General features: G+C 42.3%; 111 protein-coding genes and 1 other RNA gene (1 of these 112 only partly in view). 56 read left to right on the top strand and 56 right to left on the bottom strand.

The window, feature by feature from the left end; translation table 11 throughout:
* From FTU03_RS02855 to FTU03_RS02820, 8 genes are all read right to left on the bottom strand, one after another.
* Positions 1-227, bottom strand: partial view of an ABUW_2363 family tetratricopeptide repeat lipoprotein gene (locus tag FTU03_RS02855; RefSeq protein ID WP_004786208.1) — the 5' end (the start) only. The gene continues 724 nt to the left of window position 1, outside the view; 227 of the gene's 951 nt are visible here — the first part of the coding sequence; the start codon lies at positions 225-227; its stop codon lies beyond the left edge, outside the window.
* A 122-nt stretch (positions 228-349) separates the two neighbouring features.
* Positions 350-1159, bottom strand: a complete 810-nt coding sequence (gene cysE, locus FTU03_RS02850) for a serine O-acetyltransferase (RefSeq protein ID WP_179992297.1) — start codon at positions 1157-1159, stop codon at positions 350-352.
* Positions 1159-2007 (bottom strand): RNA methyltransferase, encoded by an 849-nt coding sequence (locus FTU03_RS02845; RefSeq protein ID WP_179992298.1) that lies wholly within the window; start codon positions 2005-2007, stop codon positions 1159-1161. The genes cysE and FTU03_RS02845 overlap by 1 nt, the downstream gene beginning before the upstream one ends.
* 35 nt (positions 2008-2042) lie before the next feature.
* A complete protein-coding gene (gene dnaE, locus FTU03_RS02840; protein WP_179992299.1) occupies positions 2043-5615 on the bottom strand; it encodes a DNA polymerase III subunit alpha in 3573 nt (1190 codons plus the stop codon).
* A gap of 565 nt (positions 5616-6180) precedes the next feature.
* Positions 6181-6876, bottom strand: coding sequence for a methionine ABC transporter permease (locus FTU03_RS02835; RefSeq protein ID WP_004786199.1), 696 nt, complete (start codon positions 6874-6876; stop codon positions 6181-6183).
* Positions 6873-7898: a methionine ABC transporter ATP-binding protein gene (locus tag FTU03_RS02830; protein ID WP_179992300.1), complete on the bottom strand. Its 1026-nt coding sequence runs from the start codon at positions 7896-7898 to the stop codon at positions 6873-6875. Before FTU03_RS02830 ends, FTU03_RS02835 begins: the two co-directional genes overlap by 4 nt.
* Positions 7899-7970: 72 nt before the next feature.
* Positions 7971-8846 (bottom strand): MetQ/NlpA family ABC transporter substrate-binding protein, encoded by an 876-nt coding sequence (locus FTU03_RS02825; RefSeq protein WP_179992301.1) that lies wholly within the window; start codon positions 8844-8846, stop codon positions 7971-7973.
* Positions 8847-9384: 538 nt separating this feature from the next.
* Positions 9385-9924 (bottom strand): GNAT family N-acetyltransferase, encoded by a 540-nt coding sequence (locus FTU03_RS02820; RefSeq protein WP_179992350.1) that lies wholly within the window; start codon positions 9922-9924, stop codon positions 9385-9387.
* 72 nt (positions 9925-9996) lie between these two features.
* Here FTU03_RS02820 and FTU03_RS02815 point away from each other — a divergent pair, with 72 nt between their 5' ends.
* Positions 9997-10272, top strand: a complete 276-nt coding sequence (locus tag FTU03_RS02815; protein ID WP_159122780.1) for a hypothetical protein — start codon at positions 9997-9999, stop codon at positions 10270-10272.
* A gap of 271 nt (positions 10273-10543) precedes the next feature.
* Here FTU03_RS02815 and purD read toward each other — a convergent pair whose 3' ends face one another.
* From purD to FTU03_RS02775, 8 genes are all read right to left on the bottom strand, one after another.
* Positions 10544-11827 carry a phosphoribosylamine--glycine ligase gene (purD, locus tag FTU03_RS02810; RefSeq protein ID WP_179992302.1) on the bottom strand — a complete coding sequence of 428 codons (1284 nt, stop codon included), beginning with the start codon at positions 11825-11827 and terminating at the stop codon, positions 10544-10546.
* A 147-nt stretch (positions 11828-11974) separates the two neighbouring features.
* On the bottom strand, positions 11975-13549 hold the full coding sequence (gene purH, locus FTU03_RS02805; RefSeq protein WP_004786185.1) for a bifunctional phosphoribosylaminoimidazolecarboxamide formyltransferase/IMP cyclohydrolase: 1575 nt from the start codon (positions 13547-13549) through the stop codon (positions 11975-11977).
* Positions 13550-13643: 94 nt separating this feature from the next.
* Entirely contained in the window at positions 13644-13913 is a 270-nt protein-coding gene (fis, locus tag FTU03_RS02800) for a DNA-binding transcriptional regulator Fis (RefSeq protein ID WP_001086304.1), read from the bottom strand.
* A 401-nt stretch (positions 13914-14314) separates the two neighbouring features.
* A complete protein-coding gene (locus FTU03_RS02795; RefSeq protein ID WP_104426212.1) occupies positions 14315-15175 on the bottom strand; it encodes a DUF3426 domain-containing protein in 861 nt (286 codons plus the stop codon).
* Positions 15176-15192: 17 nt separating this feature from the next.
* Positions 15193-16098: a 50S ribosomal protein L11 methyltransferase gene (gene prmA / locus FTU03_RS02790; RefSeq protein WP_179992303.1), complete on the bottom strand. Its 906-nt coding sequence runs from the start codon at positions 16096-16098 to the stop codon at positions 15193-15195.
* 123 nt (positions 16099-16221) lie between these two features.
* On the bottom strand, positions 16222-17121 hold the full coding sequence (locus FTU03_RS02785; RefSeq protein WP_125278346.1) for a bile acid:sodium symporter family protein: 900 nt from the start codon (positions 17119-17121) through the stop codon (positions 16222-16224).
* Between the two features lie 87 nt (positions 17122-17208).
* Positions 17209-18096: a bile acid:sodium symporter family protein gene (locus FTU03_RS02780; protein WP_179992304.1), complete on the bottom strand. Its 888-nt coding sequence runs from the start codon at positions 18094-18096 to the stop codon at positions 17209-17211.
* 146 nt (positions 18097-18242) lie between these two features.
* Complete coding sequence (locus FTU03_RS02775; protein WP_051065385.1) at positions 18243-18632, bottom strand: hypothetical protein; 390 nt, start codon at positions 18630-18632, stop codon at positions 18243-18245.
* Between the two features lie 249 nt (positions 18633-18881).
* Here FTU03_RS02775 and mnmG point away from each other — a divergent pair, with 249 nt between their 5' ends.
* From mnmG to FTU03_RS02760, 3 genes are all read left to right on the top strand, one after another.
* Positions 18882-20762 (top strand): tRNA uridine-5-carboxymethylaminomethyl(34) synthesis enzyme MnmG, encoded by a 1881-nt coding sequence (mnmG, locus tag FTU03_RS02770; protein WP_179992351.1) that lies wholly within the window; start codon positions 18882-18884, stop codon positions 20760-20762.
* Between the two features lie 141 nt (positions 20763-20903).
* On the top strand, positions 20904-21827 hold the full coding sequence (locus tag FTU03_RS02765) for an ADP-ribosylglycohydrolase family protein (protein WP_179992305.1): 924 nt from the start codon (positions 20904-20906) through the stop codon (positions 21825-21827).
* A 76-nt stretch (positions 21828-21903) separates the two neighbouring features.
* The gene (locus tag FTU03_RS02760; protein WP_179992306.1) at positions 21904-22230 is read left to right on the top strand and encodes a hypothetical protein; all 327 of its coding nucleotides are present in this window, start codon (positions 21904-21906) and stop codon (positions 22228-22230) included.
* A 56-nt stretch (positions 22231-22286) separates the two neighbouring features.
* Here the strand turns inward: FTU03_RS02760 and glnG are convergent, their stop codons facing one another.
* Complete coding sequence (gene glnG / locus FTU03_RS02755; protein WP_034702648.1) at positions 22287-23768, bottom strand: nitrogen regulation protein NR(I); 1482 nt, start codon at positions 23766-23768, stop codon at positions 22287-22289.
* Positions 23755-24864 carry a nitrogen regulation protein NR(II) gene (glnL, locus tag FTU03_RS02750; RefSeq protein ID WP_125278343.1) on the bottom strand — a complete coding sequence of 370 codons (1110 nt, stop codon included), beginning with the start codon at positions 24862-24864 and terminating at the stop codon, positions 23755-23757. The genes glnG and glnL overlap by 14 nt, the downstream gene beginning before the upstream one ends.
* Positions 24865-25214: 350 nt before the next feature.
* Here glnL and rimO point away from each other — a divergent pair, with 350 nt between their 5' ends.
* From rimO to lpxA, 12 genes are all read left to right on the top strand, one after another.
* Entirely contained in the window at positions 25215-26558 is a 1344-nt protein-coding gene (rimO, locus tag FTU03_RS02745) for a 30S ribosomal protein S12 methylthiotransferase RimO (RefSeq protein ID WP_004786172.1), read from the top strand.
* Between the two features lie 45 nt (positions 26559-26603).
* The gene (gene pyrH / locus FTU03_RS02740; protein ID WP_004786170.1) at positions 26604-27332 is read left to right on the top strand and encodes a UMP kinase; all 729 of its coding nucleotides are present in this window, start codon (positions 26604-26606) and stop codon (positions 27330-27332) included.
* Between the two features lie 79 nt (positions 27333-27411).
* A complete protein-coding gene (gene frr, locus FTU03_RS02735) occupies positions 27412-27966 on the top strand; it encodes a ribosome recycling factor (protein WP_005235283.1) in 555 nt (184 codons plus the stop codon).
* 7 nt (positions 27967-27973) lie between these two features.
* Positions 27974-28726 carry a polyprenyl diphosphate synthase gene (uppS, locus tag FTU03_RS02730; RefSeq protein ID WP_179992307.1) on the top strand — a complete coding sequence of 251 codons (753 nt, stop codon included), beginning with the start codon at positions 27974-27976 and terminating at the stop codon, positions 28724-28726.
* Positions 28727-28731: 5 nt separating this feature from the next.
* Positions 28732-29556, top strand: coding sequence for a phosphatidate cytidylyltransferase (locus FTU03_RS02725; RefSeq protein WP_179992308.1), 825 nt, complete (start codon positions 28732-28734; stop codon positions 29554-29556).
* Positions 29557-30753 carry a 1-deoxy-D-xylulose-5-phosphate reductoisomerase gene (gene ispC / locus FTU03_RS02720; RefSeq protein WP_179992309.1) on the top strand — a complete coding sequence of 399 codons (1197 nt, stop codon included), beginning with the start codon at positions 29557-29559 and terminating at the stop codon, positions 30751-30753.
* Positions 30754-30756: 3 nt separating this feature from the next.
* Positions 30757-32112, top strand: a complete 1356-nt coding sequence (rseP, locus tag FTU03_RS02715) for an RIP metalloprotease RseP (protein ID WP_179992310.1) — start codon at positions 30757-30759, stop codon at positions 32110-32112.
* A gap of 38 nt (positions 32113-32150) precedes the next feature.
* Positions 32151-34655, top strand: a complete 2505-nt coding sequence (bamA, locus tag FTU03_RS02710) for an outer membrane protein assembly factor BamA (protein ID WP_179992311.1) — start codon at positions 32151-32153, stop codon at positions 34653-34655.
* Between the two features lie 80 nt (positions 34656-34735).
* Positions 34736-35227, top strand: a complete 492-nt coding sequence (locus FTU03_RS02705; RefSeq protein ID WP_213064459.1) for an OmpH family outer membrane protein — start codon at positions 34736-34738, stop codon at positions 35225-35227.
* 3 nt (positions 35228-35230) lie between these two features.
* Complete coding sequence (gene lpxD / locus FTU03_RS02700) at positions 35231-36301, top strand: UDP-3-O-(3-hydroxymyristoyl)glucosamine N-acyltransferase (RefSeq protein WP_179992312.1); 1071 nt, start codon at positions 35231-35233, stop codon at positions 36299-36301.
* 5 nt (positions 36302-36306) lie between these two features.
* On the top strand, positions 36307-36792 hold the full coding sequence (fabZ, locus tag FTU03_RS02695; RefSeq protein WP_171064833.1) for a 3-hydroxyacyl-ACP dehydratase FabZ: 486 nt from the start codon (positions 36307-36309) through the stop codon (positions 36790-36792).
* The gene (gene lpxA, locus FTU03_RS02690; RefSeq protein WP_004786156.1) at positions 36789-37577 is read left to right on the top strand and encodes an acyl-ACP--UDP-N-acetylglucosamine O-acyltransferase; all 789 of its coding nucleotides are present in this window, start codon (positions 36789-36791) and stop codon (positions 37575-37577) included. The genes fabZ and lpxA overlap by 4 nt, the downstream gene beginning before the upstream one ends.
* 66 nt (positions 37578-37643) lie before the next feature.
* Here the strand turns inward: lpxA and FTU03_RS02685 are convergent, their stop codons facing one another.
* Complete coding sequence (locus FTU03_RS02685) at positions 37644-38447, bottom strand: YbgF trimerization domain-containing protein (protein WP_179992313.1); 804 nt, start codon at positions 38445-38447, stop codon at positions 37644-37646.
* A gap of 295 nt (positions 38448-38742) precedes the next feature.
* Between FTU03_RS02685 and ffs the strand changes: the two genes are divergently transcribed.
* An RNA gene (gene ffs, locus FTU03_RS02680) (signal recognition particle sRNA small type) lies at positions 38743-38839 on the top strand.
* 307 nt (positions 38840-39146) lie between these two features.
* Here ffs and FTU03_RS02675 read toward each other — a convergent pair.
* From FTU03_RS02675 to FTU03_RS02660, 4 genes are all read right to left on the bottom strand, one after another.
* Complete coding sequence (locus FTU03_RS02675; protein ID WP_179992314.1) at positions 39147-39761, bottom strand: regulatory protein RecX; 615 nt, start codon at positions 39759-39761, stop codon at positions 39147-39149.
* Between the two features lie 75 nt (positions 39762-39836).
* Positions 39837-40880, bottom strand: a complete 1044-nt coding sequence (gene recA / locus FTU03_RS02670) for a recombinase RecA (protein WP_004786150.1) — start codon at positions 40878-40880, stop codon at positions 39837-39839.
* A 145-nt stretch (positions 40881-41025) separates the two neighbouring features.
* Entirely contained in the window at positions 41026-41466 is a 441-nt protein-coding gene (locus tag FTU03_RS02665; protein WP_004786147.1) for an RNA-binding S4 domain-containing protein, read from the bottom strand.
* Complete coding sequence (locus FTU03_RS02660) at positions 41459-42145, bottom strand: HAD-IA family hydrolase (RefSeq protein ID WP_179992315.1); 687 nt, start codon at positions 42143-42145, stop codon at positions 41459-41461. Before FTU03_RS02660 ends, FTU03_RS02665 begins: the two co-directional genes overlap by 8 nt.
* A 12-nt stretch (positions 42146-42157) precedes the next feature.
* Between FTU03_RS02660 and FTU03_RS02655 the strand changes: the two genes are divergently transcribed.
* The 3 genes from FTU03_RS02655 (at position 42158) to FTU03_RS16150 (ending at position 44063) form a co-directional block, all read left to right on the top strand.
* Positions 42158-43009: a 3'(2'),5'-bisphosphate nucleotidase CysQ gene (locus tag FTU03_RS02655; protein WP_179992316.1), complete on the top strand. Its 852-nt coding sequence runs from the start codon at positions 42158-42160 to the stop codon at positions 43007-43009.
* A 60-nt stretch (positions 43010-43069) separates the two neighbouring features.
* Positions 43070-43819, top strand: a complete 750-nt coding sequence (locus FTU03_RS02650; protein WP_179992317.1) for a histidine phosphatase family protein — start codon at positions 43070-43072, stop codon at positions 43817-43819.
* Positions 43820-43940: 121 nt separating this feature from the next.
* Entirely contained in the window at positions 43941-44063 is a 123-nt protein-coding gene (locus tag FTU03_RS16150) for a hypothetical protein (RefSeq protein WP_004786141.1), read from the top strand.
* A 139-nt stretch (positions 44064-44202) separates the two neighbouring features.
* Here FTU03_RS16150 and rpsT read toward each other — a convergent pair whose 3' ends face one another.
* The gene (gene rpsT / locus FTU03_RS02645) at positions 44203-44472 is read right to left on the bottom strand and encodes a 30S ribosomal protein S20 (RefSeq protein WP_004786139.1); all 270 of its coding nucleotides are present in this window, start codon (positions 44470-44472) and stop codon (positions 44203-44205) included.
* Positions 44473-44685: 213 nt separating this feature from the next.
* Here rpsT and FTU03_RS02640 point away from each other — a divergent pair, with 213 nt between their 5' ends.
* From FTU03_RS02640 to FTU03_RS02620, 5 genes are all read left to right on the top strand, one after another.
* A complete protein-coding gene (locus FTU03_RS02640) occupies positions 44686-45351 on the top strand; it encodes an NAD-dependent epimerase/dehydratase family protein (protein WP_034702612.1) in 666 nt (221 codons plus the stop codon).
* Between the two features lie 12 nt (positions 45352-45363).
* Positions 45364-45873: a ribonuclease E activity regulator RraA gene (rraA, locus tag FTU03_RS02635; protein ID WP_125278329.1), complete on the top strand. Its 510-nt coding sequence runs from the start codon at positions 45364-45366 to the stop codon at positions 45871-45873.
* 101 nt (positions 45874-45974) lie between these two features.
* Positions 45975-46772, top strand: a complete 798-nt coding sequence (locus FTU03_RS02630) for a glutathione S-transferase N-terminal domain-containing protein (protein WP_034702605.1) — start codon at positions 45975-45977, stop codon at positions 46770-46772.
* Positions 46773-46994: 222 nt separating this feature from the next.
* A complete protein-coding gene (locus FTU03_RS02625; protein WP_034702603.1) occupies positions 46995-47678 on the top strand; it encodes a response regulator transcription factor in 684 nt (227 codons plus the stop codon).
* Between the two features lie 59 nt (positions 47679-47737).
* Complete coding sequence (locus FTU03_RS02620; protein WP_179992318.1) at positions 47738-49600, top strand: ATP-binding protein; 1863 nt, start codon at positions 47738-47740, stop codon at positions 49598-49600.
* An 85-nt stretch (positions 49601-49685) separates the two neighbouring features.
* Here FTU03_RS02620 and FTU03_RS02615 read toward each other — a convergent pair whose 3' ends face one another.
* Genes FTU03_RS02615 through FTU03_RS02605 form a run of 3 tightly spaced genes read right to left on the bottom strand, consistent with a single transcriptional unit; the run spans position 49686 to position 51856 of the window.
* Positions 49686-50855, bottom strand: coding sequence for a cupin domain-containing protein (locus FTU03_RS02615; protein ID WP_166136604.1), 1170 nt, complete (start codon positions 50853-50855; stop codon positions 49686-49688).
* Positions 50856-50879: 24 nt separating this feature from the next.
* Entirely contained in the window at positions 50880-51473 is a 594-nt protein-coding gene (locus FTU03_RS02610) for a nucleoside triphosphate pyrophosphatase (protein WP_034702599.1), read from the bottom strand.
* Positions 51473-51856, bottom strand: coding sequence for a DUF2237 family protein (locus tag FTU03_RS02605; RefSeq protein ID WP_034170328.1), 384 nt, complete (start codon positions 51854-51856; stop codon positions 51473-51475). Before FTU03_RS02605 ends, FTU03_RS02610 begins: the two co-directional genes overlap by 1 nt.
* Before the next feature lie 141 nt (positions 51857-51997).
* Here FTU03_RS02605 and FTU03_RS02600 point away from each other — a divergent pair, with 141 nt between their 5' ends.
* From FTU03_RS02600 to FTU03_RS02585, 4 genes are all read left to right on the top strand, one after another.
* Entirely contained in the window at positions 51998-53185 is a 1188-nt protein-coding gene (locus FTU03_RS02600; RefSeq protein WP_034702596.1) for a phosphoglycerate kinase, read from the top strand.
* A gap of 150 nt (positions 53186-53335) precedes the next feature.
* Entirely contained in the window at positions 53336-53614 is a 279-nt protein-coding gene (locus tag FTU03_RS02595; RefSeq protein WP_052026304.1) for a hypothetical protein, read from the top strand.
* Between the two features lie 120 nt (positions 53615-53734).
* On the top strand, positions 53735-54772 hold the full coding sequence (fba, locus tag FTU03_RS02590) for a class II fructose-bisphosphate aldolase (RefSeq protein ID WP_104426189.1): 1038 nt from the start codon (positions 53735-53737) through the stop codon (positions 54770-54772).
* An 85-nt stretch (positions 54773-54857) separates the two neighbouring features.
* Positions 54858-55712, top strand: coding sequence for a DMT family transporter (locus tag FTU03_RS02585; protein ID WP_179992319.1), 855 nt, complete (start codon positions 54858-54860; stop codon positions 55710-55712).
* Here FTU03_RS02585 and FTU03_RS02580 read toward each other — a convergent pair.
* Together FTU03_RS02580 and nfsB are read right to left on the bottom strand one after the other, a co-directional pair.
* Positions 55675-55902: a hypothetical protein gene (locus tag FTU03_RS02580; RefSeq protein ID WP_004786112.1), complete on the bottom strand. Its 228-nt coding sequence runs from the start codon at positions 55900-55902 to the stop codon at positions 55675-55677. The two genes, FTU03_RS02585 and FTU03_RS02580, sit on opposite strands and share 38 nt — an antisense overlap.
* Before the next feature lie 107 nt (positions 55903-56009).
* On the bottom strand, positions 56010-56663 hold the full coding sequence (gene nfsB, locus FTU03_RS02575; RefSeq protein WP_166136614.1) for an oxygen-insensitive NAD(P)H nitroreductase: 654 nt from the start codon (positions 56661-56663) through the stop codon (positions 56010-56012).
* A gap of 245 nt (positions 56664-56908) precedes the next feature.
* Between nfsB and hpaI the strand changes: the two genes are divergently transcribed.
* Both hpaI and FTU03_RS02565 read left to right on the top strand, forming a co-directional pair.
* Complete coding sequence (gene hpaI / locus FTU03_RS02570; protein WP_179992320.1) at positions 56909-57703, top strand: 4-hydroxy-2-oxoheptanedioate aldolase; 795 nt, start codon at positions 56909-56911, stop codon at positions 57701-57703.
* A gap of 652 nt (positions 57704-58355) precedes the next feature.
* Positions 58356-58574 (top strand): hypothetical protein, encoded by a 219-nt coding sequence (locus tag FTU03_RS02565; protein WP_004786100.1) that lies wholly within the window; start codon positions 58356-58358, stop codon positions 58572-58574.
* Positions 58575-58611: 37 nt separating this feature from the next.
* Here FTU03_RS02565 and FTU03_RS02560 read toward each other — a convergent pair whose 3' ends face one another.
* Entirely contained in the window at positions 58612-59337 is a 726-nt protein-coding gene (locus tag FTU03_RS02560; RefSeq protein ID WP_179992321.1) for a UDP-2,3-diacylglucosamine diphosphatase, read from the bottom strand.
* Between the two features lie 154 nt (positions 59338-59491).
* Positions 59492-60001 carry a peptidylprolyl isomerase gene (locus FTU03_RS02555; protein ID WP_004786097.1) on the bottom strand — a complete coding sequence of 170 codons (510 nt, stop codon included), beginning with the start codon at positions 59999-60001 and terminating at the stop codon, positions 59492-59494.
* Between the two features lie 430 nt (positions 60002-60431).
* Between FTU03_RS02555 and FTU03_RS02550 the strand changes: the two genes are divergently transcribed.
* Positions 60432-62159 carry a glutamine--tRNA ligase/YqeY domain fusion protein gene (locus tag FTU03_RS02550; RefSeq protein ID WP_179992322.1) on the top strand — a complete coding sequence of 576 codons (1728 nt, stop codon included), beginning with the start codon at positions 60432-60434 and terminating at the stop codon, positions 62157-62159.
* Between the two features lie 66 nt (positions 62160-62225).
* Positions 62226-63137 carry a bestrophin family protein gene (locus FTU03_RS02545; RefSeq protein WP_166136623.1) on the top strand — a complete coding sequence of 304 codons (912 nt, stop codon included), beginning with the start codon at positions 62226-62228 and terminating at the stop codon, positions 63135-63137.
* Positions 63138-63254: 117 nt separating this feature from the next.
* On the opposite strand, the gene FTU03_RS02540 is transcribed toward FTU03_RS02545, so the two are convergent.
* The 4 genes from FTU03_RS02540 to putA all read right to left on the bottom strand — a co-directional run bounded on the left by FTU03_RS02540 (position 63255) and on the right by putA (position 69680).
* Positions 63255-63818: a lecithin retinol acyltransferase family protein gene (locus FTU03_RS02540; RefSeq protein WP_125278319.1), complete on the bottom strand. Its 564-nt coding sequence runs from the start codon at positions 63816-63818 to the stop codon at positions 63255-63257.
* Between the two features lie 381 nt (positions 63819-64199).
* Positions 64200-64424 carry a hypothetical protein gene (locus FTU03_RS02535; protein ID WP_004786091.1) on the bottom strand — a complete coding sequence of 75 codons (225 nt, stop codon included), beginning with the start codon at positions 64422-64424 and terminating at the stop codon, positions 64200-64202.
* 241 nt (positions 64425-64665) lie between these two features.
* Positions 64666-65748, bottom strand: coding sequence for a tRNA (uridine(54)-C5)-methyltransferase TrmA (gene trmA, locus FTU03_RS02530; protein ID WP_179992323.1), 1083 nt, complete (start codon positions 65746-65748; stop codon positions 64666-64668).
* A 179-nt stretch (positions 65749-65927) separates the two neighbouring features.
* Complete coding sequence (putA, locus tag FTU03_RS02525) at positions 65928-69680, bottom strand: trifunctional transcriptional regulator/proline dehydrogenase/L-glutamate gamma-semialdehyde dehydrogenase (RefSeq protein WP_179992324.1); 3753 nt, start codon at positions 69678-69680, stop codon at positions 65928-65930.
* A 118-nt stretch (positions 69681-69798) separates the two neighbouring features.
* On the opposite strand from putA, the gene FTU03_RS02520 reads away from it, so the two are divergent.
* The gene (locus FTU03_RS02520; RefSeq protein ID WP_004786082.1) at positions 69799-70296 is read left to right on the top strand and encodes an Lrp/AsnC ligand binding domain-containing protein; all 498 of its coding nucleotides are present in this window, start codon (positions 69799-69801) and stop codon (positions 70294-70296) included.
* Between the two features lie 54 nt (positions 70297-70350).
* Here the strand turns inward: FTU03_RS02520 and putP are convergent, their stop codons facing one another.
* Positions 70351-71865 (bottom strand): sodium/proline symporter PutP, encoded by a 1515-nt coding sequence (gene putP / locus FTU03_RS02515; RefSeq protein ID WP_179992325.1) that lies wholly within the window; start codon positions 71863-71865, stop codon positions 70351-70353.
* Positions 71866-72278: 413 nt separating this feature from the next.
* Here putP and aspA point away from each other — a divergent pair, with 413 nt between their 5' ends.
* The 5 genes from aspA to FTU03_RS02490 all read left to right on the top strand — a co-directional run bounded on the left by aspA (position 72279) and on the right by FTU03_RS02490 (position 80006).
* Positions 72279-73727, top strand: coding sequence for an aspartate ammonia-lyase (gene aspA / locus FTU03_RS02510; protein ID WP_179992326.1), 1449 nt, complete (start codon positions 72279-72281; stop codon positions 73725-73727).
* 124 nt (positions 73728-73851) lie between these two features.
* Positions 73852-74211 carry a hypothetical protein gene (locus FTU03_RS02505; RefSeq protein ID WP_179992327.1) on the top strand — a complete coding sequence of 120 codons (360 nt, stop codon included), beginning with the start codon at positions 73852-73854 and terminating at the stop codon, positions 74209-74211.
* Between the two features lie 124 nt (positions 74212-74335).
* Positions 74336-77797 carry a transcription-repair coupling factor gene (gene mfd / locus FTU03_RS02500; RefSeq protein ID WP_179992328.1) on the top strand — a complete coding sequence of 1154 codons (3462 nt, stop codon included), beginning with the start codon at positions 74336-74338 and terminating at the stop codon, positions 77795-77797.
* Between the two features lie 226 nt (positions 77798-78023).
* Positions 78024-78458, top strand: coding sequence for an HIT domain-containing protein (locus tag FTU03_RS02495; RefSeq protein WP_004786072.1), 435 nt, complete (start codon positions 78024-78026; stop codon positions 78456-78458).
* A 57-nt stretch (positions 78459-78515) separates the two neighbouring features.
* Positions 78516-80006 (top strand): adenylate/guanylate cyclase domain-containing protein, encoded by a 1491-nt coding sequence (locus FTU03_RS02490; protein WP_159122747.1) that lies wholly within the window; start codon positions 78516-78518, stop codon positions 80004-80006.
* A 74-nt stretch (positions 80007-80080) separates the two neighbouring features.
* Here the strand turns inward: FTU03_RS02490 and fdx are convergent, their stop codons facing one another.
* The 8 genes from fdx to FTU03_RS02450 all read right to left on the bottom strand — a co-directional run bounded on the left by fdx (position 80081) and on the right by FTU03_RS02450 (position 86283).
* Positions 80081-80419 carry an ISC system 2Fe-2S type ferredoxin gene (gene fdx, locus FTU03_RS02485; protein ID WP_034702567.1) on the bottom strand — a complete coding sequence of 113 codons (339 nt, stop codon included), beginning with the start codon at positions 80417-80419 and terminating at the stop codon, positions 80081-80083.
* Between the two features lie 15 nt (positions 80420-80434).
* The gene (gene hscA, locus FTU03_RS02480; protein WP_179992329.1) at positions 80435-82294 is read right to left on the bottom strand and encodes a Fe-S protein assembly chaperone HscA; all 1860 of its coding nucleotides are present in this window, start codon (positions 82292-82294) and stop codon (positions 80435-80437) included.
* A gap of 39 nt (positions 82295-82333) precedes the next feature.
* Positions 82334-82849: a Fe-S protein assembly co-chaperone HscB gene (gene hscB, locus FTU03_RS02475; protein ID WP_104426170.1), complete on the bottom strand. Its 516-nt coding sequence runs from the start codon at positions 82847-82849 to the stop codon at positions 82334-82336.
* A gap of 131 nt (positions 82850-82980) precedes the next feature.
* Positions 82981-83301: an iron-sulfur cluster assembly protein IscA gene (gene iscA, locus FTU03_RS02470; protein ID WP_004786063.1), complete on the bottom strand. Its 321-nt coding sequence runs from the start codon at positions 83299-83301 to the stop codon at positions 82981-82983.
* Between the two features lie 36 nt (positions 83302-83337).
* Positions 83338-83724 (bottom strand): Fe-S cluster assembly scaffold IscU, encoded by a 387-nt coding sequence (gene iscU / locus FTU03_RS02465; protein ID WP_004786061.1) that lies wholly within the window; start codon positions 83722-83724, stop codon positions 83338-83340.
* A 104-nt stretch (positions 83725-83828) separates the two neighbouring features.
* Entirely contained in the window at positions 83829-85046 is a 1218-nt protein-coding gene (locus FTU03_RS02460) for an IscS subfamily cysteine desulfurase (RefSeq protein ID WP_166136649.1), read from the bottom strand.
* A gap of 1 nt (position 85047) precedes the next feature.
* Positions 85048-85521 (bottom strand): Rrf2 family transcriptional regulator, encoded by a 474-nt coding sequence (locus FTU03_RS02455; protein WP_179992330.1) that lies wholly within the window; start codon positions 85519-85521, stop codon positions 85048-85050.
* A gap of 111 nt (positions 85522-85632) precedes the next feature.
* Positions 85633-86283 (bottom strand): hypothetical protein, encoded by a 651-nt coding sequence (locus tag FTU03_RS02450; RefSeq protein ID WP_104426168.1) that lies wholly within the window; start codon positions 86281-86283, stop codon positions 85633-85635.
* A gap of 205 nt (positions 86284-86488) precedes the next feature.
* Between FTU03_RS02450 and FTU03_RS02445 the strand changes: the two genes are divergently transcribed.
* The 3 genes from FTU03_RS02445 to FTU03_RS02435 all read left to right on the top strand — a co-directional run bounded on the left by FTU03_RS02445 (position 86489) and on the right by FTU03_RS02435 (position 89394).
* Positions 86489-86968, top strand: a complete 480-nt coding sequence (locus FTU03_RS02445; protein WP_179992331.1) for a phasin family protein — start codon at positions 86489-86491, stop codon at positions 86966-86968.
* Positions 86969-87125: 157 nt separating this feature from the next.
* Positions 87126-87398: an HU family DNA-binding protein gene (locus FTU03_RS02440; RefSeq protein ID WP_004786051.1), complete on the top strand. Its 273-nt coding sequence runs from the start codon at positions 87126-87128 to the stop codon at positions 87396-87398.
* A 130-nt stretch (positions 87399-87528) separates the two neighbouring features.
* The gene (locus tag FTU03_RS02435; RefSeq protein ID WP_179992332.1) at positions 87529-89394 is read left to right on the top strand and encodes a SurA N-terminal domain-containing protein; all 1866 of its coding nucleotides are present in this window, start codon (positions 87529-87531) and stop codon (positions 89392-89394) included.
* A gap of 110 nt (positions 89395-89504) precedes the next feature.
* Here the strand turns inward: FTU03_RS02435 and FTU03_RS02430 are convergent, their stop codons facing one another.
* On the bottom strand, positions 89505-90377 hold the full coding sequence (locus tag FTU03_RS02430; protein ID WP_179992333.1) for a DUF2797 domain-containing protein: 873 nt from the start codon (positions 90375-90377) through the stop codon (positions 89505-89507).
* A 35-nt stretch (positions 90378-90412) separates the two neighbouring features.
* On the opposite strand from FTU03_RS02430, the gene FTU03_RS02425 reads away from it, so the two are divergent.
* Together FTU03_RS02425 and FTU03_RS02420 are read left to right on the top strand one after the other, a co-directional pair.
* Entirely contained in the window at positions 90413-90883 is a 471-nt protein-coding gene (locus FTU03_RS02425) for a DUF6231 family protein (protein ID WP_004786043.1), read from the top strand.
* 113 nt (positions 90884-90996) lie between these two features.
* Complete coding sequence (locus tag FTU03_RS02420; protein ID WP_179992334.1) at positions 90997-91671, top strand: YidB family protein; 675 nt, start codon at positions 90997-90999, stop codon at positions 91669-91671.
* Positions 91672-91729: 58 nt separating this feature from the next.
* Here FTU03_RS02420 and FTU03_RS02415 read toward each other — a convergent pair whose 3' ends face one another.
* The 3 genes from FTU03_RS02415 to FTU03_RS02405 are packed head-to-tail and all read right to left on the bottom strand — an operon-like array spanning position 91730 to position 93698.
* Positions 91730-92350, bottom strand: coding sequence for an OB-fold-containig protein (locus FTU03_RS02415; protein WP_179992335.1), 621 nt, complete (start codon positions 92348-92350; stop codon positions 91730-91732).
* Positions 92351-92370: 20 nt separating this feature from the next.
* Positions 92371-92679, bottom strand: a complete 309-nt coding sequence (locus tag FTU03_RS02410) for a Rieske (2Fe-2S) protein (RefSeq protein WP_373684488.1) — start codon at positions 92677-92679, stop codon at positions 92371-92373.
* A gap of 14 nt (positions 92680-92693) precedes the next feature.
* Positions 92694-93698, bottom strand: coding sequence for an adenosine kinase (locus FTU03_RS02405; RefSeq protein WP_166136667.1), 1005 nt, complete (start codon positions 93696-93698; stop codon positions 92694-92696).
* Positions 93699-93959: 261 nt separating this feature from the next.
* Here FTU03_RS02405 and FTU03_RS02400 point away from each other — a divergent pair, with 261 nt between their 5' ends.
* The 3 genes from FTU03_RS02400 to FTU03_RS02390 all read left to right on the top strand — a co-directional run bounded on the left by FTU03_RS02400 (position 93960) and on the right by FTU03_RS02390 (position 98661).
* Positions 93960-94409 (top strand): GNAT family N-acetyltransferase, encoded by a 450-nt coding sequence (locus FTU03_RS02400; protein WP_034170350.1) that lies wholly within the window; start codon positions 93960-93962, stop codon positions 94407-94409.
* Positions 94410-94556: 147 nt separating this feature from the next.
* A complete protein-coding gene (locus FTU03_RS02395; protein ID WP_179992336.1) occupies positions 94557-97496 on the top strand; it encodes an insulinase family protein in 2940 nt (979 codons plus the stop codon).
* A gap of 22 nt (positions 97497-97518) precedes the next feature.
* The gene (locus FTU03_RS02390; RefSeq protein ID WP_179992337.1) at positions 97519-98661 is read left to right on the top strand and encodes a phospholipase A; all 1143 of its coding nucleotides are present in this window, start codon (positions 97519-97521) and stop codon (positions 98659-98661) included.
* A gap of 64 nt (positions 98662-98725) precedes the next feature.
* Here FTU03_RS02390 and FTU03_RS02385 read toward each other — a convergent pair whose 3' ends face one another.
* The 3 genes from FTU03_RS02385 to ilvA form a co-directional block, all read right to left on the bottom strand.
* Positions 98726-100066, bottom strand: a complete 1341-nt coding sequence (locus FTU03_RS02385; protein WP_159122737.1) for a TrkH family potassium uptake protein — start codon at positions 100064-100066, stop codon at positions 98726-98728.
* A complete protein-coding gene (locus FTU03_RS02380; protein WP_104426160.1) occupies positions 100063-100719 on the bottom strand; it encodes a TrkA family potassium uptake protein in 657 nt (218 codons plus the stop codon). Before FTU03_RS02380 ends, FTU03_RS02385 begins: the two co-directional genes overlap by 4 nt.
* 162 nt (positions 100720-100881) lie before the next feature.
* Positions 100882-102420: a threonine ammonia-lyase, biosynthetic gene (ilvA, locus tag FTU03_RS02375; protein ID WP_179992338.1), complete on the bottom strand. Its 1539-nt coding sequence runs from the start codon at positions 102418-102420 to the stop codon at positions 100882-100884.
* Positions 102421-102524: 104 nt separating this feature from the next.
* On the opposite strand from ilvA, the gene rpiA reads away from it, so the two are divergent.
* From rpiA to FTU03_RS02340, 7 genes are all read left to right on the top strand, one after another.
* On the top strand, positions 102525-103196 hold the full coding sequence (rpiA, locus tag FTU03_RS02370; RefSeq protein ID WP_159122734.1) for a ribose-5-phosphate isomerase RpiA: 672 nt from the start codon (positions 102525-102527) through the stop codon (positions 103194-103196).
* A 144-nt stretch (positions 103197-103340) separates the two neighbouring features.
* Positions 103341-104021 (top strand): M48 family metallopeptidase, encoded by a 681-nt coding sequence (locus FTU03_RS02365; RefSeq protein ID WP_179992339.1) that lies wholly within the window; start codon positions 103341-103343, stop codon positions 104019-104021.
* 198 nt (positions 104022-104219) lie between these two features.
* Complete coding sequence (gene argC, locus FTU03_RS02360; protein WP_179992352.1) at positions 104220-105275, top strand: N-acetyl-gamma-glutamyl-phosphate reductase; 1056 nt, start codon at positions 104220-104222, stop codon at positions 105273-105275.
* A gap of 76 nt (positions 105276-105351) precedes the next feature.
* Positions 105352-106098, top strand: coding sequence for a DUF6776 family protein (locus FTU03_RS02355; RefSeq protein WP_179992340.1), 747 nt, complete (start codon positions 105352-105354; stop codon positions 106096-106098).
* An 18-nt stretch (positions 106099-106116) separates the two neighbouring features.
* Positions 106117-106530 carry an ATP-dependent Clp protease adapter ClpS gene (gene clpS / locus FTU03_RS02350; protein WP_034170359.1) on the top strand — a complete coding sequence of 138 codons (414 nt, stop codon included), beginning with the start codon at positions 106117-106119 and terminating at the stop codon, positions 106528-106530.
* Between the two features lie 9 nt (positions 106531-106539).
* The gene (clpA, locus tag FTU03_RS02345; protein WP_034702512.1) at positions 106540-108816 is read left to right on the top strand and encodes an ATP-dependent Clp protease ATP-binding subunit ClpA; all 2277 of its coding nucleotides are present in this window, start codon (positions 106540-106542) and stop codon (positions 108814-108816) included.
* Between the two features lie 107 nt (positions 108817-108923).
* Entirely contained in the window at positions 108924-109277 is a 354-nt protein-coding gene (locus tag FTU03_RS02340; protein WP_175967520.1) for a YnfA family protein, read from the top strand.
* An 81-nt stretch (positions 109278-109358) separates the two neighbouring features.
* Here the strand turns inward: FTU03_RS02340 and FTU03_RS02335 are convergent, their stop codons facing one another.
* The 3 genes from FTU03_RS02335 to FTU03_RS02325 all read right to left on the bottom strand — a co-directional run bounded on the left by FTU03_RS02335 (position 109359) and on the right by FTU03_RS02325 (position 111621).
* Entirely contained in the window at positions 109359-109832 is a 474-nt protein-coding gene (locus tag FTU03_RS02335; RefSeq protein WP_179992341.1) for a hypothetical protein, read from the bottom strand.
* Between the two features lie 103 nt (positions 109833-109935).
* Positions 109936-110856 carry an ornithine carbamoyltransferase gene (gene argF / locus FTU03_RS02330; RefSeq protein ID WP_004786004.1) on the bottom strand — a complete coding sequence of 307 codons (921 nt, stop codon included), beginning with the start codon at positions 110854-110856 and terminating at the stop codon, positions 109936-109938.
* Positions 110857-110970: 114 nt separating this feature from the next.
* The gene (locus FTU03_RS02325) at positions 110971-111621 is read right to left on the bottom strand and encodes a TetR/AcrR family transcriptional regulator (protein WP_179992342.1); all 651 of its coding nucleotides are present in this window, start codon (positions 111619-111621) and stop codon (positions 110971-110973) included.
* Positions 111622-111850: 229 nt separating this feature from the next.
* Between FTU03_RS02325 and prpB the strand changes: the two genes are divergently transcribed.
* Together prpB and prpC are read left to right on the top strand one after the other, a co-directional pair.
* Entirely contained in the window at positions 111851-112735 is an 885-nt protein-coding gene (gene prpB / locus FTU03_RS02320) for a methylisocitrate lyase (protein ID WP_004785998.1), read from the top strand.
* Positions 112736-112739: 4 nt separating this feature from the next.
* Positions 112740-113879 carry a 2-methylcitrate synthase gene (prpC, locus tag FTU03_RS02315; protein ID WP_034702497.1) on the top strand — a complete coding sequence of 380 codons (1140 nt, stop codon included), beginning with the start codon at positions 112740-112742 and terminating at the stop codon, positions 113877-113879.
* A gap of 77 nt (positions 113880-113956) precedes the next feature.
* On the opposite strand, the gene FTU03_RS02310 is transcribed toward prpC, so the two are convergent.
* The gene (locus tag FTU03_RS02310) at positions 113957-114571 is read right to left on the bottom strand and encodes a hypothetical protein (protein ID WP_034702494.1); all 615 of its coding nucleotides are present in this window, start codon (positions 114569-114571) and stop codon (positions 113957-113959) included.
* A 108-nt stretch (positions 114572-114679) separates the two neighbouring features.
* Positions 114680-115153, bottom strand: a complete 474-nt coding sequence (locus FTU03_RS02305; protein ID WP_034702490.1) for a CinA family protein — start codon at positions 115151-115153, stop codon at positions 114680-114682.
* Between the last annotated feature and the right edge of the window lie 190 nt (positions 115154-115343).

Genomic DNA, 115343 nt, shown 5'->3' with positions numbered 1-115343 from the left:
ACCATTTTCGTCACTGGCTGCGCAGCGGCTTTTTGCAAATGAACTTCAAATGGAGGTGGTTCGTTATAGTTAAATGGATTTAAAGCATAAAATGGCGGAGTAAGTTCAGGTTCAACAAAAACTACCTGATCAGCTGGTTTCTGTTCTTGTTTGCTTGAGGTCGGTGCCATAGAGCACGCCGTCATGGTAAAAGCTAAGCAAGCAATTGCTAAGGGCTTCAAGGTCATAATATCCGTCCATTCATGTTATTTTTTAAAACATCTATTCAAAAAATGCATGATCGTCAGTCTATGAAAAGTGCTGCGATCATGCAAGCAAATGCGTGTTACAAAAGAATTACGATTTATAGTCAGGCCTTGGACTGACTGGTTTGTGCTTCGCACTCACGGCGCGCATCTTCCAGAATTTTAAGTTCTTCCTTGCTAAACGGCTGTTCATTTAACTGGTTTTTCTTAAAAGTCGGGTCAAGCAGAGACAGGCGGTTGCACAGTGTATTCATGCGTTTTTCATTTTGTTGAATACGGTCAAGTAGAACACGCATACCTTCCAGAATCGGGTCGGTCTGATCCTGTGTAGTTGCATAAGGCTGGAAACCAATGCTTTCCGCATAATCACGACGACGTGCTTCAGCATCCTCTTTTGGCTGGTCTTTGGTAATAAATCGGGCAGGATTGCCGACCGCTGTGGTATTCGGCGGAACTGCTTTGGTAACCACAGCATTGGAACCAACCTTGGCATTCTTACCTACAGTAAATGGGCCCAGAATTTTGGCACCTGCACCAACAACAACACCATCTTCCAGAGTCGGGTGACGCTTGCCTTTATTCCAGGTGGTACCACCTAAAGTGACGCCATGATACAGGGTGACATCATCGCCAATTTCCGCAGTTTCGCCAATCACAACGCCCATGCCATGATCAATGAAAAAACGTTTACCAATCTTGGCGCCCGGATGAATTTCGATACCTGTTGCAAAACGGCTAAAAGAGGACAAAACACGCGCTGAACCTTTACAGTCTTTTTTCCATAGCTCATGTGCCATGCGATGCATAATCAGTGCATGGATGCCAGGGTAGGTGGTTAAGACTTCTAAGGTATTGCGTGCTGCAGGATCGCGCGCAAAGACAGCTTGGATATCTTCTTTGAGCTGTTTTAGCATTAGTTTTGATCCTCATCCTGTTGTGATGTATGGGAAGATTTTTTCCAGGTGCCGTTATTCAGTGCCTGAACACGAGTGAAAATACCACGAAGTAAGTGATATTCCATACGATCTAATTGTATACGTCCGAAAAGGCGACGCAAGCGTAAAGGAAGTAATCGTGGGTTTTTTGGATCCATAAATTCAATTTCTGCCAGCATTTTTTCCAGATGCGGGTAGAACTGTTCCATCTGTTCATGGGTCACCAGCGGTTCATCCCACTCCATTTCAATGCCATCAATGACTTGCATGTTGGCTTTGGGATCACGTGGGTGTTCAACCTGATCCAGTGCTGCCATACGCAGTTCATAGCAGATCACCTGAATGGCTTGAGCAACATTGAGTACGCCATAGTCAGTATTCACAGGAATGGTTAAGTGATAATTCGCCATCGCCAGTTCTTCATTGGTCAGACCGCGGTCTTCACGGCCAAACAGAATCGCAATTTCCTGTTTATCTTCAACTACAGCTGAAAGTGCTTTTTCAGCAGCAGGGCGAACATCTAGTAAAGGCCATGGAATAGTGCGGCTACGTGCGCTGGTACCAAAGACGATCTGGCAATCTTTAATGGCTTCTTCTAGCGTTTCTACGATTTCAATCTGCTCGATCAGATCGGTTGCACCTGCAGCAAGTGCATCAATATCCGGATGAGGATAGGTTTTAGGCGCAACCAGAACCAGCTTGCACAGGCCCATGGTTTTCATGGCACGTAAGGCACTACCAATATTGGCAGGCAGGGTAGTATTAACCATGATAATACGCACATGGGAGAGATGTGCTGAAACAGCAGCATTGTCAATTTGACTCATGATGATTCCAGTTTGGATATATTAAAATGGGAGATTTATGAATACTGCGGCTGAGATTCAGCTTCATATTGTGCCAGCGCATCGTCCATACTCATGTCAGCAGGTGGAGGTGGAACCTCAACTGGCTTAGCTTCTTCATAAGATACGGCACGTGCAGCTTTAGACTTCACCTGATACTCGATATAGAGCGCAGTCTTGCCAAAATAATCACGTAGCTTGGCGAGAAGATCATCCAGCGGCGCAACTTTCCAGCTTAAACCCAGATGCAGTTCGGCCGTGGCATAGCCATAATCCAGATATAGAATCACTGGAATATGCGTGCTCATGTCCACATTGGTATATGGCACTAGAATCTGCTGCAAGTCACGGCTGAGGGTTTTGCTGTAATGTTCAGCTTGCAAGGTAATCTTGATGCTGTTAGCACGTTTCTGACGGATTTCATTCAGGCTAAAGGCCTTAGTTAAACGACCGAGTGGACGGTCAAAACCTTCACGTTCGTAGATTTCACCTTCAATCACTACCACTTTATCGACCTGAACGATGTCTTTAAAGCGCTGGAAGCGTTCATGGTTGGTGGAAATTTCGATACGTGCCGTACCATCATCTAATGTCACCATCATCCGGTTCGGGAAGTTAGCGACATCGACTACCAGACCGGCAAACACAGTCGTTACACCACGACGGGTTGGGGTTAATTCATTGATCTGACAAGGTACAAAAGCTTTTAGTTCATTACGATATACATCAATTGGGTGACCAGTCAGGTATAGACCTAAGGTATCTTTTTCACCTTTCAGACGAACTTCATCTGACCAAGGTTTCACCGGTTTGGCAGGTTTACGTTGGACTTCTTCAACTTCCCCGAACAGATCCATGATCCCGGTTTCACGGTTCTGACGCGCCTGATCCGCAGCTTGTACCGCTTCAGGCAATTGTGCCATTAGGTCAGCACGTTCAATGCCTAGACAATCTAGTGCACCCGCACGGATCAAGGCTTCGAGCGTACGTTTATTGATTTTTTTCAGGTCGATACGGTGACAGAAGTCAAACAGGTCTTTATAAGGACCTTCTTTCTGACGTGATTCAATCACGGACTGCATTGCCGCTTCACCCACGCCTTTAATCGCACCTAAACCATAAACAATGGTTTTTGGATCACTGGCATGGAACTGGTAAATCGACATATTCACCGATGGTGGTAATACTTCCAGTCCGTTATGACGGCAATCATCAATCAGGAACACCACGTTATCAGTGTTCTGCATTTCCGAGGTCATCACCGCTGACATGAATTCAGCAGGATAATGCGCTTTCAACCAAGCTGTTTGATAGGCGACAAGTGCATAGGCTGCAGCATGCGATTTGTTAAAGCCATAGCCTGCGAATTTTTCCATATAGTCGAAGATATGGTTCGCCGTTGCTTCATCGATATCTTTTTTCGCAGCACCTTCAATGAAGATCTTACGCTGCTTGACCATTTCTTCAGGTTTTTTCTTACCCATCGCACGACGAAGTAAGTCCGCACCACCCAAGCTATAGCCGGCACAGAACTGTGCCGACTGCATTACCTGTTCTTGGTATACCATGATCCCGTAAGTCGGCTCTAATACCTTTTCCAGTAATGGATGCAGGTATTCAAACTCGCCACCATGCATACGATGGATAAAGTCAGGAATCAGGTCCATTGGACCCGGACGGTATAGCGATACGAAGGCGATAATTTCTTCGAACTTGCTTGGACGTGCTTCCTTGAGCATTTTCTTCATGCCGACGGATTCAAACTGGAATACCGCGGTGGTATTCGCCGTCGCGAAGATGTTATAGGCTGGCTTGTCATCCAGCGGAATATAGGAAATATTCACCGGTTCGGTCACGTCTGGGCGGGCATTGATATGCTTGATCGCATCTTCAATCACGGTCAGGTTACGTAGACCCAAGAAGTCGAATTTGACCAAGCCAGCAGCTTCGACATCATCCTTATCGAATTGAGCAACACGTGCAGTACCATCCGCATCACACATCACGGCTGAATAGTCGGTCAGTTTGGTCGGTGCAATCACTACACCACCGGCATGTTTACCGGTATTACGGGTAATGCCTTCAAGCTTGAGTGCCATTTCCCAGATTTCTGAGGCATCGTCATAATCGGGATTTGATGGATTGGTGACGATATCTTTCAGTTGAGGTTCAGCTTCCAATGATTCTTCAAGGCTTAAACCCAGAGGCTTGGTTGGAATCAGTTTGGAAATACGATCAGCCAGACCATAAGATTTACCCAAGACACGGGCTACATCTCGAATCGCACCTTTCGCTGCCATGGTACCGAAAGTCGCAATTTGCGATACCGCATCACGACCATAAGTCCGTGCCACATAGTCAATTACGCGGTCACGACCAGCGATACAGAAATCGACGTCAAAGTCGGGCATCGAAACACGTTCCGGGTTCAAGAAACGTTCGAACAGCAGGTCATAGCGCAGAGGATCAAGATCGGTAATTTTCAAACTATAGGCTACGAGGGAACCCGCACCTGAACCACGGCCCGGACCTACCGGTACGCCATTTCCTTTGGACCATTGAATGAAGTCCATGACGATCAAGAAGTACCCTGGGAAGCCCATATCCAGAATAATCTTGATCTCAAAGGCCAGACGTTCATCATAAGGCTGACGGATTATAGGCCAGTCTTCTTCACGTTTTTCTGGTGGATACAGGAAGTTCAGGCGTTCTTCTAAACCTTCTTCACATAAATGTGCGAAGTAGGTGTCAATAGTATGGCCTTCAGGAATTGGATAATCTGGTAGATCGTTGAAACCTAAACGTAGGGTGACATTACAACGTTTTGCGATATGGAAGGTGTTTTCAATCGCGGTTGGAATATCGCTAAACAGTTCCGCCATTTCTGTTGAGCTTTTAAAATATTGCTCAGGGCTATAGGTTTTAGGACGGCGATTATCACCAAGCACATAACCATCTGCGATACAGACACGCGCTTCATGTGCTTCAAAGTCTTCGCGTGCAATAAAATGCACATCATTATGTGCAACTACACCAATATTATATTTCTTTGCGAGCTTTACCGCTTCTTCAATGAAAGTATCTTCATTAGCACGGCCAGTGCGGGTGAGGGCGAGATAAACACGATTTCCAAATTTCTCTACCCATTCTTGCAGTAGCGGTTCAGCTTTATCGGGATTTGAAGTAATCAGCATTTTGCCGACATCGGACTGCATACCGAGCAATACGATCATGTCATCGTGCTGATTCAAGATCCAATCTTTTTGTACGCAAGGAATATCCAGTTGCTGGCCGCTGATATAACCTTCAGACACCAGTTCGGTCAGGTTGCGCCAGCCTTTGTTGGTCATGGAAAGCAGGGTAACCCGATGCTCAGCATCATTCAGACGAATTTCAGAGCCAAGAATCGGTTTGATGCCTTTATCCAAACATTTTTTATAGAATTTAACAGCAGCATGTAGATTGGATAAATCAGTCAGCGCGAGTGCTGGCATCTCGTCATTCGCAGCAGCTTTGACCAAGTCAGGTATACGTACGATGGATTCAGTAATCGAAAATTCTGTATGAATACCAAGATGAACAAAGTGCATAAATGAGTCCCTGCAAAAACCACTCGATAGTTTAGCACGGGATTTATTGTTTCAGTTTGAAATTGAGGGGAAATGCTGAACTTTTAGATTGTGAATTAGAATTGACTTAAAGTCATGTTTATCATTTTATCGGAATAGAACTACGTATCCAAATTGAATTTGTATTAGGCGACATGGATGTCGCCGTTGGCTTGTGATACAGGGACGTATCATCAAGCTAACAGAAGATTTTTGTTACCTTGCATAGCAGTGCTATTCATCTTTCAAAAGTAAAAGAAGAATTTCAAGTGTCAGTAAGTTTATTCATAAAGTTATTTGAAAATTAGAATTTCATTATTTTTACTTTAATTTAAATTTTGAGTAGTTATGCCTTACTTTTGACGGGCCAAAAGTAACAAAACCCCTCGTTGATCTGATGGCACTTCCATGTGCCACAGATCAACGGCAGCATCCATGCTGCTAAGTCATGTATCAAATGTTCGCTTCGATGTTTAAGATGCAGATATTTTTATGGGTAGAAAATAAAACCCTCAAAAAGAGGGCTTTATTTACTTAGGAATTTAGCTTAACGAAGTCGCGATAACCAGTCACCGACACTTTGTACAATCTGTACCAGGATCAATAAAACAATCACAGTCATGATCACCACAGAGGTATCAAAACGCTGATAACCATAAGAAATTGCCAGATCACCAATGCCGCCGGCACCAACTGCTCCAGCCATCGCCGTTGCACCAATTAGACTGATGGTTGCAGTCGTCAGGTTAAGAATGAGTGAGCTACGCGCTTCCGGCAGAATAAACTTAAAGATGATCTGCATTGGTGTTGCACCCATGGCTTGTGCAGATTCGATAATCCCCTCATTCACTTCTAGCAGAGAAGTCTCGACTAGACGACCAATATAAGGACCGACATAAATAGTCAGAGGCACAATCGCTGCCCAAGTACCAATTGATGTTCCGACCAAAAACTTGGTTAGTGGAATCACTGCAATCAGCAGAATAATAAAGGGTAGGGAACGCAGTGCATTCACAATCGGGTTTAGAGCATGATAAATCACACGGTTTGGCAGAATCCCGTTTGGGCGAGTGACAAGTAAAATGATCGCCTGAATAAAGCCCCAGATACAGCCAAACAGCATTGCGAAGAACACCATGTGAAAGGTTTCTTGCAGTGCAGTAACAAACTGATCCATCGATAGTGAACTTTTCCAGAATGGCGCAGTAATGGTGGTCAACCACTGTACAATTAAGTCTCTCATTCTTGTACTCCTGCTTGATCTACTTGTACGCCGTTATCTCTCAGATATTGCATTGCCGCTGTGATTTGCGCTGGATCGCCTAAAAGTTGGATAAACATCTGGCCAATCACTGAACCATTAATTTCTGTCATATTGGCAAACAGGATATTTAAACTGACATCAAACTGTTTGATCACACCTTGAATCACGGTTTCCTGCGCTGAGCTGCCCAGGAATTTTAAACAATAAATACTGTGATGATTCTGGTTTTCCAGATTCGCCAGAATATTCACTGGCAAGTTTTGCTGGAGTACAGTTTGAATGAAATTCTTGGTTGTTGGATGCTGAGGTTGACTAAAGATCTGCAGGGTAGAACCGGTTTCAATCACATCACCTTTTTCCATGACAGCCACATAATCACATACGGTCTCAATGACATCCATTTCATGGGTGACCATAACAATGGTAATGCCTTGTTCCTGATTAATGCGTTTCAGCAATTGCAGTACAGATTTGGTGGTTTGCGGATCTAAAGCAGAAGTTGCTTCATCACACAGCAGAATTTTGGGATGATTCGCGAGGGCACGCGCAATACCGACACGCTGCTTTTGACCGCCTGATAACTCGTCCGGAAAAGCATGACGCTTATGTTTTAGGTCAATAAAATCCAGCAGTTCTCCGAGACGTTTTTCCCGTTCAGCCTTACTCCAGCCAAGCAACTTCATTGGCATTTCAATATTGGCAGCCACTGTTTTAGTCTGCATCAAGTTAAAATGCTGAAAAATCATGCCGATCTGGGTACGTTCCTGACGCAATGATTTGGCATCCAAAGCAGTAAAGTTCGTGCCATTGATAATCACCTGACCAGACGTTGGGCGTTCAAGCAGATTAATCAGGCGGATCAGGGTACTTTTACCAGCACCACTATAGCCAATAATGCCAAAGATACTGCCGGTTGGAATCTGTAAATTGATCCGATTCAAGGCACGTAAGGTTTGACCCTTGAGCTCATACTGTTTGGAGATGTCTTTAAATTCAATCATAGTGTCAAATACTGCATCACGAATAAAAAAACAGGCAAGAAATCTTGCCTGTTCTGAATATTGATTATTGTATTACTTTTCTTCGGTTAAATAAGTCACTGGTTTATTGACAGCAACTTTAGTACCACCGAAGTGTTCATCAACATAGGCTTTCACAGCAGGAGTATGATACAACTGGCCAACTTTTTGAAGTACAGGATCATTTTGACGGTCAGCAGCGACAGCTAAAATGTTAACATTCATTTTAGTACTTTGATCAATCGCTTCGTAATAGATCGCATCTTTCAATACGTTCAGACCACCTTCCATTGCCAAAGTATTACCTAGAACAATCGCATCAACTTCATCTTTCACACGAACTGCAGTCGCCATTTGAATTGGCTTAATCACAATCTTTTTCGCATTTTCAGTAATGTCAGCAGGCGTACCTTTTACTAGGTCAAAGTTTGGTTTAAGTTTTACCAGACCTGCAGATTGTAATAATAACAATGCACGTGATTCATTTGCGCCGTCGTTCGGAATCGCAATTGTAGCGCCTGTTTTAAACTCTTCTACTTTTTTTACTTTGCTTGAGTAGATCCCCATTGGCTCAAGATAAGTCGTAGAAAGCGGAGCGATCTTTTGAGTATTGGCGTCGTTATAAGCCACCATATAGGCATAAGACTGGAATGCGTTGACATCAATTTCTTTGTTGGCAACAGCAGTATTCATCGCCACATAGTCAGTGAAGTTTTTCACATCAAGTTTGATGCCGGCTTGTTTAGTTTCAGGCAAAGTTGAAATGTAGCGCCATACGTCAGCATCTGAACCAGTCGATGCCATAGTAACAGTTTGCAGTTCACCTGAGTCTTTGTTTTGTGCTGCATCCGTTGCAGGCGCTTCTTGTTTTCCGCATGCAGTTAAAGTCAGTACAGATGCACTGAGTAAAACGCCAAGTAGCTTTTTCATAAAGATGTCCTAATTTTCGTGTTGCCTAAAGTATATGCATTTTAAGGTCATGTTAAAGTGGAGTTTTATTACACTTTCAGCTGACCTTAGATCGAGTCGCATGTGGCTCCGGCAGGGAAAATGCAAATGTACTGCAACAGTTCACGTTAATTCGATCGGGTCAGAGTTCACCAAACCACTATAGAGATTCCCTATTTGGAGAGAGTAAATAGAGGTTTTATAAAAGATATAGTCAAATTTGGTGCTCTGAATGGGCGCAATCATAGCAATTATTATTTATTCAATATAGTGGATAAAAACTATTTACTTATCTTTTTAATAGAATATAAATTGAATGAAAATGATCAAAATATCAATGAATACAATATATTATTTTTATTGAAGATAAGGCGGAATTTCATATCGTTTAAAGATTGATCTTTATAAGATTTTATCCAATAGAAATCATAAAAATGAATAAACATGATAAATACATCAGCTCATTAAGCTACTGAAAGATCTTTTTTAATAAATGTTTAGGGAGGATTTGAGCCGTGTCTTATTTGGCTGAGTAATTAATTTGATTGATTTCATACAATACATGCCAACATAAAGGGTGATCTTCCGGCAGCTTTGGATGCTGAAATTCTTGAGTCTTTATCATGCCTATCTTTTTCATCACAGCCTCAGATGGGGTATTTGATTTGGCAGTAAACGACACAACTTTATCTAGGTTTAAAGTATTAAAGGCATAATCTAGGACTGCACGTGCACCTTCAGTCGCATAACCTCGATGCCAATACTTTTTCGCCAGACGCCAGCCAATTTCAACACAGGGCGAAAACTCAAACAGATCAGGTTGTGGTTGCAGACCAATGAAGCCAATAAATTCTTTAGTCTCTTTTAGCTCAACTGCCCATAAACCCCAACCATGCTGATCAATCTGTCGAGTCACTTTTTCAATAAACTGTAGGCTTTGTTTAGATGTCAGTGGAGCGGGAAAATAACGCATGACCTCATTATCTGCACACATTTGGATAAATGGGGCAGTGTCAGCGTCTTGCCATTGGCGGAGGATGAGGCGAGGGGTTTTTATAATTGCAATCATGTTTATCTTGAAATTTGTAAATTTGAAGTAATAATTGTATGAGATCAAATTAAGAGTAGAAAAATGGATCTATTAGAAAAAACATTAGAAAATATAAAGGATTTAGCACAAGAAAAAAATTTATATGCTTATATTTTTGGCAAGAAAAGTAAAATATTTTTAGAAAATTCTAGTCATCGTTATTGTATCGATGATGGAAGACTTCTGAAATTATCACGTATGAATGATAAAAAGTGTGTGCTGTTGGAGATTGAATTAAATAATGGCTTAAAATTATATAAGCATAGAACTGAAGTTTTAACTAGAAAATATAAAGGACGTTCTGTTAGTCTGGAATAGATTAAGGGATTTATAAATGCAAACAAAGATACATCAATTTTATTAGATACAAAAAATCCTAACCAATTAGAAGAAAAAGATTTAAGAGATATTTACAAACAAACATTTAATACTGTAGATACAATTTTTTGTAAACAATGTGGTGGTGATGGGGCTGAATGGTAGATGTCCAAGATGCTCTGGCAATGGATTAGAGCCTATTGTTTAAAATGAGAGCATTTAAAAACCCCGCACTCAGCGGGGTTTTTACTTAATTTTTTACGAGAAAGAATTAAGCATTTTCACGTGCAATCGCGCGGTAACCAATATCTTTACGATATTGAACGCCGTCAAAAGTCACTTTCTCACAAAGTTCTAATGCTTTCGCTTGTGCTTCACCAATGGTATTATCCAATGCAGTCACACAAAGTACACGACCACCCGCAGTCACGATGTCACCATTTTCATTGGCTTTCGTACCCGCATGGAATACTTTCACATCAGTCATTTCTGTATCTAAACCTGAAATCACATCACCATTGCTAGACGTTTCAGGATAGCCTTTAGATGCCAGTACGATCCCGACAGTTTTACGCTCATCCCATTCAGCTTCTGCAGGTAAATTACCTTCAAGACCTGCTTGGACTAAATCAACCAAAGATGATTTTAAACGCATCATGATTGGTTGAGTTTCTGGATCGCCAAAACGACAGTTGAACTCAATCACTTTTGGTTGGCCTTTGTCGTCAATCATCAAGCCTGCGTATAAGAAACCTGTGTATACGTGACCATCTTTTTTCATGCCTTCAACAGTCGGACGCATCACTTCATTCATGGCTTTTTCGAATACGTCAGCAGTCACAACAGGAGCAGGAGAGTATGCTCCCATACCGCCAGTGTTCGGACCTTGGTCGCCTTCAAAAATACGTTTATGATCTTGAGAAGTCGCCATTGGCAGGATGTTGTCACCATCGATCATGCAAATGAAAGATGCTTCTTCACCAGCAAGGAATTCTTCAATCACCACACGAGAGCCGGCATCACCAAACTTGTTGCCAGCCAGCATGTCATCAATGGCATCGAATGCTTCCTGATTGGTCATGGCAACAATTACACCTTTACCCGCAGCAAGACCATCAGCCTTGATCACGATTGGTGCGCCATTTTTCTCTACAAAGGCTTTCGCTGCATCTACTTCGGTAAATACATCGTAGAAAGCTGTTGGAATGTTATGGCGTTTTAAGAAGTGCTTCGCGAATGCTTTAGAGCCTTCCAGCTGAGCAGCAAATTGAGTTGGACCCCAAACTTTCACGCCTGCTTCGCGGCAAGCATCAACTACACCATTTACTAATGGTGCTTCAGGACCCACAATAATCATTTCAACTGCATTGTTTTTTGCAAAATCAATGATGGCAGGGTTATTGAGAATGTCCAAAGCGACATTTTCACATTTATTTTCAGTTGCGGTGCCTGCATTGCCCGGTGCAACAAATACTTTTGCCACTTGATCGTCTTGTGCGATTTTCCATGCAAGCGCATGTTCACGGCCGCCACTACCTAAAACTAAAATGTTCATCTTTAGAAAATTCCCTCGAAAATGAAATTCCACAAACCCAATGAGGTTTAAAAATCTTTTAACATCTTATAGCAAGATATTAAATAATCTACTGATGTAACAAACCCTCCTTACGAAAAGGAGGGTTTGGAATTTAATACTTAAAAATTAGTGGCGGAAATGACGCATGCCAGTGAATACCATTGCAATACCAGCTTCGTCAGCTGCTGCAATTGTTTCTTCGTCACGCATTGAACCACCTGGCTGGATGATGCATTTGATGCCGGCTTTAGCCGCATTGTCGATGCCATCACGGAATGGGAAGAATGCATCAGATGCCATAACTGCACCTTCAACCACGAGTCCTGCATGTTCAGCTTTGATCGCGGCAATACGAGCAGAGTTTACACGGCTCATTTGACCTGCGCCAACACCAATGGTCTGACGGTTTTTCGCATAAACAATTGCGTTCGATTTTACGTATTTCGCAACTTTCCAAGCAAAGATCATATCGTCAATTTCTTGTTCAGTTGGTGCGCGTTTAGTCACAACTTTCAGGTCATCTTTAGTGATCATGCCCAAGTCTTGATCTTGAACCAGTAAACCACCATTTACACGTTTGTAGTCAAGTTGTGGAGCACGTTCGTTAATTGCTGGAAGTTCACCACATACGAGTACACGTACGTTTTTCTTCGCGCCAGTCACTTCAAGTACGCCGTCAGCGATGCTTGGTGCAATGATCACTTCAACGAATTGACGATCCACAATTGCTTGTGCAGTTGCAACGTCTAATTCACGGTTGAATGCAATGATGCCACCGAATGCAGATTCAGGGTCAGTTGCATAAGCAAGATCATAAGCAGCTTTGATGCCGTCTAGAGAAACTGCAACACCACATGGGTTCGCATGTTTTACGATCACACAAGCAGGTTTCGCAAATGATTTCACACATTCAAGTGCAGCATCAGTATCCGCGATGTTGTTATAAGAAAGTTCTTTACCTTGTAGCTGCTTAGCAGTCGCAACAGAAGCTTCTTTCGCAGCAGGATCTACATAGAAAGCAGCAGACTGATGCGGGTTTTCACCGTAACGTAAGTCTTGAGCTTTGTTTAATTGAGTATTGAAAGTACGCGCAAATTTGTCTGCCTGACCTTCTTCTTTACCTACGCGAGCGCCTAAGTAAGATGCGATCATACCGTCATATTGAGCAGTATGTTCGAATGCTTTAACCGCAAGGTCAAAACGGGTTGCATAAGATAAAGCACCATCAGCTTTAAGCTCAGCAATTACAGTTGCATAGTCAGCAGCATTTACTACGATACCAACAGACGCGTGGTTTTTCGCAGCAGCACGAACCATTGTTGGACCACCGATGTCGATGTTTTCAATTGCATCAGCTAGTGAACAGTTTGGTTTCGCTACAGTTGCAGCAAATGGATACAGGTTAACAACGACAAGATCGATCGCATCGATGTTGTGTTCAGCCATCACAGCTTCGTCTAGACCACGACGAGCCAGGATGCCACCATGAATTTTCGGATGTAGCGTTTTTACACGGCCGTCCATCATCTCTGGGAAACCAGTGTGCTCCGAAACTTCTACTACAGCAACATTATTGTCTTTCAACAATTTGTATGTACCACCTGTAGATAAAATTTCTACCCCAAGAGCAGCAAGGTCTTGTGCAAATTCCACAATACCGGTTTTATCGGAAACAGAGATTAAAGCGCGTTTAATAGTCATGATCTTCGTCACAGTTAGCAAGGAACAGATTAAATCTAAATAGCTAATTAACAGTCAAAAAAAATGCCTGCGGTAGCCGCAAGCATTTTATCATTTATTCACTCATTAAACCGTGAGCTTTTAACTTTTTACGTAAAGTACCGCGGTTTAGTCCGAGAATCTCGGCAGCGCGTGTCTGATTACCACGCGTATATTCTAGAACGACAGATAATAAAGGCTTCTCCATTTCTGCCAGCACCATGTCGTACACCTGAGAAGGTTGCTCGCCTTGCAGTTGTGCAAAGTAGTGGCGAACTGCGCGATCTACGTGAATACGAAGAGCGACATCAGATTGTGCAGTAAAAATAGGAGATTTGCTATTCATGCGAATTAATCCGAAAAATCAAATATCACTTGGGTAAAGCGATATATAAAAGTGGTCTAGAAATTGAAATGAACTCCATTTTAGATCCTAAAACTGGAGTTCTAAAACTTGGTCATTACATTGAGCTTGTAGCTTGCCACATCTCGACGATTTGGTCGAAAAATAAGCGTAACAATAGTTAAAGTTTTGTTACTGACCAAAATCAAAACAAAAAAATCTGCTCGATACGCAATAAGTTTTATAGCGCATTAGGCAAGACTGTATTTGTTGTGAAAAAGTAGCGAGGAGTTTGCAGCACATAGCTTTCGTGGCGCGTATAATACCATTGTCTCGGGAAAAGTGAGCAAGAAAACTGCATTTTTTTTAACTTTTTTTTCGTTTTTTAATAGTTTTTATCAATATTAAGGTCGAATTATTTCCAAACTGTAATTATCGAAGTCTTTACGGTCGACAGGAAGCACAAATTCAAATTTAAATGGGCTGTTTTGGGGAATACGTTGAATCTTAACCAGGCTTTCGATCAGGTATTCCTGAGGTTTTAAATTATAAGTCGCCAAGACTACACCCTGATCTTTAAGGTGAACTCTTAAGTTTGGCATTTCCAGACTGCGCTTGTGGAAATTGATTAGCTCACCACTAAACTGGGTTTTATCTGTGGCAATCGCTTTGGCTTTGACCTTATTGGTATTGATCAGATTGTAATGTTCTTCCAGATTGGAACAGTTGAACACTTCACAGATATTGTTAAAAGCCACACTCATCACATGACTATTCTTAATATAGTGTGGATTGAACCAGAAGAATTGAAATAAAAGTAAGCCAAATAAGAACAGGTTTAGGCTGGTCCAGCCTAAATAATAAAGCGGGCCTTTATTGTGCTGTTTATCAGCCTGATCATCCCAGTTCATGCTAGGCAGTACTGCAATCGGTTCAGTACTGAAATAATTCAGGTTGTTCAGATAGGTTTTCAGATCAATATTGGAGTTTTCAACTTTTTCATCAAAAATGTTCAGTAAATAGTGCTGATCTGAAGAATTAGCTGAAGAAGTAGATTCGGTGAGGTTTCTATTAATATAAGAAACATGACTTGGCGTATGGGTAAGGGCGACCGAATTCTGTGCTTCGGTCACCAGATGCGATAAAGCATTAAAGGTCGTACTACATTTTGGGCAGCAAACCATGCCTTGGGCAATGGTTAATTGCGCAACCGTAACTTTATAGGTTGTAGAGCAGGTCGGGCAGTGGGTTCGCTTGTCACTCATAAATGTTTATAGACTCTTTAATTCTTATGGCGTTTCCCCGAGATACGGCACCAGTGTTCATCGCGTTTTTCTACTTCTAATATATCAAAATGTTTTGAGTAAATGCTAGTAACATCAGCAACTTGCTCTTCGATAACACCTGCGAGTGCGAACTCTGCCTCAGGTTTGACCAATTCTGCGAACTCAGGCTCAAGCATCATGAGTGGGCCAGCCAGAATATTGGCAACAAACACATCTGCTTTCTGCTCGCCAAGCTCTGTGTTGAACTCTTCCGGTAAACCAACATAAAGTCGATCCAATACGCCATTCAGTTCAGCATTCTGTTTGGTGGCTAAAACAGCTTGTGGGTCAATATCAGTTGCATAGGCATATTTGGCACCGAGTAACAGGGCCGCGACAGCCAGAATACCTGAACCACAGCCATAATCGATCACGATCTTGTCTTTTACATCGGTTTTGCCTAGCCATTGCAGGCAAAGGAAAGTAGATGCATGGTTACCTGTACCAAAAGCCAAACCTGGATCAAGCTTGATATTCACTGCATCTGCTTCAGGCGCTTCCATCCACTCTGGAACAATCCAGAATTTTTCAGAAATCTGGATTGGCTCGTAGGCATCCATCCAGGTGCGTTCCCAAGCTTGATCTTCCAGGAATTCATGGCGGATCGGTGCTTCAGGTAGTTGTGCGTGAATAAAGGTTTCCAATGCAGCTACATCGATTTCTTCTTCGTCATCTTCCTGAGCATAGATGCCAGTCACGATCACTTTATTCCAGAGCGGTGTTTCTCCTGGAAGTGGTTCCAGCAAATCCTGGTTTTCAGCATCATCCAGAGTGACACTTACGGCGCCCAGTGAGCTAAGTAATGTTTCAGTAAAATCTACCTGAGCTTGATCAACTGTAATATGAATTTGTAACCACTTCACAGAAATAACCTTTATACATTTTTTCAAAAAGCTATTGTAACGGAAGTTCGGCTTGAAGGTGTGATCTTCTTGAGACGGAGTCAAATAAAAAGGATGCTTTCGCATCCTTTTTATGAAAACCGGTTAAAACGCATTTTCCTGAGTGGGAGAAATGCTAGGACGTGCAGTTACTGGAGCAAAGCGATTCAGTAATAATCCAAAAATAGCCGCGAAGATATACATGAAGATGGAATAGACCGCAGCAGGCATGGCAACCACAGTGCTGGACATGACAGTAAGTGCAATGGTCATGGCGAGTGTACTGTTATGAATACCGATCTCGAAAGCGCTGGCACGTGCCTGAGCAGAATTGATGTTCATTAGTCGTGGAACAAAATAGCCAATCATTAAGCTGAAGAGACAGAACAGGGCGGTTGCTAAACCTACCTGAGTCAGATATTCGGCAATATTGGCGCGTTCACTATAAATTGCTCCGGCAATAATCAGCACCAGAAAGAGGACTGCAAAAATGCGAAGAGGCTTATTCAGCTTTACAGTGAGTGCTGGGGCATAATGACGAATCAACATACCAATCGCGACCGGTATAATAATGATACCAAACACTTGTAGGATCTTTCCGAACTGCAAGCTGATCTGCTGACTGTCCTGCATAAAATGCATGATCGAGAAATTCATGATTAAAGGCAAGGTAAATGCAGCAACCACCGAATTGATCGCAGTCAAGGTAATATTGAGGGCTAGATCGCCTTTAAACAGATAGCTGAACAGATTTGCGGTACTGCCACCTGGCGATGCGGCCAGCAACATCAGACCAACAGCTAGTAAAGGTGGTAAAGTCAGAACTTTACATAGAATGAAAGCAATGCTTACCAGTAGAATTAATTGACAAAACAAGGCAACCAGCACTGCTTTAGGGTGCTGGCTTACCCGGGCAAAATCTTTGAGCGTGAGTTCGAGTCCTAATCCCACCATGATGATGGCGAGTGCGAGGGGGAGGAATATTGTTATGATGCCAGAGTCCATCTGCATGCTCCTTATAGAAATTTATTTTAATAGTTTTAAATTTTCTATAAAAAGCATACAGCTTAAGCAGGCATTTGACTTAGGAAGTTACAAATCTGATAAACGACTCTTGCCACTATAGCTAAGCTTTTGCTGACTAATCATAAAACCAAAAATACCGGCAAAAACGTACATGACAATTGAATAAATACCCGCAGGGATGGCAATGGTGACATTATTGAGGACAGAAATCGCAATCGTCATTGATACAGTTGTGTTGTGAATGCCGACTTCAAAGGTACAGGCGCGTGCCATCTTGTCTGGGATATCCATTAATAAAGGCAGGCAATAACCGAGAAACAGGCTGGAAAAACATAATATGGAAGTAGCAATCCCGATACTGGCAAAATATTCGATGATGTTAAAGCGCTCTTGGAAAATGGCATAAATCAAGAGCATGCTTAAAAAAGCGATAGATAGAAACCGCATTGGCATATGTACAATATCTGAAAGCTTTGGAAATTTTGCCCGAATCAGCATGCCGATCACAACCGGAATAATTGTAATCAGAAAAACCTGAGCCATTTTTTCAAGCGGTAAGCCGATGCCGGTATCCTGTCCTATAAAATAGTACAGGGACAGGTTCATAATAAAAGGTAAGGTGAAAATAGAAATAATCGTATTGATGGCGGTTAACGTGATATTAAGCGCCACATCACCTTTATAAAGATAGCTCAGCAGATTGGCAGTGGCACCTCCTGGAGAGGCAGCTAGCAGCATCATGCCTACAGCAAGCAATGGTGGCAGATCCAGTACCAGACAGATTAAAAAGGTTAAACCGGTTAAAATGACCAGTTGTGAGAATAAGACAATAAAAATCACCTTGGGATAACGACTAACATGCAGAAAATCCTTGACTGTTAACTGTAGTCCTAACCCCATCATCGTAATTGCCAAAGTAATCGGCAAAAACAAACTAAAAAACCCCGAATCCATGAAGTTTCCTTTTTATTATTCATTTTTTAGGTATGTTTTGAGTTTAGCGTAGATGAATAAATAAGCAATATAAAAACGGGTAAAATTTATGCATTTTACCCGTTAAGTTTCTGATTAAAAATATATTTAATCAGCTATATAGTGATTTACATCCCTGATTGAGATGGGGTTTGAGGCTGAGTTTGCATTTGTGACTGTGGACGTGGAGGGGTAAAGCCTAATGCACATTTACCATTGACCTGAGTGCCATTAATGGTTGCTGAAGTTTTGCCGCCTGAACTACAAGATGTATAAAGTTCAGGTTCATCGCCTTTGATATTGGTTGATGATGAAGGGAAGAACTGTTGCTGACAGGTACCATTCCAGATAATGCCGCGGTAAGCAAAACTTACAGGAGCACCCTCTGATTTACCTTTACAAACTTGCTGGTATTTTTGGGCATTATAAACCTTCTCGACTTTATCATTTGCTGAGGCTGCAAATGGAGCGAAACATAGACCGCAGAGCGCTGTTGCTAGGAAAATATTCTTATTCATCATGTATACCTTTGTTTGTAATGTGACTACTTTATAGATTAAAAACTAATCAATATTAAACAATATGAGTCGGGTAACTTTTTGAGTTTAGATGTTTAATTTATATAGTAAGTATGCAAAGTTTAATTACATTGCTTTATTGGCTGGCAGAGTAAATTCCGAAGGATAAATTCAAGTGATTTTGTCAACTTTGGAAGGAAGTTTGCTATAATGTTCAGCTATCCTTTTTCTATCTCTCTATTTACCACTATGCACTATCCTAAAGTATACGATGTCATTGTTATCGGTGGCGGTCACGCAGGTACGGAAGCAGCACTGGCTGCAGCACGTATGGGTCGACAGACATTACTCTTAACTCATAACATTGAGACTTTAGGGCAGATGAGCTGTAACCCGGCCATTGGCGGGATCGGTAAATCACATTTAGTGCGTGAAATTGATGCCTTGGGCGGTGCGATGGCGCTGGCTGCCGATAAAGGCGGTATTCAATTCCGTATTCTGAATTCACGTAAAGGTGCAGCAGTACGTGCAACTCGTGCGCAGGCTGACCGTGTTCGTTATAAAGCAGCGATTCGTGAGACTTTAGAAAATCAAGCGAATCTGGATATCTTTCAGCAAGCAGCAGATGACCTGATTGTTGAAGGCGATACTGTTAAAGGTGTCGTGACCCAAATGGGTATTCGCTTTGATGCGAAAACTGTGGTGCTAACTGCAGGTACATTCTTAGGTGGTGTGATTCACATTGGCTTAAACAATGCTTCAGGCGGTCGTGCTGGCGATCCTCCTTCAATTTCATTGGCACATCGTTTACGTGAGTTAAACTTACCTGTAGGTCGTTTAAAAACAGGTACACCGCCACGTATTGATGCACGTTCAGTCGACTTCTCTGTCATGACACCGCAGCCGGGTGATTTCCCGTCTCCAACCATGTCATTTATGGGTGATGCATCGATGCATCCAGAGCAAGTGAACTGCTACATCACGCATACCAATGAACGTACCCATGAGATCATTCGTGGCGGTTTAGACCGTTCACCGATGTACACTGGTGTGATTGAAGGTGTAGGTCCACGTTATTGTCCATCAATTGAAGATAAAATTCATAAATTTGCTGATAAAGACTCCCATCAGGTCTTCCTTGAACCAGAAGGCCTGGATACACATGAGCTTTATCCAAATGGTATTTCGACTTCATTGCCATTTGACGTACAGTTTGAACTGGTACGCTCAATCCGTGGTATGGAAAATGCGCACATTCTTCGTCCGGGTTATGCAATTGAATACGATTATTTCAACCCTCAAGCGTTGAAGTTCACTTTGGAAACCAAAGCGATCAATAACCTGTACTTTGCTGGTCAGATTAACGGTACAACCGGTTATGAAGAAGCGGGTGCTCAAGGCTTGCTTGCAGGCTTGAACGCTGCACGTCGTGCATGGGATCAAGAACAATGGACACCAAAACGTGATGAAGCATACATGGGCGTACTGGTTGATGACCTAATTACTTTAGGTACTAAAGAACCGTATCGTATGTTCACTTCACGTGCGGAATACCGTTTGATGTTGCGTGAAGATAATGCGGATCAGCGTTTAACACCAATCGGTCGTGAAATGGGTCTGGTAGATGACGAACGTTGGGCAGCTTACTGTGAAAAAATGGAAGCTGTAGAGAAAGAAACAGGTCGTTTGCAACACCTTTGGGCTGCACCAAACAATCCAATGGGTAAAAAATTCGTAGAAATGACGGGTGCGGATCTTTCTAAAGAATGTTCTGCAATTGATTTGTTAAAACGTCCAAACATCACCTTTGCTCAAATTGCAGAGCTCACAGGTTCTGAAGTTTCACCACAAGTGGGTGATCAAATTGAGATTGCGGTGAAATACGAAGGTTATATCAACCGTCAGCATCAAGACGTTGCACAAATGAAACGTTTAGAGGAAACCAAGATTCCTGCTGATTTTGACTATGATGTTGTTTCAGGTCTTTCTCGTGAAATTACATTGAAGTTAAAAGATATTCGTCCTGAAACACTGGCTCAAGCAAGCCGTATTCCGGGTGTAACCCCTGCAGCAGTTCAATTGGTGATGATTACGATTCGTAAGAATGCCCAAGCGAAAAAATCTGCTTAAGATTTGGAAGTAAAAAACCCGCGTAATGCGGGTTTTTTATGTTTAATAAGTTTGAAAAAAATTAAAGATCAATTATTTCAAGATAGATTCAGTAATTTTGCTATGTTAATTATGGGAAATGTACAACAATGAATCTAAAACATGGATAGAGAAAAATACATACGTGGCGCGATTTACGGTTTACTTGTTGGTGATGCGGTAGGTGTGCCTTATGAGTTTAAAGTGCCGAGCCAGCTGCCTGATATTGAACAAATTGATATGATTCCCCCAAAAGGATTTGCGCGGACTTATGCCAGTCTTCCAATTGGAACGTGGTCAGATGATGGTGCACAAGCATTATGTTTGTTGGCCTCATTGTTAGATCAAAAGAAACTCAATCCTGAAGATTTTATGCAACGGATTTGCGATTGGTACCAATCAGGTTATATGGCTGTCGATGGTCAGGTATTTGATGTGGGAATTCAAACGGTTGATGCGATACATCGTTATCAATCGGGTATCGAGTTAAATCAAGTTGCGAAAAATGATGAATATGCCAATGGTAATGGTGCGCTGATGCGTGTATTGCCTTTAGCGCTCTGGCATCAAGGCTCTAATCGTGAATTAATAGAGGCGGCATTTATACAATCACATCTGACTCATGCGCATATCCGTTCTAAATTATGTTGTGCATTATATTGTTTATGGGTACGTAAAATTTTAGATGGTTGTTCTATTCAAGATTCATGGATAGAAGCAATTGAAATACTCAAGCGTGAATTGAGTGATCAGAATGGTGCGTTAGATGAGCTTGAGCACCATATTTTAAGTGATGACTGGGATCGACCGACAGGTACTGGCTATGTCGTAGATTGTTTAAAGTCGGCATATTACGCACTACAAGCTAGCGATTATGAAAAGGTGATTAAGACAGCAATTGCGCTGGGTAATGATACAGATACGACTGCATGTGTGGCGGGTGGTATAGCTGGTTTATATTATGGTGTAGATGCAATTCCATCATCTTGGATGAATCATTTACGAGGTAAAGAAATGGTGGAAGAATTGCTTGTGCAATGGTTGTAGAAATTTTCTAAAGAATGACTGCGATGATGTTGGGATTTGCTAAAATATTCAAAAGTTCCACATCTAGATCATTCCAATGCCATACCAACTCGTTGAACTCGATATCCAAGCCACAGACAACATCGCTTGCCCTCATTGCCATCAAGACATCATTAATTGGCAAGAAGAGCAGTATGTTCAACCCTGTGAACATACCTTATTTATTGCCATGGATATCGGCTTTGAATACATCACCGATGAATTTGAGCAAACTATGCGAAAAACAGTGGATGAACTGCATGCCAATGATGACATCGTCAACATGTTCGAAGAAATCACCACAAGTACTTATCCGAATTATCTGATTTTAAAGTCAGATTTAGGTGCAGCAGGTTATTCGCGTTATATCGGTTTAACAGTGTAGGAATCTCATTACTATACATAAGCAATAAAAAAGCACCCAAGGGTGCTTTTTTAATTTCAGGCTTGGCCTTCGACTTCTTCGACTTCATCATCCTCCGCACTGTCCATGCCGAGTTCTTTCAACTTACGGGTGAGGGTATTACGCCCCCAACCTAATAGTTCGGCTGCATGACGCTTACGACCACGGGTTTGTTGTAGTGCAGCATTAATGAGTGTGCGTTCAAACATTGGTGTAGCCACATCTAACAGCTTCATTTCGCCGTTTTTCAGTTTCTGGATTGCCCATTGACCCAGTAATTCATCCCAGTGATGCGGCGCAATCTGATTCGGGTTTGGAATTGGAGCACCCGGGTCTTGCTGCTGAATTGGAATCTGTTTTAATTCAGGTGGCAGATCTTCTGGATAAACTTCACGGCCTGTGATCATCACTGTGAGCCAGCGACAGGTATTTTCAAGCTGACGAACGTTCCCTTGCCAAGGCAGCTTCTGCATATATTCCTGAGTTTCAGGACGTAAGATTTTAGGATTAACGCCTAATTCTTTACCTGCACGCGCCAGGAAGTGCTGCGCCAACATCGGAATATCTTCAGAGCGATGTGCCAGTTTAGGTATATGAATACGAATCACGTTTAGACGGTGATACAAGTCTTCACGGAAGCGACCATCATGTACCAGCTTTTCCAGGTCCTGATGCGTTGCAGCCACAATACGTACATCAACTTTAACCGGAATGTGACCACCAACACGATAGAATTCCCCATCAGCTAGGACACGTAATAAACGCGTTTGTGTTTCAAATGGCATGTCACCAATTTCATCCAGGAACAGCGTACCGCCGTTGGCCTGTTCAAAACGGCCCTGACGTTGCGTATTTGCACCGGTAAAAGCGCCTTTTTCATGACCAAACAATTCAGTCTCAATCAGGTCTTTCGGAATCGCGGCCATGTTTAGTGCAATAAACGGTTTATTGCTACGTGGTGAATGGCGATGCAAGGCATGCGCAACCAGTTCTTTACCTGTACCAGATTCACCATTAATCAATACGGTAATATGTGATTGAGACAAACGACCAATCGCACGGAACACTTCCTGCATTGCTGGCGATTCACCAATGATCTCAGTCGATTGAATGGTTGGTGCAGATTTGGCAGATTCTTGCTGCTGTAATTTAGTGATATGTAAAATTGCACGATTGACCAGTGCCAATGCTTCATCAATATCAAATGGTTTTGGCAGGTATTCAAAAGCACCCGTTTGATAACTGGATACCGCAGATTCCAGATCTGAATGCGCCGTCATAATAATAACCGGCAAATCAGGATTGGTATTTTTCACCTTGCCTAAAAAGGTCAAACCGTCAATACCCGGCATACGGATATCGGTCAGGATCACATCAGGTGCATCGACACCCAACTGATCAAGTGCTGACTGGGCTTCTTCAAAACTAGTAACGTCGAAACCTTCTTCTTTAAATGTTTTTTCTAGTACCCAACGCATGGCACGATCGTCATCAATCACCCATATTTTATTTCGCGACATGATCTGACTCCCAAGGTAAAAATAAGCTAAATACGGTTTTTCCTGGAACTGACTGGCATTCAATCATTCCGTTATGTTGATGCATAATATTTTGAGCAATGCTGAGACCTAGTCCGGTACCTTTGGCACGGCTGGTCACCAGTGGATAGAACACGGCTTCGATAATATCGTCTGGAACACCAGGGCCATTATCTTCAATGTCGATTCGAACCACAGATCGGTGAATCACACCACTAATGGTATAAAGCCGCTGAATTCGGGTTCTTAAAATAAGTTCCGGTTGATGCTCGACAAAGAAATCCTTGTTTTCTGTCATCGCCTGAACGGCATTTACGCAGATATTTAGCATGACCTGAATGAGCTGATCGCGATCTGCCAGAACTTCCGGTAGGGACAGATCATAGTCCCGAGTAATTTTTATTTTCTTTTTAGTCTGATTCACAATCAGTGAGCGGACGCGTTCTAATGGTTCATGTACATTGACCATTTCATAGCTTGGTAACTGGCGTGAACCGAGCATGCTATCTGCCAGATTTCTCAGGCGATCCACTTCACTAATAATAATGTCAGTGAACTCTTTATATTTTGGATCTTCAAGGCTACGTGCCAGAAGCTGGGTTGCACCACGAATACCACCAAGTGGATTTTTAATTTCATGTGCCACGCCACGAATTAATTGGCGCGCAACCTGGTGCTGCTGGATATAGTTTTCTTCACGTGAGATTTTCAGCATACGATCACGCTGATTCAGCTCGATTAACAATAAAGGATGATTTGGCTTGCCCGCATTGAGCAGGGAAACCGTATAGTCCACATGAATGTCTTTAAAATTGACAATGATCGTCGCCTCACGGCGAGTATAAGGTTGGCCTGTGTGCAGCGTGTTATATAGAGATTCTTCAGTGTTGAATTCATCTGTCGGTGCTTGCAGTATATTTAATACCGGCGTGCCTGATGCGCGTAACAGGCTGACATCAAACATGGCCTCGCAGGCCGTATTTAAGTAATAAATATTCAGGTGGCTATCAACCAGCATAATGGCAGTGGTCAGATTGTCCACCAAAAGGCGATAGTCGATGGAAAGAGGCTGATCCATTAGCGGTGGTTTTCCTGTATTAAAATGGCGCAATGGCATCTTCATAAAGCAAAATAACAATTTCAAAGTTCAGATTTGAGGCAAATTAAGCAAGATGCACGCCAACTTTAGAACTCTTGTTAAAATTTTGCTGAAAAATGCACGAAATCTGACGGGGATGCCCAATCAAACTCAGGTATAACGGATTAAATTGAGGCTGTAAACCTAAAATGATTCATTTTGGTGCATAAGCTTTTATATTGAATATTTTATGGCGTTATTTTAGTGCGTGATGCAAAGAGTGGCCATTTCAACTATTTTTATGATGCGAAAAGACATACAATACGCGCATTCTAGTGGAGCGCAGATTCATGAAGTCCCCCAAAGTCGGTTTTGTATCTTTAGGTTGTCCTAAGGCATTGGTAGATTCTGAACGAATTTTAACTCAGTTAAAGACTGAAGGTTATGATGTCGCATCGGATTATGACGGTGCTGATTTAGTAGTAGTAAATACCTGTGGTTTTATTGAATCTGCAGTACAAGAGTCTTTAGATGCCATCGGTGAAGCGATGAGCGCGAATGGTCGTGTCATCGTAACAGGTTGTCTAGGAAAAGACGAAGATAAAATTCGCCAAATGCACCCGAATGTCCTAAAAGTGACAGGTGCAGCAGCATATGAAGAAGTGATGGATGCGGTACATGAGTATGTTCCTGAACCGCCAAAACACAATCCATTTATTGATCTGGTGCCTGAGCAGGGTATCCGTTTAACCCCTAAACATTATGCATACCTGAAAATATCAGAAGGCTGTAACCACCGTTGTACCTTCTGCATCATTCCAAGCATGCGTGGTGATCTGGTTTCCCGTCCAGTCGGTTCTGTGCTTGAAGAAGCTGCAGCACTGAAACGTTCAGGTGTCAAAGAAGTACTCGTGATCTCCCAAGATACTTCTGCTTATGGCGTTGACACCAAATACAAACTGGATTTCTGGAACGGCCAGCCAGTTAAAACTAAATTCTATGACATGTGTGAAGCATTGGGTCAATTGGGCATCTGGGTGCGTCTGCACTATGTTTATCCATATCCACACGTAGATGCCGTAATCGATTTGATGGCGCAAGGCAAAATCCTGCCTTATCTGGATATTCCATTCCAGCATGCCAGCCCAAGAATCCTGAAGCTGATGAAACGACCTGCTCACAGTGAAAATACACTGGAGCGTTTAAAAGTTTGGCGTGAGAAATGTCCTGACCTAGTCATCCGTTCTACATTTGTGGTGGGTTTCCCGGGCGAAACGGAAGAAGATTTCCAGATGCTTCTGGACTGGCTGAAAGAAGCACAACTGGATCGCGTGGGCTGTTTTACTTATTCACCAGTTGAAGGTGCGACAGCGAACGATCTTCCAGATCATGTGCCTGAAGAGATCAAGCAAGAACGTTATGAACGTTTCATGCAGGTTCAGCAGGAAATTTCAGCAGCGAAGCTACAAAAACGTATTGGCCAGAAAATGACGGTGCTAGTCGATGACCTGGAAGAAGAATTCCCGGTTGCTGTAGCACGCTCATATGCGGATGCGCCTGAAATTGATGGTAATGTTTTTGTTGAAGATATCGACAAAAGTGTGATTAAGGCAGGGGATTTGCTTGAAGTCGAAATCACTGATGCAGATGAATATGATTTATTTGCCAAGCTGATCTCAATCAAGTCTGCTTAAGATTTTGAATTAAAAGAATTTATATTAAATAATTTGGAGTTTGAGATGTTGGATTCTAAAAAGCCACGATTTGGTCGCATCCTGCTAAAGCTATCTGGTGAAGCACTGGCAGGAAACAAGGACATGGGTATCGATGCACAAGTGCTCGATCAGATGTCACTTTCTATTGCGCATCTCGTGGGTTTGGGTGTACAAGTCGGTATCGTAGTTGGCGGTGGTAACCTGTACCGTGGTAGCCAGTTGCAAAAAGACGGTCTTGTTGGTCGTGTAACCGGTGACCAGATGGGTATGCTGGCAACTGTCATGAACGGTCTGGCATTACGCGATGCTTTGGTGCGCCGTAATATCAAAACCCGTTTGATGTCTGCATTGCCGATTGGTGCAGTGGTTGAATCTTATTCTAGTCGCGATGCCATCCGTCATCTGACTCAAGGTGAAGTGTGCGTATTTGTTGCGGGTACAGGTAATCCGTTCTTTACTACGGATACAGCAGCTTGTTTGCGTGGTATCGAGATTGAATCTGACCTGATCCTGAAAGCTACTAAGGTGGATGGGGTTTACAATAAAGATCCAAGCAAATACGAAGATGCCGTGAAATACGATACTTTGACATTTGATCAGGTGCTGGACGAGAAGTTGGGCGTCATGGATTTAACCGCGATCTGCTTATGTCGTGACCACAATGTGCCACTTCAAGTATTTGACATGAACAAATCTGGCGCATTGCTTTCAGTGGTGATGGGTGAAAAAGAAGGAACTCACGTCACCAATTAATGACGTGAGCTACAAAGCCCTTTATACTACCTCCTAATTTAGTAAATACATCTTTTAAGAATTAAGTAAGGAAGATCATATGATTAACGATCTTAAAAAAGACGCAGAAGAGCGTATGAACAAGTCTCTTGACTCGTTAGAACATGGTTTCGCAAAAGTTCGTACCGGACGTGCGCATCCATCGATTTTGAACGGTGTCATGGTTCCTTACTACGGCTCTGATGTGCCATTGAACCAGGTTGCCAACGTAGGCGTGGAAGATTCACGTACATTGCTGGTTCAACCGTTTGAACGTTCAATGGTTGCTGCAATTGATAAGGCGATCCGTGAGTCTGATCTTGGCTTGAACCCGATTACTGCTGACGCGATCCGTGTACCAATGGCAGCGTTGACTGAAGAAACTCGTCGTGACATGCAGAAAGTTGCACGTAACGAAGCTGAAAATGCCAAAGTTGCGATCCGTAACATCCGTCGTGATGTTTTAGGTGACATCAAAGCATTGTTGAAAGAAAAAGAAATTTCTGAAGATGATGAACGTCGTGCATCTGACGAAATTCAGAAAATCACAGACAAATTTGTTGCTGAAGTAGACAAACGCTTGGCTGCGAAAGAAGCTGAATTGATGAAGGTCTAATTCATCAATGACCGCTTCTGAAGAAAATTCCCGTCTTCCAAAACATGTTGCCATCATCATGGATGGCAACAATCGTTTTGCCAAAAAAAATCAGATGCAGAAAGGCGATGGACACCGTGAAGGAAAAACGGTTCTAGACCCGATTGTTGAACATTGTAGAAAAAGAAATATCCAGGCTTTAACGGTCTTTGCATTCTCCAGCGAAAACTGGAACCGTCCCCAATATGAGGTCGACTTGCTCATGAAGTTGTTGGAAGACACGATTCATGAACAGTTGCCACGTATGCAAAAATTTAATATTGCTTTACGTTTTATTGGTGATCGGTCGCGTTTATCTCCTGAACTGCAAGCATTGATGTTGCAAGCAGAACAAAGGACTGCTAATTTCGATAGTATGACGCTTACTATTGCAATCAGCTATGGTGGAATGTGGGACATGGCACAAGCTGCAAAGCAGATTGCTGCGGATGTTTTAACAAATAAATTAGATCTTGAAGCAATTGATACTGATGTGTTCGGTCAATATGTCAGTTTGAGTGACTTGCCGCCTGTTGATCTGCTGATTCGTACCGGTGGAGATTTCCGCCTGTCCAATTTCCTGCTCTGGCAGGCAGCATATGCAGAGCTGTATTTTACTGAGACCTTATGGCCAGAATTTACCGTAGAGGAATTCGATGACGCACTTGCTGTATTTGGCGGGCGCGAACGTCGTTTCGGTAAAACATCAGAGCAGATTCTTCAAGAAAGACTTGAGAATTAATACACATGTTTGAGCGGATTATAACCGCATTGGTGCTGGTTGCAGTCGTACTGAGCTGTATGTTTGCGACCAAATCACAATATCCAATGTTCGCATTGATGGTTGTGGCTGCCGGGGTGGCAGGCTATGAGTGGTTTAAACTCATGCCGCGAAAATGTAAAAATGTAATCAAGCCAGTGGCGTGGGGCTATGGTCTACTGACTGCAGCCTTATCTGCACTGGCTTTATACTATTGGGATGTGGCCTTATTATTGTGGTCAGCATCTATCCTGACCTGGTTGCTGAGTATTTACTGGGTTAAAACCTATCCTGATTATGATGGCTGGTACAATGTCAGCTTGCATGGCATCGGGATTGTGCTGGTTTCTGCTGCTGTTACAGCAATCTTCTCGGTTTGGCTAAACTCTCCATGGTGGTTAATGTACCTGTTCCTGCTGGTTTGGGGTGCAGACAGTGGCGCTTACTTTGTTGGACGCAAATTCGGCAAGAAAAAACTCGCACCAAATGTCAGCCCAAACAAGTCGCTAGAAGGTCTATACGGCGGTATTCTTACCTCCATGCTCATCGTGGTTGTCGTCGCTTCACTTTATCTGGATATGACCTGGCCAGAGCTATGTCTGTTCCTGATCCTTTCTGTTATTACTGTGTTTAGTTCAGTGCTAGGTGACCTGTTTGAATCCATGATTAAGCGTCGTGCTGGAATCAAGGATTCGGGCCGTATTTTGCCGGGTCATGGTGGTGTACTAGATCGTATTGATTCTTTGCTTGCTGCAGCTCCTATCTTTGCAACAGGCATATATGTTTTAAAACTTATTGGCGTAGATTTATAAATGTCACAAGCTGTTTGTATACTGGGTGCTACAGGTTCAATTGGTCAAAGTACTTTAAAAATTTTGCAGCAACATCCTGAAGCTTACTCGGTTTTCGCTGTGACAGCGCAAAGTCGTATTACTGAGCTGGCGGAAATCTGTCGGCAGTACCGTCCTAAAGTGGCTGTAGTGCCTGCAAATAAGGTCGATGAGCTTTCTCAGTTGCTACAAGTGCAGGGCTTATCAGATATCGAAATTCTTCAGGATGAAGCGGGCTTAATTTCAGTCGCAGAGCATGCTGATGTTGATATTGTGATGGCAGCAATAGTCGGGGCGGCAGGCCTGCTTCCTACATTGGCTGCAGTCAAAGCGGGTAAGCGTGTCCTGTTGGCCAATAAAGAAGCCTTGGTCATGTCCGGCGACATCATGATGCAAGCCGCGCGAGATTATGGTGCATTATTATTGCCTGTCGACTCTGAACATAATGCAATTTTCCAGTGCCTGCCTCAAAACTACTTTGATGCCGAACGTAATGGTCAACCTAAGCTCGGTGTTCATCAGATTTTACTGACTGCTTCTGGCGGTCCATTCCTGAACCATTCGCTTGAACAATTGCATGATGTGACACCTGCTCAAGCCTGCAAACATCCTAACTGGTCAATGGGGCAAAAGATTTCCGTAGATTCCGCTACTTTAATGAATAAGGGACTGGAACTTATCGAAGCGTGTCATTTGTTTGCAGTTCAAGAACAATTTGTTACAGTTGTTGTGCATCCACAGAGTATTATTCATTCCATGGTGCAATATGTGGACGGGTCAACATTGGCACAAATGGGCAACCCGGATATGGGCACGCCAATTGCACATGCTTTGGCATGGCCACAACGGATCAGTACCCATATCCCGGCTCTGGATTTGGTTAAGCATTCACAACTGAATTTCCAGGAACCGGATGTGGTTCGTTTTCCGGCACTGAAATTAGCGCGTCAAGCCATGAAGAGTGGTGGAATTGCGCCTACAATTTTGAATGCGGCCAATGAAATTGCAGTTGCTGCATTTTTAAATCAGCAAATCAGATTTACCCAAATTCCTCAGGTGGTTGAAACTGTCCTGAACCAGATGGACAATCAACCAGCACACGATCTGGATACTATCCTGCATGCAGATCACACAGCACGAGGTTTATCACAGCAATATGTTGTGAATAAAGGAAGTTAAGACATGAACGCCTTGTTTATTATTGCAGCCGCAATCCTATTACTCGGTCCCTTAATTGCGATTCACGAGTTTGGTCACTACATTGTGGCACGTAAACTGGGCGTTAAAGTACTGGTCTATTCCATTGGTTTTGGACCAACCCTTCTAAAGTGGACTTCCAAAAAATCCGGTATCCAATATCAGCTTTCAGCTTTGCCTTTGGGTGGTTATGTCAAAATGCTGGACGAGCGTGAAGGCAGTGTGGCAGAAGAAGACTTGCCTAAAGCCTTTAACCGTCAGCATCCCTGGAAACGTATTGCCATCGTTGCTGCGGGTCCTCTCATTAACCTGCTTTTAGCTGTTGTCCTGTTTTGGGTACTTTTTTTACCTGCACAGGAACAGCTGAATACTCGTGTAGGTAAGGTTTTACCAAACACACCTGCAGCCGAGGTACAGATGCAGCCGGGCGACAAGATTGTTGCTGTAGATGGTACACAAGTCGAAACTTGGGAAAAACTGAGTTATGCCTTGGTGGATCGTGTGGGTGAAACTGGTGTGGTCTCGATTCAGGCAGACCGTGCGGGTGAAAACAAGATATTCCAGTTACCAATTCAAGACTTTCTTAAAGATCAAAGTCAGTCACCCCTTGATACATTAGGTTTCTTGCCATATCGTCCGGAAATTCCGGCTGTGGTGAGCAAACTGAGTGAAGATGGTGCAGCCATTCGTCAGGGGCTTAAAGAAGGTGACAAGATTCTGGCGATTGATGGTGTACAGATGAAAGACTGGTTCGATGTGGTACAAGTGGTACAGGCATCACCAGAAAAATTACTTAAGATAGATGTATTACGTGGTAATCAGGTCGTGCATCTTCAGGTCATGCCGCAAGGCAAACGTGACAATATGGGGAATGTAACCGGTATGCTCGGAGTTCAAAGCGATCCGGGCAAGGTGACAATTCCTGCTGAATATAAACAGACGATTCACTATACGCCTGTTGAGGCGATGGTGATGGCCTTTGACAAGACAGCACATCTGTCTTCAATGATTCTGAACTCGATCGTCAAAATGGTACGTGGTCTGATTGGTCTGGATAATCTTTCTGGCCCGATTACCATTGCCAAAGTGGCAGGACAAAGCGCGGAAATGGGTTGGGAAACTTTTATTTCCTTTATGGCGCTAATGAGTGTAAGTTTAGGGATATTAAACTTATTGCCAATCCCAATGCTTGATGGCGGACACCTGGTTTATTATTTTATCGAATTAATTCGTGGTAAACCTGTTTCTGAACAAATACAATTGATTGGATTAAAAATTGGTATGGTACTGCTCGGCAGTATGATGCTTTTGGCATTATTTAATGACTTTATGCGTTTATAATAACGTAAATGGAATAATTAACAGCGGAAAAGACTGGCATGCAGCACACACATTTATTTATGCCTTTGGCACTCGTTAGTGCAATGGCAGTAGCACAACAAGTATATGCGGCAGAAGACTTCATTGTACAAGATATAAAATTTGATGGATTGGTACGTTTAACTCCAGAAAATGTGTACGGCTTGGTGCCAATCAACAGTGGTGACCGGGTGAATGATCCGATTATTGCCAATGCGATTCGTAGTTTGTATGCATCTGGACTATTTGATGACATTAAAGCCGTTCAACAGGGCAATACTTTGGTATTCCAGGTCGTAGAACGTCCGGTAATTTCGAAAATTGAGTTGAAAGGCAATAAGCTGATTCCAAAGGAAGCACTGGAAGAAGGCCTGAAAAAAATGGGTCTGGCTGAAGGTGAGGTGCTGAAGAAATCTGCACTGCAAACAGTCGAAACCGAGCTGGAACAGCAATATATGCAGCAAGGTCGTTATGATGCCGATATTACGGTAACAACGACACCGCGACCAAATAACCGCGTTGAAGTGCTGATTGATTTTGTTGAAGGTAAAGCCGCTAAAGTTTTTGATATCAATATTATCGGTAATACTGTTTTTAAAGAATCAGATATCAAACAGGCATTCGCTGTTAAAGAAAGTGGCTGGAGCTCGGTCATTTCGCGTAATGACCGTTATGCACGTGAAAAAATGGCTGCGAGCCTGGAAGCTTTACGTGCGATGTATCTGAACCGTGGTTACATCAACTTCAATATTACCAATTCAAGTCTGAACCTGAGTGAAGATAAAAAGAATGTCTTTATTGAAGTTTCAGTGAATGAAGGCGAACAGTTTAAGTTTGGACAAACCAAATTCCTGGGCGATGCGCTTTATAAACCTGAAGAGCTACAAGCTTTGCAGTTGTATAAAGAAGGTGATACCTACTCTCAGGAACGAGTGAATGCGGTCAAGCAGCTATTGCTACGTAAATATGGTAATGCTGGTTATTACTATGCTGAAGTAAATGTTGTACCTCAAATCAATAACGAAACTAAACAGGTTGACCTGAACTACTATATTAATCCGGGTCAGCAAGTGACTGTACGTCGGATCAACTTCACAGGTAACTCTAAAACTGCCGATGAAGTATTGCGTCGTGAAATGCGCCAGATGGAAAGTGCGCTGGCAAGCAATGAGAAGATTGACCTGTCTAAAGTGCGTTTAGAACGTACTGGTTTCTTTAAAACAGTCGATATCAAACCTGTTCGTATTCCAGGATCACCGGATCAAATTGATTTGAATGTGGCAGTTGAAGAACAGCATTCAGGTACAAGTACTCTAGCTGTTGGTTTCTCTCAAAGTGGTGGTGTAACGTTCCAGGCTGGATTAAGTCAGACTAACTTCCTGGGTACAGGGAACAGCGTTTCGATTGATCTGTCACGTTCTGAAACTCAAGATTATTATAACTTGAGTGTAATGGACCCGTACTTCACGATTGATGGTGTACGTCGCGGTTATAATCTTTACTACCGTAAAACAAAGCTGGATGATGACTATAACGTAAATAACTATGTTACAGACAGCTTGGGTGGTGGTATTAACTTTGGTTATCCAATTGATGAGAACCAGAGTGTAAGCCTGGGTCTGAATATAGACCAGACTGAAGTGACCACAGGGCCATATGTATCTACATATGTGGCTGACTATTTGGAACGTAATGGTGGTAAAGAAACCAAGCGTGGTGACTTCTGTCCAGGTCAGGTTGAATCTGCAACAGGCAACTGTGTAGATGCAAATGGTGCTCCACTTGATACTATTTCATATGGTCAAGAGTTTAAAGGCGATTTCTTGACCTATAACCTGAATCTGGGCTGGTCTTATAATACCTTGAACCGTCCAATGTTCCCGACTACAGGTATGTCACATCGTGTCAATGCAGAAATTGCCTTGCCAGGTAGTGATGTGGAATATCAAAAGCTCACCTATGACGCACAGGCTTTCTTCCCATTAGGCAAAGACTTTGTTCTGCGTGGTTATGGCCGTTTAGGCTATGGTAATGATCTGCCTTTCTATAAGAACTTCTATGCCGGTGGTTATGGTTCGGTACGTGGTTATGAAAACAGTACCTTAGGTCCTAAATATCCAGGCGTATATTTCTCTGACATCGGCCGAACTGATCCATCCCCAGAAGAAGTGGGCGGTAATGCTTTAGTTCAGTTTGGTACTGAGTTAGTTCTGCCTGTTCCATTTAAGGGAGATTGGGCGCGTCAGGTTCGTCCGGTACTTTTTGCTGAAGGTGCTCAAGTATTTGATACTCAGTGTGATGTATCTAATGATAATATTTTCGTGAATGGCAGCTCGATTAGTGGTAAACAGTACTGTAAAGATAACTTTGGTTTCGATGCAGGCAATATGCGTTATAGCGTAGGTGCTGGTTTCACCTGGATTACCATGATTGGTCCATTATCACTGAGCTATGCATACCCGTTGAATGATAAAGACGGTGATGAAACTCAAAATGTTCAGTTTGAAATTGGACGTACTTTCTAAGAAAACTTTGATCTTAAATATAAATTTTGCTCATGAAGCCATCAGGTTTTGTGAGCAAAATTTTTTGAATGGGTAAAAACATGAAAAAAATGATGATGGCAATGGGTATTGCTTTAGCGGGATTAACTTCATTGTCACATGCGGATGATTACGGAATTGTTGATCTGGAAAAAGTGGTACAAAACAGTACCTATTTAAAGCAGCAAAATGCCACTCTGGAAAATGAAATCAAGCCGCAAACCGCACAGATTGCACAGTTTCAAAAAGACCTTGCTGCAATCAAGCAAAAAGGTCAGGCTGCAAAAACACCAGCAGAACGTGAAAAAATAGCCAAAGAATTTGAAGGCAAAGCGACTCAACTGGCAGGGGTGCAGCAACAGGTACAGGCAACCGTGCAAACGCGTATGCAAAGTGTAAATAAGGCTTTTGAAGGAAATTTGAAGCGTGCTGCTGAACAATTACGCCAAGAAAACAAGCTAGATGTGGTTTTAAATAAAAATTCCGTACTTGCTTATGACGCGAAGTATGATTTAACTGATAAAATGATTCAAAAGGTTAATGCAATTAAATAATCGATGAATCATCAAAAACTTCAGTTAGCTGACCTCGCTCGTCTTGTCCAAGGTGAGTATGTAGGTCAGGCAGATTTATGTTTGAGAGGTTTGGCAAGTCTTGAAAATGCAACCTCTCATGACCTTGCATTTGTCAATGCAGATAAATATCTGGAACAGGCAACTCAGAGTAAGGCGGGCGCTTTAATTGTGACTGCTGAATTAAAAGAGCAGCTAACTTCCCAGCAGAACTTCATTGTCGTAGCCAATCCTTATCTGGCTTTTGCAATTCTGACTCACGTTTTTGAGAAAAAACATACGATTCAGGGAATTGAAAGTACCGCACAAATTCATCCATCTGCCATCATTGCTGACAGTGCCTATATTGGCCACTATGCCGTTATTGGTGAGAATTGTGTGGTGGGTGAAAATACGATTATCCAGTCACACGTTCAGATCGATGACCAGGTTGAAATTGGTCGGGACTGTTTTATTGATGCACATGTGACTTTAACAGGTGCTACAAAAATCGGTAATCGTGTTCGGATCCATGCCAATACCGTAATTGGTAGTGAAGGTTTTGGGTTTGCACCTTATCAAGGGAAATGGCATCGAATTGTCCAGTTGGGTTCAGTCCGTATTGCAGATGATGTCCGGATCGGCTCAAACTGTAGTATTGACCGGGGTGCACTGGATGACACAATTCTGGAACAAGGTGTCATTATTGATAATCTTGTGCAAATCGCCCATAACGTCAAGATTGGTGAAAACACTGCGATCGCAGCCAAATGCGGGATTGCCGGTAGTACCACAATTGGCAAAAACTGTATTCTCGCAGGGGCCTGTGGGGTAGCAGGACACCTACATATCACCGATAATGTGACCTTGACAGGAATGTCAATGGTGACAAATAACATTACTGAAGAAGGTACTTATTCTTCAGGCATGGGATTGTTGCCAAATCAGCAATGGAAACGCACAGTGGTTCGCTTAAGACAATTAGCAGATGTGCCATTGACCCAGTTGGTGAAACGATTGGATCATATGCAATCTCAAATTGAGTCCATTGAATCAACATTTAAGTTGCGTAAATAATTATGATGACAGAGTCGAATTTGCCTACATTCACGAAGCCTGAATTGCCAATGAATATTCAAAAGATTCGTGAATATTTGCCCCATCGCTATCCATTTCTGCTGGTTGATCGCGTTGTCGATATTACCGAAAATGGCATTGTTGGTTATAAGAACGTCTCAATTAATGAAGAGTTTCTACAGGGGCATTTTCCGAACTATCCAATCATGCCAGGTGTATTGATCGTAGAGGCATTAGCACAGATCTCAGGTATTCTTGGTTTTGTCATGAATAATGAAACTCCAAAAGAAGGTTCATTATTCCTTTTTGCTGGCGCTGAAAAGGTTCGATTTAAAAAACAAGTGGTTGCTGGCGACCAATTAGTACTTAAATCTGAATTAGTGATGCAAAAACGTGGCATTTATAAATATAATTGTATTGCCACAGTAGATGGCATTGTCGCAACAACCGCGGAAATTATGGTTTCCCATCTGAAAGTCGAGCAGGCATGAGCAATAATCCCCTAATTCATCCAACTGCCATCATTGACGCATCTGCAGTAATTGCTGCAGATGTACAGATTGGCCCTTACTGTATTATTGGGCCAAATGTCACGATTGGTGCTGGTACCAAACTGCATTCACATGTCGTGGTAGGTGGTTTCACACGTATTGGTGAACATAATGAAATTTTTCAGTTCGCCAGCGTCGGTGAAGTCTGCCAGGATCTGAAATATGCAGGTGAGGAAACCTGGCTGGAAATTGGTGATTATAACAAGATTCGTGAACACTGCAGTCTGCACCGCGGTACGGTTCAGGATAAAGGTATTACCAAGATTGGCAGTCATAACCTGTTAATGGTAAATACCCATATTGCACATGACTGTATGGTTGGTGATCATAATATTTTCGCAAATAATGTTGGTGTGGCGGGTCACGTACACGTAGGCGATTATGTCGTGATTGGTGGTAACTCAGGTATTCACCAGTTCTGTAAAATTGACTCTTACAGCATGATTGGGGGCGCTTCACTGATTCTGAAAGATGTTCCTGCCTATGTGATGGTATCGGGTAATCCGGCACATGCATTTGCCATGAATGTTGAAGGCATGCGTCGTAAAGGCTGGTCGAAAGACGTAATTAACGGTTTACGTGAGTCCTTTAAGTTGATTTACAAATCTGGTTTAACGACTCAGGAAGCTATTGAGAAAATCCGTAACGAGATTCTTCCAGAAGTTTCTGAAGCACAACGTCTGATTGATTCACTCGAACAATCCAAGCGTGGCATTGTGCGTTAAGTTATAGAAATGAAAGTAAAATTAAAAAAGACACCTTCGTGGTGTCTTTTTTATGGGACTTTTTATTTACTTCAAAAATTTAACTTCTTCAGCTTTCGGATAATTCTTGAGTAGTTTCGCTTTATATTGTGAAGCAAGAGTAGCGTTCTTTTCTACATCCTTACTAATATTATAAAGCTGATAAAGGGCAGTAGAGGCTTTTGCAGAATTCGGATAGCGGTCAACCACGATCAGATAATTCTTCTTTGCTTCATTAAAATTCGGTGGGTCAATGGACAGGTTAAACTCAGCTAACCAGAAGTGAGCATTGCTGATATAGACACTATTCGGATTATTCTTGATAAAATTCTGCATGGGTGCAATGGCTTTAGCTGCACCACCATTTTTATAGGCATCCAGTGCAATGGTATAAGCCGCTTTTTCCTGCTCACTCGGCTGTTGCGTTGTAGATGCCTGATTAGTGGCTACTGGAGCATTAGAGCTTAAACTGGGAGAAATATCCTGTTGGTTATCCTCCGCGGAGGTATCTTCAGCAGGTTCAATTTTTTGCTGCAATAGTTCCAGACGTTGATCCAGATCGGCATAGCGGTTGGTTAATTCGCTCTTTAATCTCTCGATCTCATTTTCTTGTTCTTCGATTTTTCCACGTAAACTGCGTAGATCATTTTCAAGCTGCTGGTTTTTTTGCATAAGCTGCCAGCTGGTATTGGTCTGAGGTGCATCTGCGCCTGTCGCAATGGCAGATTGAGTGCTGATATTATTTGATTGAGCACCTTGGCTGAGTCCACGTGATTCGATAGGAATCGCAGCAAAAAGAGAGGTTGTACAGAGTGCAGTGAGGGCACACAATACCTGTTTCTTAAACATCATATAAGTTCCATGATTCTTGGCGAGATTATGTATCCGCAGCTCATTTATTCTAAAAGAGATAACCCGTTTATAGCTTCACATTTAAAACGGCATTTTTAGAAATTGCAACAAGGTTTTACAAAGATCATGTGAATTTCGATATTCATGAATTAATTGTGAAGAATATTAAAAAATCAGCATCTTGGGGCATATTGTTTTTAAAATAATCAAACGGATAGCTTATGCCGAAAATTTGAAATACAGCCCTTGCAACTTCAATAAAAATCTCTATACTCTGTTCCTGTAATGGTAGCCCTGCCGGTTACTTCGCAATTGTACTCTATGAACCCCGCCAGGACCGGAAGGTAGCAACGGTAGTAGATCTATGATGTGCCGGAGCTTTGCTGGTAGGGTTGCCACCAGATTTATAATTATAAAATTTCTCTATTCTCTCTTTATTTTTCAATCTTAATCTTCATTGTTTTCCCTTTCTTTAATGTTTACTTTTAAATTTCTATCTAATGCCGCTTCCTTGGATACTTGAATTGTTTGGAACATTGAAATTCAATCATGAAAATAGATTATCTTAATTTGAGCTTTTGAAAGCTTTTTGTTGTTCGGGATTAATTGTAAATTAAGGGAAACTATTTAAGTTAAGCAGGATGGCAAAGAGGAAAATAAAAAAATAGCCTAAGCATATTTTTCACAAATACAAAAGAATTAATCTTCGGCTTTGCGGCTAATCGCTTTCATGATCGCATCCATTTCAAAACCACGATACATTAGAAAACGGATCTGTTTGGCTTTAAGTTTTGGGTCTTTCGTCACTTCTGGACCATATTTTCTAAGCTTCAGTTCATAAGCCTGTTGTACCCAGTCCGTTTCTTTTAGTTCTTCACTGATCAGGGCAGTATCAATTTTTTTGCTTTTCAGCTTCATTTTAATCTGATTGGGACCTTTGCCTTTACGCTTTTGGCTCGACAACATGATTTCAGCAACACGCTGGTCACTTTGATAGTTTTCTCTAGATAGCTCTTCAACCAAAGTGACCACATCATTACGATCTTCTGCATAAAGCGCCAGTTTTTCAATGAGTTCAGCCTTGGAGTATTCCTTGCGAGTCAGTACAGCAAAGGCGTAAGAACGCAAACGCGAGCCGGTTAGACCGGGTTTCTTTTGCTCTTTATCGGAGTTACCAAATAAGCTGTCTTCCGGATCAAATTCTGGCAAAGCCTGTGACTCAACAGGTGAAGAAGTGGCTGAATCTTCAGCATCACCAAACTGCTGTTTAATCGCGTCATAGTCCAAAAGTTTGCTGAATTTTGCGTCTGACATATTGATCTCGATAAAAATATCTATTCCATAATAACAAAAACGCCCCGTAGGGCGCTCTGCTATGACGTTCAAGGATTATGCATCCAGAAAGTCTGCTGGTTCTTCTTCGTCTTTATCTTCGACTACTTTGCCTGTAGTAAGCAGTTGCTCACGGATTAGTTTTTCAATAGTATCCGCCAGCTCTTTGTGTTCTTCAAGATAACGGATGGTATTGTTTTTACCTTGGCCAATCTTGTCGCCTTGATATGAATACCATGCACCCGCTTTTTGAACGATTTCTTGCTGTACTGCAAGGTCAATCAGTTCACCAAGATGGTTAACACCTTTGCCATACAGAATCTGGAACAGAGCTTCTCTGAATGGTGGCGCCATTTTGTTTTTCACAACTTTGACTTTGGTTTCAGAACCTACAATCTCGTCGCCTTCTTTCACCTGACCGATACGGCGGATATCCAGACGTACAGAAGCGTAGAATTTCAGTGCATTACCACCAGTAGTTGTTTCTGGGCTACCGAACATTACACCAATCTTCATACGGATCTGGTTAATGAAAATCACCATACAGTTTGAACGCTTGGCATTACCGGTAATTTTACGCAGTGCCTGGCTCATCAAACGTGCTTGCAGACCCATATGTGAGTCACCCATTTCGCCTTCAATCTCGGCGCGAGGCGTCAATGCAGCAACAGAGTCGACTACAATCAGGTCAATTGCGCCAGAACGTACCAGCATGTCAGCGATTTCAAGTGCCTGTTCACCGTTGTCTGGCTGAGAAACCAGCAGGTTATCAATATCTACACCGAGTTTACGGGCATATTGAGGATCAAGCGCGTGCTCGGCATCGATGAATGCACATGTACCGCCAGCTTTTTGACATTCAGCAATCGCTTGCAATGTCATTGTGGTCTTACCTGAAGATTCAGGACCATAAATCTCGATAATACGGCCTTTCGGTAAACCACCAATACCCAGTGCGATATCAAGCGTTAAAGAACCTGTAGATACAGCTTCAACTGCTTGCACGGTATTGTCACCAAGACGCATCACTGTGTTTTTACCAAACTGTTTTTCAATCTGGCTTAAGGCAGCATTGAGCGCCTTGTTTTTATTCTCATCCATCTTACAACCTCAATACGATGTCACAAACTTAGTACTCAAGTGGATGTCTTACATTAGAGCTTCGTTCCACAGGAATATAGTGACAGAAATTTCCCTTGTGTTCTATAAAATCCAGCAGTGTTACGACACATGCTGACGCTTGAATTTAATCATCATTATATGACCAATGTTGATCAAAGTTCTGACTATTTTCATTCTTGAATCGACTGATGTCTCGACGATCTTTTTTGCTTGGCCGATGATCGGGACGCGCTAGATTATGCAACTTTCTTTGTGATGCAATCAATTCCCGGCGAGCGATACTGACTTCAGTTTCTTCATACAGTTTCTGTGCCACAGGTGCAGGACCACGAACATCAGAAAGTTCTTTTACAACTACGGTTTTTTTGTCGATACCTTGCTGAATCGTCAACTCCATACCCACACGGACTTCGCGAGATACTTTTACACGCTCACCATTATGATGGACTTTACCGCCCTCAATAGCATTCTTGGCAATGGAACGGGTTTTAAAAAAACGTGCCGCCCACAGCCATTTATCTATACGCATGCCTACCGCATCTTCGGGTAAAGACGATTTACGCATATTGCTTGTTTACCTCAGACTGATTTAAATGAGTGATTAAATCTGTTAATTGGTGCAGCATCGGGTAATTACAAGTCTGGCGTGCAACTTTACTGGAAGATGGTTGCTGGATACAGAACAGGTTCTGGATGCCATAAGCCTTGGCACCATTCAGGACTTTTTCGGTATCATCAATAAAATAGACCTGCTCAGGATCAAAGGGGTGCAAAGCATTCAGACCTTGCCAGAATTCTACAAATTCCTTGGCATGTCCAATGCTTTCCGAGCTGACAATCACATCAAAATAATCTTTGAGATTCAGATGATCCAGTTTGAAGGCGAGTCCTGCACAGTCGGCATTGGTGGCAAGCCAGATGGGATAGCCATTATTTTTAAGATAATCGAGTAATTCGAGGCAATAAGGGCGTAAGCTAACCTTATCTTTATGCTCGATTTGCATGGCCAGAACGTCGACTTCGACTTTAGCCGTCCAGAAGCGAGAAGAGTACCAGTTTAGGGTATGATTATGTTGCTGATAGAATGCATAAAGCGTTTCGCGGCTCTGTTCCAGACTACAGCCATGTGTTTCAGCATAACGGACCGGTAATAACTCGTTCCAGATGAAATCATCGTAGGCAAGATCAAGTAAAGTTCCGTCCATATCAAAAATGACAGGCGGTTTTTCTGAGCAATTCGACATATAAGGTTTTCTATGTTTAAAGCGACAATAGCACCACAAGATCCGATGATTTTGCAGTTTGTGCCCATTTTGACACAGGCCTGTGAAATTTTGCGAGAAGAATATCAGCGTTATTGTTCAGGTGCTGCGTTTGATATTGTCAAGAAAAGTGATGATTCTCCTGTGACCCAGGCAGACTATCGGGTGAATAGTTATTTAACCCAAGCTTTAGCGGAAATCTCAGAATTGCCTTTATTGTCAGAAGAGGGGCAGCAGGATCAGCGTCATGCCTGGACAGATTTCTGGTTACTTGATCCTCTGGATGGCACTAAAGAGTTTTTGCATCAGCGCCCAGAATTCACGATTAATCTCAGTCTGGTCAGAAGCAGTCTGACTACCTTTGCTATTTTGGCGGTTCCTGCGCAGCAGCTAATTTATTTCTGCCCAGAACAGGGCATGCCTTTAAAATACGATATTCAGAATCAGGCATGGTTTGGTTATGAAGCAGCTATAAATCATCAGGATGTCTTTGTCGGTCTGAGTCAGAGCAGCCAGCAAAAACCTAAATATGTCGAGTATCTGCAAAGCCTGGCTAAACTTAGCGCGTACACCGAGTTCAAGGCAGGAAGTGCCTATAAATTCTGCATGTTTCTTGAAGACTGGGTAGATATTTATCCTCGTTTCCATCCAACCTCGGAATGGGACACCAGTGCCGGTCAATGCATGCTCGAGCGAATTGGTGGAGGGTTGGTTGATCTGGAAGGTCGGCCATTCATCTACAATCAGCGCAAGACCTTACTGAATGGCGGATTTATCGCCTATAAGAATGAAGCTATGAAAATACTAGCCTTACAGGCACTGGCGGACATGCAAGACAATGATTGAGCTCATAGCCGTTCATGGTATAGTGAGGAAGATTCCGTTGATAGATCAGTTGGCAAGATTGTGGCATTAAAACTGCTTCCACCAAGTATGCTCAGTGCAATAGATTTATTGCCTGATACCAAGACACCTGTGACTCTGTTTACGCGGCATTCTCTGCGTGAAGATGTCGCTGGTCAGGGACTGGCAGGTTATGATTTGCAGTTGACGCCGCAAGGACGTGATCTGGCGCAGGAATGGGGCGCTTATCTGGTCAATCAGACAGATCGGCATATCCAGCATTGTATATCGAGTCCGATTCAGCGCTGTGTAGATACCGCAGCATTGATGATCGAGGGGGCAGATGCAACGGATAAAGCACCGCATACCCATAAGATTGAAATCGTTGAACAGGGTTTGCTAGTTGAGCCAGGCAGCTTTGTACTGGATATTCAAAAAGCAGGGCCATATTTCAAAAAACAGGGGGCATTGGGCTTTATCAATAGCTTCGTCAATAATGCCTTGCCCGGAATGAAACATCCCATTAATGGCGTAGTGGATGTACTGGAATTAATTTACAACACTCATCCGAAAACGCTGTATGGACTCAGTCTGGCGGTCAGTCATGACACCATTCTGGCAGCGATGATTGCAGTGATGTCTGGGCATCAGGAAGTCAGTCGTGAAGACTGGCCGAAAATGATGGAAGGTCTGTTTGTCTGGTTTGAAGGCGATGTATTTGAGGAATCTAAACTAAAATGGATCTGGCGGGGCAAAGTGCATGAGCTGGATATTTCCCAATTTCAGAATGCCGAATTAAAGGTAAATAAATAATTCAAAGGCTCAATCATTTAGGTTGAGCTTTTTTACATTTATCGTATGAAAGTGAAATAGAGTAATGATGAAATATCACTATGCTGATATTTAAACCAATTTTGGAAGCATAGGAGTCATCATGAAAATAATCACAATTTTAAGTCTGGTCGTTATGCTGGGATTAACTGCCTGTCAGCGTGATACAGACAATGCGCAGCAAGATCAGACCACAACACCTCATTCTATGGATAAGGATGAATAGTTTATTCTGTTTTTGTCTAAGTAAAAGATTTCTATGACTAGAATTGGGAATAATCTGGTATTCATCATTCTTTATTGTTGATTTGGTATTAAATTTCAGGCACAAAAAAAGCCCTAAAAGGGCTTCTTTTGATTTGCGATTAGTTAGAAGCTAATGCTTTAACTTGCGCGTTCAAACGGCTCTTATGACGAGCTGCTTTATTTTTATGGATGATACCTTTGTCAGCCATACGGTCGATTACTGGAACAGCTTTTTTGTAAGCTTCAGTAGCAACAGCATAGTCGCCAGCAGCAATAGCAGCTACTGTACGTTTAAGATATGTACGAACCATAGAACGCAAGCTTGCGTTGTGTTTGCGTGCTTTAACGTTTTGACGAGCACGTTTTTTTGCTTGAGCAGAGTTTGCCACTCGTGCACTCCTTGAAATAGATTGGTCTGGGCGGGCTGAAACTCAACTGAAAACCACATCAGAAGAACTATCACCAGCCCGTAAACAAGTGCCATATTTTGAGGAAACTATGGGCTTAAGTCAAGTCTTGACATGCTTTGACAACATTTTAGTTGCAGAAAAATTCTAAAGAAAACGTTAGATTAGTATCTAAGCAGGGAGATCGTACAAAAAATGACTAAAACCATTACATATCCTATCGTGATTGGCGCTACAGGCTTGGTCGGAAAGACTTTGGTACAACAGCTGGTAAATGAACCTAGTTGTAAGCGTATTAGCGTCATCGTGCGTAAACATCAACCAGAATTTGAACAGTGGCACAAGGTCAAGCAGGTGGTCGTTGAGGATTTCTTAATGCTCAATGATCAGGATGTCAGTGGCCATACTCATGCCTTTAGCTGTCTGGGTACCACGCTAAAGAAAGCCGGCTCCAAAGAAGCTTTTTATAATACCGATTACACCATCAACGCCCATTTTGCCGAACTAGTGCAGCAAACGGATGCTCATTATCTGTTGATTAGTGCGATGGGTGCCAATTCAAAATCCAGACTGTTCTATAACCGGGTAAAGGGTGAATTAGAGGATTATATCCAGACCTTGTCTCTGGAGCGTATCAGCTTGTTCCGACCCTCTTTGTTGATTGGTGAGCGAGATCATCAGCGTTTACTGGAAGACGCGGCACAGAACCTGTTTGACAAGTTTTCGCATTTCATCCCCGATTCTTTTAAATACAAGCCAGTGACAGCAGAGCAGGTGGCTCATACTATGGTATATGCAGCGCTGAATCAGACTGTGAAATTTGAAATTTATGATAATTTAGCCATACAAAAAATGAAATGAGGGTAAAAAATCGTGTCCAGCGTACCATTTGTAACTTGTGACCTGCTTGATGACAATCCGGATAAAAACTTGCAGGTGGTCACCCCATGCCTGGATGGCAAATTCTTTAGAAGCTATGGTGCACGTAAAAGCTTTGGCGGCCAGATTGTGACCGTAAAATGTTTTGAAGATAACTCTCGAGTAAAAGAGTTATTGGCGACAGATGGTACCGGCAAGGTTCTGGTTGTAGATGGTGGTGCTTCGATGCGTTGTGCATTGATGGGTGACCTGATTGCTGAGTCTGCGGTGAAAAACCACTGGAATGGTGTAATTATCTACGGCTGTGTCCGTGATGTCGATGCGATTGCTGAGCTTGATCTTGGTGTACATGCTTTAGCTTCTATTCCTCAAAAGAGCAACCGTAAGGGGATTGGTGAGGTAGATGTGCCGCTTTATTTTGGTGGCGTGACCTTTAAATCAGGCGAGTATGTCTATGCTGATAACAACGGCATTGTCCTGTCCAAAGAGCAACTGGTGGACTAATTCCGGTTATTGAAAATATACAAAAACAAGCTATACCGTGGAAGTCAGGCAGTTTAGATTGCTGCTTTCACGGTTTGAAAATAATAAAGAGGACAGACGATATGTTAGGCCATCAGATTAAAGTAGCACAGGCATTGGCATCCGCATTTCTGGAAGGTGGACGTGGTACCACTGGAACACCATTTCCGAATCAGCCTGAAAAGCCTCTCAAGCTTTATGAATATGAAGGATCGCCATTCTGTCGTCGTGTCCGTGAGGTCATGACTTTACTGAATCTCGATTATGAAGTGTATCCGTGCCCACGAGGCGGTAAACGCTTTCGTCCCGAAGTGAAACAGCAAGGTGGCAAACTTCAGTTTCCATTTTTAGTAGATGAAAATACCGGAGATAAGCTATACGAATCTCAGGATATTATTCATCACCTGTTTAAGCATTATGGCAAGACAGGTAAGACTCCAGCCAAATATTCAAATTATCCAAAAGTGCCGGTTGCTGCCATTGCAGGTACGATGGTGAATGGTCTACGTGGTGGCATGGCTAAACCGTTGTCGAAGAATAGCCCTGCGCCTGAACAGCTTCTTGAGCTGTGGGGCTTTGAAGCCAGTCCATATACCCGTATTGTCCGTGGCGTATTGTCTGAACTGGAAATCCCTTACATCTATCATAATGTGGCAAAAGAACGTTGGCAGGATCAAGGTCTGGCAAAACTGCGTTTAAAACCGGGGAAATATGAACCTTTACCGGGTGGTAAGCGTGAACAGGTCTTAAAAGTAATGGGAGATAATATTCAGGTTCCTTATCTGGTTGACCCAAATACCAATACAAAAATGTTTGAGTCCAAAGATATTGTGGAGTATTTGAAGCAGCAATATGGTCCTGAGAAGAAAAGCAAAAAATAAACTGCTCCTAATATTTGGAAGATAAAAAATTGCCATCTGAAAATAGATGGCATTTTTATGGTTTATAAATTTAAATTTTCCAAGAACAAGAACTCTGCTTTCAAAATTATTCATACTTAGAGCTACTCACAATAAAGTTAAAAAAACTCATGATTTTTCTTCTTTTTTTGTTTATATTTTAATTTCAATGGGGTGATAAGAATAACGATAAGGGGTGTGCTTATGACAGCACAAGACGCCGTGCTACCGGTACCTGTATTAATTGTTGAAGACGAATATGTCATTCAGTGCCGTTTAAAGAACATATTGAAGGATCTGGGGTATAGTGATGAGGTATTGCTATTCGCCAATAATGTCAGGGAAGCCGAATATCTTCTGCAGCAAGAACCGTTCTGTTTAGCACTGATTGATCTTGGATTGCCAGATGGAAATGGCATTTCCATTATTGAAAAAATACATGAGCTCGGTTCACAAACTTTGATACTCGTCGTATCCGCTTGGAGTACTCAGGACAGTCTGCTAAAAGCAATTAAAGCAGGAGCAACTGGTTATGTACTCAAGGAACGTGATGATACAGAAGTAAGTCTGGCAATTCGTAGTATTTTGCGTGGCGGCGCACCCATTGATCCTTTTATTGCACGGGAAATTCTCAAGCAGATTTCCAGTTCAGAGCCATCTTCCTCTTTGGAGCAGATCGTACTTGATCCTGAACAGGAAAGCTTGACTCAACGGGAAAAAGAAATTCTTTCATTGGTGGCACAGGGGCTCAGCAATCGTGAAATTGCTGATGAACTCTGCGTGTCACGTTATACCGTTGAAAGTCATATCAAGCATATTTACCGCAAACTCTCTGTTAGCAAGCGGACCAAAGCAGTCAGCACCGCCCGGCATTTAGGTATTCTTTAGTGCGAATGCTGTCTGTTAGCAAGATGTTTGGGCAAAGACTAAGGCTCTTCGCTCTATTAATGATAGGGAGCTGGCTGAGCCTATTCTCTTGCATCAGCTTGGCACAGAATAATTTTCAGATTAACGAGCTTTGTCAGGTGAACATTGAACAGCAACAAAAAGTTCAAGTCCCAAGTCATCTCGAAATTCCGGAGGCGGGCTGGCAACCTGTAACATTACCGGATAACTGGAAAAATAACTGGCCGAAATATAATGGGGGTGCCTGGTATAAAATTCGCTGGGGTTGGTCTTGTCAGGACAATATACGTCTCGCTGAACCCATTGTTTTTGGTATTGATTATCTGAACTCTGCTGGAGCTGTTTTCCTGAATGATGATCTGCTGTGGTCGGATCAAAACCTGCAAGAGCCTTTGTCTAAAAGCTGGAATGTACCACGTTACTGGATTTTGCCCATTGCGGGCTTGAAGCAGACAGACAATGAACTGCTGATTTATGTACGAGGCTATAGTTTCCAGGGTGCAGGGCTTGGCAGAATTGAATTTCACAACATCATGGCCAATGACCAGCATTACTCAAAAAAGATCTGGGATCGCCGTACGCTCTTTCAGATCAATATGATTCTATCCGGTACGATTGGAGTCATTAGCCTGATTATCTGGCTATTCCGACGTTCAGAAACCACTTTTGGCTGGCTGGCGTTGAGTTCATTATTGTGGATTCTGTTTATCTCCAATGTATTAACCACAGAGAATTTTCCTTTTCCCTCCAGTATATGGGCCGGTAAAGCCAATCTGATTTTCTTTATCCTCTATATGCACTGTTTTTGTCTGTATCTAATTCGGTTCTTGAAGCAGAAATTTCAGCGTTTGGAGCGGGGACTTATCGGGGTGACTGCTTTATTCAGTCTATTCATCATAGCCAGTTCTTTAGATCATTTAGAAGCAGTGCTAAGTGTTGCTTTTGTCTGCTATGTGCTGCTTTATATTAGTTGTGTCATCTATGTTAGCTACTGGGCAATTAAAACTCGAAATGGCGAATATCTGTTTCTGATGCTTTGTCTGTGGGGAATTTTGCTGTGTGTCATTATAGATCTGATTATTCTGGGGCGAACGGCGGTTAGTGAATTCTCACCTTTATCACCTTATACATCACCGATTATTATTCTGTTTGTTGTGCTAATTATGGGGACACGACTGAATCGTAATATTAAAAAAATCGAAAAATTTAATACGCAGCTGGAATCCAAAGTACGGCAAGTCAGTGCAGATCTAAATAAAAGCCTGAGTGATCAGCATAAGCTGGAACTGGATAATGTGCGTTTGCAGGAACGGATTAATCTGTCACATGAACTGCATGATGGACTAGGTGGCTCGATTGTGCGTTCCATGATTCTGGTGGATCAAAGTACCGAAAACATTTCCAATCGACAGTTTTTATCTATGCTGAAGCTGCTTAGGGATGACCTGCGTCAAATCATCGATAGCGGTTCTTCTATTGACAATAAAGTGCCTGAAACGCCAGTGATCTGGATTGCGCCAGTACGTTACCGATTTACTCAATTGCTGGAAGAAATAGATATCGCCGTAGAATGGTCATTTCCTAAAGTCTGGCAGCGTGAACCTACGGCTTTACAATGTCTGACCCTGATCCGTGTGGTAGAAGAAAGCTTGACCAATACTATCAAGCATAGTCAGGCCACAAAAGTGAGTGTGAGTATGGAATATACACAACCACATCAACTGACTTTAAAAATTCAGGACAATGGTATCGGTTTTAATCCGGAGATGGTGCAGAAAAATGGCATGAGCATTGGTATGCGCAGTATGAAAATGCGTATTGAACGCATGGGTGGAATGCTGGATATTCAGTCTGCGAAAGGCGATACTTGCGTACACGTGGTGATGGAACTCTATCAGCCTTAATCATCTCAAAATTATACATACATAAAAAAGAAGGATCATATGATCCTCTTTTTTTATAGACTTAAAATGACCGAGATATAAAAACTTACTCTTCTTCAGCCGGTGGCACTAGCATCAGTACAGAATCATTCAATAGCTCAGCAACATCCTCCAGTATATCTTCGTCAGCGAAATCTTCATCCAATAAGACACGCGCACCATCAGCAATCTGCTTCAGTTTTGAAGTAAATGCTTCAGAAATACAGATTCCCTCACCATTGGCCCAGAATAAGGTTTCACCATCTTCTTCTGTATAGAGTAAGCGTGAAGCGGGTTCAAGCATCAGGCTATAGCCCTGATCAAGTGCTTCTTCCAGATCACCTGTACCAATTTCTTCAGCTTCCGGAATATTCTCTTCATATTTTGGTTCTGACATCAGGCTCATGATGGCATCTTCAAGCACATTGGAGTTATGCAACTGCTCCATGATTTTGCCTTTCAGATATTCAAGTTCATTGCCTGTGACTTCACCCGCAGCACTGATATGATCGCGAATGATGTCAGTCAATGGATTGCGTAAGACTTCATTTTCCGAAAATTTATCGCCTACACGGTCCATCATGTCACTGACATTTGGCATACGGAAACCAAAAGAGAAAGTCAGACAGTCATCTTCTGCTACGCCGTAATGAGACAGACCGGGTGGAATATACAGCAAATCACCGGGTGCAAGGACTTCATCAAAATTCACATCCATTTCTGGCAATAATTTTAATGGCTGCCCCGGTACAAGTTCGGTCTCAGCATCACACATTTGCCCCAGTTGCCAGCGGCGATGACCATAGCCTTGAACCAGAAAAACATCATAAAAGTCGAAATGTTGACCGACTGAACCGCCTTGAGGTGCATAAGACACCATGATGTCATCACGACGCCATTGAGGGATAAAGGCAAACTTTTTCCAGAGTTCAGACAGGTCGAAAGAATAGTGATCCACAGCCTGAACCAGTAAAGTCCAAAGCTTAGGCATCTTCTGGAAGTCAGCTTTTAATAAAGGAGATGTCTTGACCGACCACTGATTTGGATCACGATCTTTCTGCTTGATCAGACGTGCAGTGACATTTTCTTCAAGTGCTAGCTCCATCACATCATCAGGCTCTAGCAGGCCTGCGATTTCAGGCATGGCATTACGTACCAGCAGCGGTTTTTTTTGCCAGTATTCGGCAAGGAATTGTTCAGCGGTAATACCGCCTAAAACGTCTAGAGGTAGGGACATAAATAAAGCCTAAAATAAAGGAGATTAAGGAACTAAAATCTTTAGCTCACGAAGAATATTACATAGCTGAATCATTGGCATACCCATCAGGGTAGTTTGATCCTGACCGATCATGGTTTCAAACAGACTAATCCCAAGGCTTTCACATTTAAAACTACCGGCACAATGCAGCGGCTGTTCGATCTCTACATAACGCTCAATTTCCGCTTGAGACAGTTTGCGGAATTTGACTTTGTAATGTTCTACCAGCGTACGTTCAAAACCGGTAGATTTCTGCTGAACGCTGAGCGCTGTACTGAAATACACAATCTTGTCCGAATTGGCCTGCAGCTGGCGAATGGCCTTTTCTATTGTTAAAGGCTTACCCATAAAGATATCTGGTGCGCCTTCACGCCAGGCTACCTGATCAGAACCAATTACAATCGCATCAGGATGTAGCTCAGCGATATGACGAGCTTTTTCAAAAGCCAGGCGTTTGGCTAATTCATCCGCATGATTTTCACCTTGGGGTGATTCATCTATGTCCGGGACGACCGATACGTAATCAAGACGTAGACGGTTCATCAGTTCTTTACGGGTCTGGCTTGAAGAAGCCAAGATGATTTTTGCGGTATTCATTAGACAGCGTATTCTTCTAAAATATGGAGAGGAACGTAAGCAAGGACAGCTTTGTGACAGGCTTGCAGCTTGATCGGTGGCGCTTGTCCAGCTTCATAAGCTTCTACCCAGCGTGTAACGCAGATACACCAGAAATCACCAGGTTGCAGTCCAGGAAATCCCAGTTCTGGTAATGGTGTAATCAGGTCATTGCCCACTTTCTGGGAAAAATTCAGAAATTCAGAGGTCATCTGTGCACAGACAGTGTGCTGTCCCAGATCGGTAGGTGCGGTATGGCAAAAGCCATTACGGAAATACCCAGTAATGGGATCAAAACAACAGCTTGCCAAAGGCTCGCCCAGAACATTAAGACGGTTAAGATTAGGATCAGGATGTATCGACATAGGTACTGAATCTGGAAGAAGCTTTTTTCTATCATAACAAAACTTTGGCATTCATAATGTTTTCTGCAAAAGATGCTAACCTTTTTCTGCATAATCATTTAAAATCGCCTCGTTTTTAATATCTATAAAGAGAGCTCTACAATGAACTTTCAGCGTATGACTGACCTTGACCTGACGGGTAAACGTGTTCTGATCCGTGAAGATTTAAATGTACCGGTTAAAAATGGTGTAATCACTAGCGATGCGCGTCTACGTGCTGCATTACCAACAATTAAAGCTGCAGTAGAAAAGGGCGCGGCTGTCATGGTGTATTCACACCTTGGTCGTCCAGTTGAAGGTGAGCCGAAGGCTGAACAGTCTCTTGCGCCTGTAGCAGCTTATCTGACTGAAGCATTGGGTCAGGAAGTAAAACTTTTCACAGACTATCTGGACGGTGTTGAAGTTCAGCCGGGTCAAGTGGTTTTACTGGAAAACTGCCGCTTCAACGTAGGTGAAAAGAAGAATAATCCTGAACTTGCAGCAAAATATGCAGCACTTTGCGACGTATTTGTGATGGATGCATTTGGTACTGCACACCGTGCAGAAGCATCAACTGAAGGTGTCGCTCGTTTAGCTAAAGTAGCAGCAGCAGGTCCTTTATTGGCAGCTGAACTGGATGCATTGGGTCGTGCATTGAAAACGCCTGAAAAACCAATGGTTGCGATCGTTGCGGGTTCTAAGGTTTCTACCAAGCTTGATGTTTTGACTTCATTGTCTGATATCTGTGATCAATTGATCGTTGGTGGTGGTATCGCAAATACGTTCCTTGCAGCTGCTGGTTACAATGTAGGTAAATCACTGTGTGAAAATGACCTGATCGATACAGCGAAAGCGATTGCAGCAAAAGTTTCAGTTCCGCTTCCAACTGATGTTGTGGTTGCTGATGCATCTGAAATCAACTTTGATGACTTCCTGGGTTCATTAGCTGCAGCGAAAGCGACTGTGAAGAAAGTTGAAGATGTTGCAGACAATGACATGATCCTTGACGTGGGTCCAGAAACTGCAAAAGCATTTGCTGAAATCCTGAAAACGTCTAAAACAATCCTTTGGAATGGTCCAGTCGGCGTATTCGAAGTAGATCAGTTCGGTGAAGGTACTAAAGCACTGTCTTTAGCAATTGCTGAATCTGAAGGCTTCTCGATTGCTGGTGGTGGCGATACTTTAGCTGCAATCGACAAATACGAAGTTGCTGACAAAATTGGCTACATCTCGACTGGTGGCGGTGCATTCCTTGAATTCGTTGAAGGCAAAACACTTCCTGCAGTTGCGGTATTGTTAGAGCGTGCTTAATCGCATGCCCTAATGTAAAAAGCTGGCTTGATGCCAGCTTTTTTTATTTTTATCGCTTATTTATTCCAGATCTGTTCATCAATGATTCATTAAAGTGCAATAAAGCTGTCATAAGATGCAGACAATAGAGTATGAAGATGAGATCTTTTGATGAAACAGCACCTCACTTTAGCTGCATTGCTGGCAGCATCTTTTATTTTTACTGCCTGTACCCAGCAGGAAAATACACCGGCAGAGAACGTAGAAAATACAACAGCTGTAAATGAAGAGAGCATTAGTCCGGAACAGCAAGCCGCAATTGATGCGATTGATAAACCGGTTCTGGATGAAAAAAATACAGATGTTCCGGCTGAAATTGCCAATGCACCTGCAGATGCCGCAACTGTAGATCAATCTGTATCAGGTGCTTCTGAGCCTATGACACCTTAACTCAGACTATGCAAGTAAAAATCCCTGCTTTTGCAGGGATTTTTTATAAAATATTGTATTTTTTGGCTGTATTGCAATAGTTGAACATGTAGAATATGGCCCATTACCTGGGAGGATATTATGGCTCTTATTTCGATGCGCCAGCTCTTGGATCACGCCGGCGAACATGCTTACGGCGTACCAGCGTTTAACGTAAACAACTTAGAACAAATGCGCGCAATCATGCTCGCAGCAGATGCAACGAATTCACCTGTGATCGTGCAGGCATCTGCAGGTGCTCGCAAATATGCAGGTGCACCATTCTTACGTCACCTTATCTTGGCTGCAGTTGAAGAATGGCCACATATTCCAGTGGTAATGCACCAGGATCATGGTACTAGCCCTGACGTATGTCAACGTTCAATCCAGTTAGGCTTTACTTCAGTTATGATGGACGGTTCACTGGGTGAAGATGGTAAAACACCAACTTCATACGAATACAACGTTGATGTGACTCGCCGTACTGTACAAATGGCACATGCATGTGGCGTTTCAGTAGAAGGTGAAATCGGCTGTCTGGGTAGCCTTGAAACAGGTATGGCAGGCGAAGAGGATGGTGTAGGCGCTGAAGGCGTACTTGACCATTCTCAACTGCTAACTTCAGTTGAAGAAGCTCGTCAATTCGTTGCAGATACCAATGTTGACGCATTAGCCATTGCTGTGGGTACTTCTCACGGTGCATACAAGTTTACTCGTCCACCTACAGGCGATATTCTTGCAATTGACCGCATTAAAGAAATTCATGAAGCACTGCCAAATACTCACCTTGTAATGCACGGTTCAAGCTCTGTGCCACAAGAATGGCTGGCTGTGATTAATCAGTATGGCGGCGACATCAAAGAAACTTATGGTGTTCCTGTTGAGCAACTGGTTGAAGCGATCAAACACGGTGTTCGTAAAATCAACATCGATACTGACTTGCGTTTAGCGTCTACAGGTGCAATGCGCCGTATGATGGCTGAAAAACCAAGCGAATTCGATCCACGTAAATTCTTCAGCGCAACTGTAGATGCAATGAAGCAAATCTGTATCGACCGTTATGAAGCATTTGGTACTGCAGGTAATGCAGACAAGATTCGCCCAATCTCTTTAGAGAAAATGGTTGAGCGTTATAAATAATTCCTTGTGAATAATTTATAAGAAGAGCCCACAGCGAATGTGGGCTTTTTTATATTTAAATAAAGATGAAGAATAAGAGCAGCATATGGAACTGATTTTTATTGCAGCATTATGTAGTGTTGCAGTCTCGATACTCTTAAAAATTGCTAAAAATAGAGGCTTGAGCCCCATCCACATGATTAGCTGGAATTATGTTACAGCCAGCGTATTGTGTTTTTTCTGGTTCAAGCCAGACATCCAGCATATTTCCATGAGTCAGACTCCATGGCTACTGATTCTGGCGCTTGGCGTTTTATTGCCGAGCGTATTTCTATTTCTGGCCAAGTCATTACAGACAGCAGGAATCTTAAAAACTGAAATTGCCCAGCGATTATCGGTTGTACTATCACTGGCCGCTGCTTATTTCATTTTTCAGGAACAATTTAACCAGCTCAAGATGCTGGGTATTGTCTTAGGCATAAGTTCCGTACTGTGCATTCTATTCTCACACCGTCAGGCATCAGAAAGCTCCAGGCAGGGAATGTTTTTTCTGGGTCTGGTGTGGTTTGGTTATGCACTGATTGATGTCTTGTTGAAATATACCACCAGCCTTGGTCTACAATTTGCTGTGGCACTGAACTTGATGTTTATCTGCGCCATGATTCTGTCGATGATCTATCTGCTGCTGCAATATCGTCATCTGGGTTCTGGCAAGGATATTGGTTTCGGTCTGTTATTGGGTGCGTTGAACTTTGCCAATATTGCTTTTTACGTCAAAGCACACATGATGCTCAAAGATACGCCAGCGATTGTATTTGCGGGCATGAATATTCTGGTGGTGATTTTTGGTGTGATTGCAGGATTGTTCATCTTTAAAGAACGACTCAAACCTGCAAGTGTGATCGGGTTGATTCTAGGTGTGATTAGTGTTGTTTGCCTAGCATATGCAATGTCTGTTTAACATAGGAAGATGCAAATTCAAGCGGATAACGTAACAGGTCTTCTTTTTCAGCCCGTCCAAGCAATAAGCCTGCCTGTTTGCAGTCTGGACAATGCGGATAACGATGCTGGGCATTAGCATAGTGATGTAAATAGATCTTATCGCAGTGTTTGCATTCGAATTTTAAAGAGCTGGATGGTAAAACAGACATGGGTACCTCTAATTGTTATTCTAGTTGGATGTTTGGAGAATAAAGCAAAAATTAGGCCCGAATTGACAAGAAAAGGGGCACTAGACCCCTTTTATACCATAAAATGCTTACAGTTTGGTGAAAATATCTTCAGCTTGCAGACGAGATTTAGGCAATTTGGCATTGAAATCATTTTCACTGCGATAACCTAAAGTAAGCAGTACTGATGGAATCAGGCCTTGTTCAGCTAACTGTAATTCCTCACTCAGAATGTCTTCATCAAAACCACCGATCGGTGTGGCATCAATACCTTCACTTCCTGCAGCCAGTAAGATCTGTCCCAATGCAATAAAGGTCTGGTTTTCTGCCCAGCGCTGAATATCGCCTTTTTCATTACGATAATAATGTACATAGCCGGTACGGGTATTCTTTTGACCTTCTTTGGCGCTCTCATCTTTAAAACGACCACTGAGATCATCACGATTTAACAGATTGTCCAGATGTAACTCGTCAATATCGGCTTTGGTACAAAATAAAATGGTATGTGAAGAGTCCAGCACTTTGGGAGCATTGTAGGCATAAGTTCCAACTAGTGCTTTGGCAATACGCTGTTTAGCGGCATCATTGTCGGCAATAAAAAAATGCCAGGGCTGAATGTTAATCGAAGATGGCGTCAGGCGTAAGATTTCTAATAAACGTTCAAATTGTTCTGCTGGAACCTTCTTGTTAGGGTCATAAGCTTTAGTGGTATAACGGGTTTGAGCGATCTTGAGTAAATCCATTGATGGACTCCAATCTTTTGATAAGGCGTTTAGAAATATGCTTTAGGCATCTAGATTTTTCTGATCAAAAGATTATTACAATAAAAACATCATCGGCAAAGTTTATATTTATATAATCTTGAGTGAAATTTTATGAAAAACTAAGAGTTAAATCAGATAAAAAGCAAGCTTTTGTATATTGGCAGTTTCTGGTAACAGGAGTTTAATAAGGACTTCAGGCAATAGCATGCAAGATAGGTGGGCCGATGCAATATACCAATTACTTTAAACGTAAATTAAAGACGCAGCAGCAAATTGGCTTGTGGGTCGGACTGGCTGACGCGTATGGAACAGAAATTGCGGCAAATGCAGGCTATGACTGGCTCTTGATTGATGGCGAGCATGCCCCAAGCGATTTAAGAACAACGCTCTCTCAATTACAGAGTATCGCTGCTTATCCATCTCAAGCTGTAGTACGCCCACCAATCGGCAGTGTACAACTGATCAAGCAGTTACTGGATATTGGCGCACAGACCTTATTGATTCCTATGGTAGAAACTGTGGAGCAGGCCGAATTAATGGTCAAAGCAGTCCGTTATCCACCGGAAGGAATTCGTGGTGTGGGTGCTGCGCTGGCACGTGCGACACGCTGGAACAGTATCCCGAATTATTATCAGACTGCTCATGAAAATATCTGTTTGTTAATTCAGATTGAATCGGTGACAGGTCTGGAAAATCTGGATGAAATCCTCAAGATTGAGGGGATTGATGGTGTATTTATTGGGGCGGTAGATCTTTCAGCGACTATGGGTTATCAGGGGAATCCGAACCATCCTGAAGTACAAAAAGCAGTAGTAGACGCTATTCAGCGGATTCGTGCATCAGGTAAGGCTGCTGGGATTTTATCGACGCAGCATGAAGCTACCCAGAAATATTTGGGCATTGGAACTGAGTTCGTTGCAGTAGGGGTTGATACCAGTGTTCTGATGAATTCGCTTCGTGAACTTTTGGCGAAATATAAACCTGATGCTGAAGTCATCAAGTCAGAAGGCGGTTATTGATTATAAAAATATCAGAGAGTCGTAAATTGTGGTTTCTCAATATTGATTACTTACATAGAAGATATTTTATAAAAGCTCTGATTTGTCAGAGCTTTTTTATTTACTTTAGCTATAGTAGTTTAAAAAATAAGATGGGTGGGATTGTAAAATGAAACCAGAAGAAATTGATATATTTTTTGAGCAGCAAAAACAGATCCATGAGCAAAAAAACAACAACGTTATCATTTAGGGCAACGTATCTTATTCGTCTTTAATGCTGACTTATACATTGCTTAGTGGATATCTGGCAGTTTTAAACTTTCTTGATTCAGGTGATTTGATCTCTGGCTTTAGTATCATGATGTTGATCGGTTTGTTTTATATGTTGAAATACTTCTTTACTGGACATTCAGATAGGCGAAAAAGCATCTGAAAAATACTACTCTTGACATATGTCATTACAATGTAATTTTGCTATTTGGTCAAAAAAGAGTTATAAGATAATTACTTTAAAGCGAATACTGTTTTCGCTGGTTTATTTTTAGCTGATTGTGATACACGAAAGACAGGTTTTCCTGTTAAAAAAACTCTAGCAAACCCAGAAATAAGATTTATTTTTAGTCTATAGCTCTCCTTGTTTAATCACAAAAAGCTCATATTATGAGTGAATATTTTGAAAAATTTAAATACATGGTCTATCGCGACCGCCATTAATGGTTGTGAAATTCAAGTCAAAGTTGTACCAATGCAACGTCAGCAAAATACCATCAATGGTATGATTATGGTCAATGTGGGCAAGATGATTGAACTTGAAAATGGTGAACAATATCCATTTAATCTGGATGGTAAAAGTTTCTATACTGGTTTTAACCAGTTATACCGTTTAAGTTAAATAAAATATAAAAAGCAACTGCTCGCAGTTGCTTTTTTTATGGGTAATACCAGATTTTTAGCTGAATGTTATGAATATCAATATCCGAGCTGCCCAGCTCTAAAATCTCAGCATAATCAGCTTTCCAATCTCCTAAAACAACTCTTTTTTTACCATTTACATCATGGATTGCAGCGCGGTGAGTATGTCCATGAATCAGCACATCTGCTTCTTTGAGTGCTGCTTCTACCGCAGATGGGTTTACATCCATAACCTCATAGCTTTTCAATTGCTGTGCTTCATGGCTTTTCTTGCGGAAACCGTTGGCGAGTCTGGCTCGAAAGCTAAGAGGCATTTTTCTTAAAAAACCTAACATCCAGGGATGACGGATGATTTTTCTGAAACGTTGATAGGACACATCATCGGTACAGAGTGCATCGCCATGTTCGATCCGGTATCGGATCGAACCGATATTTAAACTGGTCATTTCAGGTAAAAGCTGTCCGGAAAATTGATCCAGAAAATCTTGGCCTAAGGCAAAGTCACGGTTACCGATGAGAAAATAGATTTGATTGCCGGCCTGGTTAAACTGTTTTAAAGCACTGACGATTTCATCCAGCCAGGGAGCAGTGTAGTCATCTCCAATCCAGGCATTGAACCAGTCGCCCAAAATATACAGTTGGGTATTTTTATGCTGATAAGCTGCTAATAAATCTAAAAACCCCCGAACGAGTCGAGGGTGATCAGGTGACAAATGTAAATCTGAGATAAACAGATAGGTCACGAATCTTTTCCTTATTTTTTAATCCCTCCCGACCTCCCTTTCTTGCGTTTCGTTTTAAAAGCAGTGCTTTAAAACTTACTCAGGGAGGAGAAAAACCATCTTTAAAAATGGTGGTTCCCTCCTTTATTAAAGGAGGATTAGGGAGGATTTAAAATTACTCAGAAATGATTTTTGCAGATTCGATCACAACGTTCTCTAGAGGAACGTCAGCGTGGTAGCCACGGTTGCCAGTGCGAACACCTTTGATTGCATCAACAACATCCATGCCTTCAACTACTTTACCAAATACGGCATAACCCCAACCTTGTGCAGTTTTGCCAGTATGGTTAAGGAAAGAGTTGTTTTTCACGTTAATGAAGAATTGAGCAGAAGCAGAGTGAGGTGCTTGAGTACGTGCCATTGCAATGGTGCCTACATCGTTGCTTAAACCGTTGTCAGCTTCGTTTTCAATCGCATCACGTGTTGCTTTTTCTTTGAAGTTTTCATCCATGCCGCCGCCCTGGATCATGAAACCATCAATAACGCGGTGGAAAATTACGCCGTCATAAAAACCGTCACGTACATATTGCAAGAAGTTAGCTACTGTTTTAGGTGCTTTTTCAGCGTTTAATTCAAGAACAATACGACCTTTATTGGTGTTTAATTCGACTTGAGGAAAACTCATTGTGTAATCTCCTAATCATGGACTAATGCCATGGTTTTTTCTGAATGAAGGAAGCATAAGCAAACTACAATCGACAAGGCAAGCAAAAACATAATTTTCTTTGTTAAAAACATAAAAATCGTATCTTATTTATGCATTGATTTACAAAGTCATTTCTTCGAGATCATGCGTCTTCATAAAGCTTGTCTGACCCTAAGAGCATGCACTGATCTGCTGGCTCAGTCAAAAGCGGATATTTTACGATTTGGTAAGCTATTGTATTTTCCAATTTGAAAATGAACGAATTGAAATCAAATACCTAAGTTAACGGTTGAGAGATCATTCACCTATAGTTAAACTAAAGAACCTTTATTTAGTGAATACAGTTAGACCGCGTGAGCTACTGCATATTCATTAATCCCTTTTTAACTTTAGAAGTGAATGATTAATCATGAAGCCAAATGATGTTGTGACGTCTCTGCCCGACAACCCGACCCAAAATAAGAATGCAGTCGATTCAGTGCAGCAGCAGGAACAACAACCAGGCTTAGACTTTGTACGTCAGGTGATTACTGACGATCTAGCAGCTGGTCGTACCCAGCAAGTGGTCACCCGTTTCCCGCCTGAACCAAATGGTTATTTGCATATTGGTCATGTAAAAGCGATCTGCCTGAACTTTGGTATTGCTGAAGAATTTGGTGGCCTGTGCAACCTGCGTTTTGATGATACCAACCCCGATGCAGAAGAGCAGGAATATGTGGATGGTATTGCCAATGATGTGAAATGGCTGGGCTTCCAGTGGAATGGTGAACCACGCTATGCATCAAGCTATTTTGATCAGTTATATGCATGGGCAATTCAACTGATTGAACAGGGCGATGCCTATGTGGATCTGCAAACTCCGGAAGAGATCAAGCTAAACCGCGGTAACTTTGTAGAGCCAGGTAAAAACTCGCCACAACGCGATGCGACTGTGGAAGAAAACCTTGAGCGTTTCGAGAAAATGCGTACTGGTGAATATGCTGAAGGCGAAGCGGTATTGCGTGCCAAGATAGATATGAACTCACCAAATGTGCATATGCGTGATCCAATCCTGTATCGTATTCTGCATTCTGCGCATCACCAAACTGGCGATAAATGGAAAATTTATCCAATGTACGACTATGCGCATCCATTATCAGATGCGATTGAAGGCATTACGCATTCACTTTGTACACTGGAATTCCAGGATCACCGTCCATTCTACGACTGGGTGGTGGAAAAAGTTAAATCGCCATCAGTTCCACGTCAATACGAATCTAGCCGTCTGAATGTTGATTACACCATCACTTCTAAACGTAAGCTGCGTAAGCTGGTTGAAGGCGGTTATGTCAATGGGTGGGATGATCCACGTATGCCGACAGTTGTCGGTATGCGCCGTCGCGGTTTCACGCCTGAAGGTCTACGTGATTTCTGTAAGCGTGTAGGTGTGTCTAAAGTCGATGGCAGTATCGTTGATGTAGCAATGCTTGAATATTGCATCCGTCAATCTTTAGAAAATACTGCAGCTCGCGGTATGGCAGTATTGAATCCACTGAAAGTGACTTTAACCAATTTGCCAGCGGATATGGATCTGACTCATTCACGTCATCCAAACGTAGATATGGGCGAACGTATTATTCCGCTCACTTCAGAAATCTATATCGACCATAAAGACTTTGAAGAAGAGCCACCTAAAGGCTTCAAACGCCTAATCCCGGGTGGTGAAGTGCGTCTTCGTCATGCTTATGTCATCAAATGTGATGAAGTGATTAAAGATGCGAACGGTGAAGTGGTTGAATTGAAATGCTCAATCGATCCTGAAACTTTAGGTAAAAATCCTGAAGGCCGTAAAGTAAAAGGTGTAGTTCACTGGGTATCTGCAACCAAAGGTATTCCTGCCGAAGTTCGCATTTACGATCGTCTGTTCACTGAATCTGATCCAGAAACTGGGGATGACTTCCTGGCGAATCTGAACCCTGAATCATTGAAAGTGGTTCAAGCAGTTATTGAGCCTGCGCTGGCTGAGGCAAAACCGGAAGATCGTTTCCAGTTTGAACGTGAAGGCTATTTCGTAGCGGATCAATATGATCATACCAGCGACAAACCAGTGTTCAACCGTATTCTAGATTTGAAAGACAGCTTTAAACCTGGCAAATAATTTAAGCGAAATCCCTAAAAAGCCCAACTCCGGTTGGGCTTTTTCAATCGTGGCAGGAAAGAATGAATGATTGTTCGTGATAAAAGTAATAGCTTTAGTCTGCTGTTTGCATGGCATGGCACAATTTTGCCTAAAGTTCTGCCTGCCTTGGGGCTGGTAATTTTTCTTTCAGGCTTGCTGGTCTATCTGCGTCAGGCGCATTTTTTTAGCTTTCCTGCAGTGCCGGCCATAGGCTTTACCATCTTCGGGGTGATTCTGTCGATTTTTCTCAGCTTTCGTAACACCGCCTGTTATGACCGTTGGTGGGAAGGGCGCAAGCTGTGGGGAGCGCTGATTGCTACGACACGTCATTTATGCCGTGATAGCTATGTCCTTGATGATCAGTCACGTGAAATCCTGTTGTATCGAATGATGCTGTTTACTCATTTATTACGTGACCGTTTGAGACAGAAGCAGCAAAGTATTCAGCATTACCAAGCCCACACTAATTTTGAAGTTGCTGCATTTGATCAATTGCCCACGCATATCAATGCATCACAATGGGTACTGGAACAAATCCAGAAAGATTTGGTTCTGCTCTATAAACAAGGCAAGATTACAGACATTATTTATAACAATCTGAATCAGCATACAGTGGCTTTAGGCGATATACAGGCGGGTTGTGACCGGATCCTGTCGACGCCGTTACCATTTTCCTATTCGGTGCTGTTGCATCGTGCTGTTTATTCTTTCTGTTTTATCCTGCCATTTAGTCTGGAAGCCAGTCTTGGTTTATGGACTCCGATTCTAGTCGGCCTGATTGCCTATATGCTGTTAGGGTTAGATGAACTGAGTGCGGAACTGGAAGAGCCTTTTGGATTTCAGGATAATGATCTGCCTTTAGACTCTATTGTAAGATTGATCGAACGTGAAACCCTGAGTTCTTTAGGACAAGAATTACCTGAAGCGATTAAAGCTAAAAAAGCTTATTTAACTTAGGTTTAAACTGATTTTATTGAAAAGCTAATCATTAAATAAATTAAATGAAAATCATCTTATTTTTAAATTATTTTTGAGTGGCTGGCTTAAAAATTTTAAAAGCAAGAAACTATGACCCTAGCGATGTTTTAAATGATTGCCAAGATCTGGGCTATTGTTTTTAACCTGCTCATGTAGCTCACGATATTGCTCTAAACGTTGTTTGGCCTTGTCACGTAGCTTTTTCTTGATATAGAGAGCTAGAGCGAAACAGGTGGTCGTCAAGGTCAGGAAAAGGCTATTCATAAAGCTCATCATGGAGCTGATATAACCGATCGTCGTCAGGCGATTCATCATCTGAATGACTTGTGGGCTGCTTTCTACACCAGTGATTGCCCAGGTACAGAGATGTTCACAATTATTGATAATCAGGTGATAGTTATTTTCATGCATTCTGGAACGCATACGACGAACCACTTTACGGCCTTTGTATTTTGCTGAGGCATAATACTGGATCTGAATCGGTTTGCCATTGCTGAATTTCTCAATTGAGGTGATTTCAATTGGATGCTTTTTAAATAAATGTGCAAAACCGGAATAGTGGATGACACGACCACGCCCGGCATAAATCCCGTGATGAGTATAACCGAAATGTTTAACCATAAGATGCGCACCTATGGGAAACCGTTTAGTTCGCTGCATGTAAAGATTAAGCCATTTAATAACAAGTGTATTTTAAACAGCAAGTGTACTGTTTTTTTGTGAATTAATCGATGTTTTAGAACTTAATTCTATCCAGAATTCGTTGTCTAGACAGTCATCCTTAAATTTCTCGAACCTTATAAATGCTGTATGTGAACTGATTGGATAGATCTAAAATTATAATGTTTAAATAGCCTAAGTAAATATGAAAAGTCATTTATCTGCATATTTGAAAAGAAATAAAGATATAGACACTTAGGTTTAGATAGAAGGAGTAGGTTCCACCTGATTAAAAGCAAAGAAGGGTAGGCAAAAATCCAAATGATAGATATAAAAAAAGCATTTGCGTATGCAAATGCTTTTTATCAAGACCTAAGCTGCTTATTGCAGCGGCAGGTGCTGAAGTTCATTGAGTTCTTTACGGCTGTAACCGCGAGAAGCTAGAACTTTTTTGATTCCGATAATGATATCTTCATCAGTTGCTTTAGACAGTGCTTCAAGGAGCTGTTCATTTGTCTTGCAAGAGCAATCATTTTCAACACAAGCAATCTGGTTCTTGTGTTCATTTTGTTGTTCATCTGAAAACAACTTCTGCCAGAAACTCATAGAGCCTTCATACACAACCTAACATAGGGTGAAATATATCCAATTTAATAAATAAAGCAATAGGACCTATGTGATAAAAGCAGCAGTCAGTATTTCAAATTTTCGATTGGAGATAAGATTTTGAACGATATTATTTGATTGAAACAAGATAATTCATGCATAAGTTACTAATTTTATGTATAAAAATGGAGCTAACAAAAGCTCCATTTATGTAACAAAAAAATAAATTGAAACAATATTTTTAGCGTTTTTCCAGCAGTACGCCTGACTCTACATGGTGGGTATAAGGAAACTGATCGAACAAGGCAAACTTGGTAATTTTATGGGTTTGGGACAATTGTTTCAGATTGTCGTGTAATGTGTCCGGATTGCAAGAAATGTAGATGATTCGTTCAAAGCGCTGTAGCAGTTTCAGTGTTTCATCATCGATCCCTGCACGTGGGGGATCGACGAATACCGTATCGAAGTCATAAGTTGACAGGTCAATATTGGCTTCTTGCAGACGGCGGAAAGTACGTTCACCATTAAAAGCTTGCGTAAATTCTTCAGCAGATAGACGTGCTACCTGAATATTGTCGATACCGTTCTGCTCGATATTCCATTCAGCCGCATACACAGATGACTTGGCCAATTCAGTTGCCAATGCACGACGGAAACGGGTAGACAATGGCAGGGTAAAGTTACCATTGCCACAATACAGCTCTAACAGATCTTTGTCAGATTGCTGCGCGGCATTACATGCCCATTCCAGCATTTTCTGGCAGACTTGCGCATTCGGCTGGGTGAAGCTGCTTTCGATCTGTTTGTACTGATATTTACGGTCAAATACAGTGAGTTCTTCTACGACAAACTCATCGCTCAAGACAAATTTCTGGCCACGGCTACGACCAATCAGCTTGATCTTCAATTTTTCAGCCAGTGCTTTAGCTGCAGGTTCCCAGCTTTCATCCAGTTTACGGTGATAGATCAGGGAAACCAGTACTTCACCTTTTAGTGTTGCTAGAAAGTGGACTTCAAATAGGCGGTGGCCTAGAGTTGCATCGGCTTTGAAGGCTTCTAGCAATTGCGGCATTAAGTCATTAATACTGCGGTCAGCCACAGGGAATTCATCAATACGGATCACTTTCTTGTTATTGTTCTGATCACGTTCAAACATGGCATAGAACAGGTCATCTTCAGTATGCCAGATCCGGAATTCAGCACGCATGCGATAGTACTGTTCAGGCGACTCAAATACTTCAAGGGCAGGTGGTTGATATTCGGCAAATTGCACGCTAATGCGTTCAACTTTGACATCCAGTTGTTGCTGATAAGATGAGGTCATATGCAGTAAAAAATCGCAAATATTTTGAAAGCCAAGATGGTAGCAAAAATTTGCTGTTCTGCCTAAGGCTATTCAGGGAAACAGGCTGGAAAAGCTGTTAAAAAAAGGCCAAATCTTCAAAGGGGAGAGATTTGACCATAAGAGGAAAGGGATTAAAATAATTTAAGTACTAAAGCTGTTTATAGGCCTGACATGGTCATGAGACTAGCATTACCACCTGCAGCTGCGGTATTGATACTGATTGCATGTTCAATCACGAAACGCTCCACTGGAATCTCATAATTTCCAGAGCTTAAATGCGTGATACCTACAATAGCTCCTTGTCGTCTTGTAATACGTTGCTGCAAATCCATCAATGCAGTGGTCTCGCCATGATGCAGTACAGCCTCAAAATCACCTGATTCAATATCTTTGATAACTTTAATAGCTTTCACCACACTCGCGGGCATGCTTTGCAGATACTTGAGTATAAAAGTATTGTCTGCGAGTACGGCCGGGCGGCTACCAACCGATAAGATCGCCAAGATTTGCTGAATCTGATCCATATCATTTTCTGCTAGAGAGAGCACACTCTCACGCGGCAAGATCATGTACTGGTTTTCTTCACCCGTTGGACCTTGCAGGCTAAAGCTATGTCCCGTTGCAATCTGAGCAGGAGCTTGCAAAGAAACCCGTGGAAAAGTCTTGCTTACCCAATCCTTAAAATCTTGCGACACCGGATTTTTAAGTAGTGCCTGAGCAGACTGCATCGCATAAGGCTGAGCCAGTTTCTTCTCAGACACCTGATGCATTAAACGGTAGATATAAAGTGGACCACCGGCTTTCGGACCAGTCCCAGACAGACCTTCACCACCAAAGGGCTGTACACCCACCACAGCACCGACAATATTTCGGTTGATATACAAGTTCCCGACATGTGCTTTTGAAATTACAGTCTGCATGGTTTCATCGATCCGGGTATGTAGGCCCATAGTCAGGCCATATCCTTTGCTGTTGATCTGATCTAGTAGTTGTGGCAGCTCGCCGGCTTTATAGCTAATCAGATGTAGTACTGGACCAAAGATTTCACGCTCAAGATCATTTAAATTCGGCAGTTCAATCAAGGTCGGTGGAATAAAAGTCCCTTGAGCCAGATCAGAAGCATCTTGATTAAACATCAGCTGATGAACTTGATGACCTTTACTGCGCATCTGATCAATATGTTTCTGGATATTCTGCTGTGCTTCGGCATCAATCACTGGACCAATATCGGTTTTGAGTAGAACCGGATTGCCGACACGTAGCTGTTGCATGGCTCCTTGTAGCATCTTACGCACAGTATCCAGATTGTCTTCCTGCACACAGAGTACACGCAGGGCAGAACAGCGCTGACCAGCACTATCAAAAGCTGAGTTAACTACATCCAGCACAACCTGTTCGGTGAGCGCTGATGAATCTACGATCATGGCATTCTGACCACCAGTTTCGGCAATTAAAGTGACGCTTTCGCCAAACTGATTCAGTCGTTCTGCTACGGTCTTCTGTAGAATTTTTGCTACTTCAGTAGAACCGGTAAACATGATGCCTTGGATGCGTGAATCTTGGCTGAGTTGAGCTCCAATGGTTTCACCACGACCCGGTAATAATTGCAGTACATCTTGTGGAATACCCGCTTCCCAGAGAATCTGCACAGCTTGAGCGGCAATCAACGGAGTCTGTTCAGCAGGTTTTGCGATGACTGTATTGCCAGCAACCAATGCCGCCGAAATCTGTCCGGTAAAGATCGCTAACGGGAAGTTCCAAGGACTAATGCAGAGTACAGTTCCTAAAGGCTGAATATGTACATCATTAGACAGGTCCAGCATCTGGCCAGCATAATAGCGCAGGAAGTCAATTGCTTCGCGAACTTCCGCAATCGCATTGGCATAAGTTTTACCGGCTTCACGAGACAGAAGGACCATCAGTGGTAACAGACGTTCCTGCATCAGGTCAGCGGCTTTATTGAGACAGGCAGCACGTTCATTCTTTGGCAAGTTGCTCCAGAAACTTTGTGCATTTACGGCCTGAGTCAGGGCTATTTCAGCCTGTTCAGTCGTTGCTTCATATACAGTACCCACCACATCTTGATGCTGGGCTGGGTTGATAATCTGTACAGGATGACTGTTAATTTCTGAGAAAGCAGTACCCATTGCAGCAGCCTGGAATTGGCTATTCGCCAAGTCAGTTGCAACTTCATTTAAGGCTTGCAGGTCTGCGTCACTGGCCAGATCCAAACCGGACGAATTTGGACGCAGAGCACCGTATAAATCTTTTGGATAAGGAATCTGCGGGTGTTTGGCACCTAAGGCATTTTCTTGTTGAGCTGCTTTTAAAATGGTTTGACGCGGATTCTCAATTAGGTCTTCGACTTTTAAACTCTTGTCAGCAATGCGATTGACGAAAGAGGTATTCGCGCCATTTTCTAGCAAGCGACGAACCAGATAGGCCAGTAGGGTTTCATGGTTACCGACCGGCGCATAGATCCGGCATGGAATACCAAGTTTACCAGCCGCTTTATCACCTACCACATTTTCATATAGCGGTTCACCCATGCCATGCAGACATTGGAATTCGTATTGACCGGCATAATAGCGGTCTGGATTAGCGAGCTGATAAATCGTGGCAACAGTCTGCGCATTATGTGTCGCAAATTGTGGGTAAATATAGTCCGGTTCTGCCAGTAGTTTACGTGCGCAGGCAATATAGGATAGGTCAGTATGCACTTTACGGGTAAATACCGGATAATCAGACATACCTTCGATCTGGGCTTTCTTGATCTCGCTATCCCAATACGCACCTTTCACCAGACGAATCATCAGGCGTTTCTGGCTGCGTTTAGCCAGATCAATGATGTAATCCACGACATAGAAGCAGCGTTTCTGGTAGGCCTGAATCACAAAACCAATGCCTTTCCAGTTATCGAGTTCAGGTTCAAAACACAAGCGTTCTAAAAGCTCTAAGGAAATTTCCAGACGCTCAGTTTCTTCGGCATCAATATTCAGGCCGATATTATAGTTTTTCGCCAGAACTGCCAGATTCAGTACCTTGCTATACAGTTCATCATTCACACGATCCATTTGTGAACGTTGATAACGTGGATGCAGTGCAGACAGTTTGATGGAAATACCGGGACCGTTATAAACATCCTTATCTGTTGATGCCTTGCCGATAGCATGAATGGCGTCTTGATAGTCCTGATAATAACGCTCCGCATCTGGATCGGTCAGCGCTGCTTCACCAAGCATGTCATAAGAATATTGGAAACCTTTATCTTCTAGTCGTTCTGCATTTTTCAGGGCTTCATCAATGGTTTCGCCAGTGACAAACTGCTCACCCATCATGCGCATTGCGACGTCCACCGCTTTACGGATGATGCCACGGCCACTACGTGCTAAAAGACCGGTTAATAAACTCGACAGGCTTTTCTGCTGTGGAGTTTCCATCAGCTTTCCAGTGAGCATTAACCCCCAAGCCGCAGCATTCACAAACATCAGCTGGCTTTGACCAAGATGTTCTTTCCAGTTGCCCTGATTGATTTTGTCGCGGATCAGTAAGTCACGGGTTGCTGTATCTGGAATACGTAGTAAGGCTTCTGCCAGACACATCAAGGCAATCCCTTCCTGAGAAGAGAGCGAAAATTCCTGAAGCAGTCCTTGTACGATACCGGCTTTACCGCCTGAGCCTTTACGCTCGCGCAGGGAATGTGCCAGATCAAAAGCCAGGCACTGAATTTTATCTGTCAGTTCTGAAGAAATTTCACTATGTTCCAGCAGCGTTTCCATGCACTCGGACTCGGCACGTCGCCATGCGGTATTGATGCGCTGTTCATATTGGTTTTTATCCTTAAATTCAGCAATGTAATTCGATTGCTTCACTGCATTCGAGTGCGAATTCGGGCGTATTGTGGTGGACATAGTGACTTCCTGTACTGCGTCAATCGGTTCTTTGAGTTGAATGAGTTTTAATCTATAATCCCAAAATAATTGACGAATATCTCACTATAGTTTGTATCATTTTTAGAGAATAATTCTAATGAATAGCCCATATTTAAGCCTTGACCGAATAGATATTCGCATCCTTGATTTGCTGCAGTCTGAATCGAAAATTTCCAATATTAAACTGGCAGAGATGGTGAATCTTTCACCAACTGCGGTACTGGCGCGTGTACAAAAACTGACTAAGGAGGGATTTATTCTCGGTTATGAAGCGCGACTTAATCCAATTATGCTGAATAACGGTTTTGTGGTCTTTGTCGAAATTCTGCTGGATAAAACCACACCGAATGTGTTGGAAGAATTTTCCGAGGCGGTACAGCATATTCCCGATATCGTGGAATGTCATATGATTAGTGGCGGTTTTGATTTTGTGGTGAAAATCCGCTGTGCCAATATGGATGAATTCCGAAAAATCTCCGGTGATATTTTGTGGCAATTACCGGGGGTAAAAGAAACCCGTAGTTATCCAGTAATGGAAGTGATCAAGGAAACCCAGCAGATCAAGCTGAAAATGCCGGCTAAAGCTAAGGTATAAATTCAGACAAAACAAAAGGGACACGAAGTCCCTTTTTAATTTGAAATAGAAAGATTATTTATTCATTTCAGCCATTTCTTTCTGATATTCGGCTTTTGCCAGTTCAAAACGATTGACGACATCGTGGTTTGGCGCTTTATCCAATAGGCTCACAATCACGATACTTAGCGCTGCCAGAATAAAGCCCGGGATGATCTCGTACAGACTAGTATCACCCATATAATTTTTCCAGGCAATTACAGTCACGGCGCCCATCACCATTCCGACAATCGCGCCGTTGAGGGTCATACGTTTCCAGAACAGTGAGAAAATGATCAAAGGACCAAAGGCAGCGCCAAAGCCAGCCCAGGCATAAGCCACCAGACCCAGAACTTTACTGTTTGGATTGATGGCCAATGAAATTGCAATCAAGGCAATCACAATCACCATGCCACGACCGACCCAGATCAGTTCTTTTTGCGAAGCATTTTTACGTAGGAAACCCTTATATAAATCTTCAGTCAGGGTAGTCGAACAGACCAGTAACTGGCAGCTCAATGTACTCATAATCGCAGCCAGAATTGCCGCTAATATGATGCCTGCAATCCAAGGGTTAAACAGGATTTTGGTCAATTCCATAAACACGGTTTCAGGATTCTGGTTGACGATTGCAGCAGCAGGAAGGTCAGGATTTGCTGCAAAATAAGCAATCCCGATATAGCCCGCCGACATTGCACCCACCAGACACAGAATCATCCAGGTCATGCCGATCCGGCGTGCAGTAGGAATAGTTTTGACCGAATCTGCCGCCATAAAGCGCACCAGAATATGTGGCTGACCAAAATAGCCTAAGCCCCAAGCCAAGCTAGAAATAATCGCGACAAAACTTAGGCCTTCCAGCATATTGGATGCATGTGGACGGGCAGTTTCCAGTAGGGTGCCCACCTGTTGAGCGTTATCACCCAATGCCAGATAGGTAATGATGGGTGTAATAAGCAACGCAAAGATCATTAAGCCAGCCTGAAAGGTATCGGTCCAACTGATTGCCAGGAAGCCGCCAATACACACATACAGAATCGTGGCCACTGCACCGAGCCAAAGTGCTGTCGTGTAATCCCAGCCAAACAGGCTTTCGAACAGACGCGCACCTGCGACCATACCGGAAGCACAGTAAATTGCAAAGAACACCAGAATCACAATGGCTGATAGTAAGCGTAAGATTCGTTTCTTATCCGCAAAACGGCTGGTGAAATAATCAGGCAGGGTCAGAGCATTGTTCTGAAATTCAGTATGGGCACGCAGACGGCCAGCTACCAGTAACCAGTTCAGCCAGGCGCCAATAATCAGGCCAATCGCAATCCAGACTTCTGACAGACCGGAAAAATAGATGGCTCCGGGTAAGCCCATCAGCAGCCAGCCACTCATGTCGGATGCACCTGCGGAAAGCGCAGTCACTACACTGCCCAGACTTCGCCCACCCAGAATATATTCATCAAAATTGGACGTCGCACGATAGGCATATAAACCGATCCCAATCATGGCGACGATATAAAACATAAAAGTAATCAGTGTTGGGTTAAGCGAGCTCATAGGCAGAGTATCCTTAAATTTTAAACATCATCATCCGGGATGATTTTTGAACTGCATTCACAGGGCAGTGATTCAAACATGGTTTAAAAATTACACTCTGTAACAGTTGAGCAGCTTTTGTGTATATTTTATGTAAATTAAGAATTTTCTCATATAAATGAAGAATTAGTAGAGGGTTATAAAATACAAAGTTACACATGGTTTTGAAGAAAAATAAATAATTTTAATAAACAGTTAAATTCATTGAACTTTTGTATTTTAATTACACAATTTTACAAAAATAACAACAATCTCGAATTAGACATATTTTGTTTCAAATCCTGCTTAAATCACTTCTATTTGTTTTTAGGGCCTCTCTTCATAGTGAATGAATGCCATTCTGAATGGTGCATCATTGCTAAGAGTAATATGACATGGACAATATGTTGCAAATAGAATCAAGTCGAATTGAACAGGATTTATTGGGGAAAAAACAAATTCCCCAGCACAGCTATTATGGTATTCATACTTTGCGTGCGATTGAGAATTTTCAGATCTCAGGTCTGGCAGTAGGTCAGCAAGCACACTTTATTCGCGCATTGGCGCAAGTTAAAAAAGCAGCAGCACAAACGAATTTACATTTTCAGAAAATATCAGAACAACAAAGTAGTGCTATTCAACAAGCCTGTGATGAATTAATTCATCAACCTCAGGACTGGCAGGAGGCATTTCCGCTTGATCCTTATCAGGGTGGAGCTGGTACTTCTATCAATATGAATGCGAATGAGGTTATTGCAAATCGGGCGCTAGAATTGCTCGGGCATCGTAAAGGCGATTACCATATCCTGCATCCAAATGATCATGTGAATACTTCACAATCAACCAATGATGTCTATCCCACGGCACTACGTCTAGCGACTTATACACGTCTGGATGAACTGCTTCATGTACAAAAATCGTTGATTGATACTTTATATAGCAAGTCATCAGAGTTTCAATATGTGATCAAGATGGGGCGTACCCAGTTACAGGATGCAGTCCCAATGACTCTGGAACAGGAATTCCGTGCTTTCGCAACCTTATTAAAAGAAGACCTGAAGCTGATTGAGCAAATGCGTCAGTTATTGCTGGAAGTGAATCTGGGTGCGACCGCCATTGGAACCGGCGTGAATACTCCAGATGGTTATGCCAAACATGCAGTACAAACTTTAGCGAAAATTACTGGCCTACCTTTAAAAGGCGCGGAAGATTATGTCGAAGCGACCAGCGATTGCGGCGTGTTTATTATTCTATCAAGCAGCCTGAAACGTCTGGCTGTTAAATTATCCAAGATCTGTAATGACTTGCGTCTTTTAAGTTCTGGCCCGCGTACCGGTCTAGCGGAAATCCGTTTGCCAGAATTACAGGCGGGTTCTTCTATCATGCCAGCTAAGGTCAATCCGGTTATTCCAGAAGTAGTCAATCAGATTGCATTTCGTGTGATTGGTAATGACCTGACTGTGACAATGGCAGCAGAAGCAGGGCAATTACAGCTTAATGTTATGGAGCCGGTCATTGCAGTATCCTTAAATGAATCCATCCAATTATTAACTCAAGGTATGCAGACCCTACAACAAAAATGTATTGCCGGGATTCAGGCCAATGAACAGAACTGTTTAAATGCAGTGATGCGCAGTATCGGGATTATCACCTTACTGGAACCACTTTTAGGTCATGCCACTTGTGATGAAATTGGCAAGCAATGTATTCGTGAAAATAAAACTGTACCCGAAGTGGTGCTGGAACTGGGTTTGTTAAGTGAAATTCAGCTGGATGAAATTTTTGCCTTTGAAAATCTGGTTTCAGAAGTCCCAATGATGAATCAATGGGAACAGGTATCCTGAAAGTTTAAGGATGAGCCGAATATAGATTCGTGCTGATTTTAACCATTTGCCTCAAATCCCGTCTGTGGGTTTGGGGCATTTTCATCTAGACTATATCGATGACACAATGAATTGAGTGCATAGCATGTTTGATAAAATCAGCAACTTATTTAAATCAAATAAACCTGATCCGGCTCAGATTTTTCTGGAAGAGAATCATATCCAATATGTAGAAGGGACTGGCTATATTGTGGATGGGATTAATTTAAATCAGGAGCTGGGTGAGCGACTGGAATATTTGTCTAACCGACGCATGAAAACTTTTGATGATTTAAAAGCGCTATATTCAACTGCAATGATCATTAATGAAAAAATTGATCTGGAAATTGCCAATCAGCGTTTTAATGCAAGATTAGGAAATACTGAAGAAAACCTGCTGCAATTCAAAGCAATTGTGAAAAAGTTGAATGACTATTATCGTAACTTTTTACGTGATAAAAAATAACTGAATCATAGGCTGATTTTATCCTATGCAGTCAATCTGTAACGACTGCATAAAAATAACGAAATAGCACCAGATCATCGTGATAGTATAAGCTTCATGTTGTTTAGACTTTAAAGCTATATACATGTTCCAACAAGAAATTTCCCAACTTAATTTAACAAAGCTCAAGGTAGGCGAGAAACGCTGGTTAGGCAATCTGCAAGGCTCGTCTACTGCATTATTGCTGAAAGAAATTATCAAGCAGCAACGATCGCGTCTATTTGTTATTGTTGCGCGTAATAACCAGCATTTGGGTCAACTGGAAAGTGAACTGGAATTTTATGGGATTAAACCGACCATATTTCCAGACTGGGAAATTTTGCCTTATGACCGTCTGTCACCGCATCAGGATATCGTCTCTGAACGTCTGGCAATTTTATCTAATATGCCCCAAGGTGGCGTATTGTTGCTGGCAGCTTCTACATTGGCACAGCGTGTTGCACCTACTTCATGGGTGCTGGGTGAACACTTCGATATTCGAGTCGGGCAAAAGCTGGATCTGGAACAGCAAAAGAAAAAACTGATTCAGGCTGGTTATCATCTGGTCGACACCGTTTATGACCATGGTGAATTTGCAGTTCGCGGTAGCATTATCGATATATATGCTTCAGGTCAGGATGCACCAATCCGGATTGACCTGTTCGATGATGAAATTGAAACCCTGAAATTTTTTGATCCGGAAACGCAACGTACTACGCAAACTCTAGAACAATTTACCGTATTACCTGCACAAGAATTTCCACTGAAGGAGGGTCGTGCTACTTTCCGTGACCGTTATGCAGAATTTTTCCCCACAGCTAATCCAAAGAAAAATCCAATTTATCAGGATGTAATGGATGGCATTGCTTCACCGGGAATTGAGTTCTACCTGCCTTTATTCTTTAGTCATGAAGCGATGCAAGGGCAAAGTACCTTAATTTCATACTTACCAAAGAATGGCATTGTCATTACAGATAAGGCGTTGGAGCAGAGTTTAGAACAGTTCTGGCAGGACGTAACTCGCCGTTATGAAGATCGCTGCCATAATATTGATCAGCCGATTCTGCCGCCTGAAGCACTGTTCTGTCCGACCAATCAGCTTTTAGAACAGCTAAATCAGTTTAGTCGCATCATTGCGGCACAAGAAGCTTTTGATGAGAAAGCCGGCGTGATTAATCTGGATACCCAGTTACCACCACGCTTGCCTGTTGATCCAAAACGTGAAAAGCCCTTTACCGAAGTCAAAAAATATATTGATGCGGCCGATCATCCGGTTTTACTGGTTGCTGAAAGTGCTGGTCGTCGTGAAACCTTAAAAGATGCGCTGCGCCCAAGTCTGGGCGATATTCCGACCGTAGAAAACTTTGATGCTTTTGTCGATTCTCTGCATGCGATTGCGATTACCAGTGCACCATTGGAACGTGGTCTGGTTCTGACAAATCGGATCAGTGTGATCTCGGAAAATCAGCTTTACGAACATCGTGTGGTCCAACGTCGTCGCAAGCGTCAGCAGGAAGTATCAGAAGAATTCCTGATCCGCAGTCTGACCGAGCTAAGCATTGGTGCACCAGTGGTACACATTGATTATGGTGTAGGACGTTATGCAGGCTTAATTACTTTAAGTATCGATGATCAGGACCATGAATTTCTGCAACTGGACTATGCTGAAGGCGCTAAAGTCTATGTGCCGGTGACTAACCTGCATCTGATCAGCCGCTATAGTGGTGGCGATCCAGATCTCGCACCGTTACATAAACTGGGTACGGATGCCTGGAATAAAGCCAAACGTAAGGCTTTGGAACAGATTCATGATGTCGCAGCCGAGTTATTACATATTCAGGCACGTCGTTCATCTAAGCCGGGCATCAGTTTTGAGGTTGATCAAAGTCTGTATATGCAGTTTGCTAGCGGCTTTGCTTATGAAGAAACACCGGATCAGGCCAATGCGATTGAAGCCACACTATATGATATGCAACTGGCAAAACCAATGGACCGTCTGGTCTGTGGTGATGTCGGTTTTGGTAAAACTGAAGTCGCCATGCGGGCAGCCTTTGTCGCAGTTCAAAATAACCGTCAGGTTGCGGTATTAGTGCCTACCACTTTGCTGGCACAACAGCATTATGAATCTTTTAAAGACCGTTTTGCGGACTGGCCAGTTCGGATTGAGGTGCTTTCCCGTTTCGGTTCATCTAAAGCGCATACCAAAACGATTGAGGGTTTAGCGGATGGCAAAGTCGATATTGTCATCGGCACCCATAAGCTTTTACAGGAAAATGTCCAGTTCCATAATCTGGGACTGATGATTGTCGATGAAGAACATCGTTTCGGGGTGCGTGATAAAGAACGTATTAAAGCCTTGCGTGCCGATGTGGATATGCTGACCCTAACAGCAACGCCAATTCCACGTACCCTAAATATGGCCTTTAGTGGTATGCGTGATCTGTCCATTATTGCAACACCACCAGCACGCCGTCTGGCTGTAAAAACTTTTGTGCAGGAACATACCAGCGACACCATTCGAGAGGCGATTCTGCGTGAATTACTGCGTGGTGGTCAGGTCTATTTCCTGCATAATGAAGTCGATACCATTGACCGTGCTGCAGAAAATATCCGGAATCTGGTGCCGGAAGCACGTGTCATTGTGGCCCATGGGCAAATGCGTGAGCGTGAACTGGAGCAGGTGATGCAGCAGTTCTATCACAAGGAATACAATGTTCTGGTGTGCTCGACTATTATCGAGACCGGGATTGATGTACCTAATGCCAATACTATTATTATTGAGCGGGCAGACAAGCTCGGTCTTGCACAGTTACACCAGTTGCGTGGCCGGGTTGGGCGTTCGCATCACCAGGCTTATGCCTATCTGTTAGTGCCATCCCTAAAAGCCTTGAAAGGTGATGCAGAAAAACGTCTGGAAGCGATTCAACGTGCCTCGACTTTGGGTGCAGGCTTTATGCTGGCCACCGAAGATCTGGAAATTCGCGGTGCAGGTGAACTTCTAGGTGAGCAGCAAAGTGGTTCGATGCAGGCGATCGGCTATAGCCTGTATATGGAAATGCTGGAAAAGGCGACTAAAGCGATTCAAAAAGGTAAAACGCCGAATTTTGATGCACCACTGTCTTTAACTGCGGAAATCAACCTGCATATGCCAGCCCTGATTCCGGACGATTATCTGGGTGATGTACATCAGCGCTTGCTGTTCTATAAACGCATCAGTAATACTGATACTCAGGAAAAACTCGATAATATCCGTATGGAACTGATTGACCGTTTTGGCATTCCGCCGCAACCGGTGAAACAATTATTTGCTGTGCATCAGCTACGTCTTAAAGCCGAGCAATTGGGCATCACTAAAATTGACATTGGTGGGCAGGGTGGCCATATCGAATTTGCACCAGATACGCCAGTTCAAGCCATGAGTATTATCCAGATGATGCAGAAACATCCGACATATTTCAGGATGGAAGGCGGTCAGCGATTAAAAGTGATGGTGATGCTGGAAGATTATCAAAAAAGAATCCAGTTCATCAGCGATTTACTGGATAGCCTATTAAAAGAGCTAAATTAATAGTTTTAGATTTTATAGAATATGAATATTCACGCTATATTTCATTTTTATAAATATAGTGTGAATATCAGCTTGTTTTCATATGAAATTATTTAAGCTAATAGTTTGCCGTTTTGTCCTTCACAATTCATACAAAATTGCCCTAAAGCACCCGCTTACAATACTCAGCCGCAATTGTATATGGTAGTATTAGCCATCATTCTAATTTTGCATCATTTATAAAGATATGTTTAGTTTGCATCCACAACTTGCTCAAGATACGTTTTTTGTAGGCGACTTTCCTTTATCAACATGTCGTTTGATGAATGATATGCAATTTCCGTGGTTGATTCTGGTTCCGCGTGTACCAGGCATTACCGAATTATATGAATTGAGCCAAGCTGACCAAGAGCAGTTTTTACGTGAATCAAGCTGGTTATCTAGCCAGTTAGCGCGTGTATTCCGTGCCGACAAAATGAATGTCGCAGCTTTGGGCAATATGGTGCCGCAACTGCATTTTCATCATGTGGTTCGTTATCAAAACGATGTGGCATGGCCTAAGCCGGTATGGGGCACTCCAGCAGTTCCTTATAGCAGTGAAGTATTGGCACATATGCGTCAAACCTTGATGCTGGCTTTACGCGGTCAAGGAGATATGCCATTTGACTGGCGTATGGACTAAGCGTTGACATACATTTTATGGTCCATTCAGGATTTTGGACTTTAAGAGAGTAATTGAGTGCAATTAGACGACTGGATTCATCAGGAACCAAAACAGTTTGAATATTTCCATCGGATGATGGGATATATCATGCTGTCTCTGGTTCTGATCGTCTATCACTACACGGAACCGGACACCAATTACCAGATTTTTGTTCCGTTATTTCTGGCACTGGTTTTGGTGATCACACCGAAATTATCCCGGTGGATGATTTATAAATACGACTATAATTTAAAACGTAATTTCTTCTTTGTTCTAGATGTGATTATCGTATCGGTTGTACTTGCAGCTGTGCATCTGGATCTGGTGTTGTCTCTACTGGCAGTGGTCACATTGCTATATACCGCCATTAATAACAAGATTTCGTTCATGATGGTGTCACTGGCTGGCCTGATTGGCACCATGATCTTTTATCTGTCTACCATTGGCATTTTTGGGTTTACCAGCTATTTCAGTCCCACCAGTACCGAACTCACCGTACTAGGTTTCATCTGTTTGATTACTTATTTTGGTGTCGGAAATTTCTATCAAAGCGGTCGTATGCAATATATGACCCAAAAGAAAAATCATTATTTTGACCAGATGAACCGTTATATGGAATTTGCTAACCAGCTCAGCCGTTATGCGCCAGTGCAGTTATGGCAATCCATCATGAAAGGCGAGTCTGAAGCTAAGATCGAATACAAACGTAAAAAACTCACGATTTTCTTTTCGGATATTCAGGGATTTACAGAGCTTTCTGAAACTCTGATTCCGGATGATTTGGCTTTCCTGTTGAATGACTATTTAAGCCATATGACTGAAATCGCAAAAAAATATGAAGCAACGGTCGATAAGTTCATGGGGGATGCCATCCTGATCTTCTTTGGCGATCCGCACTCTGATGGTGTAGAGCAGGATGCTAAAAATTGTCTGGAAATGGCGATTTCAATGCGTCAGCAAATGAAATTACTACGCGAACGCTGGATTAAAATGGGTTATCCGCCATTACATATCCGTATGGGGATTTCGACCGGTTATTGTCACGTGGGGAACTATGGTGCCAATCACCGTATGGCCTATACCATTGTTGGTCGTGATGCCAATCTGGCTGCACGCTTACAAAGTGCTGCGGAAGTTGATGAAATCCTGATTTCTGAAGATACCCATAACCTGATCAAAAATGATTATCTATGTGCACCTAAAAAGCCAATTTTCCTGAAAGGGATTAAGGCGCCGGTACGCACCTGGCAAGTGATGGAAAAATATGCCTTCCAGAAAGTTGAATATCAGCGCTGGTTTGATTATGAATATAAAGGTTTCCATTTACTGTTAAATCTGGATGAAGTGCAAAACTATGATTATCCAGAGTTGCTGCATGTGCTGGAGAAAATGATTAAACGCATTCAAACCCAACAGCAACTGACCAACTCTCAAGGAATTGTGAAATTAAAACTTGAAGATGAAGTCATTGAACCTTTGTCTGCTGAAGAAGCATTTCGAGCAGCTGAACGATCAAAAGTCATCTAATTTTTATGATTTAAATAAATGATAAAGACCATAAAAAAAACCACGCCTAAGCGTGGTTTTTTGATTGCAGAATCTTAGTGATTTTCTGAAGCATGGTTGATGGTATATTTTGGAATTTCAACTTCCAGATCTTCATCCACAATCTTCACTTGGCAAGACAGACGGGAATCAGGCTCTAAACCCCAAGCACGATCGAGCAGATCAGCTTCGACATCATTCATTTCTTCAAGGCTGTCGAAACCGCGACGAACAATTACGTGGCAAGTGGTACATGCACATGACATATCACACGCATGTTCAATCTTGATTCCGTTTTTCAGCATGCTTTCACATAGATTGGCATCTTGTTCAACTTCAAACTCAGCGCCTTCAGGGCAAATTTGCGCATGTGGAAGAACTTTAATACGTGGCATAGTCTTTACCTTAAATTAGTTTGAGTTTGACCAATCGTCGAGTTTAGTGCCTTTAAGGGCAGCATCAATATGTTGATTCATGCGCAGAGCAGCAAATGCATCACTATGTATTTTAAGCTGTTCTACTGCAGATTCAATGGCTTTGATATCTGTGCCTTGTAGCTCGGACTCAAGTCGTGCTTGCGCAGCAGTCAGTTCTGCCAATTGCTGTTCATTCATCAATTGAGCATCTACTTTCAATGCCTGAACCAGTGCTTCAAGTTCACGTTGTGCTTCCACCTTGGTTTCCTGCAAATGACGAAGATTCTTATCTTCTTCAGCAAACTGATAACCTTCTAACAGCAGACGTTCAGTATCTTCACTCGACAGACCGTAAGATGGTTTGATATCAATTTGTGCAGTCACACCTGAAGTCATTTCTTTGGCAGAAACGGTCAACAAGCCATCCGCATCCACTTGGAAAGTCACTTCAATGCGTGCCTGACCTGCGGTCATTGGTGGAATACCATGCAGGACAAAACGGCCTAAGCTACGGCAATGTTCTACCAGATCACGTTCACCTTGTACCACATGAATCAGCATAGCGGTTTGGCCATCCTGATACGTTGTAAATTCCTGGCGACGTGCAACTGGAATTGCGGTATTGCGTGAAATCAGACGTTCAACCAGACCGCCCATAGTTTCCAGACCAAGAGAAAGTGGAGTCACATCTAATAATAATGATCCATCTTTGCTGTTGCCAATGAGCTGATTCGCTGTAATTGACGCACCAATCGCAACTACTTCATCCGGGTTAATGGTGCACAGAGGTTCCTGGTTAAATACATCACGTACTGCTTTTTGCACGGCATACGAGCGGGTAGAACCACCTACAAGCACCACATTCTGAATATCATCAAGTTCCAGCTTGGCATCACGCATGACACGCTTGCATACGCTGATGGTTTTATCCAAAGCAACCTTGATGATTTCTTCAAAAGTCGGACGATCTAAAGTCAGGCTTTGGTCAAGCAGCTTTAATTCAACTGAGTCAGCATTAGATAATGCTTCTTTAGCTTTACGCGCAGCAGTAATGAAATGCGCATATTCAGCATCATCTAGGGTTTCGATATTAAGCTGTTTTTTAGCCCATTTTAGAATCAGGCGATCCAGATCGTCACCACCCAGAGCAGTATGGCCGCCAGTCGCTAATACTTCGAACACACCTTGAGAGAAACGCAGAATTGAAACGTCAAAGGTACCGCCGCCCAAGTCATAGATCACATAGTTGCGATCTGTGCTCAAGTTAGTTTCCTGATCCAGTCCATAAGCTACCGCAGCAGCCGTTGGTTCATTCAATAAACGCAGAACGTTTAAACCGGCCAGTTGCGCGGCATCACGTGTTGCCTGGCGTTGTGCTTCATCAAAGTATGCAGGAACCGTAATCACGGCACCATTAATCTCATTTTTTAAGCTGGCTTCAGCACGTTCTTTAAGCTGCTTTAAAATTTCCGCAGAAATCTCAACTGGCGTTTTACGTCCTTGCGCAGTTTCAAATGCCGGCATTTCATTCGCTTCGCCCACCAAGGCATAAGGATGCTGGAATTTAATATCTGCTTGGGAGCGACCCATAAAACGTTTTACGGATACAATCGTATTTTTAGGATCGGTGGTAATAAAAGGTTTGGCGTCATCGCCATATTCAGTGCTTTGTGCTGCATAATGAACGATAGAAGGAAGTAACACACGACCTTGTTCATCTTTGAGTACTTTGGCTTGACCTGAAAGAACCGTGGCAACCAAAGAGTGGGTGGTGCCTAAATCGATACCAATCGCAATGCGGTGTTCATGTGGTGCACTTGATTGACCTGGTTCTGCAATCTGCAAGAGAGCCATAGTGTTACATCCTTTGCACGTTAAAATTAAATAGAAAAATTAAAATTCATCATCAAGATCAAAGCTGTCATCATCTAGGAAACGGTCTTCCGCTTTGTCGATGTCTGCCATGACTTTAACAAAGAAACGCAGTTTACGCACGGTATCGCGAGCTTCACTCCAGTCTTCATCTTCATAGTCGATTTTGAACTCACGAACCAGACCATCAATCCATTGCTGAACTTCAACTTTCAGAGAGGAAAGATCTTCAGCCGATGAGGCTTCATCTAATTGTTCGCGAATTTCCAGCGCATCCTGAAGAAATTCAAAATCGCTAATAGACTGATCCAGATGATAGTCCTGTTTTTTTAAAGACAGTAAATAAGCTGCACGGCTATCAACCGCTGACAAAGCCTTGAATGCCTGGTTGATCTCGCTTGATTTAATCAAAGCCTGATCTTTATCTTCAGCTTTATCGGGGTGATATTGTTGCTGCAACTTTAAAAACTCTGCTTTTAAAGTGGCTAAATCAATATCGAGTGCTACAGGAAGATTGAACAACTCAAAATGATTCATGGGAGATAGAGTCCGCGATTAATATGCAAAAATGATTAAGCTTGATGACAATTAAAATAACTGCCTAAATGCAATTAAAACAGTGTATTTCACACTGTTTTAATGCTGAAAAAAGAGAATTATTGCTGCAATCAGACAGTGAATGACTCACCACAACCACATTCGCCTTTTTTATTTGGATTGTTAAATTCGAAGCCTTCGTTCAAGCCGTTTTTTACGTAGTCCATTTCTAGACCTTCGAGATACACCAGACTTTTTGGATCTACGAAAACTTTAACACCAAACTGTTCAAAGACCTGGTCATGAGTATCGACTTCGTCGACAAACTCAAGAACATAAGCAAGACCAGAACAGCCTGAAGTTTTCACACCAACACGAATGCCTTCACCCTTACCGCGACTTTTGAGGTAATTGCTGATATGAGTTGCTGCATTTTCAGTTAAGTGGATCATGAAAACTCCGTGAATCTTTCTTCAAAAAACGAATGATTAAGCTTTAGACTTCTTGTTGCGGTAGTCTTCAACAGCCGCTTTAATTGCATCTTCAGCCAGTACAGAGCAGTGCACTTTTACTGGTGGAAGAGCCAATTCATTTGCGATATCAATGTTTTTGATTGCTTGTGCTTGGTCTAAGGTTTTACCTTTTAACCATTCAGTCACTAATGAACTGGATGCAATTGCAGAACCGCAACCATAAGTTTTAAAACGTGCTTCTTCAATCACGCCTTCATCATTTACCTGGATCTGTAAACGCATTACGTCACCACAAGCAGGTGCACCGACCATACCAGTACCAACGTTTTCTGCATTTTTGTCTAAAACACCAACGTTACGTGGGTTTTCGTAATGATCAATTACTTTTTCGCTATAAGCCATGTTGCTTCTCCAAAACTCGGGGTCAGCCTTAATATAAATATGGGGATTAAAAATTTTTTATCAATGAGATAGCAGTGTAAATACAACTATCTCAGAGTCAAAAATTAGTGCTCAGCCCATTCAACTGTAGAAAGGTCGATACCTTCTTTGTACATATCCCAAAGCGGAGAAAGTTCACGTAATTTCTCAACAGCAGCTTTAGTGATATTTAAAACGTGATCGATATCTTCTTCAGTGGTGTACTTACCAAAGCTGAAGCGGATCGAACTGTGTGCAAGCTCATCAGAAAGACCTAATGCACGAAGTACATAAGATGGTTCAAGTGTTGCAGATGTACATGCTGAACCTGAAGATACGGCTGCATCTTTCAGTGCCATCATCAATGATTCACCTTCAACAAAATTGAAACTTACGTTTAAGTAGTTTGCAACGTTTTGAGTTGGGTGACCGTTCAGGAATACCTGTTCAAGACCTTGTAAGCCATTCCAAAGCTTGTCACGAAGGACACGTAAACGAGCTTGTTCAGACTGTAAATTTTTGCCTGCAAGTTCAAATGCTTCACCCATACCAACGATCTGGTGAGTTGCAAGAGTACCTGAACGCATACCACGTTCATGACCGCCACCATGCATTTGTGCTTTTAGACGTACACGTGGTGAACGACGTACGAACAGGGCACCAATACCTTTAGGACCATAGATTTTATGTGCAGAGAAGCTCATCAAATCGACTTTCAATTGAGAAAGATCGATTTCAACTTTACCCGCAGCCTGTGCAGCATCAACGTGGAAGAAAATCTTTTTCGCACGGGTGATTTCACCAATCGCAGCAACATCAGTTGTCGTACCGATTTCGTTGTTTACCATCATCAGGGAAACAAGAATGGTGTCTGGACGGATTGCTGCTTCAACCATTTCTGGAGTAATTAAGCCAGTTTTTGGTTGCGGCTCAAGATAAGTAATCTCAAAACCTTCAGACTCAAGCTCACGACATGTATCCAAAATTGCTTTATGTTCAATTTTAGAAGTGATGATGTGTTTGCCTTTAGATGCATAGAACTGAGCCACACCTTTCAATGCAAGGTTGTCAGATTCAGTCGCACCTGAAGTCCATACGATTTCACGCGGATCAGCTTTTACTAAATTCGCCACTTGTTCACGGGCGTATTCAACTTTTTCTTCCGCTTGCCAGCCATAAGCATGTGAACGAGATGCTGCATTACCGAAGGTGCCTTCGAAAGTTAAGCATTCCATCATACGTTCTGCAACTTGAGGATCTACCGGAGTTGTTGCTGCATAGTCAAGATAAATCGGACGTTTCATGTCAAATACCTGTAACCGATAAAAGGGCTGAATCAATGTTTGCTGAATTTTGGCGTAATGACACAGTTTGTACGTTGTCACGAGCTACAAGGTCAGCAAGGGTGATTTTTGCGAGATAATCGGCAATGTGGTGGGAGAGTTCTTGCCATAAATCATGAGTCAAGCACATCGCGCCATTTTGGCAGTTGCCTTTATGGTCACAGCGAGTCGCATCAACTGTTTCGTTTACAGCTTCAATAATTGCTAACACAGTAATTTCATCTGCGCTGCGTGCTAAATGATATCCACCATTGGCACCGCGAACACTCGAAACTAGACCATAACGTTTTAGTTTCGCAAATAACTGCTCGAGATAGGCAACAGAAATAGTTTGACGTGCTGCAATTTCAGCAAGCGTGATCGTTTGTTCAGATGGCTGCAAAGCTAAATCAAGTAGAGCAGTCACTGCGTAGCGACCGCGAGTGGTTAGGCGCATGATTCGATACACATGGTTAGACTAGATGTGTAGATTTTATGAATCCCGACTAAATTAGTCAAGTTATTTTTGTGAATGGCGAGCGTATTTAATTTTCTGAAAATGAAAGAATTACGCGCTGATCCAATTATACACTAATAACGCAATCAAAAGCACTGTGATTATACTAAAGACCATATTGATCCGCTTTTGACGGCGTTCCATACGTTTAATGCGGTTGCGATACTGTTTAACTTCAACTTGCAGGCTATTAATTTTAGAACGCTGATCTTCAATTTTCTTTAATAAAGGCGCAATACGTTTTCTTGATGAAACAATATCGGTCTCATCTGCCGGTGGTTCAGATAACCAGTGTTTCCAGTCGGACAATACTTTAGGTAAGGCAAATAAAGTCAGTAAATCACGGAACTCGTCTTTTAAAACCTGATTGCCATCAATACGCATCGCACGAATGCTTCTGCGATTGCCAAAGATAAAGATCTTAATCAGATCCATTAAAGTAGTGCGAACATCCAGATCAATAACTCTGCCTGGTGCTTTATAGTCAAATAACAGCCCGTCTTTGGTAAACTGAACATAGAAATCAAAATATGGAATATAACTATTGATTTTTATTGTAATATTCTCATCTACAAACTTCTTCGCCTGAAGAGCAACAACACGGTCATGTTTGAGAATGAACGTGAATATTGTTTCTAAAACGATTAAAGTCATCGTAAGCAACAAATGTGGTTGATTTTGACTTTGTTGCGATTCACTCATATATACAACCAATCCTTACCTGAAAATTAAAATGAAAAAGCATCCTGCTGAGTAAAAGATTTCAGGGTTAAATCAAATTAGACTTGAAATAAAGTGCTTTGTAGAACAGTTTAGCAAATCTATCAAGCCCTAAATTTGCTATTATGCGGTGATTTTGTAGATAATTTTATGATATTTGCATAGAAAATAAGCAGGAGTCGTGTACATGGATAAAACAAAAACGACACAAGATACAGATCAGGAATTGATTGAAAAACCAGTGAAGAGTAAGTCAAAGTCTGCTTCAGAGCGACGTTCAATGCTGGACTTTCGTAAATATACCAAGCAGATCTGGTTGGCTGGCCTTGGGGCATTTTCCCGGGCAGAGGAAGAAGGCAATAAACTGTTTGACTCGCTGGTCAAGGTCGGAGAAGAGCTAGAATCCAAAACAGTCGATATTGCAGATCAAACTGTGGAAAAAGTCTCCGAAAAAGCACGCGAATCTGTGACAGATACCAAAGATAAGGTTGAAAAACTGATCGACAACTCTGTTCATCATTCCTTGAATCGTATAGGATTAGTCACACTGAAGGATGTACAACATCTGGAGCGTTTAATTCTTCAGTTGCATGCCAAGGTTGATGAATTGACCTTGCAGCAAGAAAAAATACAGAAAGAATTATCGAAAAAAATACACACAAAATGATTTTCTTCATAATTCAATGTTTTTTTCGCATATATTTTGAAAAAAAAGAGGTTTATAAGTATTGCGTTTATACCTAAAGCATTGCTATAAAGGCGTTATGGTAGTTTAAACAAATTCTTGGACCTTAAATAAACGATATTAAGAGGACGTAGTTTTCATGAATAAATCAGAATTAATTGATGCAATTGCAGAGAAAGGGGGATTATCTAAGGCTGACGCAGGTAAAGCTTTAGATGCTACAATTGCTTCTGTTACTGAAGCTTTAAAAGCGGGTGATACAGTAACTCTAGTTGGTTTCGGTACTTTCGGCGTTAAAGAGCGTGCTGCACGTACTGGCCGTAATCCACAAACTGGTGCTACTCTTGAAATTAAAGCAAGCAAAGTACCTAGCTTCAAAGCAGGTAAAGGCTTAAAAGACGCTGTTGCTTAAGCTGCTTCAATCCTAAAACGCGCCTTCTTTGGCGCGTTTTTTATTGATAGATTTAATTGTTTTGATTAACACATTCATTCAATGGGTTTTTTCGGTTAAAATCCTCTGCAAATAAAATATTGGAATACTTATGGAATCTTTTCGTAAAGTTATTAAGGGTTGGTTGGGCAAGGTCTTGCTCGTTCTGTTTTTAACCCCTTTAGCGCTTGTAGGTATTGAAGGATATTTTAGCGGCGGGAATTCTGATGCAGCAAAATCAGTCAATGGAACTGATATCTCTAAACAAGAATTAGAGTCACTGACAAAATCATTCAAACAACAATACTTAAGTTATGCCAATGGTGATGAAACCTTATTAAATCAAAGCTTCATCGATCAAAAAGCGATGGATACCCTGGTTGCGCGTACATTGCTCTTGCAACAGGCTGAAAAACTCGGGATTAGCCTGAGTGACCAACAAATTGCACAAATGATTTCTCAGCAACCTTCTTTCCAGGAGAATGGCAAATTTTCTAATGCTTTATATGAAAATTACCTGAAATCAATCGGCATGACTAACAATGCTTTAGTAGAAAGTTTACGTAAAGATCATGCACTGAAAATGCTGTCTTCTACTTTTATGGATTATCCACTGGTCAGTCCGGTTGAGATGCAGCAAATTGCAGATCTGCAAACTGAACAGCGTCATATTCATATCGCTAGCGTGAATCTGGACAGCTATAAAAAAGCAGTAAAAGTATCAGAAGCTGATATTGCAGCATATTATGAAAAGCACAAATCCCAGTTCAAGCAACCGACTAGCGTTGATGTGGATTATGTGGTGATCAAGCCGAGCAATATTGATACTGCCAATGTAGCCGTCACTGATGCAGAATTGCAGGAAGCTTATAATAAATTTGTGGCTGACCAGAAGCAGAATGTGAAACCAGAGGTTAAACATATTCTAGTGACTGCAGATAGCCGTAGCGATGCTGAAGCCAAAAAACTGGCAAACGAAATTGCAGCTAAAATCAAAGCTGGTACCACTTTTGCACAAGCAGCAGCTCAATACTCTGAAGATCCTGAATCTAAATCTAAAGGTGGTGCTATCGCTGTCTATGAAAAAGGCGTGTTCGGTACTACATTTGATCAGACTGTTGCATCTTTAAAATCTGGTCAAGTTTCAGCGCCTGTTAAAACGGATTATGGCTACCATATTATTTCAGTCCAACTGCCTGATGTAGCAGTTCCATCGTTTGAATCTCAAAAAGCACGTTTATCTGAAGAAGTATTGGCAGCGAAAAAATCTAATGCATTCTCTGATACGGTAAACAGTCTGAATGACATGGTCGTAAGTGCGGACTCGCTGGATGTTGTTGCTCAGGAAGTGAAGGGCGTTCAGGTTCAGAAAGCAAATGGTGTGACCCTTGCGACACGTGATCCATTGCTAAGTAATGCGGCTGTCAAAGTTAAACTGTTTAACGATGACGTGAAAAATGGCGACCGTAATGCATCTTCAAGCATTCAGTTAGCCAATGGTGATGTGGCTTGGGTAAAAGTTCGCAATTATCATGCAGCAGGGGAGCAGACACTGGCAGAAGCTAAACCAGCAGTAAAAGCGAAACTGATTCAAGATAAAGCATTTGCTGCGGCCAAAGCTGAAGTTCAAACTGCATTGAATGAGTTTAAAACCAAGCCTGCAGCATCCGTTGCGAAAGGTAAACTGGTATTTGAAGATGCAGGCATCTATACACGCGCAGAAGGTCTGCTTAAGCGTGATGTACAACGTGCAGCATTTAGCGTGCCAGCGCCTAAAGCAGGTCACTGGTCAGTAACGACAGCAAATATGCCAAATGAATTGGTGGTTGTGGCAGTTTCTGAAGTGAAGAAAAATCCGATCGATGTTTTAAGTGCAGAGCAACGTAGTGAGCTGGTGAAATTGTATCAACAGCTTCGTGGTCAACAAGAATTTGATGATTATACGCGTTACTTAAAATCTCACGCAAAAATCAAATAAGATTCGCTTTTAAAAAACCAGCCTACGGGCTGGTTTTTTATTTTCTTAAGTAAGAAATAATATCCAAAATAAGAAGAGAGCATATAACTCTCTTCTGAAATCCGGTCATTTTATTCCGCTCTAAAAATTAGCTCATAACCTGTATATTTACGGATATTAATCACACCAGTATCCAGAATCAGATATTGGCCTTTAATCCCTTGTAGTTTGCCTCGGATCACTGGAGTTTTATCTAAATTGTGAGATTTGATTTTTTCTGGATATTGCTCTATCGGATAGATGAACTCACGTGGTAATTCCTTATCTAAAACTTCAATATTCTCATTAAACTGCAAATTCTGATTAAACTCTTCACGGATAGTTTGGATTTTCGGTGCAAATTCTTCAATCAACTGATCGCGAACTTCAATCAGATTTAAAGGTTTCGCTTCACCTTTGAGTAATTTACGCCAGTCGGTTTTATCTGCGACTTGGGTACCAAACATCACTTCCAGTTTACCGGAAAGACGGCGAGAACCCACTTTCATGATAGGAAGGGCTTGAGTTGCACCCTGATCCAGCCAACGAGTCGGCATTTGATTGATCCGGGTAATTCCGACTTTTAAAGCACTAGAATTGGCCAGATAAACAATATGTGGTTGGAAGCAGACATTCTGTGCAAACTCATCTTCCCGGCAAGTGCCTAAATGATAATGGCAGGTTTCTGGTTTCATGATGCACATATCACATGACGCTTTAGTTTTAAAACATTTAAAACAGTGGCCTTGTGAGAATGATTTAGAAGTTTTTTTGCCGCAAGAAACACAATAGATATTTCCAGTCCATTCAATCTCGATTTCCTGACCTAACTGGAATGGAAGGTTAATTTCTGATCCATCTAATATTAATTTATATTCAACATTTGCCCGCTGGGTATTTTGATCAGTTACACTAAGGTCTGTAAGACCGACGTGCATTTTATGGCAAATGCCCTGAAGTTCCATAAAAAATTACTCACTTAAATCATAAGGATGCAGTCATGGCTGAACAGAATGTCATCACTTCAATGCTAGACGACTTCGCCAAAGAACAGCCAATTCATACTGCTATTTGTATCGGGCAGGATTTAACCCAATCTCAGTTTCAGCAATCTATTCAATGGCACTATTTTAACGTATCTGAGGTTTTAAATCTGCCTTTTCAACAGCGTTATGACCTGGCAGTAGTGATGCTGGACACTCCTGAAACCTTAGCATTGTCAGAACAGCAGAAGAGTCAAATTCTGGTTAAAATGCGTGATTTATTTGCAAAACGTCTGGTTGTGGTGAGTCGCTTGCAGGATGAAAAACTGCTCAGGTCTTTAGGTCTGACCCAGTTGATTGACAAGACGGTTCATGGGGCGGATTTTGCACTCTGGCAATTCAATATTTTAACTTATAAACATGTGCCAGACTGGTTTAACTCTAAATTCTGGGCTAACCCTGAAAACTGGGATAAATATCGCTGGTAAAATTGGAAAGCTAGGAAGGACTTATATCAGTATTGCAAATATTAACAAAATCCTGCATGGAAAATATGAACTCACACTCTATTCTGTAGAGAAGGCGTATACAGGAATGAGTTATGACCAATCTTAGTAGTATTGTAGAAATGCTGGCCAAGCAAGCTTTAGGAAATAACCAAGCTCAATCCCAGCAGCGTTCATCCCAGCAAGGGGGATTGGCAGATATTCTTGGATCAGTATTGGGTCATATCAATAATGCTAATCAGCAAAACCAGAATCAAAATCAGCAGCATCAAAACTCACAACAGCAAAACAAGCAAAATGGCCTAGGTGCAATTTTAGGTTCTGTACTCAGCCAGCTCGGCGGTGGGAGCCAATCTTCCGCTCGACCAAGTTCTGGACTGGGTGGCAGTTCAACAACAAAGACTTTATTGATTGCTGTCTTGCCACTGGTCTTGGCCTGGATTCAGAAACAGGGCGGTTTGCAAGGAGCATTGGATAAGCTCAAAGGACAAGGTTTAAATAGCCAGGTTGATGACTGGGTCTCTACTGGCCCGGGTGAAAATGCCAATGTCGATCCGCAGCAGGTACAAAACCTGTTTGATGACCAGGAAGTAGAACAGGTCGCAGAACAGACCCATGTGCCTAAACAGGATGTCTATAGCGCCATTTCTCAGGTCTTGCCGCAGATTATTGATTCACTGACACCACAAGGTGAGCAAACCAGCAAGCAGGAAGCCAATAATGATATTCAGAATGTATTGAATATGGTCTCAGGCTTGTTTAAAAAATAAATCTATCTATCCAATAAAAAATCCCGACTTTTAGCCGGGATTTTTTCTATTGAATTCTTTAAGCTTCTTCCAGATTCAAGCTAAAGAGTCGGTTGGATTTACAGATCTTCTTGGCCACATAATGCGATTTTCTAAGACGGATTAAAATAATCTGAGACTGAAATTCCAGTTCGCCAAATTCAGGTTCAACCTGAACATAGTGTAACTGACCATACTCATCCCGAACTCGTGCTTGGGCAGAAAAGCCAGGACGGGCATTACCGCTTGAAATTGTAGCTAAACGGCCTAATAGGTTTACATCATTCTTTTTATATTTAGGTGGAATAACCTGATCCAGACAATGAATCATAAATACGGTAAAGAAAATCGCAATGATCAATGCCGGTAGAATGATGTAATAGGCAGGTAAGAAATGATATTCCTGTGAATAGATCAGAAACTGAAGAAAATAGCCGGAAAAGCTAAAATTCATCAGGAAGAAAAAAACAATCAGGGTTTTGGAAAATTTGACATTTAGCCATTCAACATTCTGAAAGTCATATGGAGAAATGCGTTCCAGGAGTTGACTGGGTTTAAGCTTAAAATAGAAGGCAACTGTTTTTGCCACGCCAAGCAGAATGATGAACAATAAACTGAGATGAAATGGCATCAGGTTATAGTTAAGTAAAAACTCAGGCATGGCAAAATCCGTTTTAGCTATTATTCTGAAAGATAAATTCCGCCATCAGAATGCACGGTAATATCAACTTTTTCAAGTGATTGGCCTTGACAAGGTCCAGAAATACATTCACCGCTTTCGACTACGAACAGCGCGCCATGAGTAGAGCATTCAATAAATTCCTGATCACGGTCCAGAAACTGGTTTTCCAGAAATTCCAGTTCTACCTGTAAATGTGGACAAATATTCTGGTAAGCATAAAACGAACCATCACGCTGGGTAATAAAAATTGTATCCCCATTCGGAAGTTCAAAAGAGCGTGCTTCACGCTCTGGAATATCGTCAGTCATGCAAATTTTAAACATTAAGCACATTCCTTAAGAACATCTTTTAATAATGCTGTGTATTCTGAAACCGCCAGTCGTGGCCCAAATTGCGCTACCACTTGACTAGACACCAAAATTGCCAGTTCTGCTGCTGTTTTTAAGCCAAGACCCGCATTAAGTGCATATAAAAAAGCACCCGCGAAAGCATCGCCAGCCCCATTGGCATCCACTGCAGTTACAGCACGGCCCGGCACAGTAAAGGTTTCACCATTATTGGAAATAAGCGCACCATCAGCTGACATTGTAATGACAACGTATTGACTTAATTCCTTGAGTTTAGCCAGAGCTGCTTCGATGGTATCTGTTTCGGTATACATCAATGCTTCTTGCTGGTTGCAGAACAAGAGATCAACGCCATCTGCAATCATTTCATCCAGACCGGCACGGGCATATTGCACCATCGCAGGATCAGAAAGGGTAAATGCGATTTTAACCCTATTGGCTTTGGCAATTTCACGCGCCTGTTTTACGGCCTGACGTGCTGTTTCGGAAGTGGATAGATAACCTTCGATATAGAGCCATTTAGCAGTTGTTAAAGGCTGGAAGTCAATCTGTTCATCTGTGAGTTCAGCAGTAATACCTAAATAGGTATGCATGGTACGTTCAGAATCTGGGCTGACCAGAACCATACAGGTACCTGTTACGCCTTCACTAATCGATTGGGTTGTAGTTTTAATGCCAGCTTCATTTAAGCCATGCAGATAGATATGACCCAAATCATCATTACCGACACGGCAGGCATAGAATGCAGAGCCGCCCAAAGCTGCAAATGCAACTGTAGTATTGGCTGCTGAACCGCCTGAAGCCTGACCTTTATAAGTTTGAGTTGCTTTTAAGTTTTGATACAGAGTAGCCTGAGCTTCACCATCCGCAAGTTGCATGGTGCCTTTTTGCAAGTGATGTGCAGTTAAAAACTCATCAGAAACTTTAAATTCCTGGTCAATCAGCGCATTGCCAATCGCAAAAAGGTCAACAGTAGACATATCCAAATATCACATTAAAAATGAAAGTGCTAAGTTTACACGATTGCTCGGGTTTGCTGTAGTTCACTGAAACATTTTCAGAATACTTTAAAAAATACTGTAACTTATTCAGCTTGAATCTTTGGTCTAAGAATTGATTTATTTTTAAACGGTAGCGAGTGCAGCCATTGATTTAAAGGTTGGATTTTATTTATAAGATTAGAGTACCAAGCAGTTATACTGGTGCGACATTTGAACAATCATCTAAAACAGTGTGGGTATATGGATATTAAGATTGTAACAGCCGAGCAGCTCCCTGATCAGATTGACACTTTAGCGACACTGGCGCGTAAAGAAGGTTATGACCTGATTGATAAGTTAATTGAAGAATACCGCACTGGAAAAAACTGTTTCAGTCAAAATAATGAATTTCTGGCCTGTGCCTATGATGGCAATAAACTGATTGCCTGTGGCGGCTTAAACCAGCAATGGGGCGATAACGGCATTGAAGAAAGAATTGGCCGGGTACGTCGCTTCTATGTGCATCCAAAATATCGTCAACATGGTGTAGGTAAGCAGCTTCTAGCTTATCTGGAGCAGTTGGCACGACCATTTTATTCAGCACTTTGTTTACAGACCGATACCAAACTGGCCGCCAGTTTCTATCAAAAACAGAACTATGTCTTTGTTGAAAACCACCCGAGTTATAACTATTTCAAGTATATGATCTAGAGATCATTGCCAAACCTGATCATTTAAAAATCAGATGATCAGGTTTACTTAATTCGATCAAAATCCTCGGTTTTCTGCGTGAATAATTCAAACAACTACAGCTATAATGCGAATAATAATTTTTTAATTTAAGCATTAGGAGATCGCATGACTGTAGATGTCACTGAAACCATTTCTCAAACTGTACATCCTGCGTTTCAGTTGGTACGTCAACAACATGTTGAAGCTTTAGACATTTTAGTGTCTGAATATAAGCATAAAGTGACTGGCGCCACCCATTATCATCTGGCGACCAATCACGATGAAAATGTTTTTCTGGTTGCGTTTCGCACCCAGCCAATGGATTCAAAAGGTGAAGCGCACATTCTGGAACATACCGCACTGTGCGGCTCAGAAAAATTCCCGGTACGTGATCCGTTCTTCTTGATGATTCGCCGTTCGCTTAATACTTTTATGAATGCCTTTACAGCGGCAGACTGGACGGCTTATCCATTCGCAACTCAAAATGATAAAGACTTCCAGAACTTATTAGAAGTGTATATGGATGCGGCTTTCGCTGCGAACCTGAATCCGTTGGATTTTGCTCAGGAAGGCATCCGTATTGAACTGGAAAATGGCGAACCGGTATATAAAGGTGTGGTATTTAATGAAATGAAAGGGGCAATGAGCTCACCTTCAGATCAGCTTTATCATACTTTGGCGCATCACTTATTCCCGGACACCACTTATCACTACAACTCAGGCGGCGATCCTAAAGATATTCCAGACCTGACTTATGAAGAGCTGGTGAACTTCTATAAAACGCATTATCACCCAAGTAATGCTGTATTTATGACCTTTGGTAATAAATCTGCTGCTGAGTTACAGGAACAGTTTGAAAATCTGGCGCTGTCTAAATTTGAAAAAGGTGAAACACTTTATTCAATACCAGAAACCCGTTTAACTGCGCCACTCAATGTGACAGAAACCTATGCAGTTGATGGGGAAGATCTGAAGGACAAGACTTATCACGTATTGTCATGGTTATTGCCAGAAGCGAGTGATATCAAGTTACGTTTAGGCTTGCGTCTCGTAGAAGGGATTTTGCTGGAAGATTCAGCATCTCCCTTACGTCATTACTTGGAAACCTGTGGTTATGCACAGTCAACTGGCCCATTCATGGGCGTAGATGATTCCAACTTTGAAATGACCTTCTACTGCGCGGTTCAAGGTTCAAACCCTGAACATGCTGAAGAATTCAAAAACGGAGTTTTCAAAGTTCTGGAAGAAGTTGCCTCTAAACCTGTTGATCAACAGGCAGTAGATGCGATCCTACATCAGATCGAATTGCATCAGCGTGAAATCAATGGTGATGGTACACCGTATGGTCTAAGCCTGATTTTAAGCGGCTTAAGCAGTGCAATTCACCATCGTGATCCAGTTGAAGTCTGGGATGTGGACTCTGCAATTGCTTCAGTAAAAGAAGAGTTGCAAGATCCAATGTGGCTGTCGAATCTGATTAAAGATCATCTTTTAGATAACCCGCACCGTGTTCAACTGACTTTAGTTCCAGATGCAACTAAATCTGCCAAAGAAGCGGAAGAAGAAAAAGCACGTCTGGCTGAAATTGGTAAAGCTTTAACTGAAGAGCAAAAAGCAGAGATCAATGCTCAAACTGAAGCGTTAAATATCCGCCAAGATACTCCAGATGATTTGAATCTGTTACCTAAGGTGGGTCTGGAAGATGTGCCTGCGGAATTGCAGATTGTTCAAGGCCAGTTGCGTGAGATTATCTGTAACCGCGTAGATACGCCGTTGAATCTTTATCATGCAGGTACCAATGGGATTTATTACCAACAGGTGTTGGTGAAAATTCCAGATGAAGTGGTGCAATCACCGTATTTCAACCTGTTGTCTATTTTAATGGGTGAAGTTGGTGCGGGTGAATATGATTACCTGCAATTCCAGCAACTGCAAACAGCAGTCAGTGGTGGTCTGGGCATGGGCGCTTCATTGCGTTCTAAAGTGGATGACAAAAACAAGATCAGTGCGTGGCTAACTTTAACGACTAAATCTTTGGCTAGCCATCTGGATGCGATCCGTCTGTTAAAAATCGGTTTCGAGCAGCTACGCTTTGATGAAAAAGGCCGTATTATTGAGTTATTACAACAGCGTAAAACTCGCTGGCAGTCGCGTATTTCCGGTTCTGGTCATAGCTATGCGATGCAAGTAGCATCACGTCAGCATAGTGCTCTAGCCTTGCGTGATTATCATAATACCGGTCTGGGTGCCTTGAACTGGCTGATTAACTTGGTCAATCACGCTGAAAAAGATCCAGCAGCTTATGACGCCATGATTGAGGAATTAAAACGCATTCATGCAGTCTTGCTACAAGCGCCAAAACAATTCCTGTTGGTGTGTGAAGAACAGCAGTCTGAGCGTCTGATTGAAGAAATTCAAAACGTGTGGGACAAACTGGAAGTGAATACTGCACCTGCAGAATTGACTCAGGTTGAAAAAGTTAATCATAGCAATGATGAAGCCTGGTTGATTCAGACTAATGTGCAGTTCTGTGCAGCAGCTTATCCTGCGGTAGAAGTTTCACATCCTGATGCTGCTGCCTTGATGGTATTGGCAGGCTACTTGCGTAATGGTTATCTGCATAGCGCAATCCGTGAAAAAGGCGGTGCTTATGGTGGTGGCGCAAGCTATGACGGAAATGCATGTTCTTTCCGCTTCTATAGTTATCGCGATCCACGCTTAGCAGAGACTTTCCAGGACTTTGATGCAAGTATCCAATGGTTGCTTAACGCACCTCAACAACCGCATCAGCTGGAAGAAGCCATCTTGGGTTTAATTGCCAGTATGGACAAACCGGGGTCACCAGCAGGTGAAGCGATTACAGCCTGTTATGCCTACCTGCATCAACGTACGCCAGCATTCCATAAACAGCTTCGGGAACGTTTGTTGCATGTCACTTTAGATGATTTGGAACGTGTCGCACAGACTTATCTGGTTGAACAGCAAGCTTCAAAAGCGGTGGTTGCGCCATTTGCCAAACGAGAAACTTTAGAACAACTCGGCTTTACAATTCAGCAAGTTCAATAAATAAAAACAATGAGGATAGAGGATGGCGCTTAATTCTATTAAGCGCTCAACTTTGCAGCTAGGCGTTTTGCTTGGCTGTGCAGTTGGGACGCAAGTTAATGCGGAAGATAAAACTGTAGCGAGTAGTCCGATGCCGGCAACGGCTGAGGCTTGCTCTGCGGTTGAAACCAATTCAGAACGCTTGGCCTGTTATGATGCGGTATTTAAAATACCGGCCGATAGTAAGCCTGATATTGTTTCTGAACGGCGTGCAGCCATAGAAATTGCGCCCGAACCCGACAACCTCAAAGCGAAAATTGAACAGACCGTTTCCAATATCTATGCTTCTGAAGGATCAAAGCTGACTCCGGCTTTATCCTTGCTGGATAGCCGTTGGGAATTGTCGCCAGAAAGTAAACTGGGTACCTGGAATATCCGTTCCTATCAGCCGATTTATCTGATGCCAGGATTCTGGACTTCCAAGAAAAACGAGTTTCCGCAAAGCGAAAACCCAAATAACACGGTTAAAGAAGACCAGAATTTGACCTCGATTGAAGGGAAATTCCAGTTATCTTTAAAAACCAAGGCGGTTGAAAATATTCTGGGTGATAACGGTGATCTCTGGCTGGGCTATACCCAGTCTTCACGTTGGCAGGTGTATAACTCGGAAGAGTCCCGACCATTTCGTGAAACCAATTATGAGCCCGAAGCCAGCCTGATCTTCCGTACCAATTATGATCTGTTTGGTTTGAACTGGCGTATGCTGGGATTGACGCTTAATCACCAGTCTAATGGCCGTTCCGATCCATTATCTCGTAGCTGGAACCGGGTAATGCTGAATCTCGGTTTTGAAAAAGACAACTTCGCCATGATGCTGCGCCCTTGGTATCGTATTGAAGAAGACCGGGCTGATGACAATAATCCCGAGATTAAAAACTATATCGGGCGTGGGGATTTAACTGCATTTTATCGTCATAATGCCCACGATTTTTCCCTGATGTTGCGTCATACGCTAAAAGGTGGAGATGATAACCGTGGTGCAGTCCAGTTTGACTGGTCATTTCCGATCAGTGGGCGTCTACGCGGTCAATTCCAGCTCTTTGATGGTTATGGTGAAAGTCTGATTGATTATAATCACCGTGCGACCTATGTGGGCTTGGGTGTATCCTTAATGAATTGGTACTAATCTGTTTCATGTAAAAAACCACGCTTAGGCGTGGTTTTTTTGCTTATACCTATTCATTTAAATCTTAACCAATCTGAATTTCTGAAGGCGGATGTTTAAGACGGCTTTTCTTCGGTGTTGCAATTAAATAGGCAAGGGTCAAAGGTCCTAGACGACCCGCATACATCATCAGCATCAGAATGATTAAACTCGCTGGCTGCAATTCTCCAGTGACACCACGTGTTAATCCAACTGTACAGGCGGCAGAAACCGCCTCAAACAGCAAATCTAAAAAATCATGATCGGGTTCTAGAATGAGTAAACTCATAAAACCGGTCATGACCAGACCTGCAGTAATACACACAACCGCTAAGGCTTTAAAAGTAGTTTTCTCAGAAATAGAATGATTGAACAAGCGGATTTCATCTTCACGGCGTAGAAAACTGATTACGCTGATCACCACAATAATAAAGGTACCAACTTTAATTCCGCCCGCCGTACTTAAGGAACCGCCACCAATAAACATTAAAAAAATGGTGACTAGACTTGAGGCATCGCTCATCTGGTCCATGGGCAGACTATAAAAACCCGAAGAGCGGGGAACAGTGGCATGGAACCAGGCATTGAGTGCCTGATCACCTACACTCATCAGCGCTAAAGTCTGTGGATTAGAGGCTTCTAATAGCCAGAGTACAATAAAAGCACTCAGGTTAAGGCCCATAATCGTCGTTAGAATCAGCTTGCTATTCGGGCTAAGCTTGCGCCAGCTTTTATTCTGTTTTACATCCATCAGAACCAGAAAACCGATCCCGCCAATGATATACAGCATGCTGATCGTAAAGGTCACGAAATACTGGCCGGAAAAGCTCATCAAGCTATTGGGGAAAAGGGAAAATCCGCCATTATTAAACGCAGAAACACTATAAAAAGCCGCATAAAACAGTGCTTCACCAAAAGGATAATCTTCCAGCCACGCCATGGTTAAAATTAGGGTGCCAATGGCTTCGAAAAACAGGGAATATAGGAATACCGCTTTAATGGTAAAACTGACTTTCTTCAAACTGGTCTGGCCAATAGATTCCTGTGCCATCACTTGCTGTCTTAAACCAAGTTTAGGTGACAGACTCATAAAAGCGAGTATGGCAAAGGTCATAAAACCGAGGCCACCACATTGCAGCAGGAACATAATCACGACCTGCCCAAAGGGTGTATAAGCTTCACCAACATTGACCACAGATAGCCCGGTAATTGTCACTGCAGAAGTTGCTGTAAAAATCGCTTCTAACCAGCTGATTTCAGTTTGATGCGCAAAGGGCAGCATCAGTAATAAAGAACCAATAAAAATCAGTCCGAGAAAACCTAAGGCCAGCAGACTCGGTGGACTGAGATTGACAATCCTGTTCTGGTTTAAATTTGAGCTTTTCATATGGCCTTAAAATGCTTGGACAAACGGCGTAGAGGCTCTAGTAATCCTTCGACCACCAGAATGTCACCTTCCTTAAGTAGCAGCTCAAGATCCACGATATGTTGTATTTCAGTGCCGCGTTTATGTAAAAGAACTTTAATTTCGGGAACCTGACTCATTAACTGGTGTAAGGGAGTGTCATGATGATCGGCATGAATCTCGATCTTGACAATATAATGATCATCTTCAAGTGACATATAACGGCTAACCATCGGGTAGCTGAGTGATTGTGCCACACGAACGCCCATATCTTCTTCTGGGTGAATAATTTTTTCGACATTCAGATGAGTCAAAATCATATGGTGGGCTTTGGATTTGGCTTTGGCCCAAATTTTCTTTACACCCATATTTTTTAGATGCAGTACACACAGAATGCTGGCTTCAATATCTTCACCAATCGCGACTACGACTGCTTCACAGCGCTGGATATCCAGTTCATCCAGGACATGCTCATCGGTTGCATCGGCAATCACCGCATGGGTAAGCTGATCGGAAATATTTTCCACATATTTTTTATCGAGATCGATTCCAATCACATCATGTTTCAGGCTGATCAGTTGAGTCGCTACTGTTGCACCGAAGCTGCCCAGCCCAATGACTGCAAATAATGCCATGCATATTTCCCTAAATCTTTTTATTTCAAATTAGTTCATGTCTAAGTGCGTATCTTAAAGATTTTTATAGTTTTCAGCTATCTGGCCTTACATAAATACTTCATACATTTTTTTAGCTGGACATAAAAAAACCGCCTCGAAAGGCGGTTTATATCAAACTGATTATTTCAAGAAACGCTGATAACCCAGGTTGTTGGTGATTTCTTCATATGGATAAGTAATGCTTTCCAATGTCTCAATCAAACCATCTGGATTTTGCTGTGCATCTTCTGCTTCCAGGCCGACCAGTACGCGACCTTCTGCAGCGCCGTGGTTACGGTAATGGAACAGGGTGATGTTATGCGTTGGGCCAAGACGTTCCAGGAACATTAGCAGGGCACCTGGACGTTCCGGGAATTCCACGCGGAACAGGCGTTCATTTTCAATATCGGCATGACCGCCAATCAGGTAACGGATATGTAGTTTTGCGACTTCGTCATCAGACAGATCATCAACATCGTAGTCGAATTTCAGGTTTTCATAGATTTCCTGACGTTCTTTTTCACCATTTTTCAGGCTGATACCGACAAAGACCTGAGCTGCAGAAGCATCACTTGAACGGTAGTTAAACTCTGTGATATTACGGCCTTGTAGTGCACGGCAGAATTTCAGGAATGAACCTTTTTCTTCTGGAATAGTTACGGCAAAGATAGCTTCTTTGCGTTCGCCGAGTTCTGTACGTTCGGCAATATAGCGCAGACGGTCGAAGTTCATGTTCGCACCGCAAACAATCGATACGATGTTTTTGCCTTGAATGCCGTGTTCAGCGACATATTTTTTGATACCGGCCAATGCCATTGCACCTGACGGTTCTACGATGCTACGGCATTCATCATAAGTATCTTTAATTGCTGCACAGACTTCATCGGTATTGACCAGTACCACATCAGGTTCAACAATTGGGCCAGAATTATCTGATTTTTGCAGACGGATCACATCAAATGGTTTTTCACCAATTTGTGCCACCGCAGTACCATCGGCAAATAAACCGACAGATGGAAGAATCACACGTTCATTGGCTTCTAAGGCCGCTTTTAAGCACGCGGATTCATCATATTCCACAGGAATCACTTTGACATGCGGAGCCACATCTCCCAAGTACGCTGCAACACCGGCAATCAGGCCACCACCACCAACAGCAACGAAGACATATTCTACATCGCGCCATTGACGCAGGATTTCATTGGCAATCGTACCTTGACCTGCCATCACCAGTTCGTCGTCATAAGGCGGAATAAAGGTCATGCCATCTTCTTCGGCACGTTGAATGGCATATTTGTTGGCAACGTCAAATGAATCACCATGTAATACTACTTCACCCCCTAAACGTTTTACTGCTTGGACTTTAATGTCGGGCGTGGTCTTTGGCATCACAATAATCGCGCGAATACCCAGCTTTTTCCCTGACAGTGCCACGCCTTGTGCATGGTTGCCTGCTGAAGCTGTGATAACGCCACGTTCGAGTTGTGATTTCGGTAATTGACTAATACGGTTATAGGCACCGCGTAGTTTAAATGAAAAGACCGGTTGTAAATCTTCACGTTTAAAGCGAATGTTATTATTTAAGCGTTCGCTAATTCGTGGCGCTGCTTCGAGTGGGGTTTCGATTGCAACATCGTAGACCGTTGCTTGTAAAATTTGTCGAACCAAACGAGACAGCATGTTAATTTTCCATCTAACAGTTTAAAATAAGACTCTATTGTAACAAACCACACGGCTTTGCGGTTTAAAATTACTGCAAAAGTCCAAATTAGTTGAGTGATGTCATGAGTCTATATGCAACCCAAGATGAGAAAAAACAAGCTGCAGCCAAAGCGGCTTTAAAACACTTACCAAAAGGGGGCATTTTAGGCGTAGGTACAGGTAGTACCGTTAACTTTTTAATTGACCTTTTACCAGAACTGCAATTGGAAGCTGCTGTTGCAAGTTCTGAAGCGACTGCACAGCGTCTGAAGAAATTAGGCATTGAAGTGGTTGATATGAATAGCGTGGGCGGTTTAGATGCCTATGTCGATGGTGCTGATGAAATTGACCGTCATATGCACATGATCAAAGGTGGTGGTGCTGCGCTTACACGTGAAAAAATCGTGGCGTCGATTGCGAAAAAATTCGTATGTATCGTCGATGATTCGAAATGGGTAGAGCAGTTGGGTCGTGATTTCCCATTACCTGTTGAAGTGATTCCAATGGCACGTTCAGCAGTCGCACGTAAGTTGGTGGCATTAGGTGGTGATCCTGCTTACCGTGAAGGTGTAGTGACTGATAATGGAAATGTTATTTTGGATGTGCATAACCTGAATATTCTGAATGCGCTTGAGCTGGAAAAAACGATTAATGACATTCCAGGCGTCGTATGTAACGGTATTTTCGCGATCAATAAAGCGGATATTGCGATTGTTGCGACCAATAATGGTATTGAAGAGCGTACAGCGATTTAAGAAATCCTCCCTGACCCTCCTTTTTCAAAGGAGGGAAAAGTCTTTAATTTGATAAAGCTCCTCGAAACTTCTATAAGTTTGAACTTCCCCCTTTATTAAAGGGGGATCGAGGGGGATTAGTAAAATAACGATTAAATATAAAAAATGATCCTAAACGACCTGCCCGAAATTCAAATCACCCGAAATGTTCGCTCAACACGTCTCAGACTGCGTGTAGAGGGTGATCAAATCCGTTTAACCGCACCTGTATTTTGTAGCAAAAAACAGATTCAAAATTTTATTGACCAAGCGGAAAGCTGGCTACTCAAAACCTGGAAATTGCAGCAGGAAAAAAATCAAAGTATTGATAGATCTTTACCAGCAGAATTGCAGCTTTTTAATCAGACTTCACCCATTCAGATTGTTTATCAAAGTCAGAAGCAGAACTTCCTTTTTGATGCTGAAATATTACAGTTGTCGATTAGTGATCGAAATCCTGAAGGATATTTAAAAGCTTTTATTATTTCTTATGCCAAAGAGCAGCTGTCTGTTTATCTGAACAAAGTAAGTCAAGAAACAAGATTATCATTTAACATTTGTAATGTTCGCCAGCCGAAAACACGATGGGGCAGTTGTTCGGCCAAACATGACATTATGCTAAATAGCGGCATCATTTTATTTTCTGAAAAAATCGTGCGTTATTTATGTGTGCATGAACTGGCCCATACCCGGCATTTTGACCATAGTCCACGATTTTGGGCAGAGGTAGCAAAGCATGATCCAAATTATTTAATTCACCGTAAAATTCTGAAAAATACTGTCATGCCATATTGGTGGGCAGCTTAAGAATATCTTTAAAGGAACGAGGATAGTATTTATTTACTTCCAAATAGCCTAAGCAATAGGTATCATCCTCTCAAATTTTTTAAAAACACTCAAAATAAAAGGGTAAATAAAAAACCATCAATCCCTAGTGAAACAGTTTAGAAAACCTCAAGTTCCTGTCATACTACAGCCCATAAAGGAAACATCTAGTTTGAGGTAATCATCGTGATTTCAGTGGGTATTGTGGGTGGTACAGGTTATACAGGCGTTGAACTTTTACGTCTATTACTGCGACATCCGAATGTAGAGGTTAAAGCACTGACATCACGTACTGAAGCAGGCCGTCGTGTTGACGATATGTTCCCGAGTCTGCGTGGACATACGGATCTTCAGTTTTCTGATCTCAGCCTTGATCTATTAAAATCATGTGATGTGGTATTTTTCGCGACACCACATGGCGTTGCCATGAAACATGCTGAAGAACTTGTTGCTGCCAATACCAAGGTAATTGACCTTGCAGCGGATTTCCGTTTGCAAAATCTGGCACAGTTCGAAAAATGGTATGGCATGGAACATGCTTGCCCAGAAGTGTTAAGAGATTCTGTTTATGGTCTGTCTGAGCTTAACCGTGACCAGATCAAACAGGCGAGTGTAATTGGTAATCCGGGCTGTTATCCAACGACGGTTCAGCTTGGTTTGGCACCAGTTTTAAAGGCGGCAGAAGCTTTGGTAAAACCAGAAAGCATTATTATCGATGCAAAATCTGGGGTATCAGGTGCAGGCCGTAAAGCCAGCCTGGGCATGATCTATTCTGAAAATGCTGATAACTTTAAGGCTTATGGCGTTGCGGGCCACCGTCACCATCCTGAAATCGTAGAAGCATTAGAAAATATTTCAGGTCAAAAAGGCGTGTTTGACCATATCCTGTTTGTGCCGCATCTGGTGCCGATGATTCGTGGGATGTTATCAACGATTTATATCGATTTGACTGAAGCAGGTCAGGCAGCTGACTTGCAGTCACTGTACGAGCAGTTCTATGCCAATGAACAGTTTGTTGATGTAATGCCAGCAGGCAGTTCACCAGAAACCCGTTCGGTGCGTGGTGCTAACCAGTTGCGTATTGCACTATACAAACCACAACCAACCAAGCTGGTGATTCTGGTGGCTCAGGACAATCTAGTCAAAGGTGCAGCTGGTCAGGCAGTACAGAACATGAACCTGATGTTTGGCTTTGCAGAAAATGCAGGCTTGAATAATATTGGTTTATTACCATAAAAAACGTATTAGAACTTCACACACATTTAGATTTGGATTTAAATGTGTGTCTTGAACAAAGTATACAGAGATCAAAATGCCGAATAATGAGTCAAACATGACGATCCAGGAACCCTCTACAAAGAAACCATTGATGAAAGGCAATACACCTTTGGTAATCGGTGCTGCTGTGTTGATTCTGGGTAGTGGCTTGCTGGGCTATACGGTCGGGCATCGGCAAGGTTTGACTGCGGTAGGTTTTGAGGCGGATGCGGAACAACTGGTTGAAGTGGTACAAAAACAGAAAACTAGTCTGGAAACACTGAATAAATCTCTGAATACAGCGGTTCAGGAACGTGATTTGGCCGTTAGCAATGCCAATGATCTTTATCTGGCTGCAAATAAGGCGCGTGATGCCCAGGAGCAGGCTGAAAGCGTTGGTACGATCTACCGCGAGATCTTGCGTCAACGCGGTGGTTTAGCATTGACAGTTCAACATCTGGGGATTAAGGCATTGCCTGATAATGCCTTCGAATACCAGATTGATCTGGTTCAGGTCAGCCCAGGCAAAAATCGTGCTTCTGGTACAGTGGAACTGCGCTTGATTAAGGGTACTGAAATTCTGGTCGTGCCGCTTGAAGATAAAAACTTTAATTTTGACAATTACGAACGTTTGACTGGTCGCTGGACCATGCCTAAAGGTTTTAAACCAGAATTTATTGAAGTGCGCCTCTCAGGGACTAAGCCTGTGATTCGCCGTTTTAGCTGGGATCAGGGGAAAGCTGTTGAAAGCCAGTCAACAGTCCTGTCAGAGATTCCAAAAACTGAAGCAAATGCAAATTAAGTGTGAAATAGAAATCGTATGCCAAGCAATAAACGTCCAAAATGTTTAAGTGAGATCAAAAATTCTTTTTACGAGTCCGGCATGGTTGATTGGCATATTAGCCCGCGTTTAACAGACGAGCCTTTTCACGATGATGACGCTGACCTTGCAGTCCAGACTGCACCTCCTGAACTGAAGCGTCCACCGATGTATGCAGTGGTATTATTGAATGACGATTACACTCCAATGGAGTTTGTAATTGAAATTTTACAACAATACTTTGCAATGAATCTTGACCAAGCTACACAAGTAATGCTAACTGTACATTATGAAGGAAAAGGTGTAGCTGGGGTCTATCCTCGAGACATTGCGGAAACCAAAGCGAACCAAGTCAATAATTACGCTCGATCTCAAGGTCATCCTTTACTTTGCCAGATTGAGCCGAAAGATTAAGGGGGTTGCATGCTCAGTCGTCAATTAGAAGTATCACTACGTTTGGCTGTCAGCATGGCTCGTCAAAAGAGACATGAGTTCCTGACCGTAGAACATTTATTATTAGCTTTACTCGACAATGATTCTGCCGTGAATGCCTTAAAAGCATGTGGTGCAGATATTATCGTTTTGCGTAAAGAATTAGAAGAGTACGTAGAACAACATACCCCTAAACTCGGTGAAAATAGTGATCAGGCACCTCATCCTACAGAAAGTTTTGACCGGATTTTGCAACGTGCAATTTTCCATGTTCAATCCAGTGGCGGTGATCGTACTGTAGAAGGCGCCGATATTCTGGTTGCGATGTATTCTGAGCGTGATTCTTTTGCAGTTTATCTGCTTAAACGTCATCAGATTAACCGTCTGACTTTAACTCAGTACCTTTCTCATGGTACGCGTAAAGACGAAGTACAGTCTGAAGAAGAAATTGAAGAACTGGACGGTGAATCGGCCTCTTCCAATAATTCTGGTCCGCTAGAGTTATATACGACAAACCTGAATCAGGAAGCTCAACGCGGCAAGACAGATCCATTGATTGGCCGTGAAAAAGAAATTGAGCGGGCAGCGCAAATTTTATGCCGCCGTCGTAAAAATAATCCCTTACTTGTTGGTGATCCAGGTGTGGGTAAAACGTCGATTGCTGAAGGTCTGGCTTGGTTAATTGTGAATGGCAAGGCACCTAAGCCACTGGAAAATGCTGAAATCTATAGCCTAGACATCGGCGCACTGGTGGCGGGAACTAAATACCGTGGTGATTTCGAAAAGCGTTTAAAACAACTATTAAATGCCTTGAAGAAAAAACCAGATGCAGTACTGTTCATTGATGAAATTCATATGATCATCGGTGCAGGTTCAAGCATGGGCAGCACCATGGATGCATCGAATCTAATCAAGCCTGCATTGGCAAATGGTTCATTGCGTTGCATCGGTTCAACCACATTCCAGGAATACCGTCAGGTCTTTGAAAAAGATCATGCCTTGTCACGTCGGTTCCAAAAAATAGATGTGAATGAGCCTTCGATTACAGAAACAATTGATATCTTGCGTGGCCTGAAATCTAAATTTGAAGATTTCCACCATGTGCAGTATGACGATCAGGCACTGGTTTCTGCGGTTGAACTGTCAGCGAAATTTATTAATGACCGTTTCTTGCCAGATAAAGCGATTGACGTGATTGATGAGGCCGGTGCACAACGCCGTTTGAAAGCTGAGCAAGATGACAGCCTGATTACAGTTGAAAACATCGAAGACATTGTGTCCAAGATTGCCCGTATTCCACCGAAAACGGTTTCTAAAGATGACAAGTCTGTACTGGAGAACCTTGAGCGTGATCTGAAACGTGTGGTCTTCGGCCAAGATGAAGCAATTGAAGCTTTAGCTTCTGCGATCAAACTGTCTCGTGCAGGTTTGAAATCGCCTGATAAGCCAGTCGGTAGTTTTGTCTTCGCAGGTCCAACGGGTGTAGGTAAAACTGAAGTCACCAAGCAATTGGCGAAAATTTTGGGTGTAGAGCTGGTACGTTTTGACATGTCCGAATACATGGAACGTCATGCAGTCTCTCGTCTGATCGGTGCGCCTCCAGGTTATGTTGGTTTTGACCAAGGTGGTTTGCTGACCGATGCGATTCACAAAAATCCGCATTGTGTATTACTTCTAGATGAGATTGAAAAAGCGCATCCAGATGTATTCAACTTGCTATTACAAATCATGGATCATGGTTCCTTAACGGATAATAATGGTCGTAAGTCCGATTTCCGTAATGTGGTACTGGTTCTAACGACTAATATTGGTGCGGAAAGTATTTCCCGCGTCAGCATTGGTTTCATGGAACAGGACAACAGTAATGATAATCAGGAAGCGATGAAGAAAGCCTTCTCGCCAGAATTCCGTAACCGTCTGGACGGTGTAATTCAGTTTAAGGCATTGCCGAATACCATTATTGAAAATGTCGTGGATAAATTCCTGACTGAACTTCAGGCACAACTGGATGAGAAGAAAGTGGTGCTGGAGGTGGATCAAAGCGCACGCGAATGGATGGCTGAAAATGGCTATGACCGTTTGATGGGTGCTCGACCAATGCAGCGTCTGATTCAGGAACATCTGAAAAAACCACTGGCTGAAATGATCCTGTTTGGTGAACTGGCTGAAAATGGTGGTAACGTTTCAGTTTCTGTGAAGAAAGAAAATGGTAAATCTGTCGGTCTGAAACTTGAAGTCTTCGAAGATCAGACTGCTGAACCAGCTTAATCATTGAATAGATCATCATCAGACCCGTGTTCGCACGGGTTTTGTTGTTTTATTTGCCCTTAATTTATGTACTCTTGGTTTAAAGAGTTTCTGATTTAGCGGAATATATGGATATCCAAATTAGCAAACTTTTAACTACGTTTTTTCTATTTTTATTAACAGCATTGATGGAAATTTTGGGCTGTTATTTTCCTTACCTGATTTTAAATCAGGCGAAGAGCCAGTGGTTATGGGTTCCGACGGCATTAGCTTTAGCTGCTTTTGTCTGGCTTTTGACTTTGCATCCAGCCGCTTCTGGGCGTATTTATGCCGCCTATGGGGGAATTTATATTTTCTCAGCATTGATGTGGCTGAGATTCGTTGATCAGATCAGCCTTTCACGTTGGGATCTGCTTGGGGGAATCGTGGTCATTCTAGGTGCATTAATTATTATTTTACAGCCGCAAGGTTTGATCCGTTGACCGTCTGTTTATATTTACCAAAATAGAATTTATCAAAATATAAAAGGCAGCTAAAGCTGCCTTTATTGATTCTAGACAAGATTATTTTACATTACAGTCTTTCTGGGAGAGGTCAACATTATAAGTGTGTGTTTGGGAGCTGAGACTAAGTTCGATTTTATAAGGATTGACGATCTGATAGCGATGTTCAAAAAAGATCTGGCAGTTATTTAGAAGATTATTACGAATCACTTTAAGAACTTCTTTACGGCCTAAGTCTTTCTCAAACTGGCTAAAGTCGGGTGTCGTGATCATGCCTTTAAGCGTGGTTTTATTGGCTGTAAGTTGTAACTGCTCTATGATTGTATTCTGATCGATCTGTAGCGGTAAAGTCTTGGAATCTTCCGCACTTAGCACGGTAAGCAGCTCGTTCAGCTCAGCTTTTTTCTCAATTTTAAACTTGCTGTCCAGAATGCCTTTTCCTTGGAGATACTGGTCGAATTCAGAAGCATACACCGGTAAAGCAGCACTACTAAAACCTGCCAGGAGTGCCAAAGTCCAATATTTTTTTTGCATTGTATCGCATCACTTTTTATGTCATTTCAATTCTGATTATAAGAGCTGAAACAAAAAAAGCACCAGAGATTGGTGCTTAATTTGTGAAGATTTTTTGAAGGAATCAGTCTTTTTTCAGGTTTTCATTCAACAGGAATTCAACCAGTGCTTTTTGTGCATGAAGGCGGTTTTCTGCTTCATCCCAAACCACAGCATTTTTGTGATCCAGCATGTTTTCAGAAATTTCTTCACCACGATGCGCAGGTAAGCAATGCATGAACAGGCAGTCTGGGTGTGCAAGATCCATTAGGCGTTCATTCACCTGATAATCTGCAAAAGCTTTTTCACGGATTTTCTGTTCTTCTTCCTGGCCCATACTTGCCCAAACGTCAGTGACGATCAGGTCGGCATTGACTGCTGCATCTTCAGCAGTATCGACCAGTTCTACACAGTGTGCGAATTCAGACAGGAACTGTTCTTGAGGCTCATAGCCTTTCGGTGCAGCCACTTTTAGCTTGAAGCCCCACATGTGCGCTGCTTCGATATAAGAGTTACACATATTATTGCCATCGCCGATCCAGGCAACAGTTTTACCTTCGATCGAACCGCGATGTTCCAGATAAGTCTGCATGTCAGCAAGTAACTGGCAAGGGTGATGATCATCAGTCAAAGCGTTGATCACTGGAACTTTTGAATAAGAAGCAAAACGTTCTACGATATCGTGACCGAAAGTGCGGATCATCACAATATCCAGCATGCTGGAAATCACACGTGCAGAATCTTCAATTGGCTCACCGCGACCCAGTTGGGTATCGCGTGAAGACAGGAAAATGGCGCTACCACCAAATTGGCTCATGCCAGCTTCAAACGAAACACGCGTACGGGTACTCGATTTTTCAAAAATCATGCCCATCACTTTACCAACAAAGGGTTGGAACACTTCATTGTTATGCTGTTTGCGCTTAAGCTCAATTGCGCGTTGCAAAATCTGGTTAAGTTCTAAAGTTGATAAATCGCGTAAGGTGAGAAAGTGACGGAGAGCCATTCGTTACTCCACAATAATTGCCGAAAAACTCGATCAACAATCAGTTGTTGGTTAGTTTAAGAAAAAATACGGAATCGGCTAATATACTATAAGCAATGAAAAATGCAAAAAAAACTAGACTTTTTGATGACCGTCTAAAAATCGATCCACACAATAACTGATGTATTTGTCGATTTCCTGATCATCTTCCTGTACCGGAATTCCCATCAGAATCCGCCATTCCAGATTACGCAAGATGCCAAAATATAACTGGGCCGAATATTGCGGATTCTCGCAATGCAATAAACCTTGCGCATCTGCTTGTTCTAAAGCCGTGGCAATCGCACTTTGTACATGTACTGGGCCTCGTTCATGAATATGCTGCGCGAGTTCCGGATTACGCTGACTCTGTTCCAGCACCAGACGCATAAAGGCTGAATTTTCCGGTTGCATGATCTGATGATAAAAATTAAGCAGCGTATGTACCAGATAACTACGAAAATCCAGAGCCATCAGCTCGATCGGAATACTGATATCTTCAAAAAACTTGATACGACGATAATCGCAAATGGCCTTAAACAAGCCTTCTTTGTTGCCAAAGTACTTGTAAATAGAAGCCTTGGAACCGCCTGCATGCTGGACAATATCATCAAGAGAAACTGCATCATAACCATGTTCCAGAAACAGTTCGGTCGCAGAGATCAGCAGCGCAACGCAGCGCTCATGACCACGTTTGGTTTGTGGCAGATCTTTGGCGAGTGGTTCCAGATGAACAAGGTTTTGCATAGAGGATGGTATATCAACAGGTTATATAAACTTGGTAGTTCATCATAACAAATATATCCGCAGATTTCACAATCGGACCGGATGAAGGCGGAATTTATTCAGTGAATCAAGTAAAACTTAAAAGTTTGACTAAAGTTTTAGAGTTTTTATTCTATTGGCTTATAGCATCATGGTTTCAAATCGGTATACTCAAATCTCAATAATTATAGCCAAGACTGTGGAAGGGAAGATGACAGAACAAATGTCTGCAGGTTTAAAGTTTAGACAAGCGCTTGAAGTCGAAAAACCATTACAAATTATGGGCACAGTGAATGCCTATGCTGCCATGATGGCCAAACAGGTCGGCTATAAAGCCATTTATCTCTCTGGTGCCGGTGTTGCCAACTATTCTTATGGTCTACCTGATCTAGGCATGACCAGCCTAGATAATGTTCTGGAAGATGTGCGTCGCATTACTGAACGTGTGGATACACCCTTGCTGGTTGATATCGATACAGGCTGGGGCGGTGCATTTAATATCGCACGTAGCATCAAGCAGATGATTGCTGCTGGCGCTGCAGCTGTGCATATCGAAGACCAAGTTGCACAAAAGCGTTGTGGTCATCGTCCGAATAAGGAAATTGTGACCCAACAGGAAATGGTTGACCGGATTAAGGCAGCTGTCGATGCCAAAACCGATTCAAACTTTGTGGTGATGGCACGTACCGATGCATTACAGAAAGAAGGTCTGCAGGCAGTGATTGACCGTGCTTGTGCCTGTGTCGAAGCAGGTGCAGATGCCATTTTTGCTGAGGCAATGACGGATATTACGATGTATCGCACCGTATGTGATGCAGTTGGTGTCCCAGTATTGGCCAATATTACCGAATTTGGTGATACCCCATATTACACCACTGAAGAACTGGCTGAGCAGGGTATTCGCATGGTACTTTACCCGCTATCAGCCACCCGTGCGATGCAAAAAGCGGCACTGGAAGTGATGCGCTCAGTGCGTGAAAATGGTACACAGGTGCATGTTCTGGATAAAATGCAACCGCGTAAAGAATTATACGAATTTTTAGATTATCACAGCTTCGAAAACACATTAGATAAACTGTTCAAGCAGGAGAATTAAAACAATGGCTGAAGGAAAAGTACTCACTGGCGCAGGATTGCGCGGACAAGTCGCAGGCAAAACTGCACTTTCAACAGTAGGCAAAAGTGGTGCAGGCCTGACCTATCGCGGCTATGACGTACAGGATCTGGCAGAAAACTGTCAGTTTGAAGAAGTCGCTTACCTGATTTTCTTTGGTGAATTACCAACTTCAGAACAGTTGGCAGCCTATAAAGCAAAACTGAAATCTTTGCGTGTACTGCCACAAGCATTGAAAGAAGTACTTGAGCGCATTCCAGCGGACTCACATCCAATGGATGTGATGCGTACTGGCGTATCGATGCTGGGCAACCTTGAAACTGAACAGTCTTTTGATCAGCAACAGGATGTTGCAGACCGTATTCTGGCGACGCTACCAGCAATTATCTGCTATTGGTATCGCTATAGCCATGACGGCGTACGCATTGATGAAAATACCGATGATGATTCAATCGGTGCTCAGTTCCTTCATTTGCTACATGGCAAGAAGCCAAATCAGCTGCATGAACAGGTGATGAATGTATCCCTGATTCTGTATGCAGAGCATGAATTTAATGCTTCAACCTTCACAGCGCGTGTTTGTGCATCAACTTTGTCTGACCTGCATTCATGTATTACCGGCGCAATTGGTTCACTACGGGGTCCATTACACGGCGGTGCCAACGAAGCGGCAATGGACATGATTGAAAACTGGAAATCTCCAGAAGAAGCCGAGCGCAAAATGCTGGGCATGCTGGAGCGTAAAGAAAAAATCATGGGCTTTGGTCATGCGATCTATAAAGACAATGATCCGCGTAATGGCATTATCAAGCAGTGGTCTGAAAAACTGGCAAAAGATGTGGGTGATACTGTGCTCTATCCAGTATCAGTACGTTGTGAAGAAGTGATGTGGCGCGAGAAAAAACTGTTCTGTAACGCAGACTTTTTCCATGCTTCTGCTTATCACTTTATGGGTATTCCAACCAAACTGTTTACGCCAATCTTTGTGATGTCACGCGTCACAGGTTGGGCGGCGCATGTGATGGAACAACGTGCAGATAACCGGATTATCCGTCCGAGCGCGGATTATACCGGTCCAGAATTGCGTAAAGTGGTTCCAATTGCTGAACGCACTTCTGCTGCGTAAGCCAGAGATATTCTAAATATAAAAAATAAGGTCTCCACGAGACCTTATTTTTTTTCTGATTATTTATTGACGTTGGTTTAACGACTTAATAATGCTGGATCTTCAATATGATAACCGGTTTCGAATGGGAGGCCTAAGTATTTTACCGTCACCAGTATTTTATTCTGTTTCGGTACTTTATAAGTCTGGTTTAATCTTAAATCTGCTTTATAGCTGACTGCTTGTTGAACAGGACTTTTATACTGGCCAGATTGCACTCGATATTGATAAGTCCATTTTGGGACTTTCTGTTTAGGGTCATGCCATGCAGGGGCGGTACCTTTGCTGGTCTTTAATAGCTTAAGCTGGATGGCTTGCTTTCTCAGTGGTACCAGCGGAATTAGTCGCTTTTTAATTTTGGCAATTTCCTGGTTAAACTTACGGCTGTCCTGATCGTAGTCAATCTGCTTGGTTTTTGGATTGATATACAGGGAGTTCACCTGAATTAACTGATTCGGAGTTTTGGATTTAAAATTATAATAATACAGTTGAGGTAGGCGTCCGCGACCATCGAGATAATGCCGCAACAGATAAAGTTTCTGGTCTTTGACTTCATAACCCAAAACTTCAATATTCTGTGGGCCACCAACAGTGGCGAAAGCGGATACAGGAATACCAAGGGCGAGCAAAAGGGCTGCAATTCTTATTTTCATCACTGATCAGGCCTCATTAAAAAAACGTACTTTTATAGAAATAATTTAACTATAAATACAGTAGAAATAATGAAGTTTGATCAGCACTCAATATAAACAGTTTTAGCTTTAGGTGTTGAGTAGATTAATCATGTCATGTGCGATGACGGCTGCCAGTTTATTGAGACGTTCCTGTGGAGTACCTTTAATATAATACTGGAACTGGTGAGTCTGAAGACCATCATAAACAGCGGCAAAGAAAGTACCTTCCGGCTTATCTGGGGTCGCGCTACCGCCTGGTTTAAGCAAGCCTGTACAAGCAATAATCCAGTCAGCTTCCTGAAACATTTTTTTGCCTGCCTCAGCCAGAGCAACCGTTACAGGCATGGATTCAGCTGAATGGGTACTAATCAGATTCGGAGAAATTCCCAAGACATTAATCTTCACAGACGGATCGTAGCACACTAGACCACCCAGCAAGATTTCAGCACCTTCATTTTTGCAAATTGAAAACTGACTGGTTAAATAGCCAGAACTTGCACTTTCAATAAAAGCAATCTTGATGTTTCTTTGTTCCAGCAGGCCACAACATGTTTTAATCATAATGTCTATTTTGTCTTAGAAGGTAATCCTTATTCCAATGTAGTCCCATTTTGCTTTTGTATCAACTGTGAGATTATTTCTTTATTATGATGAAAGGTAAAATATTTTTGTAATTTTAGTATTCCAAACGTAAGTTTGGCAGTTGTTAAACTGATTGCTTAATGCTTGGACAATATTTGAAATTAATGGT

Origin of the sequence: Acinetobacter sp. YH12046, from assembly GCF_013419905.1 — a bacterium.
Classification (GTDB): domain Bacteria; phylum Pseudomonadota; class Gammaproteobacteria; order Pseudomonadales; family Moraxellaceae; genus Acinetobacter.
This window is presented reverse-complemented; position numbering and strand designations above follow the sequence as displayed.

Bases quoted from the DNA above. Each gene is read 5' to 3' on its own strand.
- ispC (WP_179992309.1), top strand. From the start codon at position 29,557: ATGTCACAAGCTGTTTGTATACTGGGTGCTACAGGTTCAATTGGTCAA.
- FTU03_RS02830 (WP_179992300.1), bottom strand. From the start codon at position 7,898: ATGATTGAATTTAAAGACATCTCCAAACAGTATGAGCTCAAGGGTCAA.
- FTU03_RS02705 (WP_213064459.1), top strand. From the start codon at position 34,736: ATGAAAAAAATGATGATGGCAATGGGTATTGCTTTAGCGGGATTAACT.
- putA (WP_179992324.1), bottom strand. From the start codon at position 69,680: ATGTCCACCACAATACGCCCGAATTCGCACTCGAATGCAGTGAAGCAA.
- FTU03_RS02665 (WP_004786147.1), bottom strand. From the start codon at position 41,466: ATGCGTAAATCGTCTTTACCCGAAGATGCGGTAGGCATGCGTATAGAT.
- FTU03_RS02535 (WP_004786091.1), bottom strand. From the start codon at position 64,424: ATGAGTTTCTGGCAGAAGTTGTTTTCAGATGAACAACAAAATGAACAC.
- clpS (WP_034170359.1), top strand. From the start codon at position 106,117: ATGCCAAGCAATAAACGTCCAAAATGTTTAAGTGAGATCAAAAATTCT.
- FTU03_RS02845 (WP_179992298.1), bottom strand. From the start codon at position 2,007: ATGAGTCAAATTGACAATGCTGCTGTTTCAGCACATCTCTCCCATGTG.
- FTU03_RS02385 (WP_159122737.1), bottom strand. From the start codon at position 100,066: ATGAAAAGCTCAAATTTAAACCAGAACAGGATTGTCAATCTCAGTCCA.
- argF (WP_004786004.1), bottom strand. From the start codon at position 110,856: ATGGCTCTCCGTCACTTTCTCACCTTACGCGATTTATCAACTTTAGAA.
- FTU03_RS02815 (WP_159122780.1), top strand. From the start codon at position 9,997: ATGGATCTATTAGAAAAAACATTAGAAAATATAAAGGATTTAGCACAA.
- FTU03_RS02600 (WP_034702596.1), top strand. From the start codon at position 51,998: ATGAACTTTCAGCGTATGACTGACCTTGACCTGACGGGTAAACGTGTT.
- FTU03_RS02610 (WP_034702599.1), bottom strand. From the start codon at position 51,473: ATGAATACCGCAAAAATCATCTTGGCTTCTTCAAGCCAGACCCGTAAA.
- fabZ (WP_171064833.1), top strand. From the start codon at position 36,307: ATGACAGAGTCGAATTTGCCTACATTCACGAAGCCTGAATTGCCAATG.
- dnaE (WP_179992299.1), bottom strand. From the start codon at position 5,615: ATGCACTTTGTTCATCTTGGTATTCATACAGAATTTTCGATTACTGAA.
- aspA (WP_179992326.1), top strand. From the start codon at position 72,279: ATGGACAATATGTTGCAAATAGAATCAAGTCGAATTGAACAGGATTTA.
- mfd (WP_179992328.1), top strand. From the start codon at position 74,336: ATGTTCCAACAAGAAATTTCCCAACTTAATTTAACAAAGCTCAAGGTA.
- FTU03_RS02685 (WP_179992313.1), bottom strand. From the start codon at position 38,447: ATGATGTTTAAGAAACAGGTATTGTGTGCCCTCACTGCACTCTGTACA.
- FTU03_RS02460 (WP_166136649.1), bottom strand. From the start codon at position 85,046: ATGAAACGTCCGATTTATCTTGACTATGCAGCAACAACTCCGGTAGAT.
- FTU03_RS02410 (WP_373684488.1), bottom strand. From the start codon at position 92,679: ATGACTGACGATATTCCAGAGCGTGAAGCACGCTCTTTTGAACTTCCG.
- FTU03_RS02765 (WP_179992305.1), top strand. From the start codon at position 20,904: ATGGATAGAGAAAAATACATACGTGGCGCGATTTACGGTTTACTTGTT.
- FTU03_RS02325 (WP_179992342.1), bottom strand. From the start codon at position 111,621: ATGCAAAACCTTGTTCATCTGGAACCACTCGCCAAAGATCTGCCACAA.
- FTU03_RS02550 (WP_179992322.1), top strand. From the start codon at position 60,432: ATGAAGCCAAATGATGTTGTGACGTCTCTGCCCGACAACCCGACCCAA.
- FTU03_RS02420 (WP_179992334.1), top strand. From the start codon at position 90,997: ATGACCAATCTTAGTAGTATTGTAGAAATGCTGGCCAAGCAAGCTTTA.
- rseP (WP_179992310.1), top strand. From the start codon at position 30,757: ATGAACGCCTTGTTTATTATTGCAGCCGCAATCCTATTACTCGGTCCC.
- prpB (WP_004785998.1), top strand. From the start codon at position 111,851: ATGACAGAACAAATGTCTGCAGGTTTAAAGTTTAGACAAGCGCTTGAA.
- FTU03_RS02630 (WP_034702605.1), top strand. From the start codon at position 45,975: ATGTTAGGCCATCAGATTAAAGTAGCACAGGCATTGGCATCCGCATTT.
- prpC (WP_034702497.1), top strand. From the start codon at position 112,740: ATGGCTGAAGGAAAAGTACTCACTGGCGCAGGATTGCGCGGACAAGTC.
- fis (WP_001086304.1), bottom strand. From the start codon at position 13,913: ATGAATAGCAAATCTCCTATTTTTACTGCACAATCTGATGTCGCTCTT.
- pyrH (WP_004786170.1), top strand. From the start codon at position 26,604: ATGTTGGATTCTAAAAAGCCACGATTTGGTCGCATCCTGCTAAAGCTA.
- FTU03_RS02785 (WP_125278346.1), bottom strand. From the start codon at position 17,121: ATGGACTCTGGCATCATAACAATATTCCTCCCCCTCGCACTCGCCATC.
- FTU03_RS02400 (WP_034170350.1), top strand. From the start codon at position 93,960: ATGGATATTAAGATTGTAACAGCCGAGCAGCTCCCTGATCAGATTGAC.
- FTU03_RS02540 (WP_125278319.1), bottom strand. From the start codon at position 63,818: ATGCAGCGAACTAAACGGTTTCCCATAGGTGCGCATCTTATGGTTAAA.
- FTU03_RS02655 (WP_179992316.1), top strand. From the start codon at position 42,158: ATGTTTAAAGCGACAATAGCACCACAAGATCCGATGATTTTGCAGTTT.
- hpaI (WP_179992320.1), top strand. From the start codon at position 56,909: ATGCAATATACCAATTACTTTAAACGTAAATTAAAGACGCAGCAGCAA.
- FTU03_RS02355 (WP_179992340.1), top strand. From the start codon at position 105,352: ATGCCGAATAATGAGTCAAACATGACGATCCAGGAACCCTCTACAAAG.
- lpxA (WP_004786156.1), top strand. From the start codon at position 36,789: ATGAGCAATAATCCCCTAATTCATCCAACTGCCATCATTGACGCATCT.
- FTU03_RS02725 (WP_179992308.1), top strand. From the start codon at position 28,732: ATGTTTGAGCGGATTATAACCGCATTGGTGCTGGTTGCAGTCGTACTG.
- fba (WP_104426189.1), top strand. From the start codon at position 53,735: ATGGCTCTTATTTCGATGCGCCAGCTCTTGGATCACGCCGGCGAACAT.
- FTU03_RS02310 (WP_034702494.1), bottom strand. From the start codon at position 114,571: ATGAAAATAAGAATTGCAGCCCTTTTGCTCGCCCTTGGTATTCCTGTA.
- lpxD (WP_179992312.1), top strand. From the start codon at position 35,231: ATGAATCATCAAAAACTTCAGTTAGCTGACCTCGCTCGTCTTGTCCAA.
- FTU03_RS02445 (WP_179992331.1), top strand. From the start codon at position 86,489: ATGGATAAAACAAAAACGACACAAGATACAGATCAGGAATTGATTGAA.
- hscA (WP_179992329.1), bottom strand. From the start codon at position 82,294: ATGGCTCTCTTGCAGATTGCAGAACCAGGTCAATCAAGTGCACCACAT.
- FTU03_RS02520 (WP_004786082.1), top strand. From the start codon at position 69,799: ATGAATAGCCCATATTTAAGCCTTGACCGAATAGATATTCGCATCCTT.
- purH (WP_004786185.1), bottom strand. From the start codon at position 13,549: ATGACTATTAAACGCGCTTTAATCTCTGTTTCCGATAAAACCGGTATT.
- FTU03_RS02450 (WP_104426168.1), bottom strand. From the start codon at position 86,283: ATGAGTGAATCGCAACAAAGTCAAAATCAACCACATTTGTTGCTTACG.
- FTU03_RS02455 (WP_179992330.1), bottom strand. From the start codon at position 85,521: ATGCGCCTAACCACTCGCGGTCGCTACGCAGTGACTGCTCTACTTGAT.
- nfsB (WP_166136614.1), bottom strand. From the start codon at position 56,663: ATGGATTTACTCAAGATCGCTCAAACCCGTTATACCACTAAAGCTTAT.
- FTU03_RS02640 (WP_034702612.1), top strand. From the start codon at position 44,686: ATGACTAAAACCATTACATATCCTATCGTGATTGGCGCTACAGGCTTG.
- FTU03_RS16150 (WP_004786141.1), top strand. From the start codon at position 43,941: ATGAAAATAATCACAATTTTAAGTCTGGTCGTTATGCTGGGATTAACT.
- iscA (WP_004786063.1), bottom strand. From the start codon at position 83,301: ATGATCCACTTAACTGAAAATGCAGCAACTCATATCAGCAATTACCTC.
- rimO (WP_004786172.1), top strand. From the start codon at position 25,215: ATGAAGTCCCCCAAAGTCGGTTTTGTATCTTTAGGTTGTCCTAAGGCA.
- FTU03_RS02835 (WP_004786199.1), bottom strand. From the start codon at position 6,876: ATGAGAGACTTAATTGTACAGTGGTTGACCACCATTACTGCGCCATTC.
- fdx (WP_034702567.1), bottom strand. From the start codon at position 80,419: ATGCCACGTATTAAAGTTCTTCCACATGCGCAAATTTGCCCTGAAGGC.
- FTU03_RS02605 (WP_034170328.1), bottom strand. From the start codon at position 51,856: ATGTCGATACATCCTGATCCTAATCTTAACCGTCTTAATGTTCTGGGC.
- FTU03_RS02545 (WP_166136623.1), top strand. From the start codon at position 62,226: ATGATTGTTCGTGATAAAAGTAATAGCTTTAGTCTGCTGTTTGCATGG.
- trmA (WP_179992323.1), bottom strand. From the start codon at position 65,748: ATGACCTCATCTTATCAGCAACAACTGGATGTCAAAGTTGAACGCATT.
- FTU03_RS02335 (WP_179992341.1), bottom strand. From the start codon at position 109,832: ATGCAAAAAAAATATTGGACTTTGGCACTCCTGGCAGGTTTTAGTAGT.
- rpiA (WP_159122734.1), top strand. From the start codon at position 102,525: ATGAGTCTATATGCAACCCAAGATGAGAAAAAACAAGCTGCAGCCAAA.
- FTU03_RS02580 (WP_004786112.1), bottom strand. From the start codon at position 55,902: ATGTCTGTTTTACCATCCAGCTCTTTAAAATTCGAATGCAAACACTGC.
- FTU03_RS02615 (WP_166136604.1), bottom strand. From the start codon at position 50,855: ATGTCCCTACCTCTAGACGTTTTAGGCGGTATTACCGCTGAACAATTC.
- FTU03_RS02365 (WP_179992339.1), top strand. From the start codon at position 103,341: ATGATCCTAAACGACCTGCCCGAAATTCAAATCACCCGAAATGTTCGC.
- purD (WP_179992302.1), bottom strand. From the start codon at position 11,827: ATGAACATTTTAGTTTTAGGTAGTGGCGGCCGTGAACATGCGCTTGCA.
- FTU03_RS02595 (WP_052026304.1), top strand. From the start codon at position 53,336: ATGAAACAGCACCTCACTTTAGCTGCATTGCTGGCAGCATCTTTTATT.
- FTU03_RS02340 (WP_175967520.1), top strand. From the start codon at position 108,924: ATGGATATCCAAATTAGCAAACTTTTAACTACGTTTTTTCTATTTTTA.
- glnG (WP_034702648.1), bottom strand. From the start codon at position 23,768: ATGTCGCGAAATAAAATATGGGTGATTGATGACGATCGTGCCATGCGT.
- putP (WP_179992325.1), bottom strand. From the start codon at position 71,865: ATGAGCTCGCTTAACCCAACACTGATTACTTTTATGTTTTATATCGTC.
- FTU03_RS02775 (WP_051065385.1), bottom strand. From the start codon at position 18,632: ATGAATAAGAATATTTTCCTAGCAACAGCGCTCTGCGGTCTATGTTTC.
- frr (WP_005235283.1), top strand. From the start codon at position 27,412: ATGATTAACGATCTTAAAAAAGACGCAGAAGAGCGTATGAACAAGTCT.
- FTU03_RS02660 (WP_179992315.1), bottom strand. From the start codon at position 42,145: ATGTCGAATTGCTCAGAAAAACCGCCTGTCATTTTTGATATGGACGGA.
- FTU03_RS02825 (WP_179992301.1), bottom strand. From the start codon at position 8,846: ATGAAAAAGCTACTTGGCGTTTTACTCAGTGCATCTGTACTGACTTTA.
- FTU03_RS02430 (WP_179992333.1), bottom strand. From the start codon at position 90,377: ATGGAACTTCAGGGCATTTGCCATAAAATGCACGTCGGTCTTACAGAC.
- FTU03_RS02380 (WP_104426160.1), bottom strand. From the start codon at position 100,719: ATGGCATTATTTGCAGTCATTGGGCTGGGCAGCTTCGGTGCAACAGTA.
- FTU03_RS02780 (WP_179992304.1), bottom strand. From the start codon at position 18,096: ATGGATTCGGGGTTTTTTAGTTTGTTTTTGCCGATTACTTTGGCAATT.
- FTU03_RS02390 (WP_179992337.1), top strand. From the start codon at position 97,519: ATGGCGCTTAATTCTATTAAGCGCTCAACTTTGCAGCTAGGCGTTTTG.
- mnmG (WP_179992351.1), top strand. From the start codon at position 18,882: ATGCACTATCCTAAAGTATACGATGTCATTGTTATCGGTGGCGGTCAC.
- uppS (WP_179992307.1), top strand. From the start codon at position 27,974: ATGACCGCTTCTGAAGAAAATTCCCGTCTTCCAAAACATGTTGCCATC.
- bamA (WP_179992311.1), top strand. From the start codon at position 32,151: ATGCAGCACACACATTTATTTATGCCTTTGGCACTCGTTAGTGCAATG.
- FTU03_RS02625 (WP_034702603.1), top strand. From the start codon at position 46,995: ATGACAGCACAAGACGCCGTGCTACCGGTACCTGTATTAATTGTTGAA.
- FTU03_RS02425 (WP_004786043.1), top strand. From the start codon at position 90,413: ATGGCTGAACAGAATGTCATCACTTCAATGCTAGACGACTTCGCCAAA.
- iscU (WP_004786061.1), bottom strand. From the start codon at position 83,724: ATGGCTTATAGCGAAAAAGTAATTGATCATTACGAAAACCCACGTAAC.
- FTU03_RS02585 (WP_179992319.1), top strand. From the start codon at position 54,858: ATGGAACTGATTTTTATTGCAGCATTATGTAGTGTTGCAGTCTCGATA.
- hscB (WP_104426170.1), bottom strand. From the start codon at position 82,849: ATGAATCATTTTGAGTTGTTCAATCTTCCTGTAGCACTCGATATTGAT.
- FTU03_RS02505 (WP_179992327.1), top strand. From the start codon at position 73,852: ATGTTTGATAAAATCAGCAACTTATTTAAATCAAATAAACCTGATCCG.
- FTU03_RS02620 (WP_179992318.1), top strand. From the start codon at position 47,738: ATGATAGGGAGCTGGCTGAGCCTATTCTCTTGCATCAGCTTGGCACAG.
- clpA (WP_034702512.1), top strand. From the start codon at position 106,540: ATGCTCAGTCGTCAATTAGAAGTATCACTACGTTTGGCTGTCAGCATG.
- FTU03_RS02305 (WP_034702490.1), bottom strand. From the start codon at position 115,153: ATGATTAAAACATGTTGTGGCCTGCTGGAACAAAGAAACATCAAGATT.
- FTU03_RS02405 (WP_166136667.1), bottom strand. From the start codon at position 93,698: ATGTCTACTGTTGACCTTTTTGCGATTGGCAATGCGCTGATTGACCAG.
- FTU03_RS02440 (WP_004786051.1), top strand. From the start codon at position 87,126: ATGAATAAATCAGAATTAATTGATGCAATTGCAGAGAAAGGGGGATTA.
- FTU03_RS02555 (WP_004786097.1), bottom strand. From the start codon at position 60,001: ATGAGTTTTCCTCAAGTCGAATTAAACACCAATAAAGGTCGTATTGTT.
- FTU03_RS02395 (WP_179992336.1), top strand. From the start codon at position 94,557: ATGACTGTAGATGTCACTGAAACCATTTCTCAAACTGTACATCCTGCG.
- cysE (WP_179992297.1), bottom strand. From the start codon at position 1,159: ATGCTAAAACAGCTCAAAGAAGATATCCAAGCTGTCTTTGCGCGCGAT.
- recA (WP_004786150.1), bottom strand. From the start codon at position 40,880: ATGGATGAGAATAAAAACAAGGCGCTCAATGCTGCCTTAAGCCAGATT.
- FTU03_RS02795 (WP_104426212.1), bottom strand. From the start codon at position 15,175: ATGAGTGACAAGCGAACCCACTGCCCGACCTGCTCTACAACCTATAAA.
- FTU03_RS02435 (WP_179992332.1), top strand. From the start codon at position 87,529: ATGGAATCTTTTCGTAAAGTTATTAAGGGTTGGTTGGGCAAGGTCTTG.
- glnL (WP_125278343.1), bottom strand. From the start codon at position 24,864: ATGGATCAGCCTCTTTCCATCGACTATCGCCTTTTGGTGGACAATCTG.
- FTU03_RS02415 (WP_179992335.1), bottom strand. From the start codon at position 92,350: ATGCCTGAGTTTTTACTTAACTATAACCTGATGCCATTTCATCTCAGT.
- FTU03_RS02495 (WP_004786072.1), top strand. From the start codon at position 78,024: ATGTTTAGTTTGCATCCACAACTTGCTCAAGATACGTTTTTTGTAGGC.
- FTU03_RS02760 (WP_179992306.1), top strand. From the start codon at position 21,904: ATGCCATACCAACTCGTTGAACTCGATATCCAAGCCACAGACAACATC.
- FTU03_RS02675 (WP_179992314.1), bottom strand. From the start codon at position 39,761: ATGTCAGACGCAAAATTCAGCAAACTTTTGGACTATGACGCGATTAAA.
- ilvA (WP_179992338.1), bottom strand. From the start codon at position 102,420: ATGCTGTCTCGTTTGGTTCGACAAATTTTACAAGCAACGGTCTACGAT.